Below are 91,995 nucleotides of genomic sequence, written 5' to 3'. Positions count from 1 at the left end.
CGCGGGCTTTGGCCAGCCTTTCCTGCGTGCGCGACACCAGGAATTCAGAAATCCGCCGAGCCGCGCGGGACAACGACCTGCGCGCATCAATCACGACCGAGATCGTCGGCGCAGCAAGACCCTTGTCCGCGAGCGGAAGAAACAACAGCTCTCCACGCGCCAATTCCGAAAGCGCATCCAGCATCCCGGTGGCCAGACTATCCATCACCGCGAGCCACTTCGCATCGGAGTTCCAGCGCCGCGCCAGCACAACCACCGCTTCGCCGGCGGCCGAAGGCCGCATCCCCCACGGAAGGCGTGCGAAAAGGAAATCATGTCTTTTTCTATAAGACACAGCAGGCTGCTCGCCTTTGGACACAACGAACCATTGGCACATCTGAGACGCGTCTTCAGTCAGGTTGCGCTTCGCTTAGGACTTTCCGCGCCACCCTGAAGCACTCAAGTGCTTGAGGAACACCACAGTAGATACCGATGACATGTATGATCGCACGAAGCTCATCTTGGGTGACGCCGTTGGTCAGTGCGCCACGGCAGTGGGTTTCCCACTCGGTCATTTTGCCCAAGGCCCCGATCATCGACAGATTCATCATGGACCGGGTTTTGGCGTCGATCACATTGTCACCCCATCCGAACCCCCAGCACCATGCCGTCATTGCCTCTTGGAACGGACGGGTAAAGTCATCTGCAGCGGCAAGGTTATTCTCCACATATTCTGCACCCAGAGTGGCTTTGCGCTGCTCTAGGCCCTTCAGAAACAGATCTTCGTCGAATGCACTCATGAATTATCCCTTCAACCTGACGGCGACGTTCTTGGTTTGCACGTAATTCCAAAGCGCCTCGCGCCCCTTTTCCCGGCCATAGCCGGATTTGCCGTAGCCACCAAAGGGCGTCTCGACGCCGCCTGCATACCATTCGTTGACAAAAACCTGCCCCGCTCGCAAGTGCCGCGCGGCACGGGTGGCGCGATCCAGATCGGCAGTAAAGACACCCGCGACCAACCCATAATCCGTGCTGTTGGCGATTTCGATCGCCTCCGTATCATTGCGGAACGGCATCACTGACAGGACGGGGCCAAAGACTTCTTGCTGCGCGATGTCCATGTCCGGTGTGACCGACAGCACCGTAGGCTCCATGAAAGCACCTTGGCGGTTCAACGCGTGGCCACCCGTGATCAACCCTGCATGTTGCGCTTGGGCTGTTTTGACCATTTCAAGCGCGCGATCGCGTTGTGCTTCTGACACCATGGCCCCCATGTTGGCGCCGAATTCACTGCGCTCGATACCAGGGCCGACCGATAAGCTGCGAGCTATGCGCTCTGCGCGCTCGAGCATTTCGGCGTGGCGGCTTTCATGCACAATCACGCGGGACATCGCGGAACAGACTTGGCCTGCGTTGAAATAGATGCCCCATCTGATATCAGTCTCAAACGCGTCCAGGTCGGCATCTTCATGGACAATCGCGGCTGATTTGCCGCCCAGCTCCAACACGCAAGGCACCACGTTTCCAGCAGCCGCCGTAGCAATGGCGATGCCTGTCTGAACAGACCCGGTAAAGACTATCTGGTTCACTTGGGGGTGCGCCGACAGGGCTGCGCCTGCCTCCTGCCCCAATCCGCACAGGATATTGACCGCACCGTGGGGCAAGCCCACCGCCTCGGCGGCATGAGCGAACCATGCGTTGGTCAGCGGCGTCAACTCGGGCGTTTTGATCACGCAGGCATTTCCTGTAGCGAGCGCCGCCGACAGGGATCGCGCTGTCATCTCAAGCGGATAGTTCCACGGGATGATCTGGGCTGAAACACCAAGCGGCTCATGTTCTGTCCAGTCGAAATAGCCCGCACCCAGTGGAATCGAGCGCCCCTCGACCGTACTGGCCTGATTGCCGTAGTATTCGAAGTAAAGTGCTGCACCTTCGACCTCGATCACGCTTTCCCAAAGCGGTTTGCCCTGCTCCAGCGTGAGAACACGGGCGATCTCGTCCTTGTGCTCCAACAGATAGCGGCCCATGGCCTGCACCAGACGGCCCCGTTCGATGGGGCGCATATCGCGCAATGCGCCCGAAAGATGGACCCGCCGCGCCGCCTGCACGGCCTGGTCCACGTCGGTGGCATTGGCAAGGGCCTGAGCAGCGAGAACCGTGCCTGTTGCAGGATCAAGTACGTCAATGCGCCCTGCCCCACCGTCGCACCAAGCGCCGTCGATGTAGTTCTTCCAGTAGGGTTGGATCTCAGCCATCGATCGCCTCGCGCATCCAGCGTTGCAAATGCAGGATGGAGTGCTCGGAATTCACGCCACATTTTGGATCAACGACCAATGGCCCCGGCACATACCCACGGGACCTGAGTCCGCGCTGCACGCTTTCGACCAGATGAATATCTTCCTCGACAGTGGTGGCGCGGTCCTGCTGCGCCATGCGCCGCACGGTTTCATCATCATACCCGCCGACCGAATACCAGCCGCGCCAGACCACGACGTGATCGGCATCTATGGCGCGCCAGTGGTAGGTGTTCAAAAGGTTGCCGGGGTAGACCTGAAACGAGAACATCGGCCAGAGGAACCAGCTGGAATATTTGTCGTTATTTGCGAACCCGCTGTTGATATCATAGCTCATCTGATCAAGCGGGCCGGACTCAGTCGTGTGGCGCAGGCAATAACCCTGCGGCTGGATATCATAGGTTTCGGGCTTGATCACACCAGTCGAAAAGGTTGGGTGGTTCAGGCTGCAGTGATAACACTCGGAATAGTTCTCGACCGAGACTTTCCAGTTGCAGTTCTCAGGGATCTCCACCCATTCAAGCGGCTTCAATTCCGCCCAATGCGGCACAAAGCTCTCCATCTCGGACCGGGCATTGGGAAACCACACATCCATGGGCGCGGCGTCAGGATCAAGGTTGACAAAGACAAAGCCCAGAAAGACCTCCGTCCGTATTTCGGTCAGGCAGATCTTTGATTTATCGAAGCCTTCTACAGACTTGGTGTTGGGCGCCGCACGCAGCCCTCCCGTCAACTCGTAAGTCCAGGCGTGATACGGGCAGACGACAACGCGGGTGCTGCCTGCGCCGCTGACCAGTTGATGGGCGCGATGCTGGCAGACGTTGTAGAAAGTACGGATGATCCCGTCGCGGCCCTTGATGCAAAACAGGCTTTCATCCGCAATCTCGAAGGCAAAGTAATCGCCCGGGTTTGCCAATTGGCTGGCATGACCCGCAAATTGCCAAGTGCGGGCCAGAACGCCAGTTTTCTCAGCGAGAAAAACCATGGGGTCGGTATAGTACCGTGCATCAAGCGACCGGACCGGCTCACTCACCGTGTTCATTCCGATTCCTCCACGTAAATGCCAAGCTGGTGGCGGCGATGGTGAAATTTCTCGACCCGCTCAACGATTTCATCTGATGCCACCGCGATTACGAAGCTCAGTAAGGTTTCCAGCAGGGCAATCGTTGAAACCGAGGAGGGGAAGAACTGCGGTGTGTCCACGGCGACGACAAAGCCGTGGTCGGCGGCGCGGATGATCGGGCTGGCGGGGCTGTCGGAAAGGCCGATGATGGTCATGCCCTGTTCGCGCGCGACCTCAATTGCGGCCACCACCTCGGTCCGGTAGGGGCGCATGGACATGGCGATCAGTACGTCGCGGCTATCGGCCCAAGCCAAATCATCCGTCGGGGTCGAACCGGGACGCGGGATGGCGTGGAACTGAACCATGCCTGTCGAGGCAAGATAGGTGAAGTTGCGCGCATTCGCATTGTTCACACCCACACCCAGCGTAAAGACCTGCCGGCTGGCCCAGATCGCTTCTGCGGCGGCTTTCAGCGCCTGTGCATCAATGCCCGCGAATGTCTCTTCAAGGTTGCGGATCGCACCTTCGACCATATCGGCATAAAGACCGCCTAAATCGCCCGACTTGCGAATGTCCTGCAACCAGCGCGCCCTGTCAGGAAAGCTGACCGCACCGTTGCGGATTGCTTCGCGGAACGGCGCGCGGAAATCTTCATAGCCTTCAAAGCCGACCTGCCGTGCCATCCGCACAAAGGTGTTGGGCTTTACCTTGGCGGCCTCAGCAATCTCGCGCACCGTCGAAACCCCAACGTCATTGGGGTTTTCCAACACGTAGCGCGCGGCTTTCTGCGCTTCGGGCGTCAAGGCGTCCCATTCTTCGGTGAGGCGCTCCAAAACTCTGTGTGATACATTTGTGCCATTCATGATTGACATTGGTACACACGTCCACTTAGCCTGTCCACATGTTTTGCGACTCCTGAACAAAGGAAACGACCATGTCGGATAAGCACTTCCCCAGCCACGCTCGCGTGGTCATCGTTGGCGGCGGCGTCATGGGGGTTGGGCTTGCCTATCACCTCGCACACGAGGGCTGGGGCCCAGATGTGGTGCTGCTGGAAAAGGCCGAACTGACCTCGGGCAGCACGTGGCACGCGGCGGGGCAGATTACACATTCCACCTCAAGCTTCAGCCTTGGCAAATGCGTGGATTACAACATTGGGCTCTATTCCGGCGCGCTCGAGGCCGAGACAGGACAAGCCGTGACATGGCATGGCTGCGGATCATTCCGGCTGGCTTATACCGAAGATGAAATGGACTGGCTTCGCCACACGCTGTCAGTCGGGCGCACGCTGGGATTCAACATCGAACTGGTTGGCCCGGATCGGATCGCCGAACTTCATCCGTTCTATAATCTCGACGGCGTTCTGGGCGCATTGCACACGCCGGACGATGGGCATGTCGACCCGACCAATGTCACAATGGCGATGGCAGCGGGTGCACGGGCCAAGGGCGCGCGGATCATCCGCCGTTGCCGGGCCACAAACATCACTCAAGCTGAAAATGGCGAATGGGTGGTCGAGACCGAACAAGGCACCATCACCTGCGAACACGTCGTCAACGCGGGCGGCACCTATGCGCGGCAGATGGGTGAATGGTCGGGCCTGCAGCTCCCGATGACCTCTATGACACACCATTATTTCGTCACCGAGGAAGTGCCGGAATTCCGCGATCTGGAGCGCGAGTTGCCCGTGATCCGCGATGACCGCAAGGTGTCGGGATATATTCGCATGGAGCAGAAGAAGGGCCTGATCGGGATTTACGAAAAGGCCAATCCCAACACTGTGTGGGAGGATCACTGCCCATGGGAGGCCGAGAACGAATTGTTTGCCGCCGATTATGACCGCGTCATGCCTTGGCTGGAGGAGTCTCTCAATCGCATGCCGATCTTTGCGGATCTCGGGATCAGCCGCGATGTGCACGGCGCCATCAGCCATCCGCCCGATGGAAACCCCTTGATCGGTCCTGCGCCCGGCGTGCGCAATTATTGGTGCTGCTGTGGCACGCAGATCGGCATTGGCTGGGGGCCGGGTTTGACCCGTGAACTGGCGCGATGGATCGTGCACGGCGCGGCAGATATCTCGATGCGCGACTATGACCCGCGCCGCTTTGGCAGCTATGCCGACAAAGACTGGCAGGTCATCAAAGCCAAAGAAGACTACTGCTTGCGCCACGAGATCCCGTTCCCGCATTTCAACCGTCTGGACGGTCGACCGATCAAACCCTCTCCGTTGCACGATGTGCTCAAAGCCAAGGGCGCGGTGCACGAAGAGGTCTACGGTTTTGAACGCCCCCGCTGGTTTGCCCAAGATGGCGTTGCTCAGAAAGACCATTATTCCTTCCGCCGTACGGCAGTCGACGATCTGGTCGCAGCCGAGGTCAAGGCTGTCCGAGAACGCGTCGGTATCATGGATGTAACTGCCTTTACTAAGGTTGTTGTCGAAGGCCCCGATGCCTATGCCTTGCTCGACAGGCTGACCGCGAACCGGATGCCACAGAAAGTCGGTAGCATTACTTTGACCCACATGCTCAACCGCCGGGGTCGGATCGAATTGGAGACGACGATTGTACGAATGGCCGAAGACAGGTTCTACCTTGTCTGTGCGGCCTTTTTTGAACAGCGCCTGCTGGATCATTTGCACCATCAGCGGAACGGCGAGGATGTGACCATCGCCACCCTTTCAAGTAGTTGGGGGGCTTTGTCCCTGAACGGGCCAAAATCGCGCGATGTACTTGCGGCCTGCACTTCGGCAGCACTGGACAACGCAGCCTTTCGTTGGCTTTCCGCGCAGGAGATCACATTAGCCGGTCACAAAATCTGGGCCTTCCGCATGTCCTACGCGGGTGAATTGGGTTGGGAATTGCACATGCCCTTGGTCGCAATGGTCGACGTCTACACTGCTCTTTGGTCTGCTGGAAAGCGACACGGCATCGCCGACTACGGCAGTTTTGCTATGAACGTTCTGCGCATGGAAAAGGGGTTCAAGGGCGCGGGCGAGTTGACCAATGAGGTCACCCTGGCCGAAGCCGATGTGCTGCGCTTTGCCCGCACCGACAAGGACTATCTTGGTCGTGACAAGACCCTGAACACCGACATGGCATGGGTCTGCGCCTATCTTGAGATTGACCCCGACGGCCAGATTGATGGTCACGGCGGCGAGGCGATCTTGCTGGACGGCGAGGTTGTAGGGTCAACCGCCTCGGTCGCCTACAGCCCGACTGTCGGCAAAATCCTCGCCTTCGCTTACATAAAACCTCGTGCCGCCGCTCCCGGCATCGCGCTTGAGGTTATCATCCACGGCAAACCCCGCACCGCCCGCGTGCTTGGCGAACCGGCCTATGATCCGCAAAGCCTATTGCCCCGCGCCGATGCAGTTCGCGAGCCCGCCGAATGAACCGGAACGCCGCTCCTTTTTTGACCCTGGTCGGGATTGGACAGCGCATCACGCGCTTGCGTCTTTGGCATGTGCCGCTGACCAGCCACACCGCCTACTACATGGCCGAAGGCAAGACCTGTGACGCGGTCGAAGCGGTTGTCATCGCGATCGAGACCGATGCTGGTTTGACAGGCTGGGGCGAGGTCTGTCCGATCCCGCATTACCTGCCCGCCTATGCGCGTGGCGTGGTACCGGCCTTGCAGGAACTCGCGCCCGTCATCCTTGGCGGTGATCCTGTCGGTGCGGAAGCCCTCATGGCCAAGGCGGATGCATTTTTACCCGGACATGTCTACGCGAAATCCGCGCTGGACATCGCGCTGTGGGACATTACCGGGCAAGTTGCAGGGCTGCCGATTCATGCCCTTATGGGGGGGCGTCGGCAAGACACGCTACCGCTTTACCACTCCATTACCTGCGTAGAGCCGCAAGAGATGGCCCGCATTGCCCGCGATGCACAGGCGCAAGGGATCACCCAGTTTCAGGCCAAGCTGGGCGCGTCCGGCGACTGGCAAACCGATGTTGAGCGGCTGGCAAAGGTACGCGAGGCTGTCGGCCCCGGCCCGCTGGTCTATGGAGACTGGAACTGCGGCGCGACCACGCTGGACGCAATCCGCGTCGGGCGTGCAGCCGCGCATCTGGATGTGATGCTGGAACAGCCCTGCGCCACTCTGGAAGAGTGCGCGCAGGTGCGATCGGCCACCAGCCTGCCGATGAAGCTGGACGAAGTGGCGCATGACACGGCCACGCTGCTCGCCGCGCATCGCCTCGGCATAATGGATGCGGTTGCGCTGAAACTGTCGAAGTTTGGCGGGCTGTCGTCGACGCGCCGCGCGCGCGACCTGTGCCTGCACCTTGGGGCGAAGATGTGCATCGAATGCACCTGGGGCAGCGATATCGTGACAGCAGCTGCGCTGCATCTGGGGGCCGCAACCCCTCCCTCTCGCGTTCTGAACGTCTGCGATCTGTCGGGCTATGTCAGCCCGCGCAACGCGCCGGATGCACCAACGCGGGCGGCTGGCCGCATCGCGCCGCCCGATGGCCCAGGCCTCGGCATTACCGTTGATCAAGAGCGCCTCGGCACACCCGACTTGATACTGGATTGAGAACATGAACCGCATTCACTCCCAAACCGATTGGATCGCCCGCGCCCGCGAGGTGCTTCCCGCCGCCGGTTTTGGCAATTTCGACGCTGGCATCGTGATTGCCCGCGGTGAGGGCAGCCACGTCTGGGACGAGGACAGTAAGCAATACATCGACTATCTCATCGGGTCCGGCCCGATGTTGTTGGGTCACGGCCACCCCGAAGTGATGGAGGCGGTGCTGGAGCAGTTGCCCAAGGGCATGACGTTCTTCGCCAACAACGCGCGGGGGATCGAACTGGCCGAAGCTATCGTTGAGGCTGTGCCCTGTTGTGAACAGGTCCGCTTTGTCACGTCCGGCGGCGAGGCGGACATGTACGCCATCCGCTTGGCGCGCGCCTATACCGGCAAGACCAAGATCCTGAAATTCGAGGGCGGCTACCATGGCATGAGCGCCGAGGCACAGATGAGCCTTGCCCCTACGCGGCAGTTGAATTTTCCCACCGCTGTGCCTGACAGCGCGGGCATCCCTCAAGGCGTGGCCGACGAGATGCTGATCGCGCCGTTCAACGATCTGGATGCTGTTGCATCCCTTCTGGCCGAACACAACGATATTGCCGCCATCATTGCGGAACCTCTGCAGCGGATCATTCCCGCACAGCCCGGTTTCCTGCAAGGCCTGCGCGATCTGTGCGACAAACACCATGTGCTGTTGATCTTCGACGAGATCGTCACCGGCTTTCGATTGGCCTATGGCGGCGCACAGGAACGCTATGGCGTGACACCCGACATCTGCACGCTTGGCAAAATCATCGGTGGTGGCTTTCCTCTGGCAGCTCTTGGGGCAAGCACCGAGATCATGGCGCATTTTGACAAGGACATTGTCGGCACAGAGAAATGGTTGATGCAACTTGGCACCCTTTCGGGAAATCCAATAGCAGCAGCGGCTGGTCTGAAAACCATGGAAATCCTAAGACGCCCCGGCCAATACGACAAACTGCGCGCTTTGGGGCAAAACCTCATGGACATGCAACGCGCAGCCTTGAACAAGGCAGGCATCGCACACCAAATCTGCGGCGATCCAACCTTGTTTGATCTCTACTTCACACCGTCTGCGGTTAGCGATTATCGCAGCGCCAAACATCGCAACCCGCAAGACAACGTGAACTGGAATGCAAGCCTGAGGGATCAGGGCATCTTCAAATCACCTGGCAAACTATACCCGTCGCTGTCCCTAAGCGAGGCTGATCTGGAAAGAACAGGTCAGGCGTTCAATTTTGCGGCGACGCGCCTTGCGAAGCACCAAGAAGACGCAGCTTAGCGATCTTTGTCTTACCTGGTATGCGGATCGCAATCAGGCGCACGCTGGCCTCGAGAACTAGATGATTTGATCCGGCACAAGGCAATATGGGCATGATCGAATTGGACAATGGCGCAGACACAAAGATCCGTAGCGAGGTAAGATGGCGCCGTAACACCAACCTCGGGCAACGAGTGATCTGAAGCATCTTATCTGAGCAAAGCTGGAATGACTCCTGCGATTGATTTCAGGATTTCCAATCCCGGCGTCATTGCGAACTCCAGCGAAGTGCGAGTGCACACGGATGAGTGCGGTTTCAGTTCCCTGCCCTTCAAAACACCCTCGGTGACAGGCCTGTTTGGAACCATGTCACGAAGTTGAGGATCGAAAAGACCGGCAAACCCGTCGCCACCCGGATTGCCGGTGCGTATGGCCCCATGTTGGTGCATTCAAGCACCAAGGCACCAACATCCGGGTTGCTTGCAACAAGTTGCCGGGCTGCATCGACATTGTCTGCTTCAGCGGCGGCCACGTCCAACTCGGGTTCATTGCCCAGAATGGCGCGGGTGAATTCGCGGCCACCTTCTGTGCTGCCAATCGGTGTATCAAGCGGTACACCGGCTGCGATCAGATGGGCGGGGGTCAAAGAACTGCCAGAGATCGTCAGGATCCCGGCTTTTTTCCCCGGTGGAAGAAGGGCATTCACCATCGCGGTTTGCATCAGGGATGACGTTGCCACGGGCACGCCTACGGCTTTTGCGATATCGTGCTGAAATACCGACAGGAAACCGCAATTCGTGGTGATCCCGTCCACACCATCCGCGACCAGTTCTTGCGCAGCCGTAATGAAATCCGGCAAAAGGCCTTCGGCGTTCCGACGCACGACTTTGTCTGGCGACGCACCGCGCACGATCTTGTAGTGCACGGGAAAGTCCCAGCTCGTCGCGTTCCCCATGTCACCGGGAATGCGGGGAAACCGCGCTTCGAGCATAAGAATACCCACCGCCGCGCCGTAAATCGCCTTGCCACCTTGCGCCTTCATGCGTCTATCCTGTCCTGCGTTTCGTCTATTGCGATCTTCTCCATCTGGGGAATGATCTGATCAAGAAATTCCTGCCCGACAACAGAAATCGGTCGATCGCGCCGGGTCACGATAACGATGTCGAGATGGACCGTCGGCTCCAATCGTCGGAGCACATATCCCTGCCCGTCATCGCTGGCCAGTGTGAACGGGTCAATCATTGCAGCGCCCAGTCCCTGTTTCACTAGGTTCAAAGCATTTCGAAACAGGTCGGTATGGCCTCGCACCCTGAAATGCGCCCCGTTCGAATGAAAGGCCTCGCGGGTGCGGCGTGTGACCATGTGATCGGCACCCATGATGATGAACGGATAGTCGTCCAGCGCAGACGGTGTCACAGGGGCATCTTCGGCCAATCCGGCACCTTCTGGAATGGCACACAAGGTTTCAAAGGTGAACCGGCGCTCTTCCAAGCCTTCATGCAGGATGGGTCGTTCACAGATACCGATCTCGTACAAACCGGCGGCCACCCATTCCTGAATCTTCCCGGAATATTGAGACTGAACAGCAAGGGTCAGGTTCGGTCGTTTTTCGCAGAACACTGCGATTTCGGCGGGGATAAATCCGAACGCCATGGCGTGGTTGGTTGCAACCTGCAACTGGCCCGCCGTGCGATTTTGCAAATCGGCCACCGCTTGGTTCACATGGTCCAGCCCCCGCACGATCGTATCAATCTCTTCAAACAAGACCGCCGCTTCGGGCGTCGGAACAAGGCGGCCCCGCCTGCGTTCGAAAAGTTTGAACTTGGTGCGCCGTTCCAGCTGCGACAACAAATTGCTGATAGCGGGTTGCGACACTCCAAGGTGTTCAGCGGCGGCCGTCACGGTGCCGCGCTCCATGATGGCGTGGAAGGCTTGAAACTGGCGAAACGGTGTCGACATACAATCATAGTATCAAGAAATATTATGAAGTCGCAAAATCTTTGTATTTGAAATGATGTTACCCTCAGGGCACCCTCGGTGAATTGGGGGATTTACGCGGATGAGCGACGCCGACCAGAAAATCACCGGCTTTGACCTGTGGTATCTTTCGCTACCCGTTGTCTCGGCCAGAGATCATGGGATTGGACGGGTCAACGGCACATGTGAAGTCGTTGTGCTGCGACTGACCTCAGAAGGTGGTGAAACCGGCTGGGGCGAAGCGTCCCCTTGGGTGGTGTTTACGGGTTCGCCCGAAGCAACCTTCGCCGCTTTGGATCGCTATATCCGACCATTGGTTTTAGGTCGCATCGTCGCGGACCGTGAAAAGATCATGCTGGATGCCGATAGGGCGGTGGCACATTGCACTGAGGCAAAGGCTGCACTGGATACGGCGCTTCTTGATCTTGCCGGGCGCATTTCAAATCAACCTGTCCACGCGCTTCTGGGTGGCAAATGTCGCGACACGATCCCGCTCTCAGTCTCATTGGCCAACCCTGACTTTGCGCAGGACCGCGCCCTACTGGACCGCTTGCGCCAAGACGGTGTCCGCATCGTAAAGCTCAAGACCGGTTTCAGGGACCATGCCTTTGATTTGATGCGCCTTGAGGCACTGGCACAAGATTATCCCGAATTCGCAGTCCGCGTGGACTTCAATCAGGGCTTGCCCTCCAAAGAGGCCTTGGCGCGGGTGCGCGACGTGGCGACGTTTCGACCGGACTTCATCGAACAGCCTGTGCGCGCGCCGCATTACGAACTCATGGCGCAAATCCGCGAGGCCATCGACGTGCCGCTTTTGGCGGACGAAAGCGTTTTTGGTCCCGAGGATATGTCACGCGCTGTACGTGAGGGCATTTGCGACGGGGTGTCGATCAAGCTAATGAAATCAGGTGGTTTTTCGCGGGCGCAGGCTGTTGCCAAAATGGCCGCCAGCCATGGTCTTGGCGTTTATGGCGGTGACATGTTCGAAGCCGGGATTGCACATCTTGCCGGCACGCACTTGATCGCCGCCACTCAGGCCATCGACTTGGGGTGCGAATTTTACCAGGCCCGATACTATCTGGCCGAGGATATCCTTGAGACGCCGTTTCCTTGCAAGGATGGCCACGTTCAGGTGCCTGACGCACCGGGGCTTGGCATCCGACCAGACATCGACAAGCTGGACCACTACAGCATCGCCAGAGGACGCGCCGCATGAGCGAGACGAAAACCATCGCCATCATTGGCGCGGGAATCGTGGGTGTGTCGACCGCCATCTGGCTGCAGCGTGACGGTCACAAGGTGATCCTGATTGACCGAGAGGGTCCGGCAGCAGGTGCCAGCCATGGCAATGGTGGTGTGCTTGCCAGCTGTTCCATCATCCCGGTTGCGGTGCCGGGCCTCTTGCGCAAGGCACCGGGCATGCTGCTCAGTCCCGATCAGCCACTGTTCATGAAATGGAGCTATCTGCCCAAGCTGATGCCTTGGCTGATTTCGTTTCTAAAGACGACCAACGAAACCGCGGTACGTCGGCGCGCGGCGGCTTTGGCCCCTATTATCGGCGACAGCCTCGCGGATCACCAAGCGCTTGCCGCAGGTACGGGGGCCGAAAAATGGATCGAGCCCAGCGACTACCTGTTTTTATACCGCGACCGTGCGCATTACGACAGCGATGCCCTTGGTTGGTCCGTGCGCAAAGAACACGGGTTTGCTTGGGAGATCCTCGAAGGCGAAGCGTTTCGCGCATACGATCCCATCTTCGCTCAGACCATTGGCCTTGCGGCGCGGGTGGGCGATCATGGCAGCATTCGCGATCCGGGTGCTTATGTCAAAGCACTTGCCGCCCATGCAGAGGCGCAAGGTGCCAAATTCATCCGCGCTGAAGTGACCGATTTCGTACGTGAAAACGGTCAAGTGACCGGCGTGCGGGCGGGCGGCGAAACAATAGCCTGCGATGCCGTTGCGCTGTGTACCGGAGCTTGGTCAAAGGTGCTTGCCTCCAAGCTTGGGCTGAAAGCACCTTTGGAAAGCGAACGCGGATATCATCTGGAACTATGGGAGCCATCGGTGATGCCCCGTGCCCCGGTCATGGTGGCTTCAGGGAAATTCGTCGCAACCCCAATGGAAGGCCGTTTGCGCCTTGCCGGAGTGGTCGAGTTCGGAGGGTTGGACGCACCTCCGTCACGCGCCCCGTTTGACTTGCTGGAACGCAACATCCGGGCCGCCATTCCGGGTATCACATGGAAGAAAACTGTCGAATGGATGGGCCACCGACCTTCTATGGCAGATTCAATTCCGGTGATTGGCGAAGTGCCGAATATTGCCGGTGCCTTCGTTGCGTTCGGGCATGATCATGTCGGGCTGACCGGAGGCCCCCGAACCGGAAGAATCGTGGCTCAACTGATGTCCAAGACCACGCCGAACATTGACCTGAGCCCCTATTCTCCCGCACGCTTCTCTGCGTGACGGGATCAAATCAAGAAACTGAACCAAACCACAGGGAGACCAAAAAATGAAAACGCTCATGAAGTTAACCGCAGGTGTCGCGCTGGCGACCACCGTGGCCGCTCCGGCCATGGCCGAGACATGGGATATGCCGATGGCGTATGCCGCCACGAACTTCCATTCGGAAGTCGGTGCGAATTTCGCCAAGTGCGTCACGGATGGAAGCGGCGGCGACCTCGAAGTTGTGACCCACCCATCTGGTTCGCTTTTCCCAGGCAACGAAATCAAGCGCGCAGTCCAAACCGGCCAAGCCGCTATCGGCGAACGCCTTTTGTCGGCCCATGAGAACGAGAACCCGCTCTACGGTGTGGATTCCATCCCGTTCCTTGTGTCCTCTTTTGATGAGCACGAAAAACTTTGGGAAATCGCAGGCCCGGCCGTTGCCGAGGTTCTGGCAGAAGACAACCTGCACTACCTCTATTCGGTGCCGTGGCCGCCGCAGGGCCTTTATTTCCGCGACCCGGTCAATTCCGTTGCGGATATGAACGGGGTCAAATTCCGGTCCTATTCAACCGCAACGGCGCGGTTGGCCGAACTCACAAGCATGATTCCGGTCCAGATCGAAGCCGCAGAAATCAGCCAGGCCTTCGCCACCGGTGTGGCCGACTCGATGATTTCGTCGGGTGCCACGGGCTATGACCGTAAGGTGTGGGAACATCTGAACCACTTCTACATCGTGGACGCATGGCTGCCGCGCAACGCTGTCTTTGTGAACATGGATTCGTGGAACGGTCTGGATGATGCGAGCAAGACCGTCATGAACGAGTGCGCCGCTGCTGCAAAAGCCGAAGGTCTTGCGCGGTCGAAGGATTACACCGACTTCACCCTGAACGGCCTGCGTGAGGGCGGCATGACGGTTGAGGCCGCCAGCGACACTCTTGTTGGCGAACTTCAGGCCATCGGTGCAACGATGACCGAAGAATGGCTGGCCGTTGCAGGCGATTCCGGGAAAGCCATTGTGGATGCCTACAAGGCCGGAAACTGACGAGAAATGAACGGGCCGGGGCAATCTTCTTTATAAAGGCGTTGCCTCGGCCCCTTTCAAACCTTTCACAGACAGGACCAAGACAATGGCGGCAGCGCGCGGGCTCAGACGTATTCTTGACACTCTCTATCTGGCAGGTGGGATCATCGCTGCGTTTTTCCTGGTCGCCATTCTGACAATCATTGTCTTGCAGATGCTGGCACGGTGGTCAGGTGTCACCTTTCCTGGTGCAACCGATTATGCCGGATACTGTATGGCGGCCGCGTCGTTCTTTGCGTTTGCCTATGCTCTGAACCACGGCGCGCACATTCGGGTGTCCATTGTTTTGAACTCCTTGGGGCGTATGCGGCGCTGGGGAGAGACCTTCTGCTTTGGCATCGGCACGCTGATCGCGACCTATTTTGCGTGGTACGCCGTTAAGGGCACATATGTGTCGTGGCGCTGGAACGAGATCAGCCAAGGCCTTGATAAAACCCCGATCTGGATTCCCCAGATTTCGATGTCGGTCGGTGCCATCCTTTTGGCCATCGCCTTCTGGGACCATCTGGTTCAACTCCTTTTTAAGGGCGAACACGGGATCAAATCCGATCTGCTTGAACAGAGCCACGCGGAGTAACGCACCATGGAACAGCTTGCCCCGATTGCCATCTTCCTCTTCGTTCTGTTTTTCCTCCTCGGTTCGGGTGTCTGGGTTGGGCTTGCGCTTATGGGCGTCGCCTTTGTCGGGATGGAGTTGTTTACATCGCGTCCGCCCGGCGATGCCATGATCACCCGCGTCTGGGGGGCGTCGTCCTCGTGGACGCTGACTGCGCTGCCCCTGTTCATCTGGATGGGCGAGATCCTGTACCGAACGCGATTGTCCGAAGACATGTTTCGCGGTCTGTCGCCGTGGCTTGCGCGGTTGCCCGGCGGACTTGTGCACACCAACATCGTCGGCTGTACGGTCTTTGCGGCCGTGTCCGGGTCGTCCGCAGCAACGCTGACCACAGTCGGCAAGATGTCGATCCCGGAACTACGCAAACGCAACTACCCTGAAAACATGGTGATCGGCACGCTGGCAGGTGCAGCCACGCTGGGTCTGATGATCCCTCCGTCCCTGACGCTGATCGTCTATGGCGTCACGATCAATGAATCGATCACCAAGCTGTTTATGGCAGGCATTCTGCCGGGGTTGGTGCTTGCCTCGATGTTTATGGCCTATGTGGCCGTCATGTCTTTCGTGTCAAAGGACTTCAATCCTATCCCCGAAGAGCCGATGACCTTTGTCGAAAAAGTCAAAAACTCGCGCTTTCTGATCCCGGTCATTTGCCTAATCCTTGTGGTCATCGGTTCGATGTACCTTGGCTTTGCCACCGCGACCGAGGCTGCGGCCTTTGGTGTGATCGGATCGCTGGTGCTGGCGGCAACGCAGGGGTCTTTGACATGGAGCACGTTCACCGAAAGCCTGATGGGCGCCGTGCGAACGTCAGCCATGATCGCGCTGATCCTTGCAGGTGCCGCGTTCCTGTCGCTGTCGATGGGCTTTACCGGCCTGCCGCGCGGATTGGCAGACCTGATCGCCTCGCTTGACCTGAGCCGCTTCGAATTGTTGATGGCGCTGCTGGTCTTCTACATCATCCTCGGCATGTTCCTTGACGGTATTTCGTCTGTGGTTCTGACAATGGCCGTCGTCGAACCTATGATCCGGGAAGCTGGCATCGACATCATCTGGTTCGGCATTTTCATTGTCGTGGTTGTGGAAATGGCACAGATCACCCCACCCATCGGGTTCAACCTGTTCGTGCTTCAGGGCATGACGACCCACGAGATGAACTTTATCGCCAAGGCGGCGATCCCGATGTTCCTGATCATGGTGGTTATGGTCTTTGTCCTGATCGCCTTTCCCGAACTGGCGACATGGCTGCCTGATAACATCCGACAACGATAGTGCGCCTGCTCGCTTTCGCCGCAAGGCACGGACGCTGGAGCCTTGTCGCCGGACTGGCGGCGGGGCTTGCCCTGCCGGGGGTCGCACAGGCGATGAGGCCCTTTTTGCCGGAATTGGTAAGTGCCTTGCTTTTCGTGGCAGCCTTGCGCATCGGGCCACGTGCGACGCTGGGAAGCTTGAAAGCGATTGGCCATACGTTGCGGACGGTGATCGGTTACCAGTTGATTGCGCCGCTTCTGGCCTTGAGTGTCTTGTCCGTGATGGGGATGGCGTCAACCCCTTGGGGCATGGCTCTTGTTCTGGTCTTGGCGGCACCGTCCGTTACAGGAAGCGCAAACTTTACCATCCTCATGGGGCAGGACCCTTCGGTGGCCATGCGGATCATGCTGGTCGGGACAGCGCTGTTTCCGCTCACCGCGTTGGCGGTTCTGACGCTTTCTCCGATTGTGGAGTCTCCTGTGCAGGCTTTGCTGGGCACGGCCAGATTGATCGGTGTGGTGTTTGGTGCGGTTGGAACGGCCTTTGCCGTACGGTGGTTTCTCTGGCGCGATATGGGTGACACAGGCCGGAACGCGCTTGACGGGGGGTCGGCTATTTTGCTGGCTGTGGTAGTTGTTGGCCTGATGAGCGCCGCCGGGCCTGCCTTGCTGTCGTCACCGCTGCAATTCGCGTCTTGGCTGGCATTCGCTTTTGCCGTCAATTTCGGACTTCAGCTTCTTGCGCATCGGTTTGTTCCCGTCGAGGACGAAACGCGCGATCGCACAGGAACAAGCATCATCGCCGGAAACCGCAATATCGCGTTGTTTCTCGTAGCACTGCCGCCCGAGGTGATGGACCGGGTGCTGCTGTTCATCGGCTGTTACCAATTCCCGATGTACCTGACGCCCATTTTGCTTGGCAAAGCACTTCGCCCCCGCGACCCTGCGGGTGCGGAAAACCTAAACCGTTGAAGGAAACCACATGACACGGATGAACGGAGCGCAGGTCATTCTGAGGATGCTGGAGCTGCACGAGGTTGGTTGTGTGTTCGGATTGCCGGGCGAGACGACCATCGGCTGGTACAAGGAGTGGCAGAACTCGTCTTCCATCAAATTCGTCCTTACGCGCGATGAACGCACCGCCTCCTTCGCTGCTGAGGCCTATGCCAAGGTCACAGGTCGCCCAGCCGTACTCGAAGCGCCCAGCCCCGGTGTCACCCATTGCGCTCCCGGTATTGCCGAGGCATATTTGTCGTCGGTTCCGGTGATCTTTTTCAGCTCGGACATTCCGGTGAATCAGGACAAGAAGCACGGCCTGACAGGACTCGACCAAACGGCTCTGTATTCAAGCATCTGCAAGGAATCCTTCTACCTCACACGTGTGGAAGATATCCCCTTCCTGCTGCGTCGCGCGTTCCGGGTGGCAACATCGGGACGCCCTGCCCCGGTACACGTTCGGGTGCCGATCAATGTCTTCCACGAAGAGGTCGAAATCACCGATATCTATGCCGAGCCTGAGTATCGGCACTACCCGGCGCACCGGCCTGTTGCGGATCATGGAAAAATCAGACAGGCAATTGCCTTGCTCCTTGCCGCCGAAAAGCCGTTGATCGTGTGTGGTCAAGGGGCGCTGATTTCCGGGGCTGGTGCTGCGGTGCTCGAACTGGCCGAGCTGTTGCAAATCCCCGTCGCCACCACCACACCCGGCAAAGGCACGATCCCCGAAACCCACCCTCTATCATTGCGCGTGATCGGTGCGCGGGGCGGCATGGGCTATGCCAACGACTATGCCGGGGCTGCCGATACCATCTTTCTGATCGGGTCAAACACGGATTCCAGTTCGACCAACCACTGGAAGCTTTACGGCGCACCGCAAAGCAAGACGTTCATCCAACTCGATATTGCCGAAGCGCATGTGGGCAATAACTTCCCGCTTGCAGTCGGGCTTGTTGGCGATGCGCGGGCAACGCTGGAATACATGCTTGAGCTGCTCCGCCAAGAAAACGCTGTTCTTGATCGCCCAATTGTAGATCTGACGGAACTCAAGCAATCAGCGCTGGATGCGGTGTTCAACGCAAATATTCCCATGCCAAAAGGCACATTGTCGCCGGTCCGATTGGCACAGACACTAGATAAGCTTTTACCTGATGATGGGATCATCACCGCCGAGCCGGGGGTTGCTGCGATCTATCCATCGGCCCTGATGTCGGTGCGCAAAGCCGGGCGACGCTATCTGACGAATTATTCGATGGGTGCGCTTGGCTATTCCGTGCCTGCAGCCATCGGCGCGGCGTATGCCAGCGACGGCCCAGTGATTTGCCTTACGGGTGATGGGTCCTTGGCCTTTGTTCTGGGCGACTTCGAAACCATTCGGCGCAGCGGCAAGAACATCACCGTGATCCTGATGCGCAATGACAGCTATGGATGGATCCGGGGCGAAGCCATCCTGCTGGATGACGTCGATGCGCCGTGGACCACCGATTTCGGCGCTGTCGACTATGTTAAGGTCGCCGAGGGTTTTGGCTTTTCTGCGGCTCGCGTCACATCAGAGGACCAGATTGAACCGGTCCTTGCGGCCGCTCTTGCAAATCCCGGCGCAAATTTTATCGAAATGATGGTGCCAACACAGGATCAGATTGTGCCGTTTGTCCCGAATTGGGTGGATGCTGCACGCAGCAAAGGGCTGTCATATTTCCGCTAAGCACTGCGCCGGATTTTCGAGGACAAGCAACCTGACCGCTGCCAACACAGCCACTCTGACCTTTTGAAGCCTGCGCGCTCTTTAGGCCAGTTACCATTCGACCGCGACTGAACCCGCTGCGGACACCGCAAACCGATTTTCAGCGTTTCCCTGAAACTTACAGTGTCTTCTGCGCAAACACCTGAGCTTTCTTGTGGATCACGCAGCGGTCGCGGCTTAGTCCTGTCGGCTTCAAACAGAACGCTTGGACATTGCCATCTCGGACAGGATGCAGATGGCAGCAAGGCCAAGTGTCACCCAGATGGCGACATCGCCCGCCATTTCGATCGGGCTCGGGGTGATCAGTGTCGCGAGCAGGATGTACACGCCAACCGTCAGCATCCCCATGCCGAGGATCCCTGAAAGCACTGCCGACGTGATGAGCAGAAGGATCAGGTTACCGCCCGCGAGTTCAATCAGTGAAAGCGTCAGCGCGAAACCGAGGAATTTGATTTTCAAGACCCCGATGATCAGACCGGCCGATGATCAGACCGGCCGCTGCTCCGATCGATACGATATCGACCACAATACGACCTGCTGAGCAAAGGCAGTCCCAAAGTGCGCGCAAGGTCAGGCCCTGTCCTTCGTAGCGGAAGACAAGCCCAAGCGGGATAAGTGAGAGGGTGGACCAGAACGCAGCCTCGCCCGGGCGCAGCCGCCAGCAGAACAGCGCAGCGATCAGGACTGCTCTGTTTCAACAAAGCCGGGCCACAGAACAGATCCTGTTACAAAGACTTCATCAAAGCTTTGAAAGACTGCCACAGCCTTCAGCGATTCATTCGGATGAATGACCATGGAGGCTGTCATGAAAATCAAATCACTCGTTTTGGGCCTGAGCCTAGCTGCAACCGCAGCATTCGGCGCGGCTGCGGAGAACTGGAAACTGGCCGTGACCGACGTCGAAGGGATGGAACGTCTTCAATTGGAATGGGGTCCGTTCAAGTCCGCGCTGGAAGAGGCAACCGGGGACACTTTCGAATTCTTCCCGGTGAACTCGCGCACCGCCGTTGCCGAAGCTCTGCGCGGCGAAACCGTGGACTTCGTTGTTTCCGGTCCTGCCGAATACGTCGTCATCAACAAACTTACGAATGCCACACCTCTGATCGGTCTTGGCCGTCCGGATTATCATTGCACCATCGTCGTGCGGGCGGACAGCGGCATCAACCTGCCAACCGACCTCAAGGGCAAGAAGGTGGCGTTTGGTGATATCGGATCGACCTCGAACATGCTGTGCCCGATGCAAGTGCTGGCGGATTACGGCGTCGACCCAGTGAACGACATCGAAAAGACCCACACATCGCGCAACATCGCCTTCGAGGCGCTCAAGAACGGCGACATTGACGCTCTTGGCATGAATGCAGGCACGTTCGTCGGCGTTCGCAACGGCCAGTCCGAACTGCCCTACGGTTTCTTCAAGATGATCGCACGCTCGGGCGACCTGCCCAACGACATGATCATGGTCGGTGCCCATGTGCCGCAAGACGTCGCGATGAAGGTGCGCGATGCCATCCTCGGCAGCAAGGCGCAGGTCATCGCGGGCATCACCGCACATGAAGAGAACGACAAGTATGTTGGCATGGACCTCGTCGCTATCGAAGATGGAGCCTATGACTACGTCCGCTCGATGTATGCCAACGCGGGCTATCCTCAGTTCGACAACTTCATCGGTGACTGATCTCGATCTGATAGACCCGGCCGCACGTCAAGCGCGACCGGTGGCAACCGGGGCGCACAGCGCCCTGGTTTCGCCTGTCGATATCGAGGCGCGGGAAGTCGCAAAGACTTTTGGCGATACCGCGATCTTTGATGGTGTGAGCTTCCGTCTGGCGCGTGGTGAAGCGGTCGCTTTGGTCGGTGCCAACGGAGCCGGAAAATCGACGCTGTTGCGTTGTCTGATGGGATTGATCCCTGTGAGCGCGGGCAGCGTTCACCTGCTGGGGGAGGAAACCTCTGCCGCGCAAGGCACCGCGCTGCGGAGCTTGCGTGCGCAGGTCGGTCTGGTCTCACAGAAACACAACCTTGTCCCACGCCTGTCGGTGTTGTCCAACGTGGTACACGGCTTTCTGGGCAAGTCGCCCGGTCTGCGGCACTGGTCCCATATGCTGGCCCCCGATGCATCGCGCAGCGCCGCAATGCACGCGCTTGAAAAGGTCGGGCTTGCAGATTTCGCAACACGGCGCGCGGACCGCCTCTCGGGCGGGCAGTCGCAACGGGTGGCCATCGCCCGCGCTATCGTCAGTAGACCCAAGGTTCTCTTTGCCGATGAACCCTGCGCCTCGCTTGACCCATCCGCAGGTGAAGACGTGATGGAACTGTTCTTCCGACTTGTGAAGGACGAAGGCGTCACGGTCGTCTTCACCTCGCACAACATCGAACACGCCCTACGCTTCGGCGATCGCATTCTGGGCCTGTCGAATGGAAAACTGCAACTGGATGCCACTGCCGCGTCCCTGTCTCCTTCAGACCTGCGAGGGCTTTATGACTGACCTCTCCCCCGCCCGACTGGAACGGCCCTCTGCGGTGTCATTCCTTGGCTATACGCTGGGACTGGTCATCGTGTTCTGGTGCCTTGCAGGCGCTGGGTTTTCGATCGACAAGGTGATGTCTTCCCCACCCCGCTTTGCCGATTTCGCATCGCGGGCGTTCCCGCCGAACATGGACCCGCAAGTGCTGGCCCGTCTGGGCTGGAAGATGGTCGAAACCTTGCAAATCGCCGTGGCAGGCGCGGTGATCGGCGTGATCCTGTCGGTGCCGATTGCACTTGTTGCGGCGCGCGGGTTGATTGCCGGACCCGCCGTGAACCAAATCGTTCGGACCCTCCTTGGCTTCATCCGCGCGGTGCCCGAAATCGCTTGGGCGCTTGTCTTTGTCGTCGCCGTGGGGCTTGGACCGTTTGCCGGGATGCTGGCCATCGTGGTCGATACCATCGGCTTCTGCGGACGTTTCTTCGCGGATGACATGGAAGGAACGGATAAAGGCCCAGCCGAAAGCCTGACCGCCACGGGCGCGCGCAAGATCGACGTTGTGGCCTGCGCCACCATCCCCGCTGCCATGCCCGCATTCATCTCGACAGGGCTGTTCGCGTTGGAGAAAGCGGTGCGGTCCTCGACCATTCTGGGCCTTGTCGGCGCAGGTGGGATCGGGATCGAACTCAAGGTCGGTTTCGACCTTTTCGATTATCCAACCGCGATGACGGTGATCCTGATGATCGCAGTTGTGGTCATCGCAATCGAACAACTCTCGGGCTGGGCCCGGATACGCATTATCGGAGACCAACAGTGAAGACTGACACAGCGGATCAGCACTGGAACGACCAGTGGGCCGGGATTGAGGCGGGCAGCAAATGGCTGTCTCCAGAAGAGGATGTCAAACGCTGGGCCAGCACCCTTGCCCCCGGCGCGCGCGTCCTAGACCTGGGCGCAGGCGTGGGGCGCCATGCGCTGTGGTTGGCCGCGCAGGGGTTCGACGTAGTCGCATTGGATGCGGCCCCCGAAGGCCTGGCCGAGATCGACAAGGCGGGAGGTATGACAACGGTTGAAGCGCGCATGCACGCCCTGCCCTTCGAGGATCATGACTTCGACAATGTGCTCAGCTGGAACGTGATCTACCACAGCGACGAAGACATCCTGCTGCGCACCATCGAAGAGATCCGCCGCGTTTTGAAACCCGATGGCAGCTTTCTTGGCACCATGCTGTCCAAACGCCGTTTGCCGTTTGAACAAGCGAAATATCCCGGACGGGAAATCAGCCGCAATGCCTGGGTCTTTGATGCGCCGGGCACGGACAAAATTCATCCGCACTATTTTTGTACTGCGGCGGAACTTCTGGCCTTGTTTTCCGGGTTCGAATGCCGCTGGCTCGAGGACCGGGAACATGAGAACCCTGGATCGTGGCATTGGCATTTGGTGATGGAGCGGTTGTGATGCAGACTTTTACCGGCGCGTGCGTTTATTTGCCGGACGGAATGCACGAGACCAACGTCACTGTTGAAACCGGGATGATTGTCGAGATCGGTGGACCTGTGCAAGGCGAGGTGATCGACGGTCGTGGCTTGATTCTTGCCCCAGCGCTGATCGACGTGCATGGCGACGCTTTCGAGCGGCAGCTGATGCCACGCCCCGGCGTGTTTTTTCCGACCGAGGCGGCGGTGCTCGACACCGACCGCCAGCTTGCCGCAAACGGGATTGCCACAGCCTATCACGCGATCACGCTTGGTTGGGAACCGGGGCTGCGTGACGTGGACCGCGGTCGCACCCTGATGCAGGCCATTCGGGATCTTGCTCCACGCTTGTTGGTCGAAAACCGCGTACAGCTTCGTTGGGAAACCTTTGCTTTCGAAGCTTTGGACACGATTGCCTGGGCGCTGGACGGCCCGCTTTTGCCGTCGTTGGCATTCAACGATCACACCTCTATGACGATGCGCGCCTATGATGTCCCCATTCAGGATCGCGCGTTCGAATTCAGTCCTGACTTCACTGTGGCCGAACTGGATGACGACCGTATGCGCAAGCGCACGGCGTCCAAGGCGCATCGCTCGGGGATCAGCGAAGAGGATTACATCACGCTCCTCGGAGAGGTTTGGAACCGGCGCACCGACGTGCCCGGTGTCATAGAAAAGGTTGCAAAGATTGCCCGCGACAAAGGTGCGCCAATGCTCAGCCATGACGACACCCGTGCCGAAACCCGCGCATGGTTTCGTGACCGAGGCGCGCATGTGGCCGAGTTCCCGATGGTGATGGAGGCCGCAGAGGCGGCACGGTCCAACGGCGACACGATAATCTTTGGTGCTCCGAACGCGGCGCGGGGTGGTAGCCATATCGGATCGCTCGCCGCAGGCGACATGGTCGAGGCCGGGCTGTGCGATGCGCTGGCCTCGGACTATTTTTACCCAGCCATGTTGGCCGCAGTGGCACGGCTCGACGCGGATCGGCGCGCGGATCGACTGCAGCTTTGGTCGCTTGTCTCTGCCGGGCCAGCCCACGCTATGAATTTGGCCGATCGTGGCGACATCGCAGTGGGTAAACGTGCCGATCTGGTTCTTGTTGATTGGCCAGACGGACACCCGCCCGCGATCTGTGGAACATGGGTGGCCGGCAGACCCGCCTATCGTGGCCACCCGGCAGGTTGACCAGCACATGACACCAACCGCCCGCGACGAACGATACGGGCACGATTAACGGGTGTCCTGTCATGGCGCTGTGCCTTTGCAATGCGACGACATCACGGACGATACATCTTGCTCCAAGGAGACATATGCATGACCGCTCTCAAGATTGGCGCCTGCCTCAAGGCAGCAGAAATCGCGGATCACCGCGACTGGCTGTTCGACACAGCCCGCGACATCGAAATTCAGGATTTCATGTCCTATGCCGCGCTAACCACCGAGTTCGAAGCCCGCATCTCGGCGGTCAAGTCGGCGCTCGATGGGCATACGGGGCGCATTGGTATCCACGGACCGTTCGAAGGTCTGGATATCGACAACAAGGACGCCGAACTACAGCCGCTGATCACCGCGCGTCTGCTCAAAGCGCTTGAGGCAGCCGACCGTATCGGCGCGCGCCAGATGGTGCTGCATTCGCCCTACTCGCTTTGGTTTCAGAACAATGTGTTCAGCTGGAAAGGTTATGCCGAAACCAAGCTGGACCGCATCCACGATACGTTGGGTCCGGTTGTGAAAGCTGCAAAAGAGTCTGGTCAGACCTTGGTCATCGAGAATATCCAGGATGTGCGCCCCGAAACCCGCCGCGCGATGGTGGACAGCTTTGGATCACACGCCATTGCTCTGTCCATCGACACCGGTCACGCACAGCTTGCACGCCGCATGTCCGGCGCACCGCCGGTTGAGGATTTCGTACGCGATGCGGGTGATCAATTGGCCCATGTCCACCTTCAGGATGTAGATGGCCACGCAGATCGGTACTGGGCACCGGGCGAAGGTGAGATCGAATGGACCGCTGTGTTTCGGGCGCTGGCGGACTGCGAAAGCGCTCCTCATCTTGTTTTAGAGCTCAGAAATAAAAACCATATTCCAGCAGGTTACCATCATCTGCGCGCGCTTGGTCTGGTCACTTGAATTGGTAGGCATGAATGTCAAACTTGCCGAATCGAAACCCGCTGAATAACGTCACGGTGTTGAGACAATCCAGACGCGGTAGCTTTTATGACCTATTACATCGCAGAACTTGACGAAACACAGCAAGTGATCGCGGTTTGGATAAAACAGAAATCGGCCAGGGCCCCACGGGTCTTCGACCCCCGAAAACACATTTTCGATGACACGAACTCTGCCGAGTATTTCGGCGCGCCGAAGGAAAGTATCCAGAACTGGATTGCCCGCGCAGAAACTCATTCGAAAGCTGGCGTTTCAAGGTAAACAGACGCTTACTTGGAACCGAACTTGATACGTTGGTGTGTTGCGTCCAGTAACCAATTTGGTGCGCGCGCGTGGGTGTTGGCCTGTAATGGCCCAACCTTAACCACGTCAGACAATATGGGCGGCCCCGGCAATCAAGAAGGGCACAGGCAGGCACAGCAGCAACCGACGCAGCGCAAGCTGCCGCCCCATGAGCGGCAATTCATACGCCAGAAAACGGGATGCCGAAAAAAGTGACCAAGAGGTGACATAGGTCACAACAAGGCTGGATGTGGCTCCGGCCTTGAGTGCTGCAGCGCCGACCGCAAAGCTGACGAATGCGCCGCCCGGTGTGATCGGCCCCAAGGCAATGGCCAAAAGGACACCTGACACTCCTGCCCCCTCGCCGAACAGGGCGCGCACCTGCTCGGGCGGCAGAAGTTCAGCAAAAAAACCCGCACCCAGAAGAGCGACGACGATCCGGGGTGCGGTGAACTGCGCCATACGCCAGGCATTCGCCATACCTGCCGCTCGCCATTCGGCGTTGGGAAGTTTCCAATAGAGCCACAGCGCGACGGTTCCCAGCAGAACCGTACCGATCAGGATGTTCAAGCGTCCCGTCCTCCAAAGACCGCGCGGGCGGCCAGACCGATCAGGATCGGGAATGGCAAGCACAGCAGCACACGCCACCACACAAGATCGACCGGCAGGAACGAAAACTCCCAAATCAGGGTGCGGTTGAGGCTCAGCAGCGCCCAGCTTGAGACAAAAGCCATGATGGCGCCAACATCCGCACCCACAAGCCCGAAGCTTGCCGCCAGCGGAAAGGTCATTGCAGGGCCACCGGGTATGGCCGCCCCGGCAAACGCCGCCAGAAGCAACCCTCGCATTCCGCTTTCCCGCCCAATCCAGATCGCCACCTTATCGCGTGGCAGAAGAAGCGGCAGTGTGGCCGCGATGAACATGCCCGCCGCGATCTTGGGGGCCAGCACCGCCATGAACATCATTTCGTCTTGCGCGATCTCAAGCGCCCGATCCCATCCCTTGAGCACCACCACCAGAACACCAGCGGCCAAGGCAGACAGCGCCAAAATGTAAAAACCAGTGTCGAAAACGGCGCGCGCCGGTTGTTCGGGCGGGGCCTCAGTCTCGATATTTTTCAATGAAGGCATCAATGTCCAACGCCCGAATGTCCGGCAATGCCGCGCGGTATGTGTCTCGTGACCAATCCCAGACGGCTATGTCCTGAAGTGCCTCGGCCTGGGGTTCGGTGAAGCGGCGTTTGATCACCCGAGCGGGCACGCCTCCGACTACGGTATAGGGTGCGACATCCTTTGTCACCACTGCCCCTGCCCCGATTACAGCGCCTGTGCCGATGGTCACGCCTGCGGTGATCGTCACACCGTGCCCGATCCAGACATCGTGCCCGATGGTGACCCAATCCGCCTTGCGCCATTCGAAGAAGTCGTGGTCGTCCTCGCCCAAGCCATACGCCTCAGCCCGGTAAACGCTGTGGTGCTGCACCGCACGCCATGTCGGGTGGTTTCCAGGATTGATCCGGGTCGAGTTCGCGATGGAGCACATCTTGCCGATGCTGGCCCAAACCACGTGGCAATGTTGCGTGATGTAGGACCAGTCCCCCATCGACGCGGCACGCATAGACGTACCTTTGCCCACCTCCGTCCATGCGCCCAAGTCGCAATCGACGACGCTAGCCTCGGGGTGGATGTTGGGCGCTTCGGTCAGTTGTTTCTTTGATCCGGCTCCGCTCATGTCAAGGTCTCCGTTACAGCGTTCGCATCGTCCAAGCCGGTCACACGAACCTTCGGCAATGCGAACCTATTGAAAAATACGTGTTAATTGGCGCGACCAGTTTTGCAGGCGACAGATGATCCAAAGCACCCCTTGCACGATGCCCAATTGATCGAGGCACCCGTCAGCCATATCGGCCCATGCTTTGGGCTACTGCCCTACCGATGACCAGAACCCGCTTCGATGGTGTCACTTCGCCAAATCCGTCTTGCCGATCAGGCGTTGACGCACAATGCCCGACAACCAGTCGATCACATAGACCATGGCGATGATCAGAAAGATGATCGACCACGCCTCGCCCCATTTGTAAGCCGCAATACGGTCGGACAGCAGAAAGCCGATCCCGCCCGCACCGACGATCCCAAGAATGGTGCCGGAACGGACGTTGGATTCGAAGTTGTAGAGCAGGATCGACATGATCACCGGATTGACCTGCGGGGCAATGCCATAGCGGATCTGCTGGAGACGCGACCCACCCGAGGCCTTGACGCCTTCCACAGGTTTGTTCGACGTGTTCTCGATTGCCTCAGAGAACAGCTTTGCAAAAGTCCCGATCTCGCTCACCGCGATGGCGAGGATACCCGCCAGCGGTCCAAGGCCGAACGCGCGGATAAAGATCAATGCCAGGATGAGTGTCTCAAAGGCGCGGATCACATCATAGCCGCGGCGCGTCGACAGGCGCAGCCAATTCAATCGGTTGATGTTCTTGGCCCCAAGGAAAGATAGTGGGAACGCAAAGACCGCACCGAGGACCGTACCCAGAAACGCGATGGCCAACGTTTCCCCCAAGCCATTCAAGATTTCCGAAAACTCAGCCCAGGAGGTCCAGATGTAGGGTGGGAACATAAAGCTCGCGACAGTACCAAAGCGCCCCAGACCTTCCCAGATGCGGGCAGGCGAGATGTTGAAATCGTAAAGGCACCAGCAGAACAATCCTGTGAAGCAGACCCACAGCGCATAGCGGCGCACGCGCACCTGCAACGGGGCTTGGAAGGCCAGCGGAACACGGTCGCGCGCTTTGGCGATCTGGTCTTGAGTGATGTTCATGGCCGGTTCTCCTCAAGATGAATGATCCGGTGGCGGAGTTTCTCGGAGCCGTAGTCGATGATCATCACGGTTACGAAGATGATCACGAAAAGCGCCGACAGATCGGTGTATTCCTGAAAGCTCATTGCGGTGCGGAATTCCTGTCCCAGCCCACCTGCACCGACGTAGCCAATGATTGACGAGGCGCGCACGTTGATCTCGAAGCGGAGCAGCGTGTAGCTGATGATGTTTGGCAGAACCTGAGGGACAGCACCGTAGCGGATTTGATCGAACCATGTCCCGCCCGCAGCTTTCACACCCTCCAATGGGCGCATGTCAATGTTCTCGTTGACCTCGGAATAAAGCTTGCCCAACGCGCCCGCAGCATGGAGCCCGATGGCCAAAACCCCGGCCATCGGACCGACGGAAAAGCAGAAGACAAAGATCAAAGCCCAAACCAGTTCCGGCACGGTGCGGGCGATCTCAAGATAACGGCGGGTGATCCATAGAACCCATGCGTTGGGCGACAGGTTCCGTGATGCGGGGAATGACAGCAAAAAGCCACCGATCACGCCGAATACGGTGGCCATGAACGCGATGAGGATGGTTTCGAACAACAGCTCCATCCAGATCTTCCAGCGCCAAAACCAATTGGCGAAATCAGCGCCAAGTGTGTCCCAGCGCAAAGTCGGGATTGTTTTTTCAATGTATTCGCCAAGACGTGGGATGCCTGCCGGGATGATCCAACGCCATTCTCGCGACCCGTCCGGCATCGTCACCTGGGTGACCTTGAAAAAGTCCCCGATCCAAGAGGTGAACGCGAAGGCCAGAATGAACAAAACCGTCCCGATGGCCCAGGCCAACCGTGACCGTCTGCGTTGTTCGGCAAAGTCCGCCTCGAACTTTGAAAGCGCAGAAACGCTGTCATCCGGCGAGATATCGTTGAAATCAGCTGTTGCGGTCATGGTAATCCTCGCAGACGCAGCCGGCTGGACGCAGCGCTGCATATGTCATGATCGCACCCGTGGCAGCACGAAAGCGCCACGGGTGCTGGGCGGAGTGTCCCCCGCCCTGTCATGTCAAATACTCAGGAGCCAGAACGGCGCTGTTCCTTGATCCACGCGCGCATGTCGACGATCCAGTTGTAACGCTCAGCATTGACCCGCACAAAGCCTGTGTCGGGGTTCGGATCTTCGACTGTCCAGGACGAGTACAGCTTGTAGCCCTCAGGATCGGCGGTCGGGAACTCTTCGATGGCTGCTGTCACATCTTCGATCAGAGCTTCGGGCAGATTCTTGCGGAAGGTCCAAGGGCCAGACGTGATCTCGGGGCTTTCCCAGATGGTGCAGACTTGACCGGGTTCGATCATGCCCTTTTCTTCCATACGCTGGAAAATGCCATCTACTGCGTTGTTCTGATAGGTTGCCGCCGTGTCGAACGTGCCGTTCACAACGCCCGTCACGCCTGCTTCGTGGCTGCCGGAAAAAGTCACCGTGCCGAAATAATCTTCGGGCTTGAAGCCTTCGCGCGTGACCATGTTGAAGTAGGGCACAGCATAGCCAGAGGTGCTGTCAGGGTCGGCAAATGCGTGGACCTTGCCCTTGGCGTCTTCGAGGTTTTTGATGCCGCTGTCGCAACGGGAAACGACGATCGAATAATACCCCGTGGTGCCGTCCATTTTCTGCGTTGTCAGCGTGGGAACAACGCCACCGTCGGTTGCCGTAAACGCAGCAGCATAGGCCGAAGACCCAAGGCGTGCGATTTCAATCTGGTTCGCCGACAGCGCTTGGATCACGCCGTCATAGTTGCCGGCTGTGAAGATTTCGACTTCAACACCAAGGGTTTCCTCAAGGTATCCGCGCAGCGGCTCATTGCGCATCAGGCGGTCTTTTTCATTCTCGCTCGACAGAATGCCGAACTTGAGAACTTGATAATCATCTTTCCAGCCTTCGGCTGCTGCGGCTGTAGCCGTGATGGCGACCAGTGCTGTGGTTGTGAGCAATTTCATGGGTCATCTTCCCTTGGTTTGAGTATGGCAGTTGGGTCAGGCAGGCACCGCGATCCGTTGGGTCGAGGTCACGGCTTCGTTGAAGTCACGCAGGCCTTCAGTTCCGTAGATGTCGCGAACCACATCATCTGTCAGCTGCGCGGCGGTTCCGTCAAAGAACACACGGCCCGCGCGCATTGCGATGATGCGGTCACAATAGGCCCGTGCGGTATCCAGCGTGTGCAGGTTGACCAGAACGGTCAGCCCATCTTCGGTGTTGATCTGTTTGAGACCATCCATCACTAGCGTTGCATTCGCCGGATCGAGCGAGGCGATGGGTTCATCCGCCAGCATAATTTTAGGCTGCTGCACCAATGCCTTGGCAATGGCGACGCGTTGTTGCTGACCACCAGACAGCGTACCCGCGCGTTGCAGAGCTTGTGGGACAAGGTCCAGACGGTCCAACGCCTGCAACGCCATTGTGCGTTCCGCATCGGTAAACCGCATTGCCATTGAACTGAGGAAACCATGTTCGGCGAGCCGACCGATCAAAACGTTGGTCAATACGTCCAGACGGTCCACAAGATTGAACTGTTGAAAGATCATCGCACAGTCGCGCCGCCATGCGCGCAGGGACTTCCCCTTGAGCGTGGTGATTTCAGACCCATCAAACGAGATTGAGCCTTCGGATGGATCAATCAACCGATTGATCAGCCTCAACATCGTCGACTTGCCAGCGCCAGAGCGACCAATCACTCCGACAAACTGGCCCGGAGCGATATCGAGTGTGACCTGGTCAACGGCGCGAGTATCGCCAAAAACACGGGACACGTTGGAGAGTGACAAGGTGGCAGCCATGACGATTCATCCGAATGAATTTCCTTGGTCTGACCCTATGCTTGGAACGTAACAGTTACTGCACTGCCCAATGACAATTCATTGAACTTTGCACCCCGGATCTAAGCGAATGCCATTGAGCGAGACGGCAACATATCCACAGTTCCGTTACTGTGAACGATCTCTCCTGCGCACAAGGTCAGAACCACGCGTCCCAGAGCGTCGGCCAAGAAAAGATCGGCCCGTTGACCAACTGTCAACGCGCCCCGGTCAGACAGTCCCAAAGCCTGTGCCGGGTTGGCAGATGCCAATCGCACCGCACCGGCAAGCCCATCCGGATCGTTCGGCGCCAAAGCCTTAACAGCGGCAAGAATGGCACCGGGATGATAGTCTGACGCCAGAATGTGCAGCAGCCCCGCCGAATGAAGATCGCGCGCGGAAAGGTTGCCGGAATAGCTTTGCCCGCGCATGGCATTCGGCGCGCCCATCGCGGTCATCAGACCTTTTGCAACCGCAGCCTGGGCAGCTTCGATCGTCACAGGGAACTCCGCGATTTTTGCCCCCATGTCCGCCATCAAATGCGCCTTCGAAACGGTGTCATCGTCATGACTGGCAAGGCACACGCCATGCGCGGCACACATTTGCGACACAGAACGGATATTCGCCATTAGGATTTCTTGCGGTCGAGATCGAACAGCAATGGCATTGGCCACCATCTGGCGCGCTTCGGTTTCTGAAATTCCGTGATGCGCCGCTTTGTTTTTGACGTGCACCTCAAGGTTGCGGTACTGGCCTTGCCCTGGCGTGTGGTCCATGAGCGAGACAAGATCGACTTGACCATCAGCAAGCAATTGGCCCAGAACACCCACCGCGTTGTCAAAGGTGATGTCAAACCGGGCATGAATACGGTGGTCGACGCGGCAAGTGGTGCGCATCGCATGAATCTGTCTGATGACCTGGCTGGTATGCGCATAGGATCGTCGTTCGCCATCACGCGCACCGCGCGAGAATGACACTGCAGCATAGGCCGTCGTAACACCGGCGGCCGCCAGCCGCGCGTCCAGAGACGCCAATGCAACCTCCATCGGGAAATCGACCCGCGCGCGCGGTTCAAGCTCCAGCTCGATCATGTCGCCATGCATGTCGATAAAACCGGGATAGACGGTCAGGTCTGGCCCAGTAATACCGCCCACTACAGGTCGGTCCACGATTTCAGCAATTTTGCCTTCCACAACCCGCAGTGACGCACAGGGCAAAACACGGTCGGGAAGGATCAGCGTAACGTCAGATATCCACATCCATCCGGTCCTCGCTTTGGGTGATCTCGGGTGTCAGATCGACAACACGGTCGATCAGTATTTCAACGTCTCCGGGGTGGTGAAACACCCCAATCAACGCGGTTCCCGCGGCCTTCAATTCGGCCAAGCGAGACACCAGCGCCTTACGCGCATTCGCATCGAGCGATGCCGTCGGTTCATCCAGCAGCAGCAATTTCTGCGGCAGGATCAAAGCCCGCGCAAGGTTGACCTTTTGCTGTTCACCGCCCGAAAAGGTGGTGGGATAGGCCTTCCACAAGTCCTGCTTGACCCCAAAGGTCGACAGCGCCGCGCGTGCGCGGGCCAAGGCCTCGTCGGCAGGTACGCCGTGCAGGCGCAAAGGTTCTGCGACAATGGCCTCGGCACTGACACGCGGACGGGCTTGCAGAAATTGGGTGACAAACCCTATCTCGGTCCGGCGCAAATGAGCGATGTCGATATCTGCCGCACGCGCAAGGTCGATGGGGCCATGTACCGAATGAAACCGAATGACCCCCGCACGCGGCAGATAGGAGCGATACAGCGTCCGCAGAAGGGTCGACTTACCTGCCCCGTTCGCACCTTTCAGCAGAACGAACTCGCCAGCCGCTACCTTGAACGAGATATTGTCGAACGCCTCGATCTGATTGCCAAGGTGATGCAGGGTGAAGCCTTTGCTCAGGCCTTCGATGTCCAGAACCGGGGTCATAGCTTTGCGTGCACCAATTGTTGTGTATAGGCGTGTTGCGGGTCCTGAAATATCTGATCGGCAAGGCCTGCCTCGACCACCGCACCACCCCGCATGACCATGACGCGATCCGCCAGAGTCTTGATCACACCCAGATCGTGACTGACGATCACCATTGTGATCCGCCGCTCTTGTTGCAGCCGCTTCAGTGTGTCCAAAACCAACGCCTGCACACTGACATCAAGGCCAGTGGTCGGTTCGTCCAGCAACAGCAGTGCAGGTTCCAGTGCTATGGCTTTGGCCAACTGAACCCGCTGCTGCATCCCGCCGGACAGTTCGATGGGCGGCGCATCCAGCCGGTCGAGCGGAAACTCCGACGCTTCAAGCGCCGCTGTGGCCTTGGCGCGCAGTACGGCAAAGCTGCGTTCGCCCGCCACCAACAGCCTTTCAGCCACGTTGCCCGAAGACGAATGTTTCATCAGCAAGCCCAGATGCGGGTTCTGGTAGACGATGCCGATCCGGGTCGCACACAGCATCCGCCGGGCAAACCGATCGAGGTCAAAGAGATTGCCCGAAACATCCGGCAGGTCGAGCGTATAACTTCCCGTGTTGGGCGTTTCCTCAAGGTTCATCATGCGCAATAGCGTGGACTTACCAGACCCACTTTCACCAACGATCCCCAACACTTCACCTGGATAGGCCAAGGCCGAGACATCGCGTAGCGCCTTTACCGACCCGTAGGATTTGGAGACATTTCGCACCTGCAAAAGCGGGTGCGTGGTGACGATGCGTGGCGCGTCGAGTGTGAGAGTCATGACGACATCTTTCCGTTCTTGTACCACGTCTCGCCCAGCGCAACGTCTTCGCCATCGCGGCGGCGGATTGACTTCACACCCCATTCGCTGTCCGAAACCTCAAAGGTCGAGGTTCCGTTGTCCTGCGGGATTTCATTCATGAAAAATCCGCGCGTGCCGGACCTATGACAGGTCAATTCTGCGTGCTCCTCGACCCTGTAAGGCACGTCAGAGAAAACAAGTGGTTCGACCCGGGTGAAAGGCGGCACCGCAAAGATGCGCTTTTCGCGACCGGCCGACAGGATGGTAAGGTGTTTTGCCATGTGCAATTTCGGGACGTCCCATCGCGGAATCGGTGACGGCGTCATGACGTGACGCCCGTGAACGAGGCTCGGATAGCTTGCCCCCTGCATAACCCGACCCGATCGCACGATCTGTTCGTAAAGCTGCAACCACATGCGTCCGTAATCCGCATCCGCGTGCATCTGACGGGCAATGGACATGTTTGGCTGCACCGGGCGCAGTGGTTCCGGGTTGGGCACTTGCAACACCAACACTTGGTCTTCGCGCAGAACTTCCTCGGGGATGCGGTGACGCGACTGGATCAGATCAGCGTCAAGCGTGTCCATCGTGGTCGGCGTGCCCGCGACCCGCGCGATAAAGCGCCGGATCGATGCTGCATTGACGCTATCGTCAGCCCCTTGGTCGATCACCTTGACCCGCATGGACGGATTCACCAGCGTCAGCGACACCTGAAGCCCGCCCGTGCCCCAGCCCCGCGCCATCGGTACTTCTCGGCTGGCATAGGGCATCTGGCAACCAGGTACGGCAATCGCCTTGATCATCTTGCGCCGGATCTCGCGCTTGGCAGACCCATCAAGAAAGCCGTACGACATCGGCTCCCAAGGTTTGGTCAGAGTTTTGAGTGTCATTCTGCAAGCTCCGGGCTTTTTTCCTTGGCGGCCTTCTTGGCCTTCGCGTCGCGCATGGCATCAAGACTGGACTGGAAGGTGACGTAATGCGGCAGTTTGAAGTGAATGCAGAAGCCAGAGCTTTCGACACCTTCAGTGTGGTAGAGGAAGAACTCCTCTTCCGTTGCCGACCCTTTGGGCGCACCTTTTGAGTTCAGGTCCAACGTGGCCGCCGCGATCACCTTGACCTCGTTCCAACCCAGCGTCGCCGAGAAACCAAGTTCAAGCTGTTCGCCTTTCTTGGAAACCACTTCGGCCTGACTTACCTTCACGCGCCCAGCGCTGAACTGCGTCCCTCGCGGATGGGTGACGACCACCTCTGCTTCGGCCAGGCGCAACTCGTTGACCGTCGGATGCGCCTGACCATAACCGCGCTGCGCGGCATAGCCCAAGGCCAGCACGCCGCCGGTTTCAGCCCGCGCAAGGCTTTGCAGCGTGTGGGCGCGTTTGGCCGGGAACAAGAGCGGCTCGCGGGTGACATCTGGAATGTCGTTGCCGGTCAAAGTGTCCGACACCGCCCCGCTCAGCAGACCGTTTTCAGCCTGCCATGCCGCGACTGAAGGTTGCTGTGCAGGCGACGGCTTGGCTGCCGCCTCTACCGGTTCTGGGCTGTTCGTCTGACCGTCCAGCACTTCGGTCGCTAGAATACGATGCGCATAGTCCAGCGTCGGGCCCAGCACCTGCCCACCGGGAATATCCTTGAACGCGGCTGAGATACGCCGATGCGTGAACAGCGCGCCCTGCGTGACAGGTTCAGCCACGGCGATGCGCGGCTGTGTTGTCCGCCATGCCCGCAGTAAAAGGACCGCCTCGTACAATTCGCCGCCAGTTTGCGCCAAGGCCAGCGCAGCGAGATCTTCATCGTAAAGCGACGCCTCTCCCATCACCCGGTCGATCAGATATGGCATGGCCGCGCGGATCTCGGCTACACGTTCCGGCGTGATCGTTCCCATCTCGGCCTTGAACAGGCGTTGGGACTGCTCGATGGCGCGTTCACCGCCACGTGTTGCCACATATGCCATCAGAGCACCTCCACAACCGTTGACCGAGGCACACCCAGAATGCGCGCTCCGTCGACCAGCAAAATCTCAAACCCCATCGGATAGCGCATGGCCCGCGCACGGCGGTGCCAGAAATCGGCGGGCAATCCGCCGATCAACAGCTCGACCCTGCCATCGACGCCGGGGCCGGTCATCCGCACCCGCGATCCGCCAGAGAGGTCCGCGCAAGCGATCAAGGTTGCACCATCGTCAGGATGCAGATCAGACCCGCATCGCAGCTGATCCAGCAAAGCCAAAGGTACATCTTCGACAAAGACATGATCCGCTGCATCAAGCGCCACCATCAAAGCACCTGCAGCCCGCGCGACGTTGGCCAATTCGGGGTTTGCGCAATGAACCGCACATTCCCGGTCGATCAACGCTTCGACGATCTGCGCCATACCCTCTTCAGGCAGGTCCCGGGTCATCCCCGGACGGGCAAGAGCCCACATGATGGCATCGAACGTGGCGTTGCTGCGTGTCTCGAAAGCCGACGGGACAGGAAAAACACTCATCAGAACGTCTCCATATCAACACGGGTCGCCTCGACCCGACGAAGGGTTAGAGTGTCGGCATCTGATTGCGCTTTGGCTTCGGCCTCGAGGAACGCGCGGCACGCATCTTGCGCATGCCCCAATGCCACCACCAGATCGACCACCGCCATTGCCATCGCCGCCGCAAGGTCGCGACCGCGCCGCATCGCGTAGCCTTCTTGCCCATCGGCAGAAATCCGCGCCTCGCTCATCAGCACTTCGCCAAGGTGAAAATGTGTCCCCTGCGCCGTGTCACGCATTGGCAGCATCACAAGCCCGGTGCGGTTCTCAACGACCGAGATGTCGGGCAAATCAGTGATCAATGGATCGGCAAAGGCCTTGAGCCGGGCGGTGTCCGCTCGTGCGAGAACGGAAAGTTGCGCTTCATGCGTCCACCCTTGCAGGCTTTGCGGCGGTCGGGTCATGTCTCTGGATCTCCGGTTGTGTCTATGCTGAATCGCACGCGCGCGGCAGACCAGATCACTTCACTGAAGGCCAAGGGTGTGCCATCCATCTCTGCATCCACTGCAGAGATGACGATCACCGGCATATCGGAATGCTGGCGCAATTGACGCGCTTCTTGGTCAGTTGCAGCGCGTGCGAACATCTGCGTGCTGGCGCGGACGTAATCCTGAATTCCGTAAGATGCATAGACCTGCGACACAGACCCAAGGGCTTCGCGCCGCTCTGCGTAAGACGAAAAGCGGCTAGCGTCATGATAGATAGTTCCGAACGAAATCGGCACATCGTCAGCCATCGTTAGACGCCGGGTCGCGACCACGTCTGCGCCGATGTCGATCTTGAGCTGCGAGGCGACATGTGCGGACGCCTCGAGCCTTTCGACACCCAGCATCGCACCGGACACATCAACGCCTTGGGACGCCATATTGCGCCGAAGGCGTGTGCGCTGACCAATCGTGTATTCCAACTTGGGCCGCGATTGCACGAAAGTGCCGCGCCCTTGCTCAATGCTCAGGTGACCGGTTTTGGCCAGTTCAGCGATGGCCCGGCGAATGCTGTGCCGTCCGGCTTGGTGGATCTGCACCAGTTCCGGCTCGGTCGGGAGTTTTGCCCCGGGCTCGAGGATGCCGTCCATGATTTCTTTTTCCAAAGTCGCGCGAATTTCGCGCCAGCGGTCTCGTTTCATACTGATATTCATCCGAATGAATTACGTTTAGGCACGGGTTGTGACAGCTGTGTGTCGCCCCTGACAAAGATTGATGACGTATTTATTGTAAACACATTCAGCGCAGGCGTGCGCGCTCTGCTGCCAGATTGCCGATCTGACAAATAACCTATGCTTGGCCTCAAGATTGGCCAATGACCTTCGGGCGGCGGCTTGAAGGACCACCAAAGTCTTGCCATCGCGGTGATTGTAGTGCGCCAAGTTTTTTGGTGACTTTCCCGCAACCACATCGCAGCTTGGAAGGATTGACGGGTAGCGATCAGTCCGTTTCAGTTAGCCGGCCGCCTGCCCTGAAGACTGGTCCCTGTCATCAGCTCTAAGAATGAGGCGGTCGCGCGGATTGCGTGCAATCGGACTGTTTTTGACAAGGGCGCATGCAAAATTTCCGAAACGAAGGCCCCTTCAGATACGCTTACCAGTGGCGTCAAAATTCATCTCATCTGCATCTGCCCAAGTTAATCCCACCTCGGTGCCTTCCTCAGGCAAGGGCAGGCTGGCATCCTGCCGCACGGTGATTTTCGACCCATCCGCGACCATCAAATGCACAAGTGTTTCCGCGCCAAGGGCTTCGCAATAGGTGACGCGCGCCTTCAACCTGTCAGCATCCGAGATCGTGATGTGCTCCGGGCGCACGCCGATCTTGGTCTCTGCAGAACGGCCTAACAGAGCACCGGTCATAAAATTCGTTGGCGGCGATCCGATAAAACCCGCCACGAATTCAGTTGCCGGATTGGCATACACCTCAAGCGGCTTGCCGATCTGATCCGCTATACCGCCATTCATCACGATCATCCGGTCGGCCATCGTCATCGCCTCGACCTGATCATGGGTCACGTAGAGCGCCGTCACCCCAAGTTCGCGTTGCAGGGCGCGAATTTCCAATCGCATCTGAACCCGCAGTTTCGCGTCGAGGTTGGACAGCGGTTCGTCGAACAGGAAAACCGCAGGTTTGCGTACGATGGCGCGGCCCATTGCAACACGTTGGCGTTGTCCACCAGACAACTCGCGCGGTTTGCGCTGAAGGTAGGGTTCAAGCTGCAAGAGTTTGGCCGCCTGAGCGACGCGTTCTTCGATTTCGGACCGGGGCACTTTGGCGATCTTTAGCCCGTAGGCCATGTTGTCAAACACCGACATATGCGGATAAAGCGCGTAGTTTTGAAACACCATCGCGATATCGCGCGCCATCGGTTCCTCTTCATTGACGCGCCGTCCACCGATTTGCACTTCGCCATCGGTGATGGTCTCAAGCCCGGCCACCATGCGCAGCAACGTGGACTTGCCACAGCCGGACGGCCCAACGATCACGATGAATTCGCCATCTTGCACGTCGATGGACACGCCATGAATGACGTCTGTTTTGCCAAAGGATTTCTTGACGTTGTTAAGGGTCAGCGTTGCCATTTTCTTATTTCTCGCTTTCCACAAGCCCACGGATGAACAGCTTTTGCATGCCGACAACCACGATCACCGGCGGCACCATCGCAAGGATCGAGGTCGCCATGATGACGGGCCAGTCGGCAATGTCATCGCCTGAAGGGAACATCTGCTTGATGCCCATGACGATGGTGTTCATGTCCGGATCGGTGGTGATCAGAAGCGGCCAGAGGTACTGGTTCCAGCCATAGATAAACAGGATGACGAAGAGCGCCGCGATATTCGTGCGGCTCATTGGCAGTAGAATGTCAAAGAAGAACCGCATCGGCCCTGCCCCATCGACCCGCGCCGCTTCGGCAAGTTCGTCCGGCACTGTCATGAAAAACTGCCGGAACAGGAAGGTTGCCGTCGCTGACGCAATCAACGGCAGGATCAGACCCTGATAGCTGTTCAGCATCCCGAAGTTTGCGATCACTTCGTAGGTCGGCACGATGCGCACCTCCACTGGCAGCATCAGCGTCAGGAAGATCAGCCAGAAGAACAGCTTTTTGCCGGGAAACTTGAAGTAGACAATCGCGAAAGCCGACAGTAGCGAGATCGCGATTTTCCCAATCGCAATACCCAAAGCCATGAACAGCGAATTGCCCAGCATCAACGCCACCGGCGCATTCACCCCGGCGGTCAGGGCTTTGGAGTAATTCTCGAAGAACTGGTCGCCGGGCCACAGCGGCATTGGTGGCCGCACGATTTCTGGTTGGCTGACGGTCGATGCGACGAAGGCCAGCCAGATTGGGAAGAAGATGAAGGCTACACCGATGATCAGACCCAGATGGGTCAGCCACAACCCGGCGCCGCGCTTTTCGACCATTCCAGTATGTTCAGCCATCAGTAATGCACCCTGCGTTCGATAAACTTGAACTGCACCACGGTCAGGATCGACACGATGAACAAAAGGATCACGGACTGCGCTGCAGACGAACCTAGGTCCTGACCGACAAACCCGTCGGAATAGACCTTGTAGACCAAGATTGTCGTAGCCTGCTGAGGACCGCCTGAGGTGATTGTGTGGATCACGCCAAAGGTTTCGAAGAAGGCGTAGATGATATTCACCACCAACAAAAAGAACGTTGTCGGAGACAAAAGCGGCCAGACGATAGTGCGGAACCGTGTCCAGAAATGCGCGCCGTCAATTGCGGCAGCCTCGATCACCGATTTCGGGATCGCTTGCAGTCCTGCAAGGAAAAAGAGGAAGTTGTAGCTGATGCGTCCCCAAGCGCTTGCCACGACGACAAGCCCCATCGCTTCGCCTTCGTTCAGAACATGGTTCCAGTCATAGCCCAGAAGGCCCAGATACCACGTCACGACACCGACGCGGGTGTTGAACATGAACAGCCACAGCACCCCGGCCACCGCCGGTGCCACGGCATAGGGCCAGATCAACAACGTGCGATACGTGCCTGACCCCTTGATCAGACGGTCGGCGAGAATAGCCAGATACAGCGCGACACCCATCGACACGACCGTAACAAGGATCGAGAATACAGCCGTCGTCACAAATGACGCGCGGTAATAGCGGTCCGACAACAGGTATTCGAAATTGCCCAAGCCCACCCATTGCATGGACAGGCCGAACGGATCGGGGATGAACAACGACTGCCAGATCGCCTGCCCCGCCGGATAGAAAAAGAAAATGGCGGTGATCAGGATTTGCGGCAGGACCAGCAGCAGCGGCAGCCAGATGCCTTTGAACGTAACGCGCTTTTCCATAAGGCCAAAGACGGCTGCCCCGGTGGTCCGGGGCAGCCTCTCCTTTAAACGTTGTTAACGGGACGCCTGCTCGAAACGACGCAGCAAGGCATTGCCACGCTCAACCGCGCTATCGAGCGCCGTTTGCGCGTCCTTGTCACCAGCCCAGACGGCTTCCAGTTCTTCGTCGATAATGCCACGGATCTGGTCGAACGACCCAAGGCGCAGGCCTTTCGAATTCGCTGTCGGTTCCTTGGCGGTCATCTGGATCACCGCGATATCGGTGCCAGGGTTCGCGTCATAGAACCCTTGGCTACGGGTCAGGTCACCGGCTTCGGACGTGATCGGCAGGTAGCCGGTGTCCTGGTGCCACTTGGCTTGGATTTCCGGGCTGGACAGAAAGTTCAGGAACGCAGCAACGCCTTTGTATTCCTCATCGCTCTGGCCTTCCATTACCCACAGCGAAGCACCACCGATGATGGTATTCTGCGGCTCACTTGCGACCGCAGACCAATAGGGCAGCGGGCGCACTTCAAATTCGAATTGGGCTTCGGACTTGATGCCCGCATAGCCCGCTGACGATTCCGTAAAGAGCGCACATTCCCCGGCGCGGAAGTTTGCACCGCCTTCGTTGCGACGACCAGCATAGATGAACTTGCCATCCTGGGCCCATTCACCCATCGCGCCAATATGCGCGACCTGTGCGGCGCTGTTGAACGCAAGCTCGGTGTCGGTGCCGTCAAATCCGTTGGCCTGGGTGGCGAAGGGTACATCGTGGTAGGCCGACAGGTTTTCGAGATGAATCCAGCTTTGCCATGCGGTCGTCATAGGACAATCCACGCCTGCGTCCTTAAGCTGACCCAGCACTGTCCCAACCTGTTCCCATGTGGACAGATCGGTATCGGGATCAATGCCTGCCTCTTGCAGCTTGTTACGGTTCACCCAAAGAACAGGTGTGGACGAATTGAACGGCAAAGACAGCATGTCGCCTTCCGGCGAGGTGTAATAGCCCGAAACTGAGCTGATGTATTTCGATTGGTCAAACTCGGCGCCTGCATCGGCCATAACCTGGTAGACCGGCTTGACCGCACCTTTGGCGGCCATCATCGTCGCTGTGCCCACTTCGAACACCATCAGAATGTCCGGCTGCTCACCTGCGCGGAACGCGGCGATCCCGGCGTTGAGCGTTTCCGAGTAGTTCCCTTTATGCGTCGCAACCACAGTGTAGTCGGATTGCGCGTTATTGAATGTCTCGACCTGTTCGGCCACGAGTTCGCCAAGGCGACCGGTAAAGGCATGCCAGAACTCGACTTCGGTCTGAGCCATTGCAGACTGGGCAGACCCCAGTACGGCCGCTGCGGCAAGAACGCTGATCGTATGTTTCATTTGTATTTCCCTCTTTGGCTGGACGTCTTGGGCGGGCAAGCCGCCACAGTTTCGCGATTTGATATCGCGTTTGGTAGAACAGGCATGACACAGCTTTGTGTCATGGCCGCTCCACGATGAAATCGGGCACGATACCAGTGGCCAAAACGGCCTTTTCGGCATCCTGTCCGGCAAAGAAACCGTATTGCGCAATCAGTGCGGACGAGATCCCGATATTGCGTGCCCCAAGAATGTCGGTGTGAAGGCTATCCCCGACCATCAAAACACGAGACCGATCCACGTCCCCCAGACGTTTAAAGGCCAGATCAAAAATATCCGGAAACGGCTTGCCGTAGAACTCCGGCGTGATGCCGGTGCGATCGGCCAGACGATGGGCAAAGTGACCGGGCTCAACCGAGAACCCTGTTTCGCGCGGAGCCACGATATCGGGGTTGCCAACAAGCACCGGACGCGGGCGTTTTCTCAGAGAGTCCTCCAAAAGCGCTTGACGCTCTTCCGTCCAAGCGGCGCTGCCAACCAGAAGGATACCCTCGACCGCATCATAGGGCGCTGGATCTTCTTCCAGATACGTGAGGTTCAGATCTTCGAGATCGCGCAAGCCTGTGCTACGCGTGGCCATCAGCCCCCAATGCAGGTTCTGTCGTCCATTCAACCCCGCCAACAAGGTCACGCGGCTGGTGATCACGTCATCCGGGGCAAAGTCATATCCAAGCCGCGTGTACTTTTCCATCAGCGCGGCATGAGGAAACCCTGCCGCGTTGGAGACAACCAACACGCGTTTGCCAGCCGCCTTCAGGTTCCTGATCCGCTCCGGGGTTCCGGGAATGGCGGCCTCTCCGATGTTGAGCACACCAAAGGCGTCCAGAAGGAACACGTCGAACCCATCGGCGATATCCGCGAGCGTTGCCGCACGTCGGAACGCAGTGCCCGATGGCGCAACCAACGGCAGGCGATGCCGCACCGCCTCGTAGGCCTCAAAGGCTGTTTCGGTCGACATCACCGTCAAATGATCGCTCCTCGGACTTTTGCAGACACCCATTCGCTGAGGACGACAGCCGCGAGGATGACAAGCAGGATCAGGCTGACCTGAGGCCACGCAAGCACGTTGAGCGACGACGACAGTTGCAGACCGATCCCGCCAGCACCAACCAAACCCAAAACCGTGGATTCTCGAATGTTGATGTCCCAGCGGAACACCGCAACACCGGCAAAAGCGGGCATGATCTGCGGCACGATCCCATAGGCCATAACCTGCCAGCGCGACGCGCCTGTGGCTGTGATCGCTTCGACCTGTGCGTGGTCAATCTCTTCGATGGCTTCGTAAAGCAATTTCGCACAAAACCCGATGGACCGGATCGCAATGGCGATGACACCGGCAAAGACACCGGGTCCGATGATTGCAATCAACAACAATGCCCAGATCAGTGAATTGATCGACCGCGTCGACACGATAATGAGCAAAGCAACGGGCCGGATAAATAGCGCCGAGGGTGTTGTGTTGCGCGCCGCAAGGAACGCGACCGGCACCGCAAGAAACAGGGCGATGATCGTGCCCAATGTCGCGATGTTCAACGTGTCCCAGATCGGGCGACCCAATTGGGTGATGTATTCCCAACGTGGCGGTGTCGCGCGGGTCCAGATGTCATTCGCGATGCGCGGTGCGTCCCAGACGAAGAACCATGTGGTCGATTGCGAGATGATTTGCCAACAAATGGCGAACACGAGGAGCCCCAAAAGCCAGCCGAACCAGCGCACCAGCTTTTCGCGCAAAGTGTGCCGACGCCAGATCTGTGCGCCGTCTTTCTCGAGCACTGGCATTACTGGACCCTCGCCCGAATGACGCCCGACAGGTATTCCAGCGCCATAACAATCCCGATGATCAGGATCAGGATGGCCGCTGCAGTGTCGTACTCGTACCGATCAAACGCCGTGTTAAGCGTTGCGCCAATACCGCCGGCGCCCACCAGTCCAAGGATGGCGCTCTCGCGGAAATTGATGTCGACGCGGTATATGGACAATCCAACAAGTCGTGGCATGACTTGCGGTTGCACACCGTAATTGATCCATTGCATCCACTTTGCGCCTGACGCCTTGATCGCTTCTGCTTGAACCTTGTCCATCGATTCAATGTCTTCAGCCAAGAGCTTGGACAAGAAACCGATCGTGGCAAACGACAGGGTCAGGAAGCCGGCCAAGGGACCAAATCCAAAGATTGCGACCAAAAGGATGGCCACGATGATTTCCTGCAAGGCGCGGCTGATCGCAACGATCCCTCGGCAGATCACATAGACCGGCAGCGGCGCAATGTTGCGGGCTGCACCCAGACCAATCGGAATCGAGATCAGGATACCCACGACCGATGCGGCAACGGTCATCACGATGCTTTCCAGCAAGCCTTCCCAGATATCACTGGCACGGCTCACGAAGTCGGGCTTGGTGAAGGCCAACACGAATTGCCACCCGCGATCCAAACCTTCGTAGACGCGCCCCCAATCGACCTCGATGGTCATGAAGGCGGCGATTAGGTATGCGATGAACCCGACGATCAGGCTCAATCGCAACGCAGGGTTCGTGACAAAGTGCGGCTTGCGCCACTTCGTACCCAGCATATCGTCCAATTCACGGTGGCTCATTGTGCGGCCTCGACCTCTTCGTCGTCCTCGACAGCTTCAATGGTCGCCTCCCAGTCTTCCTCTCCGTAAATTTCGGTCAGCTTTTCGGCAGTCAACGCCGCCGGCACACCGTCGAAGACGATCTCTCCGAAGCGCAGACCAACGATGCGCGGCACAAACATCTGCGCCAGCGCCACATCGTGAATGTTGATGATCGCCGCCAGCCCGCGTTCACGACAAAGTTCGGTAATCAACCGCATGATCTGACGGCTGGTCTTGGGGTCAAGCGACGCGGTCGGCTCGTCCACCAGCAAAAGCTTGGGGTTTTGAATCAACGCACGGCAGATCCCGACACGCTGGCGCTGCCCTCCTGACAATTCGTCGGCGCGCTTGTCGGCCATATGCAACAGCCCCACCCGGTCGAGCAGACGAAACGCCTCGTCCACATCCGCCTGCGGATAGCGTCGCAGGAAGCTGCGCCAGAAACCGACATAGCCCAGACGCCCCGAAAGCACGTTTTCCATCACCGTCAAGCGTTCGACCAGCGCGTACTCCTGAAAGATCATCCCCATCTCGCGCCGCGCCCGCCGCAAGGCGCCCGGACCAAGTTTGGTTAGATCCGTGTTCTCCAGAATCACAGCACCGCTTGTCGGTTCGACCAACCGATTGATGCAGCGGATCATGGTGGATTTGCCAGCGCCAGACGGGCCGATCAAGGCCAGAACCTGACCTTTGGGCACTTCGAGATCAATTGCTTTCAGCGCTTGATCACCGGTCTTGTATGTTTTTGTAAGCTTTTGAAGACGCAGCATAAGAAGGCCCCTAACGCGGCAATGTGACAGGCCCATGACGGGCCTGCCTTTCGTCGGAAAGTTGGATTATTCGCAGGCGTAAGACACGCCGTTGGCTGCGTCGATCTTGCGGATCACGTCCCAGAATTCCTTGTAGGTCATCGGCAGGAACTGACCCTCGTTCGACTTTTCGAACTCGGCCTTGAGCGATGTGCCTTCCCATTCGAAATTGAAAAACGCGTTCTTGATCTTGTCTTTCAATTCGGGTGCCAGATTGTGCGCCGTGCCGAAACCAGTGGTCGGGAAGGTCTGCGATTTGTAGATCGAGGTGACCTGATCAGGCGTAATCACTTCGCGCTCGATCATCCGGCTCATGACCGAGTTGGCGATCGCGGCGGCCGGGTAATCCTTGTTGGCCACCCCGAGGATGGAGTTGTCATGCTTGCCCGAGAAAACCGGCTCGAAATCGCGTTCGGCTTCAAGGCCGAATTCCGCCTTCAGAATTGCAGACGGTGCTTTGAAGCCCGAATTGGATGTGGGCGAGGTGAACGCCAACTGCGTGCCCTTGATGTCTGCGGGGGATGTGATCCCCGATCCGGGATACGTGATGATTTCCATCTCATAGCCAAAATTGCCGTCGTCCGACGCCATGATGGTGAACGGGTTGAAACCTGCGCAGTTCACGGCCAGCGGGTTGGACCCGGTGTTGAAGCCCGCGATGTGCAGACGTCCCGAACGCATTGCCTCGATCTGAGCCGCGTTGTTCTGAACCGGGAAGAAAACAACCGACTTTCCGGTTTCAGCTTCCAAATGAGTCAGAAAATCCGACCACGCCTCTTTGTAGACCGCAGGGTCTTCCACCGGAGTGTACGCAAAGATGAGCGTGTCCGGGTCAACAAGATCTGCCGGGTCAGTCGGTGTATCGGCCAGCAGATCACCGTCGACGTCGCAGAAACGATCATCCAGATCGCCACGCGGACAATCTTGTGCGGACGCCGTCGTGCCAAACGACATCAAGGCAAGTGCCGATGCGCCCAACAAGAGTTTGATATCCAGTTTCATGTGTCTTTCCTCCCAAGAATGCGGCGTTTTTCGCCGTTTAACGTTGTCTTCTAGTCATGCGTCACGGGCGACGATCACCTCCACATCTGCCCCGTCCAGCGCCGCCAACAGGTCTCCTTTCGGACGCGCATCCACGACGATGGAATTGAGGTCAGCCATTTCTCCCACATGGGCCAACCCCTTGCGGCCAAATTTGCGCGAGTCGATCAGCAGGTGCCGTTTGGCAGCCCGGCTGAGCATCATCCGCTTGACCGCAGCAAAGCCACGCACCGTCTCCGAAGGACCTTCCGAAGACAGGCCCGATGCACCAATCATACAGCGATCCACGTTGAAGCGCGCCAGAAACTCGAGCGTTTCGGTCCCGATCACCGCCGATTCCGCAGCCAGATATTCGCCCGGACACAACAGCACTTCGGGTGCGCCATGGCCAATTGTCATGGCAACCGGGATCGAGTTCGTAATCACCGTGCATTGCGTGCCACGAAAGGCCAAAGCCCGCGCAAGCTGAATGGTGGTGGACCCGGAATCGATCATCACCGTCTCACCATCCTGCACCAATTCGGCAGCTTTGAGGCCGATGCGTTCGCGTTCTTCGATATGTGCGTTGGTGCGTTCATCCAGACCCGGATAATGCCCCTGCGAAGGGGCCGAAGCGCCCCCATGCGCCCGCGAGATCAGGCCATCATCGCAAAGCGCGTCAACATCACGTCGCACGGTCTCGGTCGAGACGTTGAAACGGCGCGCCAGCTCGCTGATGCGCACGTGAGGACGCAACTTTAGCTCGAGTAGGATTTGACGACGGCGATCGGACTTCTTGAGCCGGACGGGTCCGGTCTCTGCATTGAAGTCCTGAGTTTCTGTGTTTGACATGTGTCGCCCCGACTCGAATGTTTTGCCAGTTTTGTGGTCTTTCCTGCATTTTGCAAATATTTTTGTTGCATAAGCCTCATCAGAGTGCTCAGATTTTTACAAACACCAAACCATGGAAGGTGCATCGCTCGATATGCTTCGGCACTACGCTGGTACGGACATTCCAAAATGATCGTCCTCGCAGCACAACTTGCAGCGGCGGTCGCGTTGCTGATGTGGTCAACGCGGCTGATCCGAACCGGTGTCGAACGCGCTTTCATGCCCGAGCTCAAATCAGGCCTGAAACGCCTTTCGGGGAATTCGGTATCCGCCGCGGCCGGTGGGAGCTTTGCCGCAATGATCATGCAAAGCGCTACGGCCGTCGCCCTGATCAGCGCAGGCTTTGCGGTATCAGGAATGTTGGCCCCCCATACCGCGCTCGCCTTGGTTTTGGGCGCTGAATTGGGCTCTGCCCTGATGACCCGTGTGCTGATCCTGCCGGTCGACGCAGTTCTTCCTTTCGCGCTTCTGATCGGGGTCACAGCGTTCTTCAAGGCGCATTCCCGCAAGACCAAACAAGTCGGGCGCATCATCATCGGCCTCGCGCTTGTGTTCATTTCGCTGGGCATGATCCGCGAAGCGACGGCACCCATTGGCGACAACGCCATCATCCAAAGCATCGCAAGCTATTTCAGAGATGACCTCGTCAGCGCATATGTGCTTGGGGCAGTGCTGACTTGGGCGATGCATTCCAGCCTTGCCGCTGTTCTGACCTTTGCCACCTTCGCTGCAACAGGTCTGATCACCGCCCCTGTGGCTGCGGCGCTGGTCATTGGCGCAAACCTTGGCGGGGCTGCCATTCCGTTTGCATTGTTGTGGACAGCGGAACGTCCCGCCCGGTTGATTGCGCTGGGGAATCTTGTGGCGCGCGGCAGCATGACATTGGTCTTCCTGATCGTTCTGATCAGCGGGTCGGTCGATCTGGGCATGCTGGGCGCTGGTGCAGCACAGCAGGTGGTGGCACTGCACATCTTGCTGAACGGAACGCTGCTTCTGGTCGCACTCCCGCTTGTTACACCAATCACCCGCCTCGCCAACGCGACGCTCCCTCGTCACAGCATGCCAGAGTCGACCTCGCTCAGCGCGCTGGACCCGGATGCACTTGACCATCCGCCTTTGGCTTTGGCCTGTGCGCAGCGCGAACTGTTGCGCATGTCGGAAACCGTGCAGGCTATTCTGCTGTCAGTGATGCACCTTTTCCGCGACTGGGATCCGGAACAAGCGCGCATGATCGAACGCCGCGAAGACGAGATCGACCGCATGCATTTCGAGACCAAGATTTATGTCTCGCGCTTGCGCGAAACCAACATCAAACCGGAACAGGACAAAAAGACCCTGGAAATCGTGGCGATGGCCAACAGCCTTGAAGAAGCCGCTGACCGTATTGCGGTGAATCTTGTCGGATTGGCCAAGAAGATGTCGGATGAAGCCATCACCTTTTCCGATGAAGGTCTTGCGGACATCGCGCATTTTCACGATCAGATCGTCACCAATGGCCAACTTGCTCTCAGCGTTCTGACCACCGGAGATGCCGAAGCCGCGCGGCAACTTGTGGCTGAAAAGGATCGCATCCGCATCGAGGAACAAAAGCTTCAGGAACGCCACCTAAAGCGCCTGCAACGCGGGGCCATTGCCAGTGTCGAAACGACCAATATCCATCAGGAAACATTGCGCGTGCTCAAACAGATCAACGCCGCGCTGACCTATGTCGCCTATCCCATCGCCGAAGAAACCGGCGACCTGCTTGAAAGCCGCCTTGCCCGCCCCCGCAGCGTTGGAGGTTCGGCATGAGCAAGGCTAAGGCGACACCGGTGACCGACCAGATCGCAGCGCTTCCAGTGCATTGGGACAAGAACGGCAAACTGCGCGTTCTCATGGTCACATCGCGGGACCGGGGACGCTGGGTGATGCCCAAAGGCTGGCAAATGGACGGCACCAAGCCGTGGCGCGCCGCCGAAATCGAAGCCTTGGAAGAGGCCGGGGCTATCGGGTTTATCTCGGACACACCGATTGGCCACTATCATTACGACAAGCGTATGGACGACGGCACGAAGACCCCCTGCCGCGTGACACTTTATCCGATGGTTGTCGAAAAACTGAAACGCCGCTGGAAAGAAAGCAAACAAAGAAAGCGGCATTGGTTCTCGCCCAAGAAGGCAGCGAAACTGGTCGAAGAAAAAGAACTGGCGATGCTTCTTCGCGATGTCGCTGACAAGCGAACCACGATCGCCGCAATCGAGGACATGCGAAAATCGGCATAACGTCGAGCACATAAAACACCGGGAAACCCGGGCAAGTTGAACTCAATGGGAGGAAACGTAATGAAGAAATTAACCACAACAGCCCTCGGGACTGTCATCGCGCTGGCCGCGTCGATGTCCGCGGCGCAAGCCGAGAAACTGACGCTGTATTGTTCGGCGCAGGAAGAGTGGTGCCAACTGATGGCGCGCGGCTTTGAAGACGCAACCGGCATCGACGTGAACATGACCCGGAAATCCTCGGGCGAAACCTTTGCGCAGATCCGCGCCGAGTCGTCGAACCCGAAGGGTGACGTCTGGTGGGGCGGCACGGGCGACCCCCATTTGCAGGCCGCCGAAGAAGGTCTGACCATGGAATATGTCTCGCCGATGCGGGGCGAATTGCATGACTGGGCCATTTCCCAAGCCGAAAGCGCGGGCAACCGAACCATCGGCATCTATTCTGGTGCGCTTGGCTATGGCTACAACACCGACCTTTTGGCCGCCAACAACCTGCCCGAGCCGGCGTGTTGGAAAGACCTTCTGAAGCCCGAATACAAGGGCCACGTTCAGATGGCGAACCCGAATTCGTCAGGCACTGCGTACACCACGCTCGCCTCCATGGTGCAGATCTTCGGCGAGGACGAAGGGTTCGATTTCATGAAAGGCCTGCACGCCAATATCAACCAGTACACCAAGTCGGGCTCTGCCCCGATCAAGGCGGCGGGCCGGGGCGAAAGCACCATCGGCATCGTCTTCATGCATGACGCCGTGGCACAGGCCGTCGCAGGTTTCCCGATCAAGGTTGTGGCCCCTTGCGAAGGCACGGGTTATGAGATCGGCTCCATGTCCATCATCGACGGGGCGCGCAACGAAGACGAAGCCAAGGCCTTCTACGACTGGGCGCTGAGTGCAGACGCGCAGAACCTCGCGCTTCAGGTCAACGCCTTCCAGGTCCCGTCCAACAAGGGCGCGCAAACCTCGGACAGCGCGCCGGACATGTCGACGATCAAACTGATCAACTACGACTTCAAGAAGTACGGATCGTCCGACGAACGTAAGCGGCTGTTGCAGAAGTGGGACGAAGACGTCTCGACCCTGCCGCAGTAAGTGCGCGCTTCTACGACTGATAAGACCACCCACCCGGCATTGATCTTCTGGATCGTCGCCGGGTGGGTCGGCTACTGCCTTCTGCCTTGGTACATGGTGGAGGACGGCCTTTGGTCGTTCGAATGGCTGTTCGGTGGCTATCCCTTCGATGCCGACTATGCGCCAGCCGCCTTTCTGATCGGACAAGGCGAGAAAATCTGGCTTGCCCCACTTCTCATCCCACTGACCCTGCCCATTCTGGTGCTGGGCCGCGTCAAGTCCGACCCGCTTTATTCCGGCATTTTGATCCTGTCCGGCGCTTTGGGCTTTGGCTGGTTGATCGCGCAGGGCTTCTCGATTGGTATCCGAGGCTTTAACTACGATTGGCTGGCGTCGCTCTTTGGCGACATCCGCCTGCGCCAATTCGGCATGGGCTACGGCGCGATGATCTGTGCCTCTGCCTTTCTGTTTCTTCTGACCCAAGGCATCGCCGCACGGGGTGCAATCAATGGTGACGTGTTCGTGGTCAGCGCCATTGGCGGCGTCATCACGATCGTGACCGCCTTCGTGTTCTTCCCCATCGCAAAAATGCTGTTCGCCGCGTTTGTGACAGAGGACGGCGCCTATTCTATTTCGGTCTTCTTTGCCAAGTTCTTCGACGACCGCTTGTGGGGGCTCGGATGCTTATGGGGTGCACGCTGTGGCGCCGCTTGGAACTCGCTCTTCCTTGCGATCATGGTGGGCTTCATCACCACAGCGCTTGGCCTTGCGTTTGCGCTGGTCGTCACCCGTTCTGGCTTTCGCTATAAGCGTGCGCTGCGCGCCCTGACCGTATTGCCAATCATCACGCCGCCCTTCGTGATCGGCCTCGCGCTGATCCTTCTGTTCGGATTGTCCGGAACCGTCACCCAGTACTTTGCAGAGCTGTTCGGGATGCAACCCACACGCTGGCTGTATGGTATGCCCGGCGTCCTGATCGCCCAGACCCTTGCCTTCACGCCCATCGCCTTTCTGGTGCTGATCGGCGTGGTCGAAGGGGTCTCGCCGTCAATGGAAGAAGCCGCGCAAACCCTGCGCGCGAACCGGTGGCAGACGTTCAAGACGGTCTCCCTGCCGCTCATGCGCCCCGGTCTGGCCAATGCTTTCCTGCTAGGTTTCATCGAAAGCATGGCCGATTTTGGCAATCCGCTGGTTCTGGGCGGCAATTTCGACGTTCTGTCGACCGAGATTTTCTTTGCCATCGTAGGTGCCCAGTATGACCAAGGGCGCGCCGCCGTGTTGGCGATCGTGCTGCTGTTCTTCACCCTGTCGGCGTTTTACGCGCAGCGTATGTGGCTCGGTAAGAAAAGCTACACCACCGTCACTGGCAAAGGGGATTCAGGGGTGCATCCGCTGATGCCCAACGGCCTTGCCATTCCGGTGATGATTGTTGCCCTAGGCTGGGCACTGTTCACCGCTGCAGTCTATGCGATGATCATTTATGGCAGCGTGGTAGAGCTTTGGGGCGTCAACAATTCGCTGACGTTCAAGCACTACGTGACCGCGTTCTCCGTACGTTTTGAGGAGGAAGGCATCCGCTGGACCGGTGCCGCTTGGGACAGTTTCTGGACCACCATCACCATCGCCGCGATTGCCGCCCCGCTCACAGCCGCGGTAGGTCTGGTGACGGCCTACCTGCTGACCCGCCAAAGCTTTGCGGGCAAGAACGCCTTTGAATTTGGCACGATGCTGTCCTTTGCCATCCCCGGAACGGTGATCGGCGTCAGCTATATCCTTGCCTTCAACGTACCGCCCATCGAGATCACCGGAACCGGTGTGATCCTTGTGATCAGTTTCATCTTCCGCAACATGCCGGTTGGCGTTCGGGCGGGTATTGCGTCCATGTCTCAACTCGACCGAAGCCTTGACGAGTCTTCGCTCACTCTGGGTGCGAACTCGTGGCAGACCTTTCGGCGGATCATCCTGCCGTTGCTGCGGCCGGCGATCCTTGCCGCGTTGGTCTACAGCTTTGTGCGGGCAATGACCGCGATCTCGGCCGTGATCTTTCTTGTTTCGGCCGAATACGACATGGCCACCAGCTATATCATCGGGCGGGTCGAGAATAACGACTACGGCCTCGCAATCGCCTATTCCACCACGCTGATTTTCGTGATGTTGGCAGCCGTTGGCTTGCTGCAATTGCTGGTGGGTCGGGTTCAGATCGGGCGACGAATGAGCCAGTCCCGGACCACGTCTCAGGAGGAGCCGACATGACGATTCAATCGAAAGCCGCACCTGTCCGCTTTGACGGCGTCTCAAAAGTCTTTGGCAAAGATGTCCGCGCCGTCGACAATATCGACCTGCATGTCGAAGCCGGGAAACTCGTAACCCTGCTTGGCCCGTCCGGCTGCGGCAAGACAACGACATTGCGGATGATCGCAGGCCTTGAGATGGCGACTTCGGGCAAGATCCTGATTGGCGACCGCGACGTGACCAAGCTGCCCGCAACGGACCGTGACGTGTCGATGGTGTTTCAGTCCTACGCGTTGTTTCCACATATGACGGTGTTGGAGAACGTCATGTACGGCCTCACCTTTTCCGGTTTTGCCAAGGATGAGGCCCGCAGCCGGGCGCTGACAGGGCTGGACCTGGTGGGGCTTAAAGGATTTGACACCCGCCTGCCCTCCGAACTGTCCGGCGGACAGCAACAGCGCGTGGCCGTTGCCCGCGCGCTGGTTCTGGAACCGCAGGTACTTCTCTTCGACGAACCACTCTCTAACCTCGACGCAAAACTGCGCCGCCAAGTCCGCGAAGACATCCGCGCGATCCAGAAAGACCTCGGTCTGACCGTGGTTTATGTCACCCACGATCAGGAAGAGGCACTGGCCGTCTCGGACGAAATTGTCGTGATGCGCAATGCCGCCATTGCACAAATGGGAACGCCCCGGCAGCTTTACGATGCGCCCAATGACCGGTTCGTTGCCGACTTCATTGGCGAGGCGAACCTGCTCGCCTGCAATATCATCTCAGTCGATGGACACATGGCCACCATCGAGATCGAGGGCTATCGCCACACCCTGCCCTCGCGCGGCCTGTCACCCGGTGCGGCCACTATCGCCGTGCGACCGTCACGTCTGGTGATCGATGCAGGTGACGGTGTGCCAGCCACCGTCGCCAAGGCAACCTATGTCGGTGTGCGCATGGAGTACACGCTCACAGGTGAATTCGGTCAGGTCTTCGCCGTGCATGAAAACGTCGACACGCCTCTTGAACCGGGGACCGAAGTGCGGATGGGGTTTGCCGCAAAGGGCCCGGTACTTTTGCCCGAATAGATGCCACGCCTTTTGATCATCACGCATCCAGAGGTCACGATTGATCCAGAAGTGCCCGTTCATGATTGGGGGTTGAACGAAACAGGTCGACATCGCGCCGCCCTTTTTGCCGCGTCCGATCAGATGGCGGCAGTCACGCATATCTGGTCCAGTGCCGAAACAAAGGCGCGCGACACGGCAGACATTCTTGCCAGATCTCGTGATTTGCCCATCGCCGTGGATGCACGCCTTGGCGAGAACGACCGACGCGCAACCGGCTTTCTTCCGCCGCCACAGTTTGAGGCTGCCGCCAATGCCTTCTTTGCCAACCCCAATACTAGCTTCAACGGCTGGGAAACCGCCACTGACGCCCAAGCGCGGATCGTTCGCGCGGTTCAAGACATCGCCTCACAACACACCGGCGGCGATCTGGCCATTGCCACACATGGCGCTGTCGGCACCCTGCTCTATTGCCAGCTTCAAGGATTGGCCATCGACCGCGCCCACGATCAACCGGGACAGGGGCATTACTGGACCGCTGATCTGACGTCCCTTCGTCCAGATCACGGCTGGAAACCGATCGCCTGACCTGTTCCGTCAGCCGTTCCAGGCGCGATCCGCGATGTTTACCAATGTGTCGAACACATCAGGCGTCCCCACCACCACACGCCCGCCATCACGGATCATCGCATTGGCATCTTGTAACTCGACCTGTCCGCCAGCCTCTTCGACCAAAAGCTGGCCTGCCAGACAATCCCACGCGTTCATGTGTTCTTCCATGTAACCCAGAAGCCGTCCCGCCGCGACATAGGCAATGGACAAGGCACCACTTGCATTGCGGTGATACATTGCCCCATGGCCGATCAGGTCGGCGATCACCGGGATCACGTTTGTGGCCTCCACTCGGTTCGAATATCCCACCGAGACGGTTCCACTGGACAACGGCGTGCCAGAAGCGACCTGCATCCGGACATCGTTCAAATGCGCGCCCATACCGCGCAGAGCCTTATAGGTTTCGCCGACATTCGGGTCGCGAATAACCCCGAGCTCTGTTCGACCTTTGACCACACCAGCCAAGACGATTGTCCATGACGGGATACCGTTGACGAAATTCGTAGTGCCGTCGATGGGATCGATCACCCAGTCGAACCCGCTGGTTCCCGGCTTGGGATCATGTTCTTCACCGTAAACCCCATCATCCGGCCACGCCTCGGCCAACCGCGCACGGATCAACAGTTCGACATTTCGATCCGCTTCACTGACCCAATCCTGAGTGCCCTTCTGGTCAACGGCAAGATTGCCCCGATCCTTGAAGTACGAAAGCGCCTCATCCCCTGCGTCGTGACACAGGTTGACGGCAAAGAGGTATCGGTCTTGAAACTGGGTCATTCGGTCACTTTTCTATGCGAAATCGTGTTGGAAAGGCTAAAGCCCAACCCCACACATCACAATCCTTAAACCGATAGCCACAGGGCTGATCCGTCGCCTATTCCGCCGCATCCGGTGCAACGTGCTCCATCGACGCCAATTCACCCAGCGTTACGGGCTTCAAAGGTGGCCGGATACGGTAGTACCCGGTCGCGTCAGGCGTTTGTCCGTTGGCGTCAGCCAAAAGCGCTGTCACGGTCAACCCGCAATAGCGGCCCTGACAAGGACCCATGCCGGCGCGGCCAAAGGCCTTGGTCTGGTTCGGACCAAGACACCCAAGTTTGGCGTAGTGGCGAATATCCCCGGCTGTGACCTCTTCACATCGGCAGATCACAGTGCTGTCGGCGGGCAAGAGTGTCTCGGAACAGGGCGGGTAAGCCGCGTCCAGAAAGGGCCGCGCCGCCAATTCGCCGTACAAGGCCGATCGTATCGGTTCGGCCTTTCGATCACGCTCGGCACTGGACAGGCGTCCCAGCTCCTCGGCAACCTTTAACGCTGCCAACCGCCCAGCCAGTTCAGCGGCTCTCGCGCCGCCGATCCCAGCCCCGTCCCCTACAATGAACAGACCAGCGACCGAGTTGCCGCCCCATTGATCCAGCCGTGGCGCAAAACACGCCTGCCCGGCATCCCAGTCATGTACCACCCCAACAGATCGCGCCGCTTGTGTGTTAGGCACAACTCCGTGGTGCAGGAAGACCGTGTTACAAGCGATGCGATGTGACGTGCCACGCGCGGAAAAGGTCACGGCCTTTGCCCGATCGGTGCCTTCGATGCGCAGATTTTGCGCGCCGGTATAGCGCGGAACCCGTGCGCGTGTGATTTCGGCCAGCAGACCAAGGCCCTTCAGCAGATACCGCCAGCCGCGCAGCGCGCCGCCAAGATGTCTCGCCGCACCGATCAGGTCGCGACGGGTCTGGGTCTCGACCATGGCCAAAGGCGGGGTGCCCGCCCGCACCATTTGCGCCGCCAAAAGATAAAGCAGAGGCCCCGATCCGACCAGCACCGCGTTGCGCGCGAGAATTCCCGATTGTTTGAGCAGGATCTGACCGGCACCAGCAGTCATGACACCGGGAAGGGTCCACCCCGGAATAGGCATTGGCCGTTCCAATGCGCCCGTGGCCAATACGATGCGCTCGGCGGTGACCTGCGCACCGCGCCCGTCCTTGGTGTATGAAATGCAGAACCCGTCTTCGATGGCCCAGACAACGGCGCCAGCGACGTGGTCGATCCTATCGTGGCGCAGTCCAGCGGTCAAAGACGCGCCGTCGGTATAGTCCTTTCCAAGGATTCGACCGCGCCCCTTGGGCACCCGGTCGACATCACGGTAAATCTGACCGCCGGCACGGGGTTGCTCGTCCAGCACGGCCACCGTCAGACCCAGATCCGCTGCCATCGCAGCTGCCGCCATTCCCGCCGGACCCGCGCCAATCACCACCAGATCACGCTTGGACATCATCCGCCTCCTGCGCATGAGGCCTATGGATCTGCAAACCCGGTGAGACTTCGATCATACAGGCCTGACGCACCACGCCGTCGATCTCGACCAGACAGTCGAAACACGCCCCCATCATGCAGAACGGCCCACGCGGCGCACCGGAAACGGGCGTGTTGCGGAAGACGTCAATCCCTGCAGCCAGAAGCGCCGCAGCGAGGTTTGCCCCCTCCGGTAGGCGCAGTGGCGCACCATCGAACGTCACCTCTGCGCGTGGCGTGTCGTCCAACTCAAGAAACGGCGAAACGGGCTTCACTGAACACCTCCAGATCGGGCGCGGCATCGGTGCCCTCGAGCCAGTCGGGCAAGACGCGGGCATGCACCGCAGCAAGGGTGATGCCGCTGTGGCATGTGACAAGGAATGCCCCCGGCATTTCGGTGCTTTCCTGATAGATCGGCAGCCCATCCGGCGACAACACGCGCAACGCGCCCCACGACCGGACAAGCTGCGCCTTTGCCAGCGCCGGATAGGCGGCGATCGCTTCGGCGGCGAGGCCCGAAAGCCCCGGTTGCGTTACACGGTCGTCAAAGCCAACCTCTTCGTTGGTCGCTCCGATCTGAATGCCACCTTCGTCCACCTGTCTGGCGATCAGCGATGGGCGGTTGATCAGTTTGGGCAGTTTTTCGGTGATCAGAACCTGCCCGCGCTGCGGGCGGATCGGCGCCTTGAACCCTAGTTTCGGCCCAAGTTGCATGGCCCCCAATCCCGCAGATAGTACCACGCGGTCTGCATCGAGCGTCGTTCCGTCAGCACAGTCGATCCGGAACGCATCGGGTTTGCTGACATCGGTTACAGTCTTGCCCGTCAGGACACGCCCGCCCATGCGCCGCACATCCGCAGCCAACGCCATCAACAGATTAAGCGGATTCGCGTGGCCATCCTGATGGTGCAGGATGGCCCCCACAACCTTGGGTCCGATATGCGGCTCTTCCTTACGCAGGGCGTTGTGGCCCAAGACTTCGAAAGGATAGTCGCCATCCAGCTTCGCCTTCAGCGCCTCGTATTGTGCAACGGTCGCCTGCAGAGTTTCTTCTGAGAAATGCAGATCATACCCGCCTTTCTGCTCCAACGGGACGGCGGTTCCGGTGTTGTCCCCAAGTTCGTTTGCGAAATCTGCCCACATCGCTGCGGAGCGCTGCGACCATTGCGCATAGCGCGGCTGCTTCATGCCCTTGGATTGAACCCAGACCAGACCGAAATTGCCACGACTGGCGCGGAACGACCCGTCGTCACCATCAAGCACGGTGACGGTCCGTCCGCGCCGGAGCAAGCCCCACGCGACCGAAAGGCCGACAACGCCGCCTCCGATGATCGCATAATCTGTGTCCACGGATCCGCCTTGGTTGGATCGGGGCGGCGGCACCGCCCCGACATATGCCGTATCAGTTGCCCGCGGCTGCGATCTTGTCGAGGATCGACTGTCCCCAATCCGCACCCACGTCTTCAAGTACGACAGGCCATACGTCGGTGCGCACTTTCGCGGCCATTGCGGCGAGTTCGTCCTCGCTCAATGCAACCACAGTCGCGCCCAGTTCGTCGACCAACTTCTGTTCGTTGCGGCCCTGATCTGTTTCCGCCACTTCCCAGCGGGTCGCCTCAAAGGCCGCTGCCTGTTCCATGAGTGCTGTCTGATCTTCATCGGACAGTCCCGCAAAGCTCTCGTTTGAGATGATCATGTACCAGACTTCGAAATGTGTGTTGGCTGGAATATAGGTCTTAGTGACGTCTCGGAAAGACGCATAATAGCCTTCAGCACCCGATCCGATGACCCCGTCGACAACGCCGGTCTGCACAGCAGTGAATGCCTCAGAGAACGGGATCGGCGACGGAATGTAACCCAGCGCTTCGCCGGTCAGCTGGAAACTCTTGATCCCCGGCACGCGCACCTTGATGCCATTGGGGTCGACTGAACCTGCGTTCGCATTATCGACATTCAGGGCGATGCCACCGAAATAGACCGGGTATGCGGCCAGCATGGTGATGTCCTGCTCGGCATAAAGCTCGGCCATGACGTCGCGCACAACGCCACCCGGACCATAGACCGTGCGGGCCTGTCCCCAATTGCCAGCCAGATACGGGAACGAGCTGATCTGCATCCGGCGGTCTGCGGCAGTGGCGGCAGGTTGGGTTGCCATGTCGATGGCCCCCACCGAGACGCGCTCCTGCACTGTAGTGTAGTCGCCCAGCGCGGATGCCGGGAAGATCTCGACATTCACATCGCCTCCGGTGGCTTCGGCCACAGCGGCGGAAAAGGCGCGCAGTTCAACGTCGATCGTGGCGTCTTGCGGGCGCACATGGCTCATCTTCAGGTCTTGTGCGCTGGCGTAGCTGCCAACAGCCAAGAGCGCGGCCGTGGCGGTCGTCAGGAATACATGTTTCATTTTGGGTCCTCCAAGTTTGTTTGTCAGGGTTCGGGGTGATCAGGGCGCGACGTCGTACCCGAAGAAGCGCGGCAAAAAGAGCGACAGGTCTGGCCAGAGCGAGGTCAGGAACACCACGGGCACGTAGCCGAAAAGAATGAGTTTCATTGCGGGCGGAATGACCTTGGTGACCTTCACCTTGCCGATGCGCGCGCCCAGATAGAGGATCGACGCATAAGGCGGCGTCACACCGCCCATCGCAGTGTTCACACCCATGATCGCGGCGAATTGCACCGGGCTTACGCCAATGGCGTTCATCAACGGCAGCAGCAACGGAGCAATCAGGATGATCGCGGTCACGTCATTGACCACCATACCCACCAGAAACAGCAGGATGTTGATCATGATCAGCAGCAGCACCTTGTTTTCGGTGATGGAAAAGATGCCTTCGACCAATTGCTGCGGGATGCTTTCGTAGACGAACATCTGGCTCAGGATCATCGAGAACAGGATCATCATCATGATCGCGCCAACGGCTGTTGCAGCTTCCTTGCCCGCCGACAGAAAGTTCTCCCACCTCAGGCCTTTGTAAATCAGAAACCCCACCGGGATCGCATAGATCACAGCCACCGCTGCAGCCTCGGTCGGGGTCATTACACCCCCGTAGATACCGCCAAGGATGATCACGGGCATAAGCAGCGCAGGGAAGGCATGGAAACCACGGCGGGCGACTTCGCCCGAAAGTTCCGAAAACGACGGCTTGTCGTCGAGGATAAGCGGGAATTTCCGCGCCATAATCAGGTTGATGACCGAGAAAGAACACATGATCAGCAGGCCCGGCCCCAGCGTCGCAAGGAAACAGGCAAGGATCGAGGTGTCGGTCACCCAACCATAGACAATCATCGTCACCGAGGGCGGGATCAGCAGCCCAAGGATCGACGAATTGGCGATAAGGGCGGTTGCGTATTCACGCGGATAGCCACGTTTCTCCATCTCGGGGATGAGCAGAGGACCGATGGCCGCGATGCCGGTCAGACCGGAGCCCGAAATCGCGCCGATCACCGCGCAGGACACGGCCGCCACAACCCCCAGACCGCCCCGCACATGGCCGATAAAGGCATTGACGAAGCGCAGCAAAGAGGCCGCAATGCCGCTTTCGGACATGATCGTTCCGGCAAGAACAAACAATGGGATGGCCAGCAGCACCGGGTTGCCCAATTGCTGGAACCCCCAGAGCATCATGCCTTTCATCGTCACGTCGCCGATGAAATACATCACCATCAGCGCCGCGCCAAAGCAGTAAGGAAGCGGCACGCCAAGTGTCAGTGTGATGACCAGAATGGCGATGGCAATGAGCGCGATCTCGATCATGCCGGTTCTCCCGTGCGCAGGCTGCGGATGTGGCGCCACAGGTGCCAAGCGGTGTAGACCATCATCAGTGCCAATCCGGTCAGAAGCGCGATGTCGGAATAAAATGTCGGGATATAAAGCGTCGGGCTTTCGCGCCAAACACGCCAAGCGTACCGCGTATAATCCCAAGCCCACGACAACAGCCACAGCCCGACGATCAGGCTGATCATCTCGCCGACGATCGCCAGAATTGTATGGCCCCGGTCTGTCTTGACGAAGATCTCAAGAACGTTGGCGCGGATATGCGTGTTCTCTCGCGACGCGTTGACAGAGCCCAGAATATACAGCCACAGCGTCGGATAGAGCATCGTCTCTTCCAGCCCCATCACGGGCACCTGCAACACGTAGCGCGTGATCACCTGCACGAATTGGCCCAGCGCCACGATGCAAATCAGCGCTGTCAGCAGATATTTGGCGAATGTATCCATGTATCCCCCTGCACCACACAGTGGTTGTGGATGCTGACGCCATGACACTGGACAGAGGGCATAAAATCAATTTTAAAATATCTTTAAGTTCATCAATTGGATTTATGGTATATGCATCTCACCCTCAGGCAGCTTTCGACCTTTCGCGAGATAATGCGCTCAGGGTCCATCAGTCAGGCCGCACGCAGCGTCGGGCGCACGCAACCCGCAGTTTCAACCATGGTACAGACACTCGAAGACCAACTTGGCTTTGCGCTTTTTGTCAGAACCCATGGCAAGCTGACACCAACACCCGAGGCGCATTTCTTCCTTGAGGAATGCGAGGAAATTCTTGAACGGGTCGAGCGTACAGAACGTACGCTGCAACGGATGAGCTCGTTGCAATCGGGCAAGTTGCAGGTCGCCTGTCACCCTGCGGCATCAAGCGTTTTCCTTCCCACGCTCATGACGCGGTTTCTGAAGGGCCGGGATGATCTCGATGTATCCCTGATCATGCGCTCATCGGATGTGATCGAAGACTTGATTGCCTCGCAGCAATACGATGTCGGGTTTTCGGAAACCCCTGCTCCACGCGCGTCTATTCTGCAGACGGATTACGATCTCGAATGCGTCTGCGTCCTGCCTGCAGACGATCCACTGGCAAAGGCCGAAATCATCACGCCACAAGACCTTGAAGGAAGACCTTTGGCCGTGCTGTTCGATGAACACCGCACAGCGGTTCAGACCGAAGCCGCGTTTCGCACCGCCGGATGCAGGTTCAACAAACGGCTGGAGCTGCGCACCTTCCTGCCCGGCTTGCAATTCGTGGCGGCGGGCGTTTGCGTGATGATCTGCGACATGATTACCGCCTACAGCCATCTCCTGACCGCACCGGAACACGCCCGGCTGTCGATCCGACGCTTCCGGCCAAGGATCATGAACAGCGTGTCCATCCTGACACCGGGCTATGCCACCCAGTCGATGGCCGCACACGCCTTCATCACCGACCTTGCCGGCGCGGTTGACCAGATGCAGGCCGATATCTCTGACGCGTTGACACGTCGGTGACATCACCCGCCGGGCTTTTGCCGCTCGTCTTGCAGATTTAGGCTCGGACCTTCCGCGCAGGTCAGGCCTTGCGCACAAAGATGGCCTTCGCCGAATACTGGCACATACGCGAAGTGTTACACCATAAAACACGGCCCGTCCGAGCATGGCTGGACGGGTAAACCATGCAGCTATGCTGCGCCTCGACCTCGACACCAAAGGCGCGTGCAATCAGACAATCAAAGCCTCGGTCGCACCAATGATATCCTGGCGGGTCACGCCATCTGCGCATTCAACGAGGCTCAGACCGTTTACGGTCACATCAAGCACACCAAGGTTGGTGATAATCCGGTCGACCACGCCCTTGCCGGTCAGAGGCAACGTGCAGTCCCTCAGAACTTTGCTCTCGCCATGCTTGTTCGTGTGATCCATCACGACGATCACCCGGCCCACACCGGCCACCAAGTCCATTGCGCCGCCCATGCCTTTGACCAGCTTGCCGGGGATCATCCAATTGGCAAGATCGCCACGTTCCGACACTTCCATCGCCCCTAGGATCGCAGCAGCGATCTTGCCGCCCCGGATCATGCCAAAGCTGGTCGCACTGTCGAAATACGAAGTGCGGTTCAACTCGGTGATGGTCTGTTTGCCAGCGTTGATCAGATCGGCGTCTTCCTCTCCTTCAAAGGGGAACGGCCCCATACCCAGCATGCCGTTTTCGGACTGCAAGGTGATGTCCTTGTCGCCGACATAGTTTGCCACCAGCGTCGGAATCCCGATACCAAGATTCACATACATACCGTCTTCGAGTTCCTGTGCCGCGCGGGCGGCCATCTGGTTGCGATCCCACCCTTTGATTGAACTGGGCATTACGCACTCTCCTTTTGGCGAACGGTCCGTTGTTCGATGCGTTTCTCGTGCGGACCTTGGATGATCCGATGCACGTAGATGCCCGGCAGATGGATGAGGTCAGGATCAATCGAACCGCGCGGCACGATTTCCTCGACCTCGGCCACGCAGACCTTGCCGCACATCGCGGCGGGCGGGTTAAAGTTTCGCGCCGTCTTGCGGAAGATCAGGTTGCCGGTGTCATCGGCTTTCCATGCCTTGATGATCGACAGATCGGCAAAGATACCTTCTTCCATGATGTAGGTCTCACCATTGAAATCGCGGTGATCCTTGCCTTCAGCAATCACGGTTCCGACGCCTGTCTTGGTATAAAAACCGGGAATGCCCGCACCACCGGCACGCATCCGTTCAGCCAAGGTGCCTTGCGGATTGAACTCAAGCTCCAACTCGCCGGACAGGTACTGGCGCATGAATTCCGCATTTTCGCCCACGTAAGACGATATCATTTTCTTGATCTGTCGGGTGGCAAGCAGTTTGCCCAAACCGAAATCATCCACCCCAGCGTTGTTTGATGCCACGGTCAAATCCTTGACACCGCTGGCCACCAGCGCGTCAATCAACAGTTCCGGGATGCCACACAGGCCAAAACCTCCGGCAGCGATCAGCATGCCATCCTGCAAGAGGCCATCGAGCGCCTCTGATGCGGACCCATAAACCTTTTTCATGCGGCTTGTCCTTGTGTTGTGGTCTCGGGCGTCCGCAGCCCGAGGATGCGGCGCGCCTCTTGCCAGGTCGCGACCGGGCGGTTGTTCTTTTCACAGATGTCGACAGTCCGGCGCACCAGCGCGGCGTTGCTTGCAGCAAGCGTGTCGCGGTCAAGGCGCACGTTGTCCTCAAGACCCGTACGCGCATGGCCTCCTGCGGCAATGGCCCATTCGTTGAGCGTCAGCTGGTTCGCCCCGATCCCGGCAGCGCACCACGCGGTGTCGTCACCGAACAAACGTTTCACCGTATGAATATAATAGTCGAACACGTCCCGATCGACCGGCATCGCGTTCTTCACCCCCATCACGAATTGGATATACGGCGTTCCAGAAAGCTGACCTTTGTCGGCCATATCCTTGGCCTTGAGGATGTGGCTCAGATCGAAGGCCTCAATCTCGGGTTTGACATCGTAACTCAGCATCTCCGAAGCCAGCCAATCGACAAGGTCTGGCGGGTTCTCGTAAACGCGGGTTGGAAAATTGTTGGACCCGACCGAAAGCGATGCCATGTCCGGCCGCAACGGCAACATCCCTCCACGTGTCTGTCCTGCACCGGAACGGCCTCCGGTCGAGAACTGGATAATCATGCCGGGGCAATGCTTTTCGATCCCGTCCTTGAGCGCCGCGAATTTCTCGGGGTCCGAGGACGGGGTTTCATCGTCATTGCGCACGTGGGCGTGCACGATGGTTGCTCCAGCCTCGAACGCCTCGTGGGTCGATTCCACCTGTTCCGACACGGTGATCGGAACAGCCGGGTTGTTGGCCTTGGTCGGTAAACTGCCGGCGATGGCCACGCAAATGATACAGGGGTTATTCATGGTGTCTTTCCGCTGTGCCACACCGAATGTCTCGGCTCGGCGTAATCAGTGATCTTTCAGGAATGCGCAGCTGCGTGGGCAGGTGCTTTTTTACTGGCTCATTGCTTCAAGCGCCTGACGTTCATCCTCCGAGAAGAACATCCACGCCGCGTCGGACGTTTTGTGCTTCTTGCATCCCGGACAGGGGTTTCCTTCATTCTTGCACATGGTTCCTCCTCCCGTGCAGTGGTGACTATCAGGCAGCCTTGGCGGCCGTTGTCGGCATCTTGTCGAGAGCAGCGACAAAGAACGGCCGGAAGCCGTCGGGATGCTCGCTCATCGGAAAGTGCCCAAGCTGGTCCATCACGGCGAGTGTCGCTCCCGGAATGGCATCTGCCGTACGTTTCGCGTCCTCGGGCGTACAGGTCAGGTCATAAGCACCAACAATCAGGTGAACTGGCGTGGCCCCCGTATCAATCGTCGGCAGGCGCGGGATCAGGCTGTCATCCTTGGTGTAGAAACTCAGATCGCCACGAAACACGCCTGGACCGCTTTGCATGAACATCCAAAGGGTGTTCCAACGCTCAGCATTGGGCGCATAGGGCGAGATATTGGCCGACACCAAGGCTGCTCCCATCTCTCCGCCATGGGCGTCGGGACGGTGGAACCAGTCAATGTCATACCACGCGGGCTGGAAATCCGATGCCTCGATGGCAATGAAGCCGCTGAACTTGTGACCATGCAGCGCCGCGAGTTGCAGCGCAATGCGCCCACCCATGGAACAGCCTGCCAAGACCGGGCGATCCAGTCCAAGCCCATCAATGACCGCCAGCACGGTTTCGATGTAGGCCTCGGTGGTCAGCAAATATTCTTCGGTCTCGAACCCTTCGGGCGGCAGCGATTTGCCGTGCCAGGGCATGTCGAAGGCGATCAGGCGGTTGGACGCGGTGATCTCGGCATCGTTCAGCAGGTGACGCCATTGGCGCGTATCGGCCCCGGCGGTGTGCAGACACAGCACCGGACGGCCCTGCCCGGCCTCTTCGAAATAGATGCGACGTGGTGCGCCGCCGATGGTGACGGTCAGGTAACGACCTGTGATTGGTTCAATGCTCATGCGGCCAACTCTTGTCTGGTGCGGGCAAGGCCAAGCACCTCTTTGAAAAAACGCAGATTTTTGACGAGGCTCAGAATATCGCCGTCGATCCGACCACGCCCAATCTTCACCAATCCAAAAACGTCGTGGAAACCCGGCTCGGGTCGTGCCTGCCAGAATTTCTCAAGCGCCTCGGCATCCGTGCGCAAGGCAAACTGCCACGGTGTCTTGCGGCTTGGTCCTTCGGCAACCGAAATGATGCGACCTTTTTCAAAGGTCAGGTAAAATTCGTGTCCATCCACGTCGATCAGGACGGTCTCTGAAAACAGACGCCCCAGCCGCAATAGATGCGGTGTCGCATCGAGTGTGGATTGGATGTTCTTGAAGATGTCGATCACCTGAGCCTCCCTTGCGGTGCTATGCTCCACAATAGCTGCCACGGGCGACGGGGTGCGGGCCATGCCACGCAGGGTATGGGTCAATACTCTGAGAACCCTGCGTCAGTCGCCAGCCCAAACGCGCCGCGACCGAACCCTACACGTTGCGGTATCACCCGATACCGCCCAAGGCATTGGGCTGAGCGACAGTTTCGAGGAAGTCTGGTGGTCGATGAGGGACGGTGGAGCGCCCCTTGCAAAAACCACAGACTGCCAGGAGGAGGATTTACCCATGGGCATCGTCAACCAAGACAACATCACCGACGTCGTGATCGCGAGCCTCGGCAAGCATGGCGACATCACTGACCGTGAGCGCGAAATCGCAACCGGCCTGATCAAGCACCTGCACGCCTTCATCAAAGACGTGAAACTTCAACACAGCGAATTTCTGGCCGCCTGCGACTACCTCGCGCGTGCTGGCAAGCTGTGCAACGAAAACCGCCAGGAGTTCATCCTGCTTGGAGACATCCTCGGCGTCGAGGTTCTGGTCGACATGATGACCAACCCGATTGAAGGCAACGAGAGCGAATCCACCGTGCTTGGCCCGTTCTACCGTGAGAACCCGCCGGTTCTGCCCAAAGGCGCCTCGACCATTCAAAAGCACTACGACAACGAAGAAACCGCGTATTTCGAAGGCTACATCAAGGACGAACACGGCAACGGCATCGCCGGTGTGACGCTCGATGTCTGGGAAGACGCGCCGAACGGCATCTACGAGAACCTCGACCCCGACCAGCCTGAATACAACCTGCGCGGCCGGTTCGAGACCGACGAGAACGGCCACTATGCCTTTGTCGCCGTGCGCCCCGTGCCCTACCCGATCCCCGACGATGAAACCGCCGGTGAGCTGCTGCGCTTCATGGGCCATCACCCAAACCGCCCGGGTCACATGCACTTTATTATCTCGAAAGACGGATACCGCCCGCTGATCAGCCAGATCTACGACGCCGACAGCGCATGGCTTGAAGATGACAGCGTGTTCGCCGTCAAGGAAAGCCTGATCGGCAAGTTCAAACCCGCAGCTGCCGATCTGGGCACCGACCTGCATTTCGAGTTTGACTTCACACTCAAGGCACAAGCCGCAGTTCAGGCTGTCGCCGCTGAGTGAGCAACCACGACCTCCCTGTTGACTGGCCCCCCTTTACGGGGGGCTTTTTTTGTCTCGCGCGATCACTTAGCGTGGGCCACCGGCGTAAGGGTTAAAGATGAATTTCAAACAACTGACCTATTTCATCGCTGTGGCCGAAGAACTGCATTTCGGTCGCGCGGCGGAACGGCTCGACATGGCACAGCCGCCGCTCAGTCGCCAGATCAAGCAGCTTGAAGAAGAACTAGGTGCGATCCTTTTCAACCGCGGTCGCAGCGCAATCTCGTTGACACAAGCCGGCGAACGCCTGCTGGCGCGCGGCAAAACCATCGTGTCTCAGCTTGAGGATACAAAGCTGGAAGTACGGCGATTGGGGCAAGGCGCAGAAGGACGGTTGCGCATTGGCTTCGTTGGATCTGCGACCTTCGGGATATTGCCGAACATCATCCGGTCCTATCGCGCAAATTACCCCGAGGTGAACCTAAGCCTGATCCCCATGAATAACGCCGATTTGCACCGCGCTTTGGTGTCCCGCGAATTGGACGTCGTCTTTGCCCGCCCGACCCTGAAAGACCCCGAATTTCTGTCAAAGCACCTGATCGAGGAAAAGCTGATCCTCGCGTTGCCGGACATTGTCGATACGGGTTCGCGCACCGTGGCCAAGCTGGAACGGCTGATGACGCACAACCTGATCCTCTACCCCGAACGCCCACGGCCCAGCTATGCCGACATGGTTCTCAAAGCGGTCGAAGATGCCGGATTTCAGGCCCCCATGCGGATTTGGTGCATGGACCTGCAAACCGCGCTGAGCCTTGTCGCTGTTGGCGAAGGGGTGTGCATCGTACCTGAATCGGTGTCGAATGCGCCACGCAAGGGCATGAAATTTCTCAAGATCGACCCAGAAATAGCGCGGACGGAATTGTCGCTGAATTACCGTCTCGATGAACAGGGTGTGCATGTGAAGCACTTTGTCAGCATCGCCCAAAAAGTGGCGCGCAAGACGTTCTGAACACGCCTTGCACACTTGATAACATGCCGCCCGACGGACGTGCTGCTATCGGTCAGACCCCCAGCCAGGTATGCTGCGCGTCTTCGTCTGCCTTGATGTCGTCCGCACTGCCGGTCCAGACGATCTGACCCTTTCCAACCACCACCACATCATCGGCCAGCGACGTGGCAAAGCCGAAGTTCTGCTCAACGATGATCATCGACAGGCCTTCAGCCTTTAAGTCCTGAAGCTTGTCATGGATCAGTTTGACAATGATCGGGGCAAGACCTTCGGTTGGCTCGTCCAGGATCAAAAGCTTTGGGTTCATCAACAGCCCGCGCGCGATGGCAAGCATCTGCTGTTCACCACCCGAGAGTTGCGTACCGCCATTGTCCATCCGCTCTCCCAGACGCGGAAATAGATCCAACACCCGCTCCATCGTCCAGTCGGCCCCGGCTCCGCCAAACCGCTTGGCCGCGATTTCAAGGTTCTCGCGCACTGTCAGCGACGGAAAGATGTCCCGCGTTTCAGGCACATAGGCGATCCCGCTCTTGGCGATGTCGAAAGGCTGGCCGACCATCGGTTTGCCGTTGAACAGGATTTCCCCGGACTTGAGCGGCAAGAGCCCCATGATCGTCTTCAGCGTTGTGGATTTGCCCGCACCATTGCGGCCAAGAATGGCCAAGACCCGACCCGCCTGCGCCTCAAGCGACAGCCCGTAAAGAACTTGCGTTTCACCGTAGCCCGATTCAATTGCGTTCAGTTCAAGCATCTTCCCAGCTCCCCAAATAGATTTCCTTGAGCAACTTCGATCCGCGTGCTGCTTCGGGCAGGCCATCGAACACCACTTCGCCGTAGTTCAGAACGGTGATCGTGTCGGCCACGTCAAAGGCAAGGTCCATGTCGTGTTCGATGATCAGCATGGTCAGATCGCGCGGCAGGTTGTTCAAAAGGTCATGAAACCCCTTGGACATTTCCGGCCCGACACCGCTCGTGGGTTCGTCCATCAGCAGCACCAAAGGCCGTGTAGCCAAAGCAACGCCAACCTCAAGCTGACGCCGGACGCCATAGCTGATCTCGGACACCTTAGCGTGAATGTAGGGCATGAGGTTCACTTGGTTTGCCACCTCGTCCACGATCTCGCGGACTTCGGGTTTGGCTAGGCTGTCGGACCAAAGTTGGGTCGCGTGGCCGGTGTGAACCGCCGCTGCCAACCCAAGGTTTTCCTCGACCGTCAAACCGTCGAACAGCGTGTTCTTCTGGTAGCTGCGCGACAGACCCCGACGGGCGCGTTTGGCAACTGGCAACGCGGTGACGTCTTCGCCCGCCAGATGGACCGACCCGCTGTCCGGGGTGAGTTCGCCGACAAGCTGGTTGAACAGCGTTGTCTTGCCCGCCCCGTTCGGTCCAAGGATCACCCGGCGTTCGCCGCGTTCCAGTTTCAACGACACGTTTCGCGTGACGTGGACGGCGCCAAAGCTCTTGTCCAGATTGCGTGTCTCAAGCATCGGTCAGCACCTCCTCGGATTGCTGTTTGCGCGTGGCATCGGCCATGCGGCGTTCGATCCGGTCGCCCCAGCGGGACTCAAACCAGCCAAAGACCCCGTTGGCACGGCTCATGACGACGGCGATTAGAATGACCCCGACGACAAGATGCCAATAGGTGGTGACCGCACTTAGTTCGTGCTTGAGCACCACAAAGGCCGCAGCCCCCACGAGCGGGCCGACAAGCGTGCCCAGACCGCCAAGGATCACAACGACCAGCGCCTCACCCGACACAGTCCAGCTGAGCAGACCCGGCGAAATGTAAAGGATGTGCTGTGCCGCCAAAGCGCCCGCCAAACCGGCGATCATACCGGAGAGACCGAACACATCCGCTTTGACCCTCCAGACGGTCAGACCAAGCGCGCGCATCCGCTGTTCATTGTGCATGACACCCGACAACGAGCGACCCAGACCGGACCGCAGGATCAGGACCGATGCGACGTAGATCGCCGCCAGAAGGGCAAGACAAAACAGCGCAAAGCTGCGGCTGTCATTCAGGTCCACGCCGATAAAGCTCAGATCAAGCCGAGAGATGCCACCCAACCCGTCATCACCGCCAAAGATTGGCGCCTCGAAAACGTAGGAATAGGCCATCTGCCCAAAGGCCAGGGTTGCCATGATGAAATAGATGCCGTGGCTGCGCGAACAGATCGCACCAATCACCCAAGCGGCGACCCCGGTCAGCGCAATGGAGCCTGCCATTGCCACCGGCGGCGCGATGCCCGCCTTGGTCGACAGAATGGCGTAGGTATAAGCCCCTACCCCCATCAGCGCACCATGACAGAGCGAAACCATGCCGCCAAATCCCGCGACGATGTCCAATGCCAGAACCAGCATGGCGAGGATCAGGATCTCGGTCAGGATTTCCAAACCGAAATATTCGGCAGTCAGCGCCTGAAACAGCGCGCCGGCGGCAAGCAGCGCCAGCACGGCATAGCGAAGTGCATTATGTCGAAACATCGGGTTATCCTTTCGCCGGGAACAGGCCCACCGGCTTGATCACAAGGACCGCAGCCAACAGGGCGTAGATGAGAACAGACGCCAATTGCGGCGCCAGAACTGCGCCGAAAGTCTGAACGAAGCCATAGATCAGCGACCCTGAAACCGCGCCTTTCAGTGACCCAAGCCCGCCGATCACGATGACGATCAGCGTGGGGATCAGGATTTGCAGCCCCATATCGGGGGTTACGCTCAAGAGCGGTGCAGCAACTGCGCCCGCCAGCCCAGCCAGCGCACAGCCAAAACAAAAGACCATGAAGAACAAGCGTTCGACATTGATGCCAAGACAGGCCGCCATCGCATCATTGTCGACGCCCGCGCGGATCATTGCACCGATCTGGGTACGCGCCAGAACAAACGCCAGCGCGGCAAAGATCGCGAGGCCCAGAGCGATGATGAACAGCCGGTAGGTTGGATACTCGACACCCAGAAACGCCAGTCGCCCGTCCAGCAAGGCAGGCACTTCGATGCCCAGCGCAAGGTCGCCCCAGAAGATGCGTGTCAGATCGAGCATTGCAAAGATCAGCCCGAAGGTGACCAGAACCTGCGCCATTGGACCGGACTTGCGCATCCGCTTGATCAGACCGGAATACAGCAGGACGCCGACACCAGCCACTGCAACGGGCGCCAGAAAGAACCCCATCCAGTAGCCACCGACTGCCGCCAGCGAGGCTGCAAAATATGCACCCAGTGCATATAGAGAGCCATGCGCGAGGTTCACGAAATGCATCAGCCCGAAGATGACCGTCAGGCCGATAGAAAGTAGAAACAGAAGCATGGACAATTGCAGTGCGTTCAATGCCTGAAGTGTCCAGAAGCCAAGATCATGTGCCACGAAAGGCCCTCCTCGGAATAAAGAACCCGGCCTCGAAAAGAAGGCCGGGTCCGCAGGATCAGTTGGAGACAGGCGCCATTTCACAGCCATTGACCGGATCGGCCTCGGCAGGCAATTGGGCCAGAACCTTTTGGGTCAGGGTGTCTTCCCCAGCGACCGTTTCGTAGACATAGATCGGCTGAATGACGTTGTTCGTCGCCGGGTCGATCGACAGCGTGCCGCGCGGGCCTTCAAACTTCACGTTGCGCAGCGCGTTTGCCAGCGATGCACGATCAGATGCGCCTGTTTTCGTGGCTTCGATCAACGCACGTGCCGCATCATATCCCTGAACTGCGAATTCTGAAGGCACACGACCGTTTGCCGCTGTGAACGCGTCCGCAAATACTGCGTTGGCCGTGCTGTCAATGGTCGGCACGTAATGCAGTGCAGTGATCACACCTTCTGCCGCCGGGCCTTCGGCATTGACGTAAAGCGGTGATGTCAGGAAGCCGGAGCCATAGAGTGGCAGTTCAGCCTTCAGACCAAAGCTGTCGTACTGTTTGACAAAGGAAATCGCTTCGCCACCCGCATAGAACACATAAACCGCATCCGCACCGCTTGCCTTGGCTTGGGCAAGGTACGGGCCGAAATCCTGTGTCTTTTGGAACGGGGTGAACTCTTGTCCGACCACTTCGCCGCCAGCCGCGGTAAAGCTTGCGGTGAAGGCGTCGATCATCTGGTGGCCTGCCGCATAGTCAGGGGCAAGCGTATAGACCTTGCCGATGCCCTGCTCGTGCATCCAGGTGCCCATCGGACGATTGACCTGACTGTTCGAGAACGACATGCGCGTGATGAACGGCGAACAATCGGCCCCGGTCGCTTCGTCATTGCCCGCGTTGGCCACGATCAGCGGCACGCCCGCACCGTGTACCATGTCGCGCACTGCGCCAAGCACGCCAGAGCTGACGATCCCGGCGATGACATCGACATCATCCTGAAGGATCAGCTTCTTGGCTTTGCCCAGAGCGACCGGCGGTTTGACTTCGGTGTCTTCACGGATGATTTCGAACGTGGCGTCGGTCTCGTCGCCGAATTGTTCGAGGGCGAGATTGAAGCCCGCCTCAATCTCGTTGCCAAGGGCTGCATAGACGCCCGAGAAAGGAAGCAGCAGCCCGACTTTGATGTCTTCGGCAGCAGCAGGCATAGCAAAGCTGGTGGCAAGCCCAAGGGCCGCCAGTGTCGCGCGTTTCATTGTGGTATTCCTCCAGTTGTGTTTCAGACCCCTCCTCAGGGCCTATCCAAGATCGCCCCCACCAACCGGCACAGTCACACCGGTGATGTATGAGGCATCGTCCGACGCAAGGAACAGGATCGGTCCTGCTTGCTCGTCGAGCGTTCCGTAACGTTTCATGAATGAGGATTGGATCGTCTGATCGACGATGGTCTGATACCAATCCTCGCGCTGCTCCTCCGCAGCGTTGGGGTTGCGCGGTGTCACGCGCGGCGGCGCTTCGGTGCCGCCGGGGGCTGTGGCCACTACGCGAATGCCGCGCTCGGCCACTTCCCAAGCAAGGCTTGCAGTGATCGCGTTCACCCCACCCTTGGCCGCCGCATAGGGCACACGGTTCAGCCCGCGCGTTGCGATGGACGACACGTTGACGATCACCCCGCTTTCGCGCGGCAGCATCCGTTCGATGGCAGCGCGGCAGCAGTAGAGCGTCGGAAACAGCGACCGGCTTATTTCGGCTTCGATCTGCTTCGGCTGGTAATGCTCGAACGGTTTGGCCCAGATCGTGCCGCCCACGTTGTTGATCAGGATGTCGATCCGCCCCCACAGATCGACGGCCTTTTGCATGGCCTTGTCGCAGCCTGCCCATGTCTCGAGGTTGACCGAAATTGCCTGTGCCATCCCACCGGCTGCGCGGATGGCCTTCACCACCTCATTCCGCGCAGGCGAGCGATCCACGATCAGCACATTTGCGCCTTCGGATGCGGCCCGTTCCGCGACGCGGCGGCCAATCCCTTGGGCGGCGCCGGTCACGACCATCACCTTATCGTCGAAACGGCGTGTCATGCCGCGACAGCCTCGGCTTCGGTCGGGTTGAATTTCTCGAAGTAGAAATTCGCAGGCTCCACACCCAGCTTGGCAAAATGCGCGCGCACAGCATCCACCATCGGCGGCGGGCCGCACAGGTACACATCGCAATTGCCGTCGTTCAGGTCTTCGGCTGTGACGTGGTCAGTCACGAAACCCTTACGCTCATTCGCATCTTCTTCTGCCGCAAGGATCGTGATGACAGTGACAGTGCCAATTTTCTCGGCAAGCGCGTTAACGCGGTTCAGCTCCACAAGATCGGCGGCGCGGGTCACAGCGTAATACAGCGTGATCGGGTGATCCGACCCCTGCTCTGCCACCTGTTCCAGCATCGACAGGAACGGTGCGAGGCCCGTGCCACCGGCCAGCCAAAGCTGCGGGCGATCGACAGGTCTCAGGTAGAACGCGCCCATCGGCCCGGTCAGAGTAACAGCATCACCCGGCTGGGCACGATCACCCAAATAGCTGCTCATCACGCCACCCGGCAGGTTGCGGATGAGGAACGTCGCCTCATCAGCGCCGGGCGCGGATGAGAAGGAATAAGAGCGGTGCGATGCGGTGCCCGGAACGGTGACGTTCACATATTGGCCCGGCAGAAAGCCCAAGGACTTCGCCATCTTCACCCGAAGGCCAAAGGATGTCTCGGACAGGCGGTCAACGCCCAGCACTTCGCCTTCGACGGCTTCAGGCGCTGTTTTGCAGATGGCAGAGGATGCCGGAACCCGCAGCACGCAATCGCTTTCCGGGATCATCTGGCAGGTGAGGACATAACCCGCTTCGGCTTCCTCGTCGCTCATGGACTCGTCCATGTAGAATTCCAGCTCGTACTCGCCCTTCTCGGCGAAACACTTGCAGGTGCCGCAGACACCATCGCGGCAATCCATTGGCAGGTTGATCTTCTGGCGGAAGGCGGCATCTGTCACCTTCTCGTCGTCATCGCACTGGATGACGCGCGTGACGCCATCTTCGAAATTCAGGGCAACGTTGTAGGTCGTCATGGCATGCTCCTCCCTTGGCCGCGCACCCTGCCTTGGGTGCGCGGAAGTCTTTTCCCTCCCGAAAGGCCGGGATCAGATGTGGTAGACGTCGATCACGTGATGAATGTGGTCGTTCTTGAGAACCACCTTCTTGTCGGTGATCAGCGGTTTGGGTCCGCTGGTGTCGATCGTGTAGAACGACGTGCCCCAGTGCTGGTCCGTCTTGGAATAGCGATAGCTTAGCGTCTGCCAGTTGAAGCGCAGCTTGATCTCGCTGCCCTCGCGGCTCAGCACTTCGATCCCAGACAGGTAATGATTGGTGCGGGGTTCGGGCAGCGACGTGGCCGAAGACCGATCTGTCTTGATCCTAAACACGCGGTCCTCGATCCCCTGCTTGTTCGGGTAGAACATCAGGGACATCTCGTTCTGCGGGTCTTCGGTCAGGGTGTCGTAGTCGTCCCAGGCTGGCATCCAGAACGGGCAGTCCTTGTGATAGAAGGTCAGCCACGTGTCCCAATCGCGGTCATCCAGTGCCCGCACCTCGGCAAAGAGGAAAGCCTGGAGTTCTTCGAAGCCCATTGCGGGCGCGGTTTCGGGGCGCTCAAGCGTTGCAATGCTCATTGTCGTTCCTCCTCATTCGGCCGCGACAGCGGCTTTCGGGGCCGTTTCGCGTTCTTTGGCGATGGCGGCGTTCATGCGCTCCGACCAGTTGGTGTGCTGGATGACGAACAGGCCTTCATCCTCGGTGCGGGCGCCGGACAGAAGCGGGTTGATGCCCAATGCCTTAGCGTCCTCATCCGGACCTTCGATCCACTGGGTCGCCCCACGGGTCAGGTCGTTCCACTTGGCATGTGCCGAACCGGCATAACCACGCTGAGTTGCCCGGAATTCCTCGGTGTCGTCCGGCGTCGCCATGCCGCTCGCATTGAAGAAATCTTCGTACTGGCGAATGCGGCGGGCGCGGGCTTCCTGGCTCTCGCCCTTGGGGGCGACGCAGTAGATCGTCACTTCGGTCTGATCGACGCTGATCGGACGGAACACACGGATCTGGCTGCTGAACTGGTCCATCAGGAAGACGTTGGGGTAAAGGCACAGGTTGCGCAGCACACCGACCATCCAATCGGCTTTGGTCTTGCCGTACTGCTCGGTCCATTCCTCAAGACGCGGATAGTTCGGGCGGTTGGTCGGGTCGGCCCATTCGGTCCAGAGCAGGATGTGGCCATTGTCATAGGCATGGAACCCGCCGCGCTGCTTGGCCCATTTGGACGCGTCAGTCGCCTTGATGTCGTCTTCCTTGCCATCGTCGGTGCGGTGCGCTGTGGTGGCAACGTAGTTCCAGTGAACGGCGGACACGTGATAGCCATCCGCGCCGTTCTCGGCCTGAAGCTTCCAGTTGCCGTCGTAGGTGTAGGTGGACGAGCCGCGCAGCACTTCCAGACCCTCGTCCGCCTGATCGACGATCATGTCGATCATGTGCTTGGCTTCCCCCAGATACTCTTCCAGCGGCTTTACATCGGCGCTCAGCGATCCGAACAGGAACCCACGGTAGTTTTCGAACCGCGCGACCTTGGTCAGGTCATGGCTGCCATCCTTGTTGAACTGCTCGGGGTAGCCTGCGCCCTTGGGGTCTTTGACCTTGAGCAGCTTGCCGGTGTTGGAAAAGGTCCAGCCGTGGAACGGGCAGGTAAAAGTCTTCTGGTTGCGACGCTTGAAGCGGCAGAGCTGCGCACCGCGATGCGAACAGGCATTGACCAGCGCGTTCAGTTCGCCGTCCTTGTCACGGGTGATGACAACGGGTGTGCGACCCATGGTCAGGGTAAAGTAATCGCCCGGCTCCGGGATCTGGCTTTCATGCGCCATGTAAATCCAGTTGCCTTCGAACACGTGCTTGATCTCAAGTTCGAAAAGGTCTTCGTCGGTAAAGATGTCCCGGCGGCAGCGGAACACACCGTTTTCGGGATCGTCCTGAATGGCACCATCAAGGCGAGCCTCGAACTCATCGAGATTGGATTGGGTGAACATCGGTCGTCCTCCTCCTGACTGCCGCGACGCGTTCTGTTGACGTCTTGGCTGGGTTAGTTGTCGTGTTGCGGGTTATTCGCCCGCAACGGCTGTGATGGTTCTGCCGGCGTCGCGGCGGAAGAATGCGATCTTGTCGGGATCAAGGGCCGCGCCGATGCCGACCCCTTTGGGGATCTCGACACAGAAATCGCGATAGATGATGGGCTCGGCCAGAATTTCGTCGGTGAGCAGCAAGGGACCAAAGAACTCAGTGCCCCAGCCCAGTGTCTCGACCGTTGCAAAAAGTTGCAGCGCTGCCGCGGTGCCCAAGCCAGTTTCAAGCATGGTGCCACCGTAAAGGCCCAGACCTGCTGCTTCGGCGATGGCGATGACTTCCGAAGCCCGCTTGAGACCACCCGATTGCGCCACTTTCACCGCGAACACATCGGCGGCATTTGCTTTGGCCACGGACAGCGCGTCTTCTGGGCCGTTCAGCGCCTCGTCCGCCATCACGGCGATCTCATACCCGCCAGTCAATTCCGCCATCGCCCGGCGATAACGCGCCGGAACCGGCTGTTCGACCAGTTCGCAGCCTGCATCCTGAAGCCCCTTGAGACCCCAGCGCGCGTCCTGCAACGACCAGGCAGTGTTCACATCGACCCGCACACTGGCAGCCTCACCGACAGCCTGCTTGATCCGGGCCACATGGGCCACGTCTTCGCGCACCGACCGCTTGCCGATTTTCAGTTTGAAGATGTTGTGACGGCGGGTTTCGATCATCTGCAGCGCTTCGGCGATATCCGTTTCGGAATTGCCCGAAGCCAATGTCCACGCGACCGGCAGACGTTCATGTACCGCGCCACCGAAAAGCTGCGCCACAGACACGCCAAGGCGCTTGCCCAGACCGTCCCAAAGCGCGATTTCTACAGCGGTCTTGGCAATGCGGTTGCCCTTGACCAACTTGTCGATCAGTTGGGTCGCACCGTTCACGTTGTCGGCGTCACGGCCAATCAAAGCCGGAGCGATATAGGTGTCGATTGCCAGCTTGATGCCTTCGGGGCTTTCCGGGCCATAGCTCAGACCACCGATGGTGGTGCCTTCGCCGATCCCTTCTGACCCGTCAGAGAATTTGACGAGAACCAGAACGGCGATCTGCGTGCGCATCGTTGCCATCGACAGCACATGTCCCCGGATGGTCGGGATATCGAGGATCATGGTTTCGATCTGGTCGATCTTGGTCACGGGAGTGTTCCACATTTTGTCGTTTCGTTGAGATGCAGATTGCCCATGCGGAACCGTTTCTGTCGATGATGGCCCGGATCTTGGGTGATACCCTGAGGACGCATCCGGGGTAGCTGCAGCCTTTCGCATGTCAGAAAGAACAGCCACCGCAGGCACCGGTCATGTGCACAGCGCATGTTGGAGGGTCGCGGCAGTTTGAACGGGCCCGCTCCGCCTACGGGATATCGTGGCCCCCGGCATGCAACGTATGTTGCAGGATCGCGACGCGGTTGTCCGGCCCGGCTGCAGCACAAACTTTGTCAAACGTCAGCGCGCGCACCGGCTAGCGATCAGGTCTTGTCCACTCAGGCAGTAGGCGGGCTTGCCTGTTGGTACAGTTCAAGTGGCAAGCCGTCAGGATCGGCAAAGAACGTGAACTTGCGATCAGTATAGGGATCGATCCGGATATCCTCGACAGCAACGCCCTGCGCTTCGAGAATCCGCTTGACCGCAGCGACATCGTCTACGGCAAAGGCAAGGTGGCGCAGGCCCTGTGCCTCGGGGCGCGATGGGCGCACAGGGGCGTCCGGAAATGAGAAGAGTTCGATCTGTGTGCCGTCCGGCAGCGCCAGATCAAGCTTCCACGACTGCCTGTCCGCTCTGAAGTTCTCGGCAAGCACGGTCAGCCCCAGCGTTTCGGTATAGAATGCCCGGGACCGTTGGTAGTCCGAACAGATAACAGCCACATGGTGTAATCCGCGAAAAGGCCCCATCGGTTGTGTTCCTTGGTAGCGGGTCAGGATGCGCAGACGTATCAGTCGTGAAGGCTTTGCAAATGATCGAGCATCACCTCGGCGGACGAACGTTCAAGTGGAACACCCGGCGGATTGTCCTTGAATCCCGGCTCCATGAAAAGTGCCTTGATCGTCCGGTCGTTGACATACATGGAATAGCGCCAGCTGCGCAGCCCCATGCCATTGCTGCTCCGTTCAACAAGCATCCCCATCTTGCGCGTAAACTCGGCATTTCCGTCCGGCAACATCCGCACCTTTTCGACCCCACGCGACAGCGCCCATTGGTGCATCACGAAGGCATCGTTGACCGACAGACAGATCACCTCATCGATTCCCAGATCGCGAAAGCTATCATAATGCGCCTCAAACCCCGGAAGATGGCTTTCGGAACAGGCAGGGGTGAACGCCCCCGGCAGCGCGAATAAGACAATGCGCTTTCCGGCGAACACCTCGTCGGTGGTCACTTGCTTCCATTCAAACGGATTGGGCCCACCCAGCGCGTCATTCCGGATGCGGGTGTGAAACAGGGCGTCAGGGACGGTTTGAGGATGCATCTTGCGCCTTTCCAGACTGAGTTCAGATGGCATTTAACGCATGAATGCGGATCGGTCGATCACCTCTTGGCCTTACACGCACCATTTCCGACGCGGGTGTCCCCGGCGCGGAGTTTCGCGCCGGGAACAGGTTTTATCACTTCTTCAGATTGGTCCAGATCTGGTCATAGACCTCTTGCGTGGCCTGATCACAGACCTCGATGAACACGCCCGCCCCGGCGCTTGCGGGCGGGTTGCTTTCAGGCTGGGTGGCCAAGGTCGGATCAAGGAATGTCCCGACGCCTGTCAGCCCGGCATTATAGCGCGCGTAGTTGGTGACGGCCGCGATGTTTTCCGGCTCGAGCAGGAAATCCATGAACTTGATCGCATTGTCGCGGTTCGGCGCATCCTTTAGCAGGACGACGTTGTCCATCCAGACGATGTAGCCCTGCGACGGGAAGGCGTATTCGATATTGGCCCCCTCTTCGCGGCCCTTGGCAGCAAACCCATCATAGATTTGGCCGACAGCGGCATCGCCCGACACAAGCACCTCTTTCGCGGTGTCCGAGTTGAACGAGGCCCAATGCGTCTTAGCCTCTTGCAGCATGTCGTTCAGCGCCTTGAGCTGATCACGGTCGGTCGAGCATTGCGGGATGCCCATATGCAGCGCCGCCATCGCCAGCACTTCGCCTTGGCTGTCGAGCATGTTGATCTTGCCCGAAAGCTCGGCTGGTGGGTTGAACAGGATGTCAGTCGTCCCGATGTCCCCGGAATAGGCATCGCGGTTCACCGCGAACGAGGTCGAGCCCCACTGGTAGGGGATCGAATGCGCCCGGCCCGGATCGAAGGACGGATCGGCCCATTCAGGCGCGATGTTGCCTTTGTTGGCCAATTCTCCATCCGCGATCGTATCCAGCAGGCCTTCACCTGCCATGATCTGCACCATGTAATCGCCCGGCACAGCCACGTCATAGGTGCCGATAGCCCCGGCCTTGAGCGAGGCCAAAAGTGCTTCGTTGCTGTCATAGGTGTCCATAACCACCTCGACGCCGTATTCCGCGCTGAAGGTGTCCAGCAATTCCTGCGGGATGTATTCGAACCAGTGGTAGATCACCAGTTTGCCCTCGGCCATGGCGGCCCCGGCTGTCAGTGCAAGCGCGCTTGCCGCAACGGTGGTTTTCAGAATTGTCTTCATGGTCAGTCCCCTGTTGAATAATGCCCTATTGGGCGGAGTTGGTGTGGCCACGGTCAGTGACCTTGGAATCCTTCCAGCACGTTCACGGTGTTGATCCCGATTTCCGCGATGTCGTAGCCGCCTTCCATCACGAACAGTGTCGGCAGGCCCGCCGCTGCGATATCCGCGCCCATGATGGTGAAATCCGACGATGTGAGTTTGAAAAAGCTGATCGGGTCAGTCTCAAAACTGTCGACACCCAGCGATACGATCAATGCGTCCGGCGCGTACTCGGCAACCCGTTCAAGCGCTGTGGCAAGCGCGGTGCGCCAGATGTCGAACCCCGTTCCGGGCGGCATTGGCAAGTTGAGAGTAAAACCTTCACCGGCCCCGGTGCCAGTTTCATTGGCGTATCCGAGGAAATAGGGAAAGGCATATTCCGGCGCGCCGTGCAGCGAGACGAACAGAACATCCTCACGGTCGTAGAAGATATCCTGTGTGCCATTGCCGTGGTGAAAATCCACGTCGAGGATGGCAACCCGCGCCATGCCGTTGTCGCGAAAGTGTTGGGCGGCAATGGCGGAGTTGTTCAAAAAGCAATAGCCGCCATACAGGTCCTTGGCCGCATGATGCCCCGGCGGACGGCAGAGCGCAAAACAACTCTGCGCACCAGCCCGCACCCGCTCAGCCCCAGTCAGGGCGACATGGGCACTTGAGAGCGCCGCCTGCCACGTGCCCTGCGTGATGCTGGTCTCGGCAGCAAGCGCGTAATACCCCAACTGCCCGTCAATATGTGTAGGACAGGTCTGCACCATACGCCGGGCGGGCCATGCATTTGCGATCGCTTCGCCCTCAAAGCCAGCCGCCTGCCAGCGATCCCACGCAGATTGCAAGAATGCCACGTAAGCGAAGTCATGCACGGCAAGGATCGGCGCCATTCCAAAGCTGTCAGGGGCCGAGATCGGACCCAGCCCCACTTCGGTCAATCGTTCGTGGATATAGTCCAGCCGCGATGGGCGCTCGAACGGATAGACCAATTGCCCACCGTACAGTTCGGTCTGGGCGTCGCGCAGTTTGTGATTTTCGGAATAGATGGTTTCCATCAGCGTTCCTCTGCCGGATCCCGGCGACCGATGAACCATGACAACGCAACCATGACGATTGAGACCGCCAGAAGAAGCGTCGAAATGGCCATGATATTGGGCTTGATACCCTGTTTGACTGCGCCAAAGATCGCGGTGGGGAGGGTCTCAACCCCCGCGCCCTTGACGAAATTCGTGATGATGAAATCATCCAGTGAGATGATGAAGGCGAGGATGAATCCCGAAACGATCCCCGGCATCATCAACGGCAGCAGAATGCGCCTGAACGCCTGCCGCTTGGTTGCATACAGATCCATTGCCGCTTGTTCGTAGGTCGCCTCGATCCCCTGCATCCGCGCGGAAATCGGCATGTAGGCAAAGGGAATGCAGAACGCGATATGCGCGAGAAGGATCGTCATCACTCCGCGCTCGAATGCGATGGCGTTGAAGAAAATCAACGTGGCCACCGCTGTCACAATCTCGGGCACCATCAGCGGCAGAGAGATCAGCCCGATGGAGACCGTGCGCAGACGGAACTTGCCCGCGCGCAAAACGGCGGTGGCTGCCAGCGTGGCAATTATCGTGGCCGTCGTGGCAGCCGTGATCGCGATGATAAAGCTGTTCCAGGCCGCGTCTTTGAACTTGCCGCTTTCGGGTCCGGTGAACACGTCAACATACCAACGAAGCGAGAACCCTTCCCAGATCGTGATCGAGGGGGAGTCGTTGAAACTGTAGACCGCGACCACCACAAGCGGCGCGTATAAGATCACAAGACACAGTAGCGTAATGGCGAAAAAGCCCGGATAGCGGCGCAGGTCATAGGGTTTGGCCATCACGCCTCCTCCTTCCGGCTTTGACGGGCAAAGACCATCAGCAGGATCAGCACCATCGTCAGCAGGATCATCGACGCCGCCGCCCCGAACGGCCAATTGCCCGCGTTGCCCTTGAACTGCTCCTCGATCAGCGACCCGATCATGAACGTCTTGGCCCCGCCCAACAGGTCAGGCGCCAGAAACGATCCCAGCGATGGCACGAACACAAGGATGCACCCGGCGATGATCCCTGGTTTGACCGACGGGATCACGATCCGACGCAGCACCGCCCAGCGCGGCGCGTAAAGGTCGGAAGCTGCCTCGGAAAGCGCAAAATTGTACCGCTCGACCGCCGCGTAAATCGGCAGCACCATGAACGGCAGGTAGGAATAGAACAGTCCCAGCTGCACGGCGAGGTTGGTGTTCACGATGCCCAAAGGCTCGGAGATCAAACCGATGCTCATCAGACCGTCATTCAAGGGCCCTTCATCGCGCAGCAGGAACTTCATCGACACGGTACGAATGAGCAGGTTCACCCAATACGGGATGGTCACCAGAAACACCCAAAGCGCCCTCTGCCGTTCAGGGCGTGTGGCGATGAAATAGGCGGTTGGAAAGCCGATCAGCAGGCTGAGGATCGTCGCCGCCCCCGCCTGCCAGATCGACCGCCAGAAGATGCCGATATAGGTCCACTCGATCTTGGGTGGCTCGTCCCCGAAGAGGCCACGGTCAAAGAAGAACTGGTCATAGGCTTCAAGACTGAACTCCCAGATCACACCGCCGCGGAATTCCTTGGTCAAGAAGGAATAGATCAGCATGATCATCAGCGGCGCAAGCGTGAGCAGACCCAGCGTCACCCAAGCTGGCAGCAACAACAACGTGCGCGCCTCGCGATAGGTTTCGCTTTGCACAGACCCGCCTGTTGCGCCGCCCCCCGCCATCAGTCGATCAAGAGCCTTGCGGCCCCCTGCTCCATGTTGATGGCAACTTCAGTGCCCGGCTCGAACACGCGGGCATTGCCGCGCGACGAATTGGAGGAACGGACCGTGAATTGTGGCCCACCGTCCAGGTCAACGATCGTGGCGATGTCCGTGCCGATATAAATCATCTCGCGCACCCGGCCTTTCAGGCTATTGGCATCGACCGGGTCTGCCGACAGGAACAGCCGTTCAGGCCGCAACGACATATGCACCTTGGCGCCTGCGCCGATCCCGCCCACTGCATCGCAGGTCAGCCTGTGGGCGCCTCCCAGATGACATTCAGCGCGACCATCTGCGACCGCATCCACCGTCACCTGCATCAGGTTCGTATCACCGATGAAGTCGGCGACGAACACGTTTCGCGGCTGTTCATAGATCTCGCGGGCGTTACCCAGTTGCTGCAATTCGCCAGAGGACATGACCGCGATCCGGTCAGACATGGTTAGCGCCTCTTCTTGATCGTGGGTCACGAAGATGAAGGTGATGCCGGTTTCAAGTTGCAGATGCTTGAGTTCTACCTGCATCGCCTTGCGCAGCTTGAGATCGAGCGCCGAGAGCGGTTCGTCCAAAAGCAACACCTTGGGGCGCGGTGCCAGCGCGCGGGCCAAGGCGACACGCTGCTGCTGGCCGCCGGACAATTGCGACGGCTTGCGCGCGGCGAATTGCGATAGCTGCACCATCTCCAGCGCTTCTCCGGCGCGGGCGCGAGTTTCGGACTTGGACTGTCCAAGCATTTCAAGGCCAAAGCCCACATTGTCGAGCACGTTCATGTGCGGGAACAGCGCGTAGTTCTGGAAAACTGTGTTCACCGGGCGCTTATAGGGCGGCAGCGCGTCGATCTCGTCGCCATAAAGATAGATCGCGCCTTCGGTCACGTCTTCGAATCCCGCGATCATCCGCAGCAGCGTGGTCTTGCCACAACCAGAGGGGCCAAGAAGCGTGAAAAACTCGTTATCGCGGATCGACAGGGAAATCGTCTTTAACGCGGTAAAGGTGCCATACCGCTTGACCGCGCCCTGCACGTCAATGGCAATGTCCGTGTCTTGCGGCATTGGTGCTGTCCCCGGGCGCTGGTGTTTCTGACCTTGACCCTAGAAACGAAGCAACGTCTGCAGAAGACACGACTTCCTCAGCGCTTCTTAGCCTGCGCCTAATTTCTTTTCGCAAAACGCCCAATTCTTGGGCGGTTCTGGTTCGGTTTTGCCTTAGTCGATGGGTCGAACTTCTTTATAAAAGGGCCAGTTTCAGGGCCTGGGCGAAACGGATATTCGCGATGGGCCGAATGCAGCACGCCTGCGCCGTCGGGTCCGATCTCTGCATAGAGCTCGGCTTTGCGTGCTTATCTCAAGGTGTCCAAAACAGCCATGACATGGTCCGGGTCGGTCTGCGGATTGACGATGCAGAGGCGAAAGACCATCTCGCCGCGCCACCGGGTCGGCAAGCAAAGCAATGCCCCGGACCGCCGATGCTCCTCAGCCCAGCGCACCATCTCGTCCTCGGTGCGGTTGCGCGGGCGGAAGAGGATGACGGTAAGGTTCGGCCCCAGCAACAGCTCCAGCCACGCCGCCGCCGCGATGCGCTCTGCGAGGTCTTCTGCAATCGCGCGGGTGTGGGCTATCGCCAGCGCATAGGCTTTGGTGCCATGCGTCGCCAAAGAATACCAAAGGGGCAGCCCCCGCGCTCGGCGCGTCAGGTGCAATGCATAGTCCGACGGGTTCCATTCGCTTTTGTCCACAGTGTCGAGATAGACCGCCCGCTGGCCATGTGCCGCCGCCCCATTGGCCGCATCCCGATACAGCAACGCGCAGCTGTCATAAGGCGCAAACACCCATTTGTGTGGGTCGATGATCAAAGAATCCGCCTGTTCGATCCCATCAAAGGTCGGACGCAGGGCCGGATCAGCCATTGCAGCCCCACCATATGCGCCATCGACATGCACCCAGACGCCGCGCGCCTTGGCAAGCTGCGTCAATCCCGCAATGTCATCCACCGCGCCGCAATTGGTCGCCCCGCCATTCGCGACAATCGCAAAGGTTTCCGGTGTCAAATATGCAGCCGCTGCGTCCGCACTCATGCGCCCGGATGCGTCGGAGGGAACGGTGATGAGGTCCGCATCCATAACCCGCGCGACAGCCGCGATTGAGGAATGCGCCTCGGACGAACACAAGATCGCCCCGCGCCCGGCCTGTGCCTCTTGGGTGCACGTCCGATGCCAGTGCCGCGCGGCATGTAGCGCAGACAGGTTGCCCAATGTGCCACCCGCGACGAACACACCGCCTGCCGTGGCAGGCCAGCCCGCCAGATCGGACAGCCAACGCAAAGCCTGGTTCTCGGCATGGATCGCCCCGGCCCCGCCGTCCCAGTTTCCGGCAAAGATACCTGCCGCCCCCAAAGCCGCATCAAAACTCAGCGCAGCGCGGGTGGGCGCAGCCGCGACAAAGGACAGCGAGGTAGGATGTCCGAAAGGTCGTGTCGCGGGTTGGATGACATCGGTGAACAGCGCAAATGCAGCTTCAGCCCCAAGCCCGTCCGGCGTGATCGCACCACCCATCTCGGGCTCCAACGCCGCAGCAGCCCGAGCACCGTTCTTCGGGTCGGGACCAGCGGCAACATGGCCTGCAATCCAATCAAGAATGCGGCGCGTGTCGTCTGGCGCAAAGGGGAACGGATCGTGGCTCAATCGACCGCAAGCTCCGTGATCTCGCGTCGGAAGGGCAGCGCGTCACCGATATCCTCGCCATCCAGTTCTCGTGCATAGCGATGCCCCGCATAGGTGGCCCAAGCAATCGGCCCCGGCGCTTCGGCATCGCCGATGATCCGAACAGACGCAATCCCGGCATCCGCCCAATCGGCCTCATGGGCCTTGAGATCGTGGAAAAGCTGGTTGTTCTCGCGCTTGGAGGCCACGACCACGACCGCATCGCAGTCAATCTGGCGGGTTTGGTCAGTATAGGTGCAGTTCGACACCACATGCCCCACCCCGATTTCGGTCACACCGCGGTTCAGGACAATCTCGACCCCCATTTCGGCCAGTCGCTTGTGGATCGTATGCTGTTCCAGCGTGTTGACGGTCCAATCCGACAGATAGGCCGACGGCGTGACAATCGTCACGGCACAGCCTTCGTTGCGCAAAAGCTCTGCCAGAACCCCGCCCATGTAGTAGTGATCGTCGTCATAGATCACTATGTGACCCGATGGGCGTTGGCCGTCCATGATGTCGTCCGGAGTGAACACCGGCATCGCCGCATCCACCGGGAACGGCACGACATGTTGACGGCTGACACCGTCCCTGCGCCATGTGGCCCCAGTGGCAATGCAGATGTTCTGAAACCCGAATTCAAGGATGGCAGCGGCATCAAGCGCGCTGTCGAAATAGGTCTCGACGTTGGGTTTCTGGCTGATCTGATAGGTCCGGTAGTCTGCCACACGACCCCAAGCCGACAGACCGGGCAAGTGCCGTTCCCGCGCAACCCGTCCGCCCAGCACACGACCGGCCTCGGCAAGCGCAACGTCATAACCACGCTCGGCCAAGGCGCGGGTCGCCTCAAGACCGGCAGGACCTGCGCCGACGACCAGCACGGTCTCGGTGCGCCCCTTGGGGTTCATCCGCTCGGGATGCCACCCCTTGCGCCACTCCTCCATAAAGGTGGGGTTCTGCGTACAACGGCTGATCGACATGGTCATGTCGCCGGTAATGCAGATATTGCAGCCAATACATTCGCGGATGTCCTCGATCCGGCCTTCTTCGATCTTTTTGGGCAGGAAAGGATCAGCTATCGACGGACGGGCACAGCCGATGGCATCCAGAACGCCGCTGCGCACCATCTTGGCCATGACATCAGGCGAAGTGAAGCGCCCCACCCCAACCACCGGCTTTGATGACAACTCGCGGATGCCGCGCACAAGCGCCTCTTGCGCCGCTTCCTCCTTGAACCGTGACGGGCCGGAACACTCTTCCCACGTACCATGCGCCAAATCCCAGAGATCCGGCAGGTCCTTGTTCATGTCGATGAACTCGCGCACCTCGGCGTTCGAAAAGCCCAGATCACCGATGCTTTCGTCCAAGGACACGCGCAGCGTGAGGCCCATGCTGTCTCCCACCGCATCGCGCATATCGGCGATCACCTCACGTGCGAAGCGCGACCGGTTCTCCAGACTGCCGCCGTATTCGTCGTCGCGCATGTTGGTGGCGCGGCTGAGGAAATGCTGAAAAATACCGAAGCCATGCGCGCCATAAAGGCAAATGAGGTCAAACCCGGCAATCTTCGCCCGCTTGGCAGCATTGACGAACCAGCGGCGCAGATCTCGGATCTCGTCCTTCGACAGCGCCCGCGCTTGAACCGGATCGTTGGTGAAGGTGCGGATCGGTCCGGCAGAAACCGCAAGCGGCACTTCCTTGGTATAAAGGTTCGGCCCGTTGATCCCGGAATAGGCCAGTTGGATACCTGCCAGCGCCCCGTGTTCCTTCATCTTGCCGGCCATCTTGGCCAGCATGGGAATGTCTTTGTCCTCCCACAGGCGCAGTTCAATGAAAGGTGTGATTTCGGACGTGTGGTGCATCTCGCATTGTTCGGTAAAGATCACACCCCAGCCGCCTTCGGATTTGATCCCGCGCATCGCGGCTGCCGCAGATGGGTCGCGATAGCCGCCGCCATTGCAATGCGGCACCTGATAAAAGCGGTTCTTGGCCGTCACCGGGCCAATGGCCAGCGGTTCGAATAGCACGTCATACCGGGGATCGCGTCCGTCGAGCATCAAGCCTCTCCTGTCGGGTTTCCGGCAGCTTACTATCTATGCTGCAGCGCAAAAGTCTTGGCCTTGGAACCGTTGCTTAGGCTGGCGCTAAGTCAGACCAAAGGTTCGCCGCCGATCCGGTCCAGACGGCCTGTTCGCACCAGCGATGCAGCGTATTCGATGAACGCGCGCACTGCGTTCGACCGATCCGCATCCTGCGCCGTCAGAAGTCCCATTCGCAGTGCGCGCACCTTGCCACCAATAGGGATCACCCGCACCGGGTTGCCATCCGGGGACGTGTCGCTAAGTGGGCGAACATTGGCGATGGAATAGCCAAAATCATTGCCCACCATCGACCGCATCACCGCCATGTCGCGCGTGCGTTCGGCAATCACCGGCTTGCCCCCCGCATGATCAAACAGCGACAGGAAATAATCCGCGCTCAGCGGCAGATCGAGCAGAACCATCGGATGCGCGCTCAGATCCTCGACCGTGACCACGTCCCGATCCGCCAGCGGATGGGCGGTTCCCATCAGCGCGATGGGCGGTAGGCGCACCAGTGCGGTGAATTGCAAATCCGCAGGCAGATCAAGATCATAGGTCAACGCCACGTCGATCTCGGACCGTCGCAAAGCGCTGAACAGTTCCACTTGGTTCAGTTCGTGCTGGCGCAGACGCACTTCGGAAAATTCCGCCTCGAACCCACGGCGCAAGGTCGGCAGCACGAGCTGTGCAAAAGTCAACAGACACCCGATGCTCAACGGCCCCCGGACAGAGCCGGAAATGTCACCGGCGATGTCCATCATCGCGCCTGCCTCGCGCAGGACGGTCTTGGCCTGATCAAGCATCTGCCGCCCCGCCTGTGTGAGCGAAAGGCCCTGCGCGTGCTGGCGCACAAAAAGCGGCAGGCCAAACTCGGCCTCAAGCTGCGAAATAGCAGAAGAGATAGACGGCGAGGACACGTTGATCCGCTCAGACGCACGCGCGATGCTGCCCGTCTCACCCACGGCAACGAAGTATTCCAATTGCCGCAGCGTGTAACGCAGCATCCGTGCCCCCTGAACGAATGGATCCGTCAAACTGTGGACGGGTTCGGGGATGGCTTCAAGGCTGAGCGCCGCCAAAGCGCATCATTCGTCGCCCGGCACACCGTAGGATGGCGCCTGTGTCGGATCGAGCGCCCGCTGCACATAGGCGTCAAGCTGCGGTTTGTAGATGTCCCACGCGGTGGCGACCGCCTCGATCGGGCAGTCTTCGGTCCAGTCACATCGCAGATCGGCGACGGGCCAGTTAACCTTGTCCACCAGCATCATTCCTGCCGAATGCACCGGCCCCGCTTCGCCCCCTGCGGCCAGACCTGCGCGCAAGGCCGCGATGAGCCTGTCGCCCAAATGTCCCTGCGCCGCTTCGAACCCCGCGACGATGGCTGCAGGCACGCCGTCATTGGCCAGAAGGTTGCCCCCTGACGCGACATCCCGGCCTTCGGCCTGTGTCCAGATACCCAGAGATTTTGGCCCGGAATGGATCGCCGTGCGGCCCTGCCGATCAATCGCCAGAACCTGACGATAGGCAATGTGCCGCCCCTGATCGCGTACGCCCGCAATAGCCTCTGCCGCCGACATGCCACCCTGCATCATGTCCAGCGCAAAAGGCCCAAGCGAAGGGTCGGTCACGTTCTGGCTGGCCACCGCACCGACACCCGCCCGCGCATAGGAACAACGCGCCGCAACTGCAGGCGAAGACGAGGAAATCGCCACTCCGAACATCCCTGTTTCGGCACAGCGCGCGACCAGTGAAAACGTCATCGCTGATACCCGTCCGGGATCACGGCAGTGCCGTCGATCTCGACCAGCCACTCGGGCCGTGCCAGCGCGCTGACGACCAGGCCCGTGGACACCGGATGTACGCCTTTGATGTACTCGCCCATGGTGCGATAGACCGCCTCGCGGTGGCGCACATCGGTGATGTAGACCACCACCTTGACCAGATGCGCCATCTCGCCGCCGGCCTCTTCAATCAGTTGGCGGATATTCTGCATCACCTTGTGGGTTTGTTCCACCGGGTCATGGCTGTCGATATTCTGAGCATCATCAAGGTTCTGCGGACACTGTCCCCGCAGCCATACGGTCCGGCCCCCTTGGGTGACAACTGCCTGACATAAATCATTGTCGAGCTTCTGTTCGGGATAGGTGTCTGACGTGTTGAACGTACGAATTCGGGTATGGGCCATGCCTGTTGTCCTCATGAGGCGTACCACTTGATCTATCCTTTCGGCGGCCAAAGGCGGAACGACCCTTTCCCTCATCTGTGATTAGCCCACGCCTAATCCTGATTAGAAAGAACCCAAGCAAGGCTTTCGGAATCCGTTGTGTGCCGCGCATGGGGCCGCTGCCTATGCTCGGCCCCATCGTCAAGGAGGCACCCATGGAAGAATTCGATACGGTCGTCGTCGGCGCTGGTCAGGCCGGTGTTGCCATGAGCGAACATCTCACAACGCTCGGCATTCCCCATGTGGTTCTGGAACGCGCCCGGATCGCCGAGCGCTGGCGGACCGAGCGCTGGGATTCGCTGGTTGCGAATGGCCCCGCATGGCACGACCGGTTTCCCAACATGGCCTTTGCCTGCGACGACGATGCCTTCCCCGACAAGGAAAGCGTGGCCGCCTACTTCGAAACTTATGCCAAACGGTTCAACGCGCCGATCCGCACCGGCGTCGATGTAACGGCCGTGACACCCAAAGACGGCGGGTTTGTGATCGAAACCTCGAAAGGCACGATCCGTGCCCGCCATGTTGTGGCGGCAACCGGGCCGTTCCAGAAACCAGCCATCCCGCCTGTAGTGCCCGCAGAGGCAGGCCCGCTGCAACTGCACTCGAACGCCTATCACAACCCCGATCAGTTGCCCCAAGGGGCAGTGCTGGTGGTGGGCGGCGGATCGTCAGGCGTGCAGATTGCCGAGGAACTGATGGCAGCGGGCCGCAAGGTCTATCTCTCCATCGGGCCCCATGACCGCCCGCCCCGGCGCTACCGCGGGCGGGATAATGTCTGGTGGCTGGGTGTGCTGGGCAAATGGAACGCCGACAGCCCCGGCCCCGGCACCGAACATGTCACCATCGCAGTAAGCGGCGCTCATGGCGGCAAAACCATCGACTTCCGCGCGCTGGCGCATCGCGGCATGACACTCTTGGGAATGACCGAGGGCTATCGGGACGGCGTGGTCCGCTTTGCCGACGACCTAAAGACCAACCTGCAGGCCGGAGATACCAACTACCTGTCGGTTCTGGACGAGGCGGATGCTTATATCGCCAAACACGGGCTGGATTTGCCAAAGGAACCCGAGGCACGCATCATCCCCCAAGACCCCGCCTGCGTCACTGATCCGGTGCGCGAGATCGATCTGGCCGAGGCCGGGATTGCAACGATCCTCTGGGCGACCGGCTATCAGTTCGATTTCAGCTGGATCAAGGCCGACACCTTTGACGACGCAGGGCGCCCCCAGCATCAGCGCGGTGTGTCGCGTGAACCGGGGCTCTATTTCGTGGGCTTGCCGTGGCAGACGCGGCGCGGGTCGTCCTTTATCTGGGGGGTATGGCACGACGCCAAGTTCATCGCCGACCAGATCGCCATCCAGCGCGGGTACATGGCGTATCAGGGGTGCGCCGCGATCCGAGTGCCCGAAGACGCCTAATCTGGTTACCCGCCAGCACTGCGGGCCGCAAACATCGGTCCACCTTTCCAGCGCGGAAAGCTGTAACCATTGACCATGACCACGTCGATATCCTCGGCAGACCGGGCGATCCC

Annotated in this window: 93 protein-coding genes and 1 pseudogene (1 of these 94 only partly in view); 26 read left to right on the top strand and 68 right to left on the bottom strand. The window is 59.0% G+C overall.

Annotated elements, in window-relative coordinates; genetic code table 11:
* The 5 genes and pseudogenes from MCRY_RS23345 to MCRY_RS06680 form a co-directional block, all read right to left on the bottom strand.
* Positions 1–283 (bottom strand): annotated as a pseudogene (locus MCRY_RS23345) (hypothetical protein); the annotation flags it as partial.
* A 106-nt stretch (positions 284–389) separates the two neighbouring features.
* Complete coding sequence (locus tag MCRY_RS06695; RefSeq protein ID WP_085628712.1) at positions 390–779, bottom strand: carboxymuconolactone decarboxylase family protein; 390 nt, start codon at positions 777–779, stop codon at positions 390–392.
* 3 nt (positions 780–782) lie between these two features.
* Positions 783–2,234: an aldehyde dehydrogenase family protein gene (locus MCRY_RS06690; RefSeq protein WP_085628711.1), complete on the bottom strand. Its 1,452-nt coding sequence runs from the start codon at positions 2,232–2,234 to the stop codon at positions 783–785.
* Positions 2,227–3,315 carry an aromatic ring-hydroxylating oxygenase subunit alpha gene (locus tag MCRY_RS06685; RefSeq protein WP_085628710.1) on the bottom strand — a complete coding sequence of 363 codons (1,089 nt, stop codon included), beginning with the start codon at positions 3,313–3,315 and terminating at the stop codon, positions 2,227–2,229. The genes MCRY_RS06690 and MCRY_RS06685 overlap by 8 nt, the downstream gene beginning before the upstream one ends.
* Positions 3,312–4,199: a MurR/RpiR family transcriptional regulator gene (locus MCRY_RS06680; protein WP_085628730.1), complete on the bottom strand. Its 888-nt coding sequence runs from the start codon at positions 4,197–4,199 to the stop codon at positions 3,312–3,314. Before MCRY_RS06680 ends, MCRY_RS06685 begins: the two co-directional genes overlap by 4 nt.
* A gap of 71 nt (positions 4,200–4,270) precedes the next feature.
* Between MCRY_RS06680 and MCRY_RS06675 the strand changes: the two genes are divergently transcribed.
* The 3 genes from MCRY_RS06675 to MCRY_RS06665 are packed head-to-tail and all read left to right on the top strand — an operon-like array spanning position 4,271 to position 9,169.
* Positions 4,271–6,727: an FAD-dependent oxidoreductase gene (locus MCRY_RS06675; protein ID WP_085628709.1), complete on the top strand. Its 2,457-nt coding sequence runs from the start codon at positions 4,271–4,273 to the stop codon at positions 6,725–6,727.
* Positions 6,724–7,872, top strand: a complete 1,149-nt coding sequence (locus MCRY_RS06670) for a mandelate racemase/muconate lactonizing enzyme family protein (RefSeq protein ID WP_085628708.1) — start codon at positions 6,724–6,726, stop codon at positions 7,870–7,872. Before MCRY_RS06675 ends, MCRY_RS06670 begins: the two co-directional genes overlap by 4 nt.
* 4 nt (positions 7,873–7,876) lie before the next feature.
* Positions 7,877–9,169 (top strand): aspartate aminotransferase family protein, encoded by a 1,293-nt coding sequence (locus MCRY_RS06665; RefSeq protein WP_085628707.1) that lies wholly within the window; start codon positions 7,877–7,879, stop codon positions 9,167–9,169.
* A 310-nt stretch (positions 9,170–9,479) separates the two neighbouring features.
* Here MCRY_RS06665 and MCRY_RS06660 read toward each other — a convergent pair whose 3' ends face one another.
* Positions 9,480–10,190, bottom strand: a complete 711-nt coding sequence (locus tag MCRY_RS06660; protein WP_085628706.1) for an aspartate/glutamate racemase family protein — start codon at positions 10,188–10,190, stop codon at positions 9,480–9,482.
* Positions 10,187–11,107 (bottom strand): LysR family transcriptional regulator, encoded by a 921-nt coding sequence (locus tag MCRY_RS06655; protein WP_085628705.1) that lies wholly within the window; start codon positions 11,105–11,107, stop codon positions 10,187–10,189. The genes MCRY_RS06660 and MCRY_RS06655 overlap by 4 nt, the downstream gene beginning before the upstream one ends.
* A gap of 100 nt (positions 11,108–11,207) precedes the next feature.
* On the opposite strand from MCRY_RS06655, the gene MCRY_RS06650 reads away from it, so the two are divergent.
* The 7 genes from MCRY_RS06650 (at position 11,208) to MCRY_RS06620 (ending at position 19,218) form a co-directional block, all read left to right on the top strand.
* On the top strand, positions 11,208–12,341 hold the full coding sequence (locus MCRY_RS06650) for an enolase C-terminal domain-like protein (RefSeq protein ID WP_085628704.1): 1,134 nt from the start codon (positions 11,208–11,210) through the stop codon (positions 12,339–12,341).
* Positions 12,338–13,588, top strand: a complete 1,251-nt coding sequence (locus tag MCRY_RS06645) for an NAD(P)/FAD-dependent oxidoreductase (RefSeq protein ID WP_085628703.1) — start codon at positions 12,338–12,340, stop codon at positions 13,586–13,588. Before MCRY_RS06650 ends, MCRY_RS06645 begins: the two co-directional genes overlap by 4 nt.
* A gap of 46 nt (positions 13,589–13,634) precedes the next feature.
* On the top strand, positions 13,635–14,612 hold the full coding sequence (locus MCRY_RS06640) for a TRAP transporter substrate-binding protein (RefSeq protein WP_085628702.1): 978 nt from the start codon (positions 13,635–13,637) through the stop codon (positions 14,610–14,612).
* Between the two features lie 85 nt (positions 14,613–14,697).
* A complete protein-coding gene (locus MCRY_RS06635) occupies positions 14,698–15,228 on the top strand; it encodes a TRAP transporter small permease (protein ID WP_085628701.1) in 531 nt (176 codons plus the stop codon).
* 6 nt (positions 15,229–15,234) lie between these two features.
* The gene (locus MCRY_RS06630; RefSeq protein WP_085628700.1) at positions 15,235–16,539 is read left to right on the top strand and encodes a TRAP transporter large permease; all 1,305 of its coding nucleotides are present in this window, start codon (positions 15,235–15,237) and stop codon (positions 16,537–16,539) included.
* A complete protein-coding gene (locus MCRY_RS06625) occupies positions 16,539–17,489 on the top strand; it encodes a hypothetical protein (protein WP_244897885.1) in 951 nt (316 codons plus the stop codon). Before MCRY_RS06630 ends, MCRY_RS06625 begins: the two co-directional genes overlap by 1 nt.
* Positions 17,490–17,499: 10 nt before the next feature.
* Positions 17,500–19,218 carry a thiamine pyrophosphate-binding protein gene (locus tag MCRY_RS06620; RefSeq protein WP_085628698.1) on the top strand — a complete coding sequence of 573 codons (1,719 nt, stop codon included), beginning with the start codon at positions 17,500–17,502 and terminating at the stop codon, positions 19,216–19,218.
* Positions 19,219–19,449: 231 nt separating this feature from the next.
* On the opposite strand, the gene MCRY_RS06615 is transcribed toward MCRY_RS06620, so the two are convergent.
* The gene (locus MCRY_RS06615; RefSeq protein ID WP_085628697.1) at positions 19,450–19,716 is read right to left on the bottom strand and encodes a hypothetical protein; all 267 of its coding nucleotides are present in this window, start codon (positions 19,714–19,716) and stop codon (positions 19,450–19,452) included.
* Between the two features lie 346 nt (positions 19,717–20,062).
* On the opposite strand from MCRY_RS06615, the gene MCRY_RS06610 reads away from it, so the two are divergent.
* The 6 genes from MCRY_RS06610 to MCRY_RS06585 all read left to right on the top strand — a co-directional run bounded on the left by MCRY_RS06610 (position 20,063) and on the right by MCRY_RS06585 (position 25,330).
* Positions 20,063–20,932: a PhnD/SsuA/transferrin family substrate-binding protein gene (locus MCRY_RS06610; RefSeq protein WP_171046087.1), complete on the top strand. Its 870-nt coding sequence runs from the start codon at positions 20,063–20,065 to the stop codon at positions 20,930–20,932.
* Entirely contained in the window at positions 20,925–21,743 is an 819-nt protein-coding gene (locus tag MCRY_RS06605) for a phosphonate ABC transporter ATP-binding protein (RefSeq protein WP_138487906.1), read from the top strand. Before MCRY_RS06610 ends, MCRY_RS06605 begins: the two co-directional genes overlap by 8 nt.
* Positions 21,736–22,539 carry a phosphonate ABC transporter, permease protein PhnE gene (phnE, locus tag MCRY_RS06600; protein WP_085628695.1) on the top strand — a complete coding sequence of 268 codons (804 nt, stop codon included), beginning with the start codon at positions 21,736–21,738 and terminating at the stop codon, positions 22,537–22,539. The genes MCRY_RS06605 and phnE (MCRY_RS06600) overlap by 8 nt, the downstream gene beginning before the upstream one ends.
* Complete coding sequence (locus MCRY_RS06595) at positions 22,536–23,180, top strand: class I SAM-dependent methyltransferase (RefSeq protein WP_085628694.1); 645 nt, start codon at positions 22,536–22,538, stop codon at positions 23,178–23,180. The genes phnE (MCRY_RS06600) and MCRY_RS06595 overlap by 4 nt, the downstream gene beginning before the upstream one ends.
* Positions 23,180–24,385 (top strand): alpha-D-ribose 1-methylphosphonate 5-triphosphate diphosphatase, encoded by a 1,206-nt coding sequence (locus MCRY_RS06590; protein ID WP_085628728.1) that lies wholly within the window; start codon positions 23,180–23,182, stop codon positions 24,383–24,385. The genes MCRY_RS06595 and MCRY_RS06590 overlap by 1 nt, the downstream gene beginning before the upstream one ends.
* A 129-nt stretch (positions 24,386–24,514) precedes the next feature.
* Positions 24,515–25,330: a sugar phosphate isomerase/epimerase family protein gene (locus MCRY_RS06585; RefSeq protein ID WP_085628693.1), complete on the top strand. Its 816-nt coding sequence runs from the start codon at positions 24,515–24,517 to the stop codon at positions 25,328–25,330.
* Positions 25,331–25,738: 408 nt separating this feature from the next.
* Here MCRY_RS06585 and MCRY_RS06575 read toward each other — a convergent pair whose 3' ends face one another.
* From MCRY_RS06575 to MCRY_RS06455, 25 genes are all read right to left on the bottom strand, one after another.
* Positions 25,739–26,221: a hypothetical protein gene (locus tag MCRY_RS06575; RefSeq protein WP_085628691.1), complete on the bottom strand. Its 483-nt coding sequence runs from the start codon at positions 26,219–26,221 to the stop codon at positions 25,739–25,741.
* A complete protein-coding gene (locus MCRY_RS06570; protein ID WP_085628690.1) occupies positions 26,218–26,781 on the bottom strand; it encodes a hypothetical protein in 564 nt (187 codons plus the stop codon). The genes MCRY_RS06575 and MCRY_RS06570 overlap by 4 nt, the downstream gene beginning before the upstream one ends.
* Entirely contained in the window at positions 26,753–27,382 is a 630-nt protein-coding gene (locus MCRY_RS06565; RefSeq protein ID WP_085628689.1) for a DapH/DapD/GlmU-related protein, read from the bottom strand. Before MCRY_RS06565 ends, MCRY_RS06570 begins: the two co-directional genes overlap by 29 nt.
* A gap of 228 nt (positions 27,383–27,610) precedes the next feature.
* A complete protein-coding gene (phnE, locus tag MCRY_RS06560; protein ID WP_085628688.1) occupies positions 27,611–28,468 on the bottom strand; it encodes a phosphonate ABC transporter, permease protein PhnE in 858 nt (285 codons plus the stop codon).
* Positions 28,465–29,412, bottom strand: coding sequence for a phosphonate ABC transporter, permease protein PhnE (gene phnE / locus MCRY_RS06555; protein ID WP_085628687.1), 948 nt, complete (start codon positions 29,410–29,412; stop codon positions 28,465–28,467). The genes phnE (MCRY_RS06560) and phnE (MCRY_RS06555) overlap by 4 nt, the downstream gene beginning before the upstream one ends.
* 122 nt (positions 29,413–29,534) lie before the next feature.
* Positions 29,535–30,455 (bottom strand): phosphonate ABC transporter substrate-binding protein, encoded by a 921-nt coding sequence (gene phnD / locus MCRY_RS06550; RefSeq protein ID WP_085628686.1) that lies wholly within the window; start codon positions 30,453–30,455, stop codon positions 29,535–29,537.
* Between the two features lie 36 nt (positions 30,456–30,491).
* On the bottom strand, positions 30,492–31,292 hold the full coding sequence (gene phnC, locus MCRY_RS06545) for a phosphonate ABC transporter ATP-binding protein (RefSeq protein ID WP_085628685.1): 801 nt from the start codon (positions 31,290–31,292) through the stop codon (positions 30,492–30,494).
* A 101-nt stretch (positions 31,293–31,393) separates the two neighbouring features.
* On the bottom strand, positions 31,394–32,569 hold the full coding sequence (locus MCRY_RS06540) for an alpha-D-ribose 1-methylphosphonate 5-triphosphate diphosphatase (protein ID WP_085628684.1): 1,176 nt from the start codon (positions 32,567–32,569) through the stop codon (positions 31,394–31,396).
* Positions 32,556–33,275: a phosphonate C-P lyase system protein PhnL gene (locus MCRY_RS06535; RefSeq protein ID WP_085628683.1), complete on the bottom strand. Its 720-nt coding sequence runs from the start codon at positions 33,273–33,275 to the stop codon at positions 32,556–32,558. Before MCRY_RS06535 ends, MCRY_RS06540 begins: the two co-directional genes overlap by 14 nt.
* The gene (locus tag MCRY_RS06530) at positions 33,272–34,069 is read right to left on the bottom strand and encodes an ATP-binding cassette domain-containing protein (RefSeq protein ID WP_085628682.1); all 798 of its coding nucleotides are present in this window, start codon (positions 34,067–34,069) and stop codon (positions 33,272–33,274) included. Before MCRY_RS06530 ends, MCRY_RS06535 begins: the two co-directional genes overlap by 4 nt.
* Positions 34,066–34,980, bottom strand: a complete 915-nt coding sequence (locus MCRY_RS06525; protein WP_085628681.1) for an alpha-D-ribose 1-methylphosphonate 5-phosphate C-P-lyase PhnJ — start codon at positions 34,978–34,980, stop codon at positions 34,066–34,068. Before MCRY_RS06525 ends, MCRY_RS06530 begins: the two co-directional genes overlap by 4 nt.
* Positions 34,977–36,041 (bottom strand): carbon-phosphorus lyase complex subunit PhnI, encoded by a 1,065-nt coding sequence (locus tag MCRY_RS06520; protein ID WP_085628680.1) that lies wholly within the window; start codon positions 36,039–36,041, stop codon positions 34,977–34,979. The genes MCRY_RS06525 and MCRY_RS06520 overlap by 4 nt, the downstream gene beginning before the upstream one ends.
* Positions 36,041–36,574, bottom strand: coding sequence for a phosphonate C-P lyase system protein PhnH (gene phnH / locus MCRY_RS06515; protein WP_085628679.1), 534 nt, complete (start codon positions 36,572–36,574; stop codon positions 36,041–36,043). The genes MCRY_RS06520 and phnH overlap by 1 nt, the downstream gene beginning before the upstream one ends.
* On the bottom strand, positions 36,574–37,017 hold the full coding sequence (locus tag MCRY_RS06510) for a phosphonate C-P lyase system protein PhnG (RefSeq protein ID WP_085628678.1): 444 nt from the start codon (positions 37,015–37,017) through the stop codon (positions 36,574–36,576). Before MCRY_RS06510 ends, phnH begins: the two co-directional genes overlap by 1 nt.
* Positions 37,014–37,739 carry a phosphonate metabolism transcriptional regulator PhnF gene (gene phnF, locus MCRY_RS06505; RefSeq protein ID WP_085628677.1) on the bottom strand — a complete coding sequence of 242 codons (726 nt, stop codon included), beginning with the start codon at positions 37,737–37,739 and terminating at the stop codon, positions 37,014–37,016. Before phnF ends, MCRY_RS06510 begins: the two co-directional genes overlap by 4 nt.
* A gap of 441 nt (positions 37,740–38,180) precedes the next feature.
* On the bottom strand, positions 38,181–39,179 hold the full coding sequence (gene ugpC / locus MCRY_RS06500) for a sn-glycerol-3-phosphate ABC transporter ATP-binding protein UgpC (protein ID WP_085628676.1): 999 nt from the start codon (positions 39,177–39,179) through the stop codon (positions 38,181–38,183).
* Between the two features lie 4 nt (positions 39,180–39,183).
* A complete protein-coding gene (ugpE, locus tag MCRY_RS06495; protein ID WP_085628727.1) occupies positions 39,184–40,020 on the bottom strand; it encodes a sn-glycerol-3-phosphate ABC transporter permease UgpE in 837 nt (278 codons plus the stop codon).
* A 17-nt stretch (positions 40,021–40,037) separates the two neighbouring features.
* Entirely contained in the window at positions 40,038–40,919 is an 882-nt protein-coding gene (gene ugpA / locus MCRY_RS06490) for a sn-glycerol-3-phosphate ABC transporter permease UgpA (protein WP_085628675.1), read from the bottom strand.
* Positions 40,920–40,973: 54 nt separating this feature from the next.
* The gene (ugpB, locus tag MCRY_RS06485) at positions 40,974–42,284 is read right to left on the bottom strand and encodes a sn-glycerol-3-phosphate ABC transporter substrate-binding protein UgpB (RefSeq protein ID WP_085628674.1); all 1,311 of its coding nucleotides are present in this window, start codon (positions 42,282–42,284) and stop codon (positions 40,974–40,976) included.
* Positions 42,285–42,384: 100 nt separating this feature from the next.
* On the bottom strand, positions 42,385–43,281 hold the full coding sequence (locus MCRY_RS06480) for an HAD-IIA family hydrolase (RefSeq protein WP_238939642.1): 897 nt from the start codon (positions 43,279–43,281) through the stop codon (positions 42,385–42,387).
* 5 nt (positions 43,282–43,286) lie between these two features.
* Complete coding sequence (gene phnE / locus MCRY_RS06475; protein WP_085628672.1) at positions 43,287–44,102, bottom strand: phosphonate ABC transporter, permease protein PhnE; 816 nt, start codon at positions 44,100–44,102, stop codon at positions 43,287–43,289.
* The gene (phnE, locus tag MCRY_RS06470) at positions 44,102–44,917 is read right to left on the bottom strand and encodes a phosphonate ABC transporter, permease protein PhnE (protein ID WP_085628671.1); all 816 of its coding nucleotides are present in this window, start codon (positions 44,915–44,917) and stop codon (positions 44,102–44,104) included. The genes phnE (MCRY_RS06475) and phnE (MCRY_RS06470) overlap by 1 nt, the downstream gene beginning before the upstream one ends.
* Positions 44,914–45,708 (bottom strand): phosphonate ABC transporter ATP-binding protein, encoded by a 795-nt coding sequence (gene phnC, locus MCRY_RS06465; RefSeq protein WP_085628670.1) that lies wholly within the window; start codon positions 45,706–45,708, stop codon positions 44,914–44,916. Before phnC (MCRY_RS06465) ends, phnE (MCRY_RS06470) begins: the two co-directional genes overlap by 4 nt.
* Before the next feature lie 66 nt (positions 45,709–45,774).
* Positions 45,775–46,749 carry a phosphate/phosphite/phosphonate ABC transporter substrate-binding protein gene (gene phnD, locus MCRY_RS06460; protein ID WP_085628669.1) on the bottom strand — a complete coding sequence of 325 codons (975 nt, stop codon included), beginning with the start codon at positions 46,747–46,749 and terminating at the stop codon, positions 45,775–45,777.
* Between the two features lie 54 nt (positions 46,750–46,803).
* A complete protein-coding gene (locus tag MCRY_RS06455) occupies positions 46,804–47,619 on the bottom strand; it encodes a DeoR/GlpR family DNA-binding transcription regulator (protein WP_085628668.1) in 816 nt (271 codons plus the stop codon).
* Between the two features lie 168 nt (positions 47,620–47,787).
* On the opposite strand from MCRY_RS06455, the gene MCRY_RS06450 reads away from it, so the two are divergent.
* Genes MCRY_RS06450 through MCRY_RS06425 form a run of 6 tightly spaced genes read left to right on the top strand, consistent with a single transcriptional unit; the run spans position 47,788 to position 54,862 of the window.
* Positions 47,788–49,449 carry a Na/Pi cotransporter family protein gene (locus tag MCRY_RS06450; RefSeq protein ID WP_085628667.1) on the top strand — a complete coding sequence of 554 codons (1,662 nt, stop codon included), beginning with the start codon at positions 47,788–47,790 and terminating at the stop codon, positions 49,447–49,449.
* Positions 49,446–49,919, top strand: a complete 474-nt coding sequence (locus tag MCRY_RS06445) for an NUDIX hydrolase (RefSeq protein ID WP_085628666.1) — start codon at positions 49,446–49,448, stop codon at positions 49,917–49,919. Before MCRY_RS06450 ends, MCRY_RS06445 begins: the two co-directional genes overlap by 4 nt.
* Before the next feature lie 60 nt (positions 49,920–49,979).
* A complete protein-coding gene (locus MCRY_RS06440; RefSeq protein ID WP_085628665.1) occupies positions 49,980–51,005 on the top strand; it encodes an ABC transporter substrate-binding protein in 1,026 nt (341 codons plus the stop codon).
* Positions 51,006–53,237 carry an ABC transporter permease gene (locus MCRY_RS06435; protein WP_085628664.1) on the top strand — a complete coding sequence of 744 codons (2,232 nt, stop codon included), beginning with the start codon at positions 51,006–51,008 and terminating at the stop codon, positions 53,235–53,237. It abuts the gene before it with no gap.
* Entirely contained in the window at positions 53,234–54,295 is a 1,062-nt protein-coding gene (locus tag MCRY_RS06430) for an ABC transporter ATP-binding protein (protein ID WP_085628663.1), read from the top strand. The genes MCRY_RS06435 and MCRY_RS06430 overlap by 4 nt, the downstream gene beginning before the upstream one ends.
* Positions 54,296–54,862, top strand: coding sequence for a histidine phosphatase family protein (locus MCRY_RS06425; protein ID WP_085628662.1), 567 nt, complete (start codon positions 54,296–54,298; stop codon positions 54,860–54,862).
* A gap of 9 nt (positions 54,863–54,871) precedes the next feature.
* On the opposite strand, the gene MCRY_RS06420 is transcribed toward MCRY_RS06425, so the two are convergent.
* The 7 genes from MCRY_RS06420 to MCRY_RS06390 form a co-directional block, all read right to left on the bottom strand.
* Entirely contained in the window at positions 54,872–55,663 is a 792-nt protein-coding gene (locus MCRY_RS06420) for an inositol monophosphatase family protein (RefSeq protein ID WP_085628661.1), read from the bottom strand.
* A 97-nt stretch (positions 55,664–55,760) separates the two neighbouring features.
* Positions 55,761–57,155, bottom strand: a complete 1,395-nt coding sequence (locus tag MCRY_RS06415) for an FAD/NAD(P)-dependent oxidoreductase (RefSeq protein ID WP_085628660.1) — start codon at positions 57,153–57,155, stop codon at positions 55,761–55,763.
* Positions 57,142–57,450 carry a (2Fe-2S)-binding protein gene (locus MCRY_RS06410; RefSeq protein WP_138487904.1) on the bottom strand — a complete coding sequence of 103 codons (309 nt, stop codon included), beginning with the start codon at positions 57,448–57,450 and terminating at the stop codon, positions 57,142–57,144. Before MCRY_RS06410 ends, MCRY_RS06415 begins: the two co-directional genes overlap by 14 nt.
* Positions 57,425–58,525, bottom strand: a complete 1,101-nt coding sequence (locus MCRY_RS06405) for an NAD(P)/FAD-dependent oxidoreductase (protein WP_085628659.1) — start codon at positions 58,523–58,525, stop codon at positions 57,425–57,427. Before MCRY_RS06405 ends, MCRY_RS06410 begins: the two co-directional genes overlap by 26 nt.
* Positions 58,526–58,577: 52 nt before the next feature.
* Positions 58,578–59,576 carry a TRAP transporter substrate-binding protein DctP gene (gene dctP / locus MCRY_RS06400; protein WP_085628658.1) on the bottom strand — a complete coding sequence of 333 codons (999 nt, stop codon included), beginning with the start codon at positions 59,574–59,576 and terminating at the stop codon, positions 58,578–58,580.
* Positions 59,577–59,615: 39 nt separating this feature from the next.
* Complete coding sequence (locus tag MCRY_RS06395; protein ID WP_085628657.1) at positions 59,616–60,926, bottom strand: TRAP transporter large permease; 1,311 nt, start codon at positions 60,924–60,926, stop codon at positions 59,616–59,618.
* On the bottom strand, positions 60,923–61,393 hold the full coding sequence (locus MCRY_RS06390; protein WP_085628656.1) for a TRAP transporter small permease: 471 nt from the start codon (positions 61,391–61,393) through the stop codon (positions 60,923–60,925). Before MCRY_RS06390 ends, MCRY_RS06395 begins: the two co-directional genes overlap by 4 nt.
* 111 nt (positions 61,394–61,504) lie before the next feature.
* Between MCRY_RS06390 and MCRY_RS06385 the strand changes: the two genes are divergently transcribed.
* Complete coding sequence (locus MCRY_RS06385; RefSeq protein WP_085628655.1) at positions 61,505–62,440, top strand: LysR family transcriptional regulator; 936 nt, start codon at positions 61,505–61,507, stop codon at positions 62,438–62,440.
* A gap of 210 nt (positions 62,441–62,650) precedes the next feature.
* Here the strand turns inward: MCRY_RS06385 and MCRY_RS06380 are convergent, their stop codons facing one another.
* The 5 genes from MCRY_RS06380 to MCRY_RS06360 all read right to left on the bottom strand — a co-directional run bounded on the left by MCRY_RS06380 (position 62,651) and on the right by MCRY_RS06360 (position 66,320).
* Positions 62,651–63,289: a 3-oxoacid CoA-transferase subunit B gene (locus tag MCRY_RS06380; RefSeq protein WP_085628654.1), complete on the bottom strand. Its 639-nt coding sequence runs from the start codon at positions 63,287–63,289 to the stop codon at positions 62,651–62,653.
* The gene (locus MCRY_RS06375) at positions 63,289–63,993 is read right to left on the bottom strand and encodes a CoA transferase subunit A (protein ID WP_085628653.1); all 705 of its coding nucleotides are present in this window, start codon (positions 63,991–63,993) and stop codon (positions 63,289–63,291) included. The genes MCRY_RS06380 and MCRY_RS06375 overlap by 1 nt, the downstream gene beginning before the upstream one ends.
* Complete coding sequence (locus tag MCRY_RS06370) at positions 63,990–64,850, bottom strand: 3-oxoadipate:acetyl-CoA acetyltransferase (protein ID WP_085628652.1); 861 nt, start codon at positions 64,848–64,850, stop codon at positions 63,990–63,992. The genes MCRY_RS06375 and MCRY_RS06370 overlap by 4 nt, the downstream gene beginning before the upstream one ends.
* A 235-nt stretch (positions 64,851–65,085) precedes the next feature.
* Positions 65,086–65,943, bottom strand: coding sequence for an alpha/beta fold hydrolase (locus MCRY_RS06365; RefSeq protein WP_085628651.1), 858 nt, complete (start codon positions 65,941–65,943; stop codon positions 65,086–65,088).
* Positions 65,940–66,320 (bottom strand): hypothetical protein, encoded by a 381-nt coding sequence (locus tag MCRY_RS06360; protein WP_085628650.1) that lies wholly within the window; start codon positions 66,318–66,320, stop codon positions 65,940–65,942. Before MCRY_RS06360 ends, MCRY_RS06365 begins: the two co-directional genes overlap by 4 nt.
* A 271-nt stretch (positions 66,321–66,591) precedes the next feature.
* Here MCRY_RS06360 and MCRY_RS06355 point away from each other — a divergent pair, with 271 nt between their 5' ends.
* Positions 66,592–67,467 (top strand): dioxygenase family protein, encoded by an 876-nt coding sequence (locus MCRY_RS06355; RefSeq protein WP_085628649.1) that lies wholly within the window; start codon positions 66,592–66,594, stop codon positions 67,465–67,467.
* 97 nt (positions 67,468–67,564) lie between these two features.
* Positions 67,565–68,455 (top strand): LysR family transcriptional regulator, encoded by an 891-nt coding sequence (locus MCRY_RS06350; protein ID WP_085628648.1) that lies wholly within the window; start codon positions 67,565–67,567, stop codon positions 68,453–68,455.
* 52 nt (positions 68,456–68,507) lie between these two features.
* Here MCRY_RS06350 and MCRY_RS06345 read toward each other — a convergent pair whose 3' ends face one another.
* From MCRY_RS06345 to MCRY_RS06240, 22 genes are all read right to left on the bottom strand, one after another.
* Entirely contained in the window at positions 68,508–69,206 is a 699-nt protein-coding gene (locus MCRY_RS06345; protein WP_085628647.1) for an ABC transporter ATP-binding protein, read from the bottom strand.
* Positions 69,199–69,942 (bottom strand): ABC transporter ATP-binding protein, encoded by a 744-nt coding sequence (locus MCRY_RS06340; RefSeq protein ID WP_085628646.1) that lies wholly within the window; start codon positions 69,940–69,942, stop codon positions 69,199–69,201. Before MCRY_RS06340 ends, MCRY_RS06345 begins: the two co-directional genes overlap by 8 nt.
* On the bottom strand, positions 69,935–70,939 hold the full coding sequence (locus MCRY_RS06335; protein ID WP_085628645.1) for a branched-chain amino acid ABC transporter permease: 1,005 nt from the start codon (positions 70,937–70,939) through the stop codon (positions 69,935–69,937). Before MCRY_RS06335 ends, MCRY_RS06340 begins: the two co-directional genes overlap by 8 nt.
* A 4-nt stretch (positions 70,940–70,943) precedes the next feature.
* Entirely contained in the window at positions 70,944–71,813 is an 870-nt protein-coding gene (locus MCRY_RS06330; protein WP_085628644.1) for a branched-chain amino acid ABC transporter permease, read from the bottom strand.
* A gap of 58 nt (positions 71,814–71,871) precedes the next feature.
* The gene (locus MCRY_RS06325) at positions 71,872–73,044 is read right to left on the bottom strand and encodes an ABC transporter substrate-binding protein (RefSeq protein ID WP_085628643.1); all 1,173 of its coding nucleotides are present in this window, start codon (positions 73,042–73,044) and stop codon (positions 71,872–71,874) included.
* A 42-nt stretch (positions 73,045–73,086) separates the two neighbouring features.
* Positions 73,087–73,866: a benzoate diol dehydrogenase BenD gene (gene benD, locus MCRY_RS06320; RefSeq protein ID WP_085628642.1), complete on the bottom strand. Its 780-nt coding sequence runs from the start codon at positions 73,864–73,866 to the stop codon at positions 73,087–73,089.
* Positions 73,863–74,885 (bottom strand): benzoate 1,2-dioxygenase electron transfer component BenC, encoded by a 1,023-nt coding sequence (gene benC, locus MCRY_RS06315; protein WP_085628641.1) that lies wholly within the window; start codon positions 74,883–74,885, stop codon positions 73,863–73,865. Before benC ends, benD begins: the two co-directional genes overlap by 4 nt.
* A gap of 72 nt (positions 74,886–74,957) precedes the next feature.
* The gene (gene benB, locus MCRY_RS06310; protein ID WP_085628640.1) at positions 74,958–75,485 is read right to left on the bottom strand and encodes a benzoate 1,2-dioxygenase small subunit; all 528 of its coding nucleotides are present in this window, start codon (positions 75,483–75,485) and stop codon (positions 74,958–74,960) included.
* 12 nt (positions 75,486–75,497) lie between these two features.
* A complete protein-coding gene (gene benA / locus MCRY_RS06305; RefSeq protein ID WP_085628639.1) occupies positions 75,498–76,886 on the bottom strand; it encodes a benzoate 1,2-dioxygenase large subunit in 1,389 nt (462 codons plus the stop codon).
* A 72-nt stretch (positions 76,887–76,958) separates the two neighbouring features.
* Positions 76,959–78,107 (bottom strand): muconate cycloisomerase family protein, encoded by a 1,149-nt coding sequence (locus MCRY_RS06300; protein WP_280523422.1) that lies wholly within the window; start codon positions 78,105–78,107, stop codon positions 76,959–76,961.
* Between the two features lie 344 nt (positions 78,108–78,451).
* Positions 78,452–78,859 carry an SMU1112c/YaeR family gloxylase I-like metalloprotein gene (gloA2, locus tag MCRY_RS06295; RefSeq protein ID WP_085628637.1) on the bottom strand — a complete coding sequence of 136 codons (408 nt, stop codon included), beginning with the start codon at positions 78,857–78,859 and terminating at the stop codon, positions 78,452–78,454.
* Between the two features lie 41 nt (positions 78,860–78,900).
* Entirely contained in the window at positions 78,901–79,434 is a 534-nt protein-coding gene (locus tag MCRY_RS06290) for a peroxiredoxin (RefSeq protein WP_085628636.1), read from the bottom strand.
* A 136-nt stretch (positions 79,435–79,570) separates the two neighbouring features.
* Positions 79,571–80,608, bottom strand: coding sequence for an extracellular solute-binding protein (locus MCRY_RS06285; protein ID WP_085628635.1), 1,038 nt, complete (start codon positions 80,606–80,608; stop codon positions 79,571–79,573).
* 53 nt (positions 80,609–80,661) lie between these two features.
* Entirely contained in the window at positions 80,662–81,690 is a 1,029-nt protein-coding gene (locus MCRY_RS06280) for a histone deacetylase family protein (protein ID WP_085628634.1), read from the bottom strand.
* Entirely contained in the window at positions 81,690–82,502 is an 813-nt protein-coding gene (locus MCRY_RS06275) for an ABC transporter permease (protein ID WP_171046086.1), read from the bottom strand. Before MCRY_RS06275 ends, MCRY_RS06280 begins: the two co-directional genes overlap by 1 nt.
* Entirely contained in the window at positions 82,502–83,422 is a 921-nt protein-coding gene (locus MCRY_RS06270; protein WP_085628632.1) for an ABC transporter permease, read from the bottom strand. Before MCRY_RS06270 ends, MCRY_RS06275 begins: the two co-directional genes overlap by 1 nt.
* A complete protein-coding gene (locus tag MCRY_RS06265; protein ID WP_085628631.1) occupies positions 83,422–84,513 on the bottom strand; it encodes an ABC transporter ATP-binding protein in 1,092 nt (363 codons plus the stop codon). The genes MCRY_RS06270 and MCRY_RS06265 overlap by 1 nt, the downstream gene beginning before the upstream one ends.
* Positions 84,514–84,800: 287 nt before the next feature.
* Complete coding sequence (locus tag MCRY_RS06260; RefSeq protein ID WP_203276018.1) at positions 84,801–86,141, bottom strand: pyridoxal phosphate-dependent decarboxylase family protein; 1,341 nt, start codon at positions 86,139–86,141, stop codon at positions 84,801–84,803.
* The gene (locus MCRY_RS06255) at positions 86,138–88,216 is read right to left on the bottom strand and encodes an oxidoreductase (RefSeq protein ID WP_085628630.1); all 2,079 of its coding nucleotides are present in this window, start codon (positions 88,214–88,216) and stop codon (positions 86,138–86,140) included. The genes MCRY_RS06260 and MCRY_RS06255 overlap by 4 nt, the downstream gene beginning before the upstream one ends.
* A 92-nt stretch (positions 88,217–88,308) precedes the next feature.
* The gene (locus MCRY_RS06250) at positions 88,309–89,244 is read right to left on the bottom strand and encodes a LysR substrate-binding domain-containing protein (RefSeq protein ID WP_085628724.1); all 936 of its coding nucleotides are present in this window, start codon (positions 89,242–89,244) and stop codon (positions 88,309–88,311) included.
* 81 nt (positions 89,245–89,325) lie between these two features.
* Positions 89,326–90,000, bottom strand: coding sequence for a DUF1028 domain-containing protein (locus MCRY_RS06245; protein WP_085628629.1), 675 nt, complete (start codon positions 89,998–90,000; stop codon positions 89,326–89,328).
* Positions 89,997–90,425 (bottom strand): RidA family protein, encoded by a 429-nt coding sequence (locus MCRY_RS06240; protein ID WP_085628628.1) that lies wholly within the window; start codon positions 90,423–90,425, stop codon positions 89,997–89,999. The genes MCRY_RS06245 and MCRY_RS06240 overlap by 4 nt, the downstream gene beginning before the upstream one ends.
* Positions 90,426–90,619: 194 nt before the next feature.
* On the opposite strand from MCRY_RS06240, the gene MCRY_RS06235 reads away from it, so the two are divergent.
* Positions 90,620–91,882 (top strand): flavin-containing monooxygenase, encoded by a 1,263-nt coding sequence (locus tag MCRY_RS06235; RefSeq protein WP_238939647.1) that lies wholly within the window; start codon positions 90,620–90,622, stop codon positions 91,880–91,882.
* 5 nt (positions 91,883–91,887) lie between these two features.
* Here MCRY_RS06235 and MCRY_RS06230 read toward each other — a convergent pair whose 3' ends face one another.
* A protein-coding gene (locus MCRY_RS06230; protein ID WP_085628627.1) for a 3-hydroxyacyl-CoA dehydrogenase NAD-binding domain-containing protein crosses the window boundary here: on the bottom strand, positions 91,888–91,995 show its 3' portion. Its footprint extends 1,833 nt past the window's final position; the window shows 108 of its 1,941 coding nt (coding positions 1,834–1,941); its start codon lies beyond the right edge, outside the window — the gene reads right to left on this strand; it ends in the stop codon at positions 91,888–91,890.

The sequence above is a fragment of the Marivita cryptomonadis genome, from assembly GCF_002115725.1.
Classification (GTDB): Bacteria; Pseudomonadota; Alphaproteobacteria; order Rhodobacterales; family Rhodobacteraceae; genus Marivita; species Marivita cryptomonadis.
Note: the sequence above shows the minus strand (reverse complement) of the source record. Positions and strands in the feature narration are given on the sequence as shown.

Excerpts from the sequence above, each read along its gene's own strand:
- MCRY_RS06585 (WP_085628693.1), top strand. The coding sequence starts at position 24,515 with ATGACCGCTCTCAAGATTGGCGCCTGCCTCAAGGCAGCAGAAATCGCG.
- MCRY_RS06540 (WP_085628684.1), bottom strand. The coding sequence starts at position 32,569 with ATGTGGATATCTGACGTTACGCTGATCCTTCCCGACCGTGTTTTGCCC.
- MCRY_RS06675 (WP_085628709.1), top strand. The coding sequence starts at position 4,271 with ATGTCGGATAAGCACTTCCCCAGCCACGCTCGCGTGGTCATCGTTGGC.
- MCRY_RS06250 (WP_085628724.1), bottom strand. The coding sequence starts at position 89,244 with ATGCTGCGTTACACGCTGCGGCAATTGGAATACTTCGTTGCCGTGGGT.
- phnH (WP_085628679.1), bottom strand. The coding sequence starts at position 36,574 with ATGAGTGTTTTTCCTGTCCCGTCGGCTTTCGAGACACGCAGCAACGCC.
- MCRY_RS06375 (WP_085628653.1), bottom strand. The coding sequence starts at position 63,993 with ATGAAAAAGGTTTATGGGTCCGCATCAGAGGCGCTCGATGGCCTCTTG.
- ugpA (WP_085628675.1), bottom strand. The coding sequence starts at position 40,919 with ATGGAAAAGCGCGTTACGTTCAAAGGCATCTGGCTGCCGCTGCTGCTG.
- MCRY_RS06285 (WP_085628635.1), bottom strand. The coding sequence starts at position 80,608 with ATGAAGACAATTCTGAAAACCACCGTTGCGGCAAGCGCGCTTGCACTG.
- MCRY_RS06265 (WP_085628631.1), bottom strand. The coding sequence starts at position 84,513 with ATGCCGCAAGACACGGACATTGCCATTGACGTGCAGGGCGCGGTCAAG.
- phnC (WP_085628685.1), bottom strand. The coding sequence starts at position 31,292 with ATGGCTGCCACCTTGTCACTCTCCAACGTGTCCCGTGTTTTTGGCGAT.
- MCRY_RS06655 (WP_085628705.1), bottom strand. The coding sequence starts at position 11,107 with ATGTCGACACCGTTTCGCCAGTTTCAAGCCTTCCACGCCATCATGGAG.
- MCRY_RS06690 (WP_085628711.1), bottom strand. The coding sequence starts at position 2,234 with ATGGCTGAGATCCAACCCTACTGGAAGAACTACATCGACGGCGCTTGG.
- MCRY_RS06240 (WP_085628628.1), bottom strand. The coding sequence starts at position 90,425 with ATGGCCCATACCCGAATTCGTACGTTCAACACGTCAGACACCTATCCC.
- phnC (WP_085628670.1), bottom strand. The coding sequence starts at position 45,708 with ATGCTGCGTCTTCAAAAGCTTACAAAAACATACAAGACCGGTGATCAA.
- MCRY_RS06630 (WP_085628700.1), top strand. The coding sequence starts at position 15,235 with ATGGAACAGCTTGCCCCGATTGCCATCTTCCTCTTCGTTCTGTTTTTC.
- MCRY_RS06480 (WP_238939642.1), bottom strand. The coding sequence starts at position 43,281 with ATGTCGACCGAAACAGCCTTTGAGGCCTACGAGGCGGTGCGGCATCGC.
- MCRY_RS06430 (WP_085628663.1), top strand. The coding sequence starts at position 53,234 with ATGACGATTCAATCGAAAGCCGCACCTGTCCGCTTTGACGGCGTCTCA.
- MCRY_RS06680 (WP_085628730.1), bottom strand. The coding sequence starts at position 4,199 with ATGAATGGCACAAATGTATCACACAGAGTTTTGGAGCGCCTCACCGAA.
- MCRY_RS06390 (WP_085628656.1), bottom strand. The coding sequence starts at position 61,393 with ATGGATACATTCGCCAAATATCTGCTGACAGCGCTGATTTGCATCGTG.
- MCRY_RS06255 (WP_085628630.1), bottom strand. The coding sequence starts at position 88,216 with ATGCTCGACGGACGCGATCCCCGGTATGACGTGCTATTCGAACCGCTG.
- ugpC (WP_085628676.1), bottom strand. The coding sequence starts at position 39,179 with ATGGCAACGCTGACCCTTAACAACGTCAAGAAATCCTTTGGCAAAACA.
- MCRY_RS06280 (WP_085628634.1), bottom strand. The coding sequence starts at position 81,690 with ATGGAAACCATCTATTCCGAAAATCACAAACTGCGCGACGCCCAGACC.
- MCRY_RS06355 (WP_085628649.1), top strand. The coding sequence starts at position 66,592 with ATGGGCATCGTCAACCAAGACAACATCACCGACGTCGTGATCGCGAGC.
- phnE (WP_085628672.1), bottom strand. The coding sequence starts at position 44,102 with ATGCCAGTGCTCGAGAAAGACGGCGCACAGATCTGGCGTCGGCACACT.
- MCRY_RS06620 (WP_085628698.1), top strand. The coding sequence starts at position 17,500 with ATGACACGGATGAACGGAGCGCAGGTCATTCTGAGGATGCTGGAGCTG.
- phnE (WP_085628688.1), bottom strand. The coding sequence starts at position 28,468 with ATGAACATCACTCAAGACCAGATCGCCAAAGCGCGCGACCGTGTTCCG.
- MCRY_RS06290 (WP_085628636.1), bottom strand. The coding sequence starts at position 79,434 with ATGCATCCTCAAACCGTCCCTGACGCCCTGTTTCACACCCGCATCCGG.
- benD (WP_085628642.1), bottom strand. The coding sequence starts at position 73,866 with ATGACACGCCGTTTCGACGATAAGGTGATGGTCGTGACCGGCGCCGCC.
- dctP (WP_085628658.1), bottom strand. The coding sequence starts at position 59,576 with ATGAAACATGTATTCCTGACGACCGCCACGGCCGCGCTCTTGGCTGTT.
- MCRY_RS06525 (WP_085628681.1), bottom strand. The coding sequence starts at position 34,980 with ATGACACTCAAAACTCTGACCAAACCTTGGGAGCCGATGTCGTACGGC.
- MCRY_RS06695 (WP_085628712.1), bottom strand. The coding sequence starts at position 779 with ATGAGTGCATTCGACGAAGATCTGTTTCTGAAGGGCCTAGAGCAGCGC.
- MCRY_RS06275 (WP_171046086.1), bottom strand. The coding sequence starts at position 82,502 with ATGGCCAAACCCTATGACCTGCGCCGCTATCCGGGCTTTTTCGCCATT.
- MCRY_RS06590 (WP_085628728.1), top strand. The coding sequence starts at position 23,180 with ATGCAGACTTTTACCGGCGCGTGCGTTTATTTGCCGGACGGAATGCAC.
- phnD (WP_085628686.1), bottom strand. The coding sequence starts at position 30,455 with ATGAAATTGCTCACAACCACAGCACTGGTCGCCATCACGGCTACAGCC.
- MCRY_RS06425 (WP_085628662.1), top strand. The coding sequence starts at position 54,296 with ATGCCACGCCTTTTGATCATCACGCATCCAGAGGTCACGATTGATCCA.
- MCRY_RS06535 (WP_085628683.1), bottom strand. The coding sequence starts at position 33,275 with ATGACCCCGGTTCTGGACATCGAAGGCCTGAGCAAAGGCTTCACCCTG.
- MCRY_RS06370 (WP_085628652.1), bottom strand. The coding sequence starts at position 64,850 with ATGAATAACCCCTGTATCATTTGCGTGGCCATCGCCGGCAGTTTACCG.
- MCRY_RS06380 (WP_085628654.1), bottom strand. The coding sequence starts at position 63,289 with ATGCCCAGTTCAATCAAAGGGTGGGATCGCAACCAGATGGCCGCCCGC.
- MCRY_RS06415 (WP_085628660.1), bottom strand. The coding sequence starts at position 57,155 with ATGTCCAAGCGTGATCTGGTGGTGATTGGCGCGGGTCCGGCGGGAATG.
- MCRY_RS06455 (WP_085628668.1), bottom strand. The coding sequence starts at position 47,619 with ATGTCAAACACAGAAACTCAGGACTTCAATGCAGAGACCGGACCCGTC.
- MCRY_RS06520 (WP_085628680.1), bottom strand. The coding sequence starts at position 36,041 with ATGGCATATGTGGCAACACGTGGCGGTGAACGCGCCATCGAGCAGTCC.
- phnE (WP_085628695.1), top strand. The coding sequence starts at position 21,736 with ATGACTGACCTCTCCCCCGCCCGACTGGAACGGCCCTCTGCGGTGTCA.
- MCRY_RS06570 (WP_085628690.1), bottom strand. The coding sequence starts at position 26,781 with ATGCCTTCATTGAAAAATATCGAGACTGAGGCCCCGCCCGAACAACCG.
- MCRY_RS06650 (WP_085628704.1), top strand. The coding sequence starts at position 11,208 with ATGAGCGACGCCGACCAGAAAATCACCGGCTTTGACCTGTGGTATCTT.
- MCRY_RS06335 (WP_085628645.1), bottom strand. The coding sequence starts at position 70,939 with ATGTTTCGACATAATGCACTTCGCTATGCCGTGCTGGCGCTGCTTGCC.
- MCRY_RS06670 (WP_085628708.1), top strand. The coding sequence starts at position 6,724 with ATGAACCGGAACGCCGCTCCTTTTTTGACCCTGGTCGGGATTGGACAG.
- MCRY_RS06340 (WP_085628646.1), bottom strand. The coding sequence starts at position 69,942 with ATGCTTGAGACACGCAATCTGGACAAGAGCTTTGGCGCCGTCCACGTC.
- MCRY_RS06640 (WP_085628702.1), top strand. The coding sequence starts at position 13,635 with ATGAAAACGCTCATGAAGTTAACCGCAGGTGTCGCGCTGGCGACCACC.
- MCRY_RS06365 (WP_085628651.1), bottom strand. The coding sequence starts at position 65,943 with ATGAGCATTGAACCAATCACAGGTCGTTACCTGACCGTCACCATCGGC.
- MCRY_RS06345 (WP_085628647.1), bottom strand. The coding sequence starts at position 69,206 with ATGCTTGAACTGAACGCAATTGAATCGGGCTACGGTGAAACGCAAGTT.
- MCRY_RS06685 (WP_085628710.1), bottom strand. The coding sequence starts at position 3,315 with ATGAACACGGTGAGTGAGCCGGTCCGGTCGCTTGATGCACGGTACTAT.
- MCRY_RS06440 (WP_085628665.1), top strand. The coding sequence starts at position 49,980 with ATGAAGAAATTAACCACAACAGCCCTCGGGACTGTCATCGCGCTGGCC.
- MCRY_RS06635 (WP_085628701.1), top strand. The coding sequence starts at position 14,698 with ATGGCGGCAGCGCGCGGGCTCAGACGTATTCTTGACACTCTCTATCTG.
- MCRY_RS06610 (WP_171046087.1), top strand. The coding sequence starts at position 20,063 with ATGAAAATCAAATCACTCGTTTTGGGCCTGAGCCTAGCTGCAACCGCA.
- phnF (WP_085628677.1), bottom strand. The coding sequence starts at position 37,739 with ATGAAACGAGACCGCTGGCGCGAAATTCGCGCGACTTTGGAAAAAGAA.
- MCRY_RS06565 (WP_085628689.1), bottom strand. The coding sequence starts at position 27,382 with ATGAGCGGAGCCGGATCAAAGAAACAACTGACCGAAGCGCCCAACATC.
- MCRY_RS06530 (WP_085628682.1), bottom strand. The coding sequence starts at position 34,069 with ATGACTCTCACACTCGACGCGCCACGCATCGTCACCACGCACCCGCTT.
- MCRY_RS06395 (WP_085628657.1), bottom strand. The coding sequence starts at position 60,926 with ATGATCGAGATCGCGCTCATTGCCATCGCCATTCTGGTCATCACACTG.
- MCRY_RS06665 (WP_085628707.1), top strand. The coding sequence starts at position 7,877 with ATGAACCGCATTCACTCCCAAACCGATTGGATCGCCCGCGCCCGCGAG.
- MCRY_RS06385 (WP_085628655.1), top strand. The coding sequence starts at position 61,505 with ATGCATCTCACCCTCAGGCAGCTTTCGACCTTTCGCGAGATAATGCGC.
- phnE (WP_085628687.1), bottom strand. The coding sequence starts at position 29,412 with ATGACCGCAACAGCTGATTTCAACGATATCTCGCCGGATGACAGCGTT.
- gloA2 (WP_085628637.1), bottom strand. The coding sequence starts at position 78,859 with ATGGGGCCTTTTCGCGGATTACACCATGTGGCTGTTATCTGTTCGGAC.
- MCRY_RS06245 (WP_085628629.1), bottom strand. The coding sequence starts at position 90,000 with ATGACGTTTTCACTGGTCGCGCGCTGTGCCGAAACAGGGATGTTCGGA.
- MCRY_RS06645 (WP_085628703.1), top strand. The coding sequence starts at position 12,338 with ATGAGCGAGACGAAAACCATCGCCATCATTGGCGCGGGAATCGTGGGT.
- phnE (WP_085628671.1), bottom strand. The coding sequence starts at position 44,917 with ATGAGCCACCGTGAATTGGACGATATGCTGGGTACGAAGTGGCGCAAG.
- MCRY_RS06350 (WP_085628648.1), top strand. The coding sequence starts at position 67,565 with ATGAATTTCAAACAACTGACCTATTTCATCGCTGTGGCCGAAGAACTG.
- benA (WP_085628639.1), bottom strand. The coding sequence starts at position 76,886 with ATGTTCACCCAATCCAATCTCGATGAGTTCGAGGCTCGCCTTGATGGT.
- benB (WP_085628640.1), bottom strand. The coding sequence starts at position 75,485 with ATGAGCATTGCAACGCTTGAGCGCCCCGAAACCGCGCCCGCAATGGGC.
- MCRY_RS06510 (WP_085628678.1), bottom strand. The coding sequence starts at position 37,017 with ATGACCCGACCGCCGCAAAGCCTGCAAGGGTGGACGCATGAAGCGCAA.
- phnD (WP_085628669.1), bottom strand. The coding sequence starts at position 46,749 with ATGAAACTGGATATCAAACTCTTGTTGGGCGCATCGGCACTTGCCTTG.
- benC (WP_085628641.1), bottom strand. The coding sequence starts at position 74,885 with ATGACGACCTACAACGTTGCCCTGAATTTCGAAGATGGCGTCACGCGC.
- MCRY_RS06450 (WP_085628667.1), top strand. The coding sequence starts at position 47,788 with ATGATCGTCCTCGCAGCACAACTTGCAGCGGCGGTCGCGTTGCTGATG.
- MCRY_RS06325 (WP_085628643.1), bottom strand. The coding sequence starts at position 73,044 with ATGAAACGCGCGACACTGGCGGCCCTTGGGCTTGCCACCAGCTTTGCT.
- MCRY_RS06235 (WP_238939647.1), top strand. The coding sequence starts at position 90,620 with ATGGAAGAATTCGATACGGTCGTCGTCGGCGCTGGTCAGGCCGGTGTT.
- MCRY_RS06445 (WP_085628666.1), top strand. The coding sequence starts at position 49,446 with ATGAGCAAGGCTAAGGCGACACCGGTGACCGACCAGATCGCAGCGCTT.
- ugpB (WP_085628674.1), bottom strand. The coding sequence starts at position 42,284 with ATGAAACATACGATCAGCGTTCTTGCCGCAGCGGCCGTACTGGGGTCT.
- ugpE (WP_085628727.1), bottom strand. The coding sequence starts at position 40,020 with ATGGTCGAAAAGCGCGGCGCCGGGTTGTGGCTGACCCATCTGGGTCTG.
- MCRY_RS06420 (WP_085628661.1), bottom strand. The coding sequence starts at position 55,663 with ATGACCCAGTTTCAAGACCGATACCTCTTTGCCGTCAACCTGTGTCAC.
- MCRY_RS06270 (WP_085628632.1), bottom strand. The coding sequence starts at position 83,422 with ATGGCGGGGGGCGGCGCAACAGGCGGGTCTGTGCAAAGCGAAACCTAT.
- MCRY_RS06660 (WP_085628706.1), bottom strand. The coding sequence starts at position 10,190 with ATGAAGGCGCAAGGTGGCAAGGCGATTTACGGCGCGGCGGTGGGTATT.